The sequence below is a fragment of the Pontibacter akesuensis genome (genome assembly GCF_001611675.1).
GTDB classification, from domain to species: domain Bacteria; phylum Bacteroidota; class Bacteroidia; order Cytophagales; family Hymenobacteraceae; genus Pontibacter; species Pontibacter akesuensis.
Map to the genome: position 1 here is coordinate 3514007 of NZ_CP014766.1, position 115343 is coordinate 3629349.

107 protein-coding genes and 2 riboswitches (2 of these 109 running past the window's edge) are annotated in these 115343 nt (G+C 51.7%); of the genes, 55 read left to right on the top strand and 52 right to left on the bottom strand.

Going from position 1 to position 115343, the window contains the following annotated elements:
* The 6 genes from A0W33_RS20770 to bioB all read right to left on the bottom strand — a co-directional run.
* A protein-coding gene (locus A0W33_RS20770) for a T9SS type A sorting domain-containing protein (protein WP_082815253.1) crosses the window boundary here: on the bottom strand, positions 1–809 show its beginning. 3604 nt of this gene lie to the left of the window's left edge; 809 of the gene's 4413 nt are visible here — the first part of the coding sequence; it begins with the start codon at positions 807–809; its stop codon lies off the left edge, out of view.
* Between the two features lie 315 nt (positions 810–1124).
* Positions 1125–2318 carry a beta-ketoacyl synthase N-terminal-like domain-containing protein gene (locus A0W33_RS14840; RefSeq protein ID WP_068840158.1) on the bottom strand — a complete coding sequence of 398 codons (1194 nt, stop codon included), beginning with the start codon at positions 2316–2318 and terminating at the stop codon, positions 1125–1127.
* Between the two features lie 166 nt (positions 2319–2484).
* Complete coding sequence (gene bioA / locus A0W33_RS14845; RefSeq protein ID WP_068838913.1) at positions 2485–3801, bottom strand: adenosylmethionine--8-amino-7-oxononanoate transaminase; 1317 nt, start codon at positions 3799–3801, stop codon at positions 2485–2487.
* A gap of 46 nt (positions 3802–3847) precedes the next feature.
* On the bottom strand, positions 3848–4495 hold the full coding sequence (gene bioD / locus A0W33_RS14850) for a dethiobiotin synthase (protein WP_068838914.1): 648 nt from the start codon (positions 4493–4495) through the stop codon (positions 3848–3850).
* Positions 4492–5613, bottom strand: a complete 1122-nt coding sequence (locus A0W33_RS14855) for an aminotransferase class I/II-fold pyridoxal phosphate-dependent enzyme (RefSeq protein WP_229802296.1) — start codon at positions 5611–5613, stop codon at positions 4492–4494. The genes bioD and A0W33_RS14855 overlap by 4 nt, the downstream gene beginning before the upstream one ends.
* An 82-nt stretch (positions 5614–5695) precedes the next feature.
* Positions 5696–6697, bottom strand: coding sequence for a biotin synthase BioB (bioB, locus tag A0W33_RS14860; RefSeq protein ID WP_068838916.1), 1002 nt, complete (start codon positions 6695–6697; stop codon positions 5696–5698).
* A gap of 492 nt (positions 6698–7189) precedes the next feature.
* Here bioB and A0W33_RS14865 point away from each other — a divergent pair, with 492 nt between their 5' ends.
* Complete coding sequence (locus A0W33_RS14865; protein WP_068838917.1) at positions 7190–7996, top strand: polysaccharide deacetylase family protein; 807 nt, start codon at positions 7190–7192, stop codon at positions 7994–7996.
* Positions 7997–8272: 276 nt separating this feature from the next.
* Here A0W33_RS14865 and A0W33_RS14870 read toward each other — a convergent pair whose 3' ends face one another.
* Both A0W33_RS14870 and A0W33_RS14875 read right to left on the bottom strand, forming a co-directional pair.
* Positions 8273–8620 (bottom strand): DUF6970 domain-containing protein, encoded by a 348-nt coding sequence (locus tag A0W33_RS14870; RefSeq protein ID WP_139237226.1) that lies wholly within the window; start codon positions 8618–8620, stop codon positions 8273–8275.
* A 234-nt stretch (positions 8621–8854) separates the two neighbouring features.
* Positions 8855–9487 (bottom strand): hypothetical protein, encoded by a 633-nt coding sequence (locus tag A0W33_RS14875; RefSeq protein ID WP_068838919.1) that lies wholly within the window; start codon positions 9485–9487, stop codon positions 8855–8857.
* A 167-nt stretch (positions 9488–9654) separates the two neighbouring features.
* Between A0W33_RS14875 and A0W33_RS14880 the strand changes: the two genes are divergently transcribed.
* From A0W33_RS14880 to A0W33_RS14895, 4 genes are all read left to right on the top strand, one after another.
* Positions 9655–11226, top strand: coding sequence for a vitamin K epoxide reductase family protein (locus tag A0W33_RS14880; RefSeq protein WP_068838920.1), 1572 nt, complete (start codon positions 9655–9657; stop codon positions 11224–11226).
* Positions 11210–12544, top strand: coding sequence for an amylo-alpha-1,6-glucosidase (locus tag A0W33_RS14885; protein WP_229802295.1), 1335 nt, complete (start codon positions 11210–11212; stop codon positions 12542–12544). Before A0W33_RS14880 ends, A0W33_RS14885 begins: the two co-directional genes overlap by 17 nt.
* Before the next feature lie 101 nt (positions 12545–12645).
* Positions 12646–13590 (top strand): manganese catalase family protein, encoded by a 945-nt coding sequence (locus A0W33_RS14890; protein ID WP_068838921.1) that lies wholly within the window; start codon positions 12646–12648, stop codon positions 13588–13590.
* Positions 13591–13616: 26 nt separating this feature from the next.
* Positions 13617–14408, top strand: coding sequence for a DsbA family oxidoreductase (locus A0W33_RS14895; protein ID WP_068838922.1), 792 nt, complete (start codon positions 13617–13619; stop codon positions 14406–14408).
* Between the two features lie 95 nt (positions 14409–14503).
* Here the strand turns inward: A0W33_RS14895 and A0W33_RS14900 are convergent, their stop codons facing one another.
* Entirely contained in the window at positions 14504–15520 is a 1017-nt protein-coding gene (locus A0W33_RS14900; protein ID WP_229802291.1) for an ion channel, read from the bottom strand.
* 219 nt (positions 15521–15739) lie between these two features.
* Here A0W33_RS14900 and A0W33_RS14905 point away from each other — a divergent pair, with 219 nt between their 5' ends.
* The 4 genes from A0W33_RS14905 (at position 15740) to glgX (ending at position 20522) form a co-directional block, all read left to right on the top strand.
* Positions 15740–16060 carry a four-helix bundle copper-binding protein gene (locus A0W33_RS14905; protein ID WP_068838923.1) on the top strand — a complete coding sequence of 107 codons (321 nt, stop codon included), beginning with the start codon at positions 15740–15742 and terminating at the stop codon, positions 16058–16060.
* Between the two features lie 461 nt (positions 16061–16521).
* Entirely contained in the window at positions 16522–17154 is a 633-nt protein-coding gene (locus A0W33_RS14910; RefSeq protein WP_068838924.1) for a DUF2911 domain-containing protein, read from the top strand.
* Between the two features lie 622 nt (positions 17155–17776).
* Positions 17777–18001, top strand: a complete 225-nt coding sequence (locus A0W33_RS14915) for a hypothetical protein (RefSeq protein WP_068838925.1) — start codon at positions 17777–17779, stop codon at positions 17999–18001.
* 361 nt (positions 18002–18362) lie between these two features.
* Complete coding sequence (gene glgX / locus A0W33_RS14920; RefSeq protein ID WP_068838926.1) at positions 18363–20522, top strand: glycogen debranching protein GlgX; 2160 nt, start codon at positions 18363–18365, stop codon at positions 20520–20522.
* 94 nt (positions 20523–20616) lie between these two features.
* Here the strand turns inward: glgX and A0W33_RS14925 are convergent, their stop codons facing one another.
* The 6 genes from A0W33_RS14925 to A0W33_RS14950 form a co-directional block, all read right to left on the bottom strand.
* Positions 20617–21249 carry a DUF3347 domain-containing protein gene (locus A0W33_RS14925; protein ID WP_068838927.1) on the bottom strand — a complete coding sequence of 211 codons (633 nt, stop codon included), beginning with the start codon at positions 21247–21249 and terminating at the stop codon, positions 20617–20619.
* A gap of 106 nt (positions 21250–21355) precedes the next feature.
* The gene (locus tag A0W33_RS14930) at positions 21356–22555 is read right to left on the bottom strand and encodes an efflux RND transporter periplasmic adaptor subunit (RefSeq protein ID WP_068838928.1); all 1200 of its coding nucleotides are present in this window, start codon (positions 22553–22555) and stop codon (positions 21356–21358) included.
* Positions 22556–22718: 163 nt separating this feature from the next.
* The gene (locus A0W33_RS14935) at positions 22719–24038 is read right to left on the bottom strand and encodes an efflux RND transporter periplasmic adaptor subunit (RefSeq protein ID WP_068838929.1); all 1320 of its coding nucleotides are present in this window, start codon (positions 24036–24038) and stop codon (positions 22719–22721) included.
* Between the two features lie 86 nt (positions 24039–24124).
* Complete coding sequence (locus A0W33_RS14940; protein ID WP_172798124.1) at positions 24125–25327, bottom strand: TolC family protein; 1203 nt, start codon at positions 25325–25327, stop codon at positions 24125–24127.
* 106 nt (positions 25328–25433) lie between these two features.
* On the bottom strand, positions 25434–27332 hold the full coding sequence (locus A0W33_RS14945; RefSeq protein WP_068838931.1) for an efflux RND transporter permease subunit: 1899 nt from the start codon (positions 27330–27332) through the stop codon (positions 25434–25436).
* Positions 27333–27455: 123 nt separating this feature from the next.
* Positions 27456–28742: an efflux RND transporter permease subunit gene (locus tag A0W33_RS14950; RefSeq protein ID WP_068838932.1), complete on the bottom strand. Its 1287-nt coding sequence runs from the start codon at positions 28740–28742 to the stop codon at positions 27456–27458.
* A gap of 28 nt (positions 28743–28770) precedes the next feature.
* Between A0W33_RS14950 and A0W33_RS21270 the strand changes: the two genes are divergently transcribed.
* Positions 28771–28896, top strand: a complete 126-nt coding sequence (locus A0W33_RS21270; protein WP_262502128.1) for a hypothetical protein — start codon at positions 28771–28773, stop codon at positions 28894–28896.
* Between the two features lie 8 nt (positions 28897–28904).
* On the opposite strand, the gene A0W33_RS14955 is transcribed toward A0W33_RS21270, so the two are convergent.
* From A0W33_RS14955 to A0W33_RS14990, 8 genes are all read right to left on the bottom strand, one after another.
* Positions 28905–29345 carry an HYC_CC_PP family protein gene (locus A0W33_RS14955; protein WP_068838933.1) on the bottom strand — a complete coding sequence of 147 codons (441 nt, stop codon included), beginning with the start codon at positions 29343–29345 and terminating at the stop codon, positions 28905–28907.
* Positions 29346–29460: 115 nt separating this feature from the next.
* Positions 29461–30273 (bottom strand): SDR family oxidoreductase, encoded by an 813-nt coding sequence (locus A0W33_RS14960; RefSeq protein ID WP_068838934.1) that lies wholly within the window; start codon positions 30271–30273, stop codon positions 29461–29463.
* A 294-nt stretch (positions 30274–30567) separates the two neighbouring features.
* Entirely contained in the window at positions 30568–31974 is a 1407-nt protein-coding gene (locus A0W33_RS14965) for an alkaline phosphatase family protein (RefSeq protein WP_068838935.1), read from the bottom strand.
* Positions 31883–33196, bottom strand: coding sequence for a metabolite traffic protein EboE (eboE, locus tag A0W33_RS14970; RefSeq protein WP_157578056.1), 1314 nt, complete (start codon positions 33194–33196; stop codon positions 31883–31885). The genes A0W33_RS14965 and eboE overlap by 92 nt, the downstream gene beginning before the upstream one ends.
* Positions 33197–33258: 62 nt before the next feature.
* Positions 33259–34437, bottom strand: coding sequence for a 3-dehydroquinate synthase (locus tag A0W33_RS14975; RefSeq protein ID WP_068838937.1), 1179 nt, complete (start codon positions 34435–34437; stop codon positions 33259–33261).
* A gap of 115 nt (positions 34438–34552) precedes the next feature.
* On the bottom strand, positions 34553–35461 hold the full coding sequence (gene eboC, locus A0W33_RS14980) for a UbiA-like protein EboC (RefSeq protein ID WP_068838938.1): 909 nt from the start codon (positions 35459–35461) through the stop codon (positions 34553–34555).
* Between the two features lie 3 nt (positions 35462–35464).
* Complete coding sequence (locus A0W33_RS14985) at positions 35465–36406, bottom strand: TatD family hydrolase (protein ID WP_068838939.1); 942 nt, start codon at positions 36404–36406, stop codon at positions 35465–35467.
* A gap of 116 nt (positions 36407–36522) precedes the next feature.
* Positions 36523–37419: an EboA domain-containing protein gene (locus tag A0W33_RS14990; protein WP_082815255.1), complete on the bottom strand. Its 897-nt coding sequence runs from the start codon at positions 37417–37419 to the stop codon at positions 36523–36525.
* Positions 37420–38069: 650 nt separating this feature from the next.
* Between A0W33_RS14990 and A0W33_RS14995 the strand changes: the two genes are divergently transcribed.
* Positions 38070–38342 (top strand): hypothetical protein, encoded by a 273-nt coding sequence (locus tag A0W33_RS14995; protein ID WP_068838940.1) that lies wholly within the window; start codon positions 38070–38072, stop codon positions 38340–38342.
* 53 nt (positions 38343–38395) lie between these two features.
* On the opposite strand, the gene A0W33_RS15000 is transcribed toward A0W33_RS14995, so the two are convergent.
* Both A0W33_RS15000 and A0W33_RS15005 read right to left on the bottom strand, forming a co-directional pair.
* Positions 38396–39061 (bottom strand): YczE/YyaS/YitT family protein, encoded by a 666-nt coding sequence (locus A0W33_RS15000; RefSeq protein ID WP_068838941.1) that lies wholly within the window; start codon positions 39059–39061, stop codon positions 38396–38398.
* A 303-nt stretch (positions 39062–39364) separates the two neighbouring features.
* Positions 39365–41875 carry a TonB-dependent receptor domain-containing protein gene (locus A0W33_RS15005; protein ID WP_068838942.1) on the bottom strand — a complete coding sequence of 837 codons (2511 nt, stop codon included), beginning with the start codon at positions 41873–41875 and terminating at the stop codon, positions 39365–39367.
* A gap of 391 nt (positions 41876–42266) precedes the next feature.
* A riboswitch (SAM riboswitch) is annotated at positions 42267–42369 on the top strand.
* Positions 42370–42634: 265 nt separating this feature from the next.
* Here A0W33_RS15005 and A0W33_RS20960 point away from each other — a divergent pair.
* The 6 genes from A0W33_RS20960 to A0W33_RS15030 all read left to right on the top strand — a co-directional run bounded on the left by A0W33_RS20960 (position 42635) and on the right by A0W33_RS15030 (position 49180).
* Positions 42635–42778 carry a hypothetical protein gene (locus tag A0W33_RS20960; RefSeq protein WP_157578059.1) on the top strand — a complete coding sequence of 48 codons (144 nt, stop codon included), beginning with the start codon at positions 42635–42637 and terminating at the stop codon, positions 42776–42778.
* 115 nt (positions 42779–42893) lie between these two features.
* The gene (locus tag A0W33_RS15010) at positions 42894–44987 is read left to right on the top strand and encodes a HEPN domain-containing protein (protein ID WP_068838943.1); all 2094 of its coding nucleotides are present in this window, start codon (positions 42894–42896) and stop codon (positions 44985–44987) included.
* A gap of 83 nt (positions 44988–45070) precedes the next feature.
* Complete coding sequence (cobA, locus tag A0W33_RS15015) at positions 45071–45907, top strand: uroporphyrinogen-III C-methyltransferase (protein ID WP_082815256.1); 837 nt, start codon at positions 45071–45073, stop codon at positions 45905–45907.
* 20 nt (positions 45908–45927) lie between these two features.
* On the top strand, positions 45928–47457 hold the full coding sequence (locus A0W33_RS21315) for a TSUP family transporter (protein ID WP_082815257.1): 1530 nt from the start codon (positions 45928–45930) through the stop codon (positions 47455–47457).
* Between the two features lie 110 nt (positions 47458–47567).
* Positions 47568–48731 (top strand): trans-sulfuration enzyme family protein, encoded by a 1164-nt coding sequence (locus A0W33_RS15025; protein WP_068838944.1) that lies wholly within the window; start codon positions 47568–47570, stop codon positions 48729–48731.
* 32 nt (positions 48732–48763) lie between these two features.
* Entirely contained in the window at positions 48764–49180 is a 417-nt protein-coding gene (locus A0W33_RS15030) for an OsmC family protein (protein WP_068838945.1), read from the top strand.
* Positions 49181–49286: 106 nt separating this feature from the next.
* On the opposite strand, the gene A0W33_RS15035 is transcribed toward A0W33_RS15030, so the two are convergent.
* From A0W33_RS15035 to A0W33_RS15055, 5 genes are all read right to left on the bottom strand, one after another.
* Positions 49287–50543, bottom strand: a complete 1257-nt coding sequence (locus tag A0W33_RS15035; protein WP_068838946.1) for a sulfate adenylyltransferase subunit 1 — start codon at positions 50541–50543, stop codon at positions 49287–49289.
* The gene (gene cysD, locus A0W33_RS15040; RefSeq protein ID WP_068838947.1) at positions 50543–51451 is read right to left on the bottom strand and encodes a sulfate adenylyltransferase subunit CysD; all 909 of its coding nucleotides are present in this window, start codon (positions 51449–51451) and stop codon (positions 50543–50545) included. The genes A0W33_RS15035 and cysD overlap by 1 nt, the downstream gene beginning before the upstream one ends.
* 107 nt (positions 51452–51558) lie before the next feature.
* Positions 51559–52278 carry a phosphoadenylyl-sulfate reductase gene (locus tag A0W33_RS15045; RefSeq protein WP_068838948.1) on the bottom strand — a complete coding sequence of 240 codons (720 nt, stop codon included), beginning with the start codon at positions 52276–52278 and terminating at the stop codon, positions 51559–51561.
* A 294-nt stretch (positions 52279–52572) separates the two neighbouring features.
* Positions 52573–52676: riboswitch (SAM riboswitch) on the bottom strand.
* A gap of 729 nt (positions 52677–53405) precedes the next feature.
* A complete protein-coding gene (locus tag A0W33_RS15050) occupies positions 53406–54125 on the bottom strand; it encodes a hypothetical protein (RefSeq protein ID WP_068838949.1) in 720 nt (239 codons plus the stop codon).
* 225 nt (positions 54126–54350) lie between these two features.
* Positions 54351–55499: a PQQ-dependent sugar dehydrogenase gene (locus A0W33_RS15055; protein WP_082815258.1), complete on the bottom strand. Its 1149-nt coding sequence runs from the start codon at positions 55497–55499 to the stop codon at positions 54351–54353.
* A gap of 268 nt (positions 55500–55767) precedes the next feature.
* On the opposite strand from A0W33_RS15055, the gene A0W33_RS15065 reads away from it, so the two are divergent.
* From A0W33_RS15065 to A0W33_RS15075, 3 genes are all read left to right on the top strand, one after another.
* Positions 55768–56553: an SDR family NAD(P)-dependent oxidoreductase gene (locus tag A0W33_RS15065; RefSeq protein ID WP_229802290.1), complete on the top strand. Its 786-nt coding sequence runs from the start codon at positions 55768–55770 to the stop codon at positions 56551–56553.
* A gap of 212 nt (positions 56554–56765) precedes the next feature.
* Entirely contained in the window at positions 56766–57347 is a 582-nt protein-coding gene (locus A0W33_RS15070) for a DsbA family protein (RefSeq protein ID WP_229802289.1), read from the top strand.
* Between the two features lie 142 nt (positions 57348–57489).
* Positions 57490–57849: a DUF1801 domain-containing protein gene (locus tag A0W33_RS15075; protein ID WP_068838952.1), complete on the top strand. Its 360-nt coding sequence runs from the start codon at positions 57490–57492 to the stop codon at positions 57847–57849.
* 4 nt (positions 57850–57853) lie between these two features.
* On the opposite strand, the gene A0W33_RS15080 is transcribed toward A0W33_RS15075, so the two are convergent.
* The gene (locus tag A0W33_RS15080; protein ID WP_068838953.1) at positions 57854–58762 is read right to left on the bottom strand and encodes a cation diffusion facilitator family transporter; all 909 of its coding nucleotides are present in this window, start codon (positions 58760–58762) and stop codon (positions 57854–57856) included.
* A gap of 124 nt (positions 58763–58886) precedes the next feature.
* On the opposite strand from A0W33_RS15080, the gene A0W33_RS15085 reads away from it, so the two are divergent.
* The 4 genes from A0W33_RS15085 (at position 58887) to A0W33_RS15100 (ending at position 63367) form a co-directional block, all read left to right on the top strand.
* Positions 58887–59570, top strand: a complete 684-nt coding sequence (locus A0W33_RS15085; RefSeq protein ID WP_068838954.1) for a response regulator transcription factor — start codon at positions 58887–58889, stop codon at positions 59568–59570.
* Complete coding sequence (locus A0W33_RS15090) at positions 59567–60958, top strand: HAMP domain-containing sensor histidine kinase (RefSeq protein WP_068838955.1); 1392 nt, start codon at positions 59567–59569, stop codon at positions 60956–60958. The genes A0W33_RS15085 and A0W33_RS15090 overlap by 4 nt, the downstream gene beginning before the upstream one ends.
* 150 nt (positions 60959–61108) lie before the next feature.
* A complete protein-coding gene (locus tag A0W33_RS15095; protein ID WP_068838956.1) occupies positions 61109–62680 on the top strand; it encodes a SulP family inorganic anion transporter in 1572 nt (523 codons plus the stop codon).
* 48 nt (positions 62681–62728) lie between these two features.
* Entirely contained in the window at positions 62729–63367 is a 639-nt protein-coding gene (locus A0W33_RS15100; RefSeq protein WP_068838957.1) for a carbonic anhydrase, read from the top strand.
* 150 nt (positions 63368–63517) lie between these two features.
* Here the strand turns inward: A0W33_RS15100 and A0W33_RS15105 are convergent, their stop codons facing one another.
* The gene (locus A0W33_RS15105; protein ID WP_068838958.1) at positions 63518–64513 is read right to left on the bottom strand and encodes an SWFGD domain-containing protein; all 996 of its coding nucleotides are present in this window, start codon (positions 64511–64513) and stop codon (positions 63518–63520) included.
* A gap of 504 nt (positions 64514–65017) precedes the next feature.
* On the opposite strand from A0W33_RS15105, the gene A0W33_RS15110 reads away from it, so the two are divergent.
* Entirely contained in the window at positions 65018–65434 is a 417-nt protein-coding gene (locus A0W33_RS15110; protein WP_068838959.1) for a hypothetical protein, read from the top strand.
* A gap of 130 nt (positions 65435–65564) precedes the next feature.
* Here the strand turns inward: A0W33_RS15110 and A0W33_RS15115 are convergent, their stop codons facing one another.
* On the bottom strand, positions 65565–68006 hold the full coding sequence (locus A0W33_RS15115) for a type IA DNA topoisomerase (protein WP_068838960.1): 2442 nt from the start codon (positions 68004–68006) through the stop codon (positions 65565–65567).
* A 301-nt stretch (positions 68007–68307) separates the two neighbouring features.
* Here A0W33_RS15115 and A0W33_RS15120 point away from each other — a divergent pair, with 301 nt between their 5' ends.
* From A0W33_RS15120 to A0W33_RS15135, 4 genes are all read left to right on the top strand, one after another.
* The gene (locus tag A0W33_RS15120; RefSeq protein WP_068838961.1) at positions 68308–69135 is read left to right on the top strand and encodes a metallophosphoesterase family protein; all 828 of its coding nucleotides are present in this window, start codon (positions 68308–68310) and stop codon (positions 69133–69135) included.
* A gap of 10 nt (positions 69136–69145) precedes the next feature.
* A complete protein-coding gene (locus A0W33_RS15125; RefSeq protein ID WP_068838962.1) occupies positions 69146–69751 on the top strand; it encodes a hypothetical protein in 606 nt (201 codons plus the stop codon).
* Between the two features lie 25 nt (positions 69752–69776).
* Positions 69777–69998: a DUF2905 domain-containing protein gene (locus A0W33_RS15130; protein ID WP_068838963.1), complete on the top strand. Its 222-nt coding sequence runs from the start codon at positions 69777–69779 to the stop codon at positions 69996–69998.
* Positions 69999–70123: 125 nt separating this feature from the next.
* Positions 70124–70888 (top strand): YdcF family protein, encoded by a 765-nt coding sequence (locus A0W33_RS15135; RefSeq protein ID WP_068838964.1) that lies wholly within the window; start codon positions 70124–70126, stop codon positions 70886–70888.
* Between the two features lie 403 nt (positions 70889–71291).
* On the opposite strand, the gene A0W33_RS15140 is transcribed toward A0W33_RS15135, so the two are convergent.
* Positions 71292–72656, bottom strand: a complete 1365-nt coding sequence (locus A0W33_RS15140) for an NAD-dependent succinate-semialdehyde dehydrogenase (RefSeq protein ID WP_068838965.1) — start codon at positions 72654–72656, stop codon at positions 71292–71294.
* A gap of 193 nt (positions 72657–72849) precedes the next feature.
* Here A0W33_RS15140 and A0W33_RS15145 point away from each other — a divergent pair, with 193 nt between their 5' ends.
* The 5 genes from A0W33_RS15145 (at position 72850) to A0W33_RS15165 (ending at position 76203) form a co-directional block, all read left to right on the top strand.
* The gene (locus A0W33_RS15145; RefSeq protein ID WP_068838966.1) at positions 72850–73401 is read left to right on the top strand and encodes an RNA polymerase sigma factor; all 552 of its coding nucleotides are present in this window, start codon (positions 72850–72852) and stop codon (positions 73399–73401) included.
* Positions 73394–74212, top strand: a complete 819-nt coding sequence (locus tag A0W33_RS15150; protein WP_068838967.1) for an anti-sigma factor — start codon at positions 73394–73396, stop codon at positions 74210–74212. Before A0W33_RS15145 ends, A0W33_RS15150 begins: the two co-directional genes overlap by 8 nt.
* A 16-nt stretch (positions 74213–74228) precedes the next feature.
* Positions 74229–74744: a rhodanese-like domain-containing protein gene (locus A0W33_RS15155; protein WP_068838968.1), complete on the top strand. Its 516-nt coding sequence runs from the start codon at positions 74229–74231 to the stop codon at positions 74742–74744.
* On the top strand, positions 74734–75330 hold the full coding sequence (locus A0W33_RS15160; protein ID WP_068838969.1) for a TIGR04282 family arsenosugar biosynthesis glycosyltransferase: 597 nt from the start codon (positions 74734–74736) through the stop codon (positions 75328–75330). Before A0W33_RS15155 ends, A0W33_RS15160 begins: the two co-directional genes overlap by 11 nt.
* Before the next feature lie 189 nt (positions 75331–75519).
* Positions 75520–76203, top strand: a complete 684-nt coding sequence (locus A0W33_RS15165; RefSeq protein WP_068838970.1) for a DUF2461 domain-containing protein — start codon at positions 75520–75522, stop codon at positions 76201–76203.
* Between the two features lie 20 nt (positions 76204–76223).
* Here the strand turns inward: A0W33_RS15165 and A0W33_RS15170 are convergent, their stop codons facing one another.
* The 5 genes from A0W33_RS15170 to A0W33_RS15190 form a co-directional block, all read right to left on the bottom strand.
* Positions 76224–76793, bottom strand: coding sequence for a pseudouridine synthase (locus A0W33_RS15170; RefSeq protein WP_068838971.1), 570 nt, complete (start codon positions 76791–76793; stop codon positions 76224–76226).
* Between the two features lie 143 nt (positions 76794–76936).
* A complete protein-coding gene (locus A0W33_RS15175) occupies positions 76937–77794 on the bottom strand; it encodes a hypothetical protein (RefSeq protein WP_068838972.1) in 858 nt (285 codons plus the stop codon).
* Between the two features lie 11 nt (positions 77795–77805).
* On the bottom strand, positions 77806–78810 hold the full coding sequence (locus A0W33_RS15180) for a S41 family peptidase (RefSeq protein ID WP_068838973.1): 1005 nt from the start codon (positions 78808–78810) through the stop codon (positions 77806–77808).
* 139 nt (positions 78811–78949) lie between these two features.
* Positions 78950–80371 (bottom strand): glycosyltransferase 87 family protein, encoded by a 1422-nt coding sequence (locus tag A0W33_RS15185; protein WP_139237228.1) that lies wholly within the window; start codon positions 80369–80371, stop codon positions 78950–78952.
* Between the two features lie 22 nt (positions 80372–80393).
* Positions 80394–81086 (bottom strand): glycosyltransferase family 2 protein, encoded by a 693-nt coding sequence (locus A0W33_RS15190; RefSeq protein WP_068838975.1) that lies wholly within the window; start codon positions 81084–81086, stop codon positions 80394–80396.
* Between the two features lie 152 nt (positions 81087–81238).
* On the opposite strand from A0W33_RS15190, the gene A0W33_RS15195 reads away from it, so the two are divergent.
* Complete coding sequence (locus A0W33_RS15195) at positions 81239–81727, top strand: peroxiredoxin (RefSeq protein ID WP_068838976.1); 489 nt, start codon at positions 81239–81241, stop codon at positions 81725–81727.
* Positions 81728–81806: 79 nt separating this feature from the next.
* Here the strand turns inward: A0W33_RS15195 and A0W33_RS15200 are convergent, their stop codons facing one another.
* The 4 genes from A0W33_RS15200 to A0W33_RS15215 all read right to left on the bottom strand — a co-directional run bounded on the left by A0W33_RS15200 (position 81807) and on the right by A0W33_RS15215 (position 85425).
* Entirely contained in the window at positions 81807–82415 is a 609-nt protein-coding gene (locus A0W33_RS15200) for a hypothetical protein (RefSeq protein ID WP_068838977.1), read from the bottom strand.
* 27 nt (positions 82416–82442) lie between these two features.
* Positions 82443–83408, bottom strand: coding sequence for an alpha/beta hydrolase family protein (locus A0W33_RS15205; RefSeq protein WP_082815262.1), 966 nt, complete (start codon positions 83406–83408; stop codon positions 82443–82445).
* 117 nt (positions 83409–83525) lie between these two features.
* Positions 83526–83759, bottom strand: a complete 234-nt coding sequence (locus tag A0W33_RS15210) for a hypothetical protein (protein ID WP_068838978.1) — start codon at positions 83757–83759, stop codon at positions 83526–83528.
* Between the two features lie 220 nt (positions 83760–83979).
* A complete protein-coding gene (locus A0W33_RS15215; protein ID WP_229802286.1) occupies positions 83980–85425 on the bottom strand; it encodes a neutral/alkaline non-lysosomal ceramidase N-terminal domain-containing protein in 1446 nt (481 codons plus the stop codon).
* Positions 85426–86464: 1039 nt separating this feature from the next.
* Between A0W33_RS15215 and A0W33_RS15220 the strand changes: the two genes are divergently transcribed.
* The 3 genes from A0W33_RS15220 to A0W33_RS15230 all read left to right on the top strand — a co-directional run bounded on the left by A0W33_RS15220 (position 86465) and on the right by A0W33_RS15230 (position 90511).
* A complete protein-coding gene (locus A0W33_RS15220; RefSeq protein WP_068838979.1) occupies positions 86465–88738 on the top strand; it encodes a Tex family protein in 2274 nt (757 codons plus the stop codon).
* 227 nt (positions 88739–88965) lie between these two features.
* Entirely contained in the window at positions 88966–89661 is a 696-nt protein-coding gene (locus A0W33_RS15225) for a porin family protein (RefSeq protein ID WP_068838980.1), read from the top strand.
* 259 nt (positions 89662–89920) lie between these two features.
* Positions 89921–90511: a hypothetical protein gene (locus A0W33_RS15230; RefSeq protein WP_068838981.1), complete on the top strand. Its 591-nt coding sequence runs from the start codon at positions 89921–89923 to the stop codon at positions 90509–90511.
* A gap of 31 nt (positions 90512–90542) precedes the next feature.
* Here A0W33_RS15230 and A0W33_RS15235 read toward each other — a convergent pair whose 3' ends face one another.
* Positions 90543–90851, bottom strand: a complete 309-nt coding sequence (locus A0W33_RS15235; protein ID WP_068838982.1) for a hypothetical protein — start codon at positions 90849–90851, stop codon at positions 90543–90545.
* A 552-nt stretch (positions 90852–91403) separates the two neighbouring features.
* Here A0W33_RS15235 and A0W33_RS15240 point away from each other — a divergent pair.
* The 8 genes from A0W33_RS15240 (at position 91404) to A0W33_RS15275 (ending at position 97906) form a co-directional block, all read left to right on the top strand.
* Positions 91404–92327 (top strand): M48 family metalloprotease, encoded by a 924-nt coding sequence (locus tag A0W33_RS15240; RefSeq protein ID WP_244888605.1) that lies wholly within the window; start codon positions 91404–91406, stop codon positions 92325–92327.
* Between the two features lie 104 nt (positions 92328–92431).
* Positions 92432–93145, top strand: a complete 714-nt coding sequence (locus A0W33_RS15245) for a head GIN domain-containing protein (protein WP_068838983.1) — start codon at positions 92432–92434, stop codon at positions 93143–93145.
* Between the two features lies 1 nt (position 93146).
* Entirely contained in the window at positions 93147–93731 is a 585-nt protein-coding gene (locus A0W33_RS15250; RefSeq protein ID WP_068838984.1) for a hypothetical protein, read from the top strand.
* A gap of 139 nt (positions 93732–93870) precedes the next feature.
* The gene (locus tag A0W33_RS15255; RefSeq protein ID WP_082815263.1) at positions 93871–94092 is read left to right on the top strand and encodes a hypothetical protein; all 222 of its coding nucleotides are present in this window, start codon (positions 93871–93873) and stop codon (positions 94090–94092) included.
* A 53-nt stretch (positions 94093–94145) separates the two neighbouring features.
* On the top strand, positions 94146–95057 hold the full coding sequence (locus A0W33_RS15260; RefSeq protein WP_229802282.1) for a M28 family peptidase: 912 nt from the start codon (positions 94146–94148) through the stop codon (positions 95055–95057).
* Between the two features lie 338 nt (positions 95058–95395).
* The gene (locus A0W33_RS15265) at positions 95396–96157 is read left to right on the top strand and encodes an outer membrane beta-barrel protein (RefSeq protein ID WP_071890067.1); all 762 of its coding nucleotides are present in this window, start codon (positions 95396–95398) and stop codon (positions 96155–96157) included.
* Between the two features lie 98 nt (positions 96158–96255).
* Complete coding sequence (locus A0W33_RS15270) at positions 96256–97278, top strand: SDR family NAD(P)-dependent oxidoreductase (RefSeq protein ID WP_068838986.1); 1023 nt, start codon at positions 96256–96258, stop codon at positions 97276–97278.
* A gap of 109 nt (positions 97279–97387) precedes the next feature.
* Positions 97388–97906: an NUDIX domain-containing protein gene (locus A0W33_RS15275; RefSeq protein ID WP_068838987.1), complete on the top strand. Its 519-nt coding sequence runs from the start codon at positions 97388–97390 to the stop codon at positions 97904–97906.
* 165 nt (positions 97907–98071) lie between these two features.
* Here A0W33_RS15275 and A0W33_RS15280 read toward each other — a convergent pair whose 3' ends face one another.
* A complete protein-coding gene (locus A0W33_RS15280; protein ID WP_068838988.1) occupies positions 98072–98764 on the bottom strand; it encodes a hypothetical protein in 693 nt (230 codons plus the stop codon).
* Positions 98765–98807: 43 nt separating this feature from the next.
* Positions 98808–100661: a glycoside hydrolase family 3 protein gene (locus A0W33_RS15285; RefSeq protein WP_068838989.1), complete on the bottom strand. Its 1854-nt coding sequence runs from the start codon at positions 100659–100661 to the stop codon at positions 98808–98810.
* 190 nt (positions 100662–100851) lie between these two features.
* Here A0W33_RS15285 and A0W33_RS15290 point away from each other — a divergent pair, with 190 nt between their 5' ends.
* From A0W33_RS15290 to A0W33_RS15310, 5 genes are all read left to right on the top strand, one after another.
* Positions 100852–101670 (top strand): rhomboid family intramembrane serine protease, encoded by an 819-nt coding sequence (locus A0W33_RS15290; RefSeq protein WP_068838990.1) that lies wholly within the window; start codon positions 100852–100854, stop codon positions 101668–101670.
* On the top strand, positions 101667–102458 hold the full coding sequence (locus A0W33_RS15295; protein ID WP_229802280.1) for a TVP38/TMEM64 family protein: 792 nt from the start codon (positions 101667–101669) through the stop codon (positions 102456–102458). The genes A0W33_RS15290 and A0W33_RS15295 overlap by 4 nt, the downstream gene beginning before the upstream one ends.
* Before the next feature lie 394 nt (positions 102459–102852).
* Positions 102853–103377 carry an RlpA-like double-psi beta-barrel domain-containing protein gene (locus tag A0W33_RS15300; RefSeq protein ID WP_139237230.1) on the top strand — a complete coding sequence of 175 codons (525 nt, stop codon included), beginning with the start codon at positions 102853–102855 and terminating at the stop codon, positions 103375–103377.
* 78 nt (positions 103378–103455) lie between these two features.
* On the top strand, positions 103456–104304 hold the full coding sequence (locus A0W33_RS15305; RefSeq protein ID WP_068838991.1) for a potassium channel family protein: 849 nt from the start codon (positions 103456–103458) through the stop codon (positions 104302–104304).
* Between the two features lie 61 nt (positions 104305–104365).
* Positions 104366–104929, top strand: coding sequence for an HD domain-containing protein (locus tag A0W33_RS15310; protein ID WP_068840173.1), 564 nt, complete (start codon positions 104366–104368; stop codon positions 104927–104929).
* Between the two features lie 66 nt (positions 104930–104995).
* On the opposite strand, the gene A0W33_RS15315 is transcribed toward A0W33_RS15310, so the two are convergent.
* Entirely contained in the window at positions 104996–105190 is a 195-nt protein-coding gene (locus tag A0W33_RS15315) for a hypothetical protein (protein ID WP_068838992.1), read from the bottom strand.
* A 189-nt stretch (positions 105191–105379) separates the two neighbouring features.
* Here A0W33_RS15315 and A0W33_RS15320 point away from each other — a divergent pair, with 189 nt between their 5' ends.
* Complete coding sequence (locus A0W33_RS15320; RefSeq protein ID WP_068838993.1) at positions 105380–106351, top strand: sterol desaturase family protein; 972 nt, start codon at positions 105380–105382, stop codon at positions 106349–106351.
* Positions 106352–106458: 107 nt separating this feature from the next.
* Here A0W33_RS15320 and A0W33_RS15325 read toward each other — a convergent pair whose 3' ends face one another.
* Together A0W33_RS15325 and A0W33_RS15330 are read right to left on the bottom strand one after the other, a co-directional pair.
* The gene (locus tag A0W33_RS15325; protein ID WP_068838994.1) at positions 106459–106893 is read right to left on the bottom strand and encodes a hypothetical protein; all 435 of its coding nucleotides are present in this window, start codon (positions 106891–106893) and stop codon (positions 106459–106461) included.
* 92 nt (positions 106894–106985) lie between these two features.
* Positions 106986–108035 (bottom strand): nucleoid-associated protein, encoded by a 1050-nt coding sequence (locus A0W33_RS15330; protein ID WP_068838995.1) that lies wholly within the window; start codon positions 108033–108035, stop codon positions 106986–106988.
* A gap of 281 nt (positions 108036–108316) precedes the next feature.
* Between A0W33_RS15330 and A0W33_RS15335 the strand changes: the two genes are divergently transcribed.
* Positions 108317–109042, top strand: coding sequence for a porin family protein (locus tag A0W33_RS15335; RefSeq protein WP_071890070.1), 726 nt, complete (start codon positions 108317–108319; stop codon positions 109040–109042).
* Between the two features lie 131 nt (positions 109043–109173).
* Here A0W33_RS15335 and A0W33_RS15340 read toward each other — a convergent pair whose 3' ends face one another.
* The 3 genes from A0W33_RS15340 to A0W33_RS15350 all read right to left on the bottom strand — a co-directional run bounded on the left by A0W33_RS15340 (position 109174) and on the right by A0W33_RS15350 (position 113205).
* A complete protein-coding gene (locus A0W33_RS15340) occupies positions 109174–109815 on the bottom strand; it encodes a hypothetical protein (RefSeq protein ID WP_068838996.1) in 642 nt (213 codons plus the stop codon).
* Between the two features lie 308 nt (positions 109816–110123).
* Positions 110124–110837, bottom strand: coding sequence for a response regulator transcription factor (locus tag A0W33_RS15345; protein WP_068838997.1), 714 nt, complete (start codon positions 110835–110837; stop codon positions 110124–110126).
* Between the two features lie 112 nt (positions 110838–110949).
* Entirely contained in the window at positions 110950–113205 is a 2256-nt protein-coding gene (locus tag A0W33_RS15350) for a sensor histidine kinase (protein WP_068838998.1), read from the bottom strand.
* A 299-nt stretch (positions 113206–113504) separates the two neighbouring features.
* On the opposite strand from A0W33_RS15350, the gene A0W33_RS15355 reads away from it, so the two are divergent.
* Complete coding sequence (locus A0W33_RS15355) at positions 113505–114332, top strand: peroxiredoxin family protein (RefSeq protein WP_068838999.1); 828 nt, start codon at positions 113505–113507, stop codon at positions 114330–114332.
* 82 nt (positions 114333–114414) lie between these two features.
* Positions 114415–115343, top strand: partial view of a T9SS type A sorting domain-containing protein gene (locus tag A0W33_RS15360; protein WP_068839000.1) — the 5' portion only. 334 nt of this gene lie beyond the right edge of the window; 929 of the gene's 1263 nt are visible here — the first part of the coding sequence; it begins with the start codon at positions 114415–114417; its stop codon lies off the right edge, out of view.

Genomic DNA, 115343 nt, shown 5'->3' on the forward strand with positions numbered 1-115343 from the left:
ATTAATGCACGCCATGCAGCGGGAGCATCGTAGTTATAAGCCTGAAAGTTCACACCCCCCACATCCGACACGGTACCTGTTAGACCACTTTGTGCACTTGTTATCGTGATACCGCTCATGCGCAGCGGTGTAGAAGCGGTAATACCTCCTCTGAAGGCTGAAAGCGGTACATAATAGTCGTAGAAGTAGTCGGGGTTACCGCCTGATGTAGAGGCTGCAACCGCCTTCTGCGAATACTGAGCCACGGATCCACTAAAGATTACAGGGCTTCCGCTTGCACCGTGATGAATAATCTGAACTGCAAAGTTGGAGGCAAGCAGCACCTCATACTCAAAACCTGGGTTGGTGCCTGTTCCATCAAATTTACCGTCGCTGTCGATCAGGACGCTGTAACCTTTTGAAGCTGTGGAAGAACCACCTAACCGTATGCGGAACATCAGGTTTGTGCCATCGAAAAAAGCGGTAATGGGAGAACCTGTGGAAGGTGCCGTTGTTGGCGTGGCGGGCGGTGCCAGATCTGTATGTCCGCCCGTGGCACCTGTGTTCAAATCTCCTAAGGGTTCTGTCAACAAAGCCGGAAAAGGCCTGTAAGGTATCTCACTGAAGCTAGCTCCTTCGTCTGACGTTCCAGGAAAGCCGGTAGCCGTGCGCGACACATAGCCGTCGCCGTTGGGATCCAGTATTTTTGCGCCTCCTGATGAGGCTGGGTTATAAATGAGACCGGGTGTCTGGGCTGAAGCTGTGCCGGACCATAAGAACAGAGCGAACAGCAACAGGAGGAATGATCTGAGATGTAAAGTTTTTTTCATGTAATCTAAAATTATTCTAATTGCACTTATGTAAAAATTGCATTATATAATTGCACTTTAAATTAAATACAATATAGTTTATATTATATTTAATTGTTATTGAAAACATCTAATACTATATAATACGTGTATAGAACAACTAGAAGCAGCCAACAGGTAATGCCGGGGTAATAAGACAATTGGGCGCTTTTGTTTTTCCTATATTTTTTATTGTACTGAATTGGTGTCCCCTGAGTTACTACAGCTAGATCAATTCATTAAAAAATAATAGTAAAAGTGCTAATGCGAACAGTGGATGCAGGAGATTTATCTTAGCTATAGGATGCCGACAACAATGCTTGCTGCGTTGCCGCCAAAACCTGCGGCATTGATCATAATCCGCCTGTAACGTAAGGCGGGTTGCTGCACAAGAAGATGGGGGTAGGGGAGTGAGGGAACATGCTGCCGCTGCAGAATGTGTAAAGCATACTGCATGCTCAAAGCGCCGGATGCCCCCAGGGTGTGGCCGATAAGCCACTTGTTGGTGGTGAGAGATGGAAGATTAGAGCCAAACACTGCCTGTATGGCAGTGAGTTCAGCCTTGTCGCCGGCACGGGTGCCGGGCGTGTGGGTAATGATGAGGTCTACGCTTCGGTCTTGCTCCGGCAGTTGCGCCAGTGCCTGCCGCATAGCCTTCTGGAAATTCAGTCCTTCTGCTGATATGCCAGTTTTACTTGTCAGCTTCTCAAAGCCCAAACCAACGGCTTCGATGCACACTGCCCCTGCCTTGGGTTGGTTAATCTGCTCCAGCGCAAATACGGCGGCACCTTCGCCAAGCGTAAATGTATTTTGCTTTTCCTGGGCGTATGGCTGGCAAGGATAGGGGTGATCGTAAAGTTTGGAGTAGATGCTAACAGCCTTCATCTGGGCAATGGTAAAGTCCGTGAGTGGCGCTTCGGTACCTCCGGCCAGAAAACGCTTCGCCATACCTGCTTTAAGCCAGGCAACTCCGTTGGCCACAGCCATAAGGGCTGTGCTGCAGGTAATGGAGTGGCTGATCTGGGCACCACCGGCGTTTACGGCATGCGCCACCCAGCTGGATAAGTTGCCGAGTGTGGTGGTGGGAGAGGCGCTGGACGAAAGCTGCTCCTGTTGAAAAGCCTCAAAGTGTTGCTCAAACAGACCGGTTGCCCCGCGGGATGATCCAATGTTTACCGCCAGGTCGTCATCCGAAGTAAAATTCTCCTGAAGCCATCCCGCCTGGGATGCTGCCTGCTTAGCGGCATACATGGCCAGCAGCACGGAGCGGTCCAACTGCTTGTAAGTTGGGTTAGCGTGTACAAGTTGCTGCAGCTGCAGTTCGGCAGCAGCAGGCAGTGCCGCCACAGGAGTAGGAGTGCCTTGGTGTGGAATCTGCGTGAAAGCGGGAGTACCATTCAGGTAGGCTTGGGCTATTGAGGCCGCATCAAAGCCGAGTGGTGAGATGACACCACAGCCGCGGATGACAATATGTTGCTTCTGTTGCTCCAAAACGGCAGCAAAGGTACGCGATAAATTTTCAAATGGAGCCACCCGCTACAGATGCCTGCCAAACTTTATAACTCCCGAGATAACTGTTATCCGTTCCCTATACTTTAAATTATGCCTTGGCTCTGTTTAATAAGAATATGATCAACCGAAGCCTTCATGCAGTTCCTTAATCGTGCAAAGTGGTTTGGTCCGGGCGAGGGTAGCTCTTATCGCCGGATACAATCTGCTGCATGCCCCGGATTACCTGGTAAACTTGGTCCAGTTGTGTATCGGTGATGCAGTAGGGGGGTATGATGTAGATAATGTTACCCAGCGGACGCAGGACGACGCCGTGGTCCAGGCCATAGCTGTAAAGGGTGTCGCGCAGGTCGCTGAAGTATGATGTGGTGCCATCTGCGAACTCCACGGCCAGAATGGTCCCCTGCTGTCGCACCTGTGCCACCTGAGGAAGCGCTTTTATACTTGCAGCAAAGGCTGCATGCCTTGTCTCGATTCGCTTTATGCAATCCTGAGTCTCCTGCTTTAGGAGCAAATCCATACTTGCCAGGCCCGCGGCGCAGGCAACGGGATTGCCGGTATAGCTGTGGCCATGAAATAAAGTTTTGCCCTTGTCATCACTTAAGAAGGCATCATACACTTTCTCAGATGCGGAGGTTGCGCCTAAGGCCATCGTGCCACCTGTTAAACCCTTGGACATACAAATAATGTCGGGTTGGTGCTGTAGGTAATCAGAGGCGAAGGTGCGGCCGGTGCGGCCGAAGCCCGTCATCACCTCATCGGCAATCGTGAGGATGCTGTGCTGCTGGCAAACTTCCAGCAGGCGGTCCAGCACTTGCGGTGTGTACATTACCATGCCGGCCGTGCCCAGCACCAGTGGCTCATAGATAAAAGCGGCTACATCACCAGCCAAAGCGTAGGCCTCCAGTTGCTTGATCGTTTCTTCTTCCTCGCCCGGCACCGGCACATCAACAAAACATACTTCAAACAAGTACGACCAGAACGGCGCTGTAAACGCACTGCGAGCGCTCACAGCCATGGCGCCAAAGGTATCGCCGTGGTAGCTGTCGCGGAAGGCGACTATTTTTCGTTTGGGCGTGCCGAGATTGCTCCAGTACTGAATGGCCATTTTCATGGCTACCTCCACGGCTGTTGAGCCGTTGTCGGAGTAGAAGATGCGGCTCTGGCCTTTGGGCAAAATCTGCAGCAGGCGCTCGGCAAAGGTAATGGCAGCCGGATGCGTGAAACCCGCAAAAATGACGTGCTCCAACGTGTTCAGCTGCTCCGCTACTTTTTGCGCGATGTAAGGGTGTGCGTGTCCGTGCAGGTTTACCCACCACGAGGCTACGGCATCAATATAGGTCTTGCCATCGTCAGAAAACAAAAGCGCCCCCTCGCCCCGAACAATCGGAATAGGAAGCGCTGCGGTTTTCATTTGGGTATAGGGATGCCAGATGACGTTATGATCACGTTCGGCGAGGTTCATTTGGAAGTATGTTTAAGTACAGGTATGATTCGGCACACCTAAATTTTTATCGTAAAGTTTTTTCGATAGGCTGAGCTGTTTCTAAGTATGCTTTAAACTCCCGGGCGTAGGTTGCCACGGCATCCTTGCAAAAGTCGGCTTCCTGACGGATAGACGGCAGGCGGCGCAAACCGGTATACTTGACGATAAAGTCCTCGGAGGTTTGGTTTTCCTCGCCGTTAAAGATAATGCCCGCCACCGGAATTTTGCGGTAACGCAGCACCTCTGCCGTGAGCAGGGTATGGTTTATACTTCCCAGGTAGTTGCGCGATACCAGCACCACTTCCAGCCCCAACTGCTGCACCAGGTCCAGCACCAGGTAGCGTTTGTTCAGGGGCACCATCAGGCCACCGGCTCCCTCCACGATCAGGTTATTCTGCGTGTCGGGTAGTTTCAGTCCTTTTACATCAATCTCAATGCCTTCGGCAGCGGCAGCCTTGTGCGGGGACGAAGCCATCTTGAGGCGGTAAGCCTCCGGGTGAAAAACCGAACGGGTATTGGAGACAAGGCTCTGCACCGTGTCTGTATCGGTAAAGTCGAGACCGCCCGCTTGCACGGGTTTCCAGTAGTCAGCTTGCAGGGCCTCGGTGAGTATGGCTGCGGCAACTGTTTTGCCCACGTCCGTTCCGATGCCTGTTACGAAATATTGTTTCATGTACCTTTGGCTATGGCCTTCACGAGGCCCTCAATTTCTTGTTCTGTATTAAAAGCATGCACGATAATGCGCAGCCGCTCGGTACCCTGGGGCACAGTGGGCGACAGCACGGGCCGTACATCAAAACCATCTTGTTGCAGCGCAGCCGCCAACTCTTTGAGTCGCTGAGGCTGTTGCGGGAAAACAGACAGTATCACGCTGTTTTCGGGAGAGCAGCGAATGCCCTCCAAGGTGTTCAGTTTTAGGTACAGTTGGTGCGCCAGCTTCTTTGCCCTTTCCCGCTCTTCAGCAAGATCGGGCAGCAAGACATAAGCGCATTTCAGGCTCACCAACGCATGCGTTGGCAGCCCGGTAGTATAAATAAAAGCGCGACTGTAATTGATGAGGAAGTCGCGGAGCACGTTAGGTCCTACTACGGCCGCACCATGGCTTCCCAAGGCCTTGCCGTACGTAAGCACGCGTGCAAACACGTCCTGCTGCAGCCCCAGGGCCGAAACAAGTCCTTCGCCTTCCGCACCGTAGAGGCCCACGGCATGTGCCTCATCTACTATAAGCGCTGCCTGATGTTCGTTACACACTTGGGCCAGTTCCTCTAAAGGAGCCTGGTCGCCATCCATGGAGTAAACCGATTCCGCCAACACATATACTTGCCCGGCAGCGTGTTTTAGCTTCTGCTGCAAATCCGCCACGCTGTTATGCCGAAACGGGAAGGCTTTGGCAAAGCTGAGGCGCAGCCCGTCTTTCATGGAGGCATGGCTGGCCTCATCGTAAAAAACGGTATCGCCGCGCTGTGGCAAAGCCGATAGCAAACCAATATTAGCTGTGTAGCCGGAGTTAAAAAGCAAGGCCGCCTCCGCCTGGTGAAAGCCTGCAATCGTACTTTCCAGCTCCTCAAAAAGCAGGTGGTTACCAGATAAAAGGCGGGAGCCGGTTGCTCCCAAAGGCAGATGCTTGTACTTGTGTTCCTCGGCACGGATCAGCTCCCGCAGCCTTTCGGAACGCGCTAAACCAAGATAATCATTTGAGCAGAAATCCACCAGCCCGGAGGTGGTCTTTAACGCCCGCAAATTTCCCTGTTCTTTCCGCTCCGTGAGCTTCTGCTGCAGCTTGTATGACAAAGGATGATGTGACAAAGGACAAAGGAATTAGAAGTTGTTGTACTAAAATGTCTCTTTTGTCTTATGTCAAATAGTCTTTTGTCTACCCAACCACCGGCTGCGCTTCTTCCTTGAATGATTTTCTCGGGCTTAGGCCCAGCAACTGGAACATCGCTTTGTCCGCATCGAAATCCGGGTTAGGCGTTGTCAACAGCTTTTCGCCGGTAAAGATGGAGTTGGCGCCAGCCAGGAAGCAAAGTGCCTGGTCTGTTACGCTCATGCGCTCACGGCCAGCCGACAGGCGCACCATGGATTGTGGCATCAGGATTCGCGCGGTAGCGATCATGCGCACCATCTCCCAAACCGAAACAAGCGGCTGGTTCTCCAGTGGGGTTCCTTTAACAGGCACCAGGGCATTTACCGGAACCGACTCCGGGTGCTGCTCCATGGTTGACAAGGTATGCAGCATGCCGATGCGGTCTTCGTCCGTCTCGCCTAAACCGATGATACCACCTGAGCAAACCGAAATACCGGCCTTGCGCACGTTATCAATTGTGTTCAAACGATCATCGTAGGTGCGGGTAGTGATGATGCTGGCGTAGTTTTCAGCAGAGGTGTCCAGGTTGTGGTTGTAGGCATACAATCCGGCTTCTTTCAGCTTCTCGGCCTGGTACTCGTTCACCATACCCAGTGTACAGCAAACCTCCAGCCCCATGTCGTTCACGCCTTTCACCATGTCCAGCACCTTGTCGAAGTCGCGGTTGTCGCGCACCTCGCGCCAGGCAGCGCCCATGCAGAAGCGGGTAGAACCACCTTCTTTGGCGCGCTGTGCCGCCGTCAGCACCTGGTCTTGGCTCATCAGTTTGTGCACATCCACCCCGGTGTGGTAGCGCGCCGCCTGTGGGCAGTAGGCACAGTCTTCGGAGCAGCCGCCTGTTTTCACCGACAGCAGCGTGCACACCTGCACCTCGCCGGTGGCCTGGTACTGCTTGTGCACAGTAGCCGCCTCCACGATCAGTTCGAGTACTGGCTTAAAGTAAATAGCTTTTATTTCTTCCAGGCTCCAGTCGTTTCGGAGACTTGTGTTTTGTCCGTTTAGCATCATGGTACGCGTGTTTTGGGTTACGAAGGTAATTTGAAGATTTAGGAATTAAAAATCAAAAGTATGGGTACATTTCGTGGATAATTAACTAAGTAATTCAGCTTGTGCAGGTTTTCTGTGGATAAATTCTTTTGTTGATATGTTAAGAATTTTTCGGTGAAGCAGCCACTGCAAGCCCGAGGTGCGGTATAAAGCCTGAGCTTTCAGTAGAATATGTTTCCTGCCGCTATGCTGTAAAAAAAGATGTAGGGCTGAAAGTTTTTAAAAGTATCTGGTGAAGCGGCCAACTAAGTCGCTGCTTTATAATTTCGGGAACTGAGGATAGCTAATTTTACTATCTTGGGTATCCAATCATACTTTATCCTAAGCCGCTCCACACGTAGTGTAAGAAGTGCAAGTGTGTGCTTTACTTAACATGGAGTTGTGGAGAAGCCGGTGCAAGTATGGATGAGAAAGTATGGAGCCTCGTTAACACCATTCTAAACAGTAACTTTTATGAAGTCAGTTGTTATACTTATACTTTGCCTTTGTGGCCTGCCGGTTTTTGCGCAGCAGAAAAACGTGTGGAACGGTAAAAGAGCGGCCGTGGTGCTCACGTATGACGATGCCCTACACGTGCATCTGGATAATGCCATACCTGCCCTGGATTTGCTGGGGCTGAAGGGTACATTCTTTCTAACTGCCGCTGCGCCCGCTTTCACCGAGCGGCTAAAGGAGTGGGAGAAGGTAGCCTCAAACAAACATGAACTCGCGAATCACACGCTTTTTCATCCCTGCATCGGCAGCCGCCCCGGCCGTGAGTTTGTGACGCCCGAGTATGACCTGGCTACCTATACAGTGCGCCGCATCACCGACGAAATCAAGGTCACCAACACCATGCTAAATTCAGTGGACGGAAAAACAGAGCGCACCTTTGCCTATCCTTGCGGCGATACGACTGTCGGTGGCGTGCCTTATGTGGATGCGGTTAAAGAAAACTTTGTGGCTGCACGTGGTGTGCAGGGCAAAATGGTGCCGCGCAATGAGCAGGACCTCTACAACATAGGCACGTACATGATCAGTGGGCAGACGGGGGAGGAACTGATTGCGCTGGTGAAGGAAGCCATGAAAACGAACAGCCTAGTGGTGTTTCTCTTTCATGGCGTGGGCGGCGAACATGGCCTGAATGTGTCGCTGGAGGCGCACCGTAAGCTGTTGCACTTCCTGAAGGCGCAGGAAAAGCACGTATGGAATCCTACATTTTTAGAAGCCGCGAACTATCTGAAAGCTGAGGAGCCGGTAAAGAAAGCGAGCCGGAAGTGAGGAATGACTCTAAGTAACAGGCAAGAGCAGGTGGTGTATTTGGATTTCCCGTTGCGGACAAGTATAAATCCTAAGCCCCGGTTGTGTCCTGTGCTTCTAAAATCCGTAGTCTTTCCTCCGGCAGTTGTGGATCAAGCGCATCGTGCAACTCATCCGAGGGCATCTTTTCTTTTTCTGAATTCAATGCAGTGGTTGGTTAGAAGCCATACTTCTTATACTTGAACTTTAAAGGTGAAATAAGCAAGTATAGGAGCTGAATGCTGAGGCGTGTCTAATTTATTTCTGAATTCCCACAATCCCAATGTACTTGGCGTTTTCATAAAAGTCGGCGCATGTTGCATCTCCCGCTGCTTCGCATAGCTTGTTTCCATTACAGTCTGTGGGATATACTACCATATCGGCGCAGTGATTCCCCAACACGTAATATTGCTTGCGCTTGTATTCGTACAAGGTCAGATAAAACTTGCACCCTGGATCTTCGCCCTGATAAGGTACCATCTCGTTTTGCTCCAGATATGTTTCAAGGCAATCCTGAACACAGGTTACATCGTCTTCTTTGTCGCAGCTGACGCCTAGAAACAGGAAGAACATGAATGCAAGAATAGTAGTGATGCGGGTTTTCATAGGTTGCGTTTTATAGTACCTATCTCCCTGACCCCTACAATTGCCTGCAGGTTGCATCGCTGGTGCATTAAACTGCCTCGTATTGATAGCGGATGAAGCTACGTTTATGATGCTGATGCTAAGGCCTTTTGCAAATACTTCTTCCTAAATCAAATTTCTACAAAAGCATGTAAAACACCGCTTAGATTATAATCAGAAAAGGCATCCATAAAGGGATGCCTTTTCTGATTTGTTTTATACTTCCTTTGCCTCCTCCAGGTGCACCAGGTAGCGCGTCAGGTTATCCCACTGCATCTCCTGGAAGCCAGCCCAGCCGCCCTCTGCCACCAATGTGTTTAGCACGGCGCGGTCACCGGCTTCCTCGCCATGGTTGTTAATGCCTTCGTTGCGGCCAATCTCGAAGGCTGATAGCTTGTTGCCTTCACGGGTTACGCGGAAAGTACTGCTGGCCTCTTTTATAAAGAAGTGCTCGATCTTGGCATCGCCCTCGCCGAGTTCTGACGGCTGTTCGCTTGGGTGCACCACGAACTCTGCCAGGTTCTCCTCCTCCCGCACGGCCGTCACTCTTACCCAGTTCTCCAGGTCCGAGCCCGGAAGTATGATTTTAATATAATATCCTATTTCTGGCATTTTGGCTGTGGTGCGGTGGCCACGGTCGTCGTACAGGTAAAAGGTAGAGTTTACCCCGCCGATTTTTGTCCACATGTTCACGTCAAACAGCTTTGCCTTCGATCGCTCAAACGCCTCCCGGGCCTCCGCCTCCGTCTGAAATTCGTTGTGGTTCTGGTAGAGCTTGTCTTTTGTCTCTTCCCCCTGCACCACCTTTATCTCCTTTTTTATACTATTCACTACATCTTTGATCGACATATTTTTTCCTCCTCCTACTTAAAGTGATGTTCCATTAGTTGGATAGAATTACGGCTGTGGAGGGGAGGAGTTTGGTAGTCAGGGTGATATTCTCTTCATACGGTGTATTTAACCGCTGCCGCAACAGCTCCGTATACCGAAGTGCACCGCAGATATATAACTATACTATGGAAAAGATGAACAACGGTGAAGGCGGCAGCCACAAGGGCAGCATGGGGATGCGTGGCGTAACACGACCCATGGCCGAGAAAGAGGTGCGGCAGCACAACCATGAAATGCACGGCGACAGTGAGCAGCACAGCAAGGACAAAGGGAAGGAAATGCAGGGGATGGATATGTCTGACGAGATGCGGGAGAAGATGCTGCGCATGCACCACATGCAAACGCTGTGGGTGTACTGGATGATCATCATCCTGGGCGCCTGGGTGCTGCTCTCGCCGCTCACCTTCGACTACGGCATCGGCACTGTGCAGCCCTCGGGCGGCAGGAGCGTGTGGCTCAGCATGGAGCAGCGCATCGGGTTCATGAAATGGAGCGACATCATCAGCGGCGCCTTGCTGATGTTCTTCGGTTGGCGCGGGCTTACGCCTAACCGACCCGTTAGTCTCTGGATCTGCTGCTTTATCGGCATCTGGCTTACCATGGCCCCGCTGCTGTTCTGGTCGCCCACGGCAGTGGCCTACCTGAACGATACCATGGTGGGTGCACTCATCATAGCCCTGACCATACTTATACCGGGTATGCCCAACATGATCATGTACATGAAGATGGGACCCGACACGCCTCCCGGCTGGAGCTATAACCCCTCCAGCTGGCCGCAGCGCTGGATTATGATGGTGCTGGCTTTTGTGGGCTGGGTCGTGTCGCGCTACCTGGCTGCTTTCCAGCTGGGCTACATCGATACGGTTTGGGATCCTTTCTTCGGGCAGCAGAGCGAGCAGGTGCTTAACTCGGCCATGTCGCACAGCATGCCGGTGTCTGATGCGGGCCTGGGCGCCATTGCCTACACGTTCGAGTTTTTGATGGGCTGGATGGGCGCCCCGAGCCGCTGGCGCACCATGCCCTGGATGGTGGCTATCTTCGGAATTCTTGTAATTCCGCTGGGGATGGTGCACATCTTCCTGGTAATAAGCCAGCCGGTGATTGTGGGCGCCTGGTGCTTTTTCTGCCTGCTGGCCGCCGCTATCATGATCCCTATGATTCCGTTGGAGGCGGATGAGGTGATTGCCATGGGCCAGTTTATGAAAAAAAAGGTGAACCAGGGCGAAAGCTTCTGGAAGGTGTTCTGGAAGGGTGGCAACATTGAGAGTGACGCAAAGGACGAGGCACCTGAAATGATGGCCTTCCCGCAGAAGCCAGGCCCCGTTTACAGCGCCTCCATCTGGGGCGTCAGCTTTCCCTGGACGCTGACCGTAGCCACACTGCTGGGAATAGCCCTGGTGTTTGCACCCGGTATTTTTGGGGTGCCGATAAAAGAAACTGTGGCCGATGTGTTTCACCTGGCGGGCTCGCTGGTGGTGGTCACCTCCATTTTCTGCATGGGGGAGCCTTTGCGCAGGGGGCGCTACTTTAACTTACTGCTCGGGCTTACAGTGGCGGTGGCGCCCTGGTTTTTGGGCAACAGCCCCACCGGCTTAAGTATAACTGGTATTGTGCTGGGTTTGGCAGTGGCGGCACTGTCACTCCCGCTGGGGCCTAAAACGCAAACTTACGCGGGCTGGGATGAATACATCAAATAAAGAACAGGCGGCACAGGAGCGTGAGGTGCTGACAGACGAGGAGATGGCATCGCAGGTGCGCGAACTGCTGTACCGGAACATGATCAGCGGGCAGCGGGGAGGTTTCGATTACCACTACACCAAACCGTCGCCGGGCACTTACCCTTATCAGTATTTCTGGGACACCTGCTTCCATGTGTTTATACTTCTGGCAATGGACGAGGTGGACATGGCCAAAAAGCACATGCGCAGCCTCTTTCAGATGCAGCGGCCCGATGGCTTTGTGGGGCACATGAGTTACTGGAAGCGCCTGTGGCCCGCCCGCATCACCGATATTTTTCAGCTCCGGCCTAAAGATGCGCTGCGGGTGTACAAACCGCACATGTCAGCACTCGTGCAGCCGCCTCTCGCTGCGGAGGCCGTGCTGCGCATTTACCGGCATACACCGGATCAGCAGTTCCTAAACGAGATGCTGCCCAGGCTAACATCCTACTACAACTGGCTGCAGCGCAACCGCGATTTTGAAGGGGAGGGGCTGCTTTCCATCATCTCGCCCTACGAATCGGGCCTGGACTGGAAAGCAAGCTTTGACCCTGTGCTACAGTATGACAAAGGGCAGGCGGGGCCGCTGCTGTTCTGGAAGGTGCTGCAGGTAGATGCCCACAACTTCATCCACAACTATCACCTGCCAGCCATTTACCGGAGCAACAGGTTTATTGTGAAGGACGCAGCCTTTAACACCATCTATGCGCAGAATCTGGAGGCACTGGCCCAATTGTGTTCCCTGGCTGGCGACCACGATGCTTGCCAATACTATCAAACACAGGCCAACAAAACGGGTAGGAGCATACTCAGGTACATGTATGATGAAGCCGATGCCGCTTTCTACGACCTGGCCGGGCATAATTTCCAAAAGCTTAAAGTCAGGACGGGCACTATCTTCTTTCCGGTGGTGCTGCGCCAGGTGCCCGAGGAGGTGTGCAAGCGCGTGCTGCACCGGCACCTGCAGCAGAAGGATGGCTTCCATGTTCCTTATCCCATCCCGTCGCTGGCCGTAAATGAGCCTGCTTTTAACCCTGATGCCTCGCTCTACATCTGGCGCGGCCCCACGTGGGTGATGTTCAACTGGTTTATGCACGGGCACCTGCTCGAGGCGGGCTACAGGCAGGAGGCGCAGGACTTGCTGCTAAGTATAAAGCGGCTTATTGCCAAAAGCGGCTTCCGTGAGTATTACAACCCTTTCACCGGCGAGGGGCACGGGGCTGAGGAGTTCACCTGGTCCGGGTTGGTGCTGGACATGATCCGGAGACAGCAGGTGGAGGAGGAGAACAGGAGCTAAAGCTGTCACAATGCTGTAGGAGAAGGCAGATATCCTTATTGGGACGTAACGCGTTTATAGAACACTAAGCACCTTTGTTTAACCACTAACTATGAAAGCCTATGTTCTACCACGTAAAAGAACTACAGTTTAACGCGCGCGTCTCTAAGCCTGACCCGGCCTTTGCCAGTATGCTACTGGAGCAGTTCGGAGGAGCAAACGGGGAGTTGACGGCAGCCATGAACTATTTCGTGCAGTCTTTCGCCATGCGGCAACCGTTCCCCGACAAGTATGACATGCTGATGGACATCGCCACAGAAGAGTTCAGCCACCTCGAGATAGTGGGCGCCACCATACAGATGCTGCTGGGGCCTATAAACGGCGAGCTCAAGAACGCTGCTGAGGAATCCGAGATCATGCAGCTGCTCGACGGCAAGGCCAAGAAAGAAGAGTTTATTCACAATGCTTTTATGAATCCGCAGTTCTTCGCCTTAAGCGGCGGCGGACCAACGTTAAGCAACAGCCAGGGAGTGCCGTGGACGGCAGCCTACATCCATGCAAACGGAGACCCTACCGTGGATCTGCGCTCGGACATGGCGGCAGAGTCCAGGGCGAAGATTGTGTACGAGTACCTGATGCAGTTCACCGACGACCCGTACGTAAAGGAAACGCTCCGCTTCCTGATGACGCGCGAGGTGGCGCACTACCAGATGTTTGAGGCAGCGCTCGAAACCATCCAGCCAAACTTCCCGCCAGGGGTGTTGCAGGGCGACCCACGCTACAGCAACAGCTACTTCAACCTGTCGAGCGGCGCCGATGCCCGGGGACCATGGAACGAGGGCCAGACGCCGCACCTGGGCGAGACCTGGAAGTATGTGGAGGAGCCTTTCTCGCATGTGGTGGAGTCGTACGGCATGACCGAGAACCACCCGCCATCGGATACGCCACGAACCATGAAAAGCGTGGACATGGCCAATGAAGCCTTGAGCAAAGAACGCAGCGCGATGGTGAAGGCAGCCGTACCAACAGGAGAGAACCAGTGGTGCGAATACCCGAACAACTGCTAGTTGATAGGGATTGAATCAAAGATAGAATGACAGAAACTGAAAAAAAGCAAAGAATAAAACAGGAGGGGTCGGTGCAGATAGAGGTCTACACCGACCCTCTTTGCTGCTGGAGCTGGGCCTTTGAGCCGCAGTGGCGCAAGCTACGCTACGCGTTTAGCGGCAAGATAAAATGGCGCTACCGCATGGGTGGCCTCATACCCAGCTGGGACAGCTTCAGCGACCCGATGAACTCCATCAGCAGACCCCTGCAAATGGGGCCGCTCTGGCTGGAGGCAAAGCACAGGTCCGGCATGCCCATACACGACCGGGTGTGGTTTGAGAATCCGCCCAAATCTTCCATCCCGGCTTGCCTGGCGGTAAAGACAGCGGAACTGCAGTCGCCGGTGGCGGCGGAGCAATATTTGCGGGCCGTAAGGGAAGCTGTGATGCTGCAGGGGCGCGATATCTCAGAGCGCAAGGTGTTGCTGGAAGTTGCCAGTGAACTTGCCAGGCGCAAGCCGGCGGTGCTGGATTTCAGCCGCTTTGAACAAGAACTGGGGAGAGAGGCATCTAAAAAAGCCCTGGAGGAAGATTTGCAGAAAACACGCCTGCATGGTATTACACGCTTCCCGACGCTTACCATACATAAACCGGGCGCGGCTGGGGTGATGATCGTGGGGTACAGGCCCTACGAGGCGCTGCTGGAGGCGCTGAAGCAGGTTGCCCCTGAACTAACACCCACACAGCATGCCGAAGACGAGGAAAAGTACAGCGCGTATTGGGGAGAGGGTATTACGGAACGTGAAGTAGCAGAGGCATTGCAGACCAGCGTGTTATAAAGGAACCTATAATCTCATTGATATGATGCTTGCCTACCACTAAGCACATTTGTCGCTGCTAGCTTTCCTGTTGCTTACCAGCCTTTAGCATACTGTTATTTTGGTTGGTACACATCCTTCCACGACCATCCGTCCATCTCCAGGATGGCCGTCATCACCTTACGCCGCTGCTGCAGATCAACTTTAAAGGTATGCCGTACCGCATCCTTGTCAAGGAGGGGTATGCCTTTTTCCTCCAGTAGTTGCAGGTCCGGTACCGGGGCGCTTTCCTTTGGGGAGGGGTTCTTCAGGAAGCTTCCTTTCACCGTATCCAGGTAAGCGTCCAGTGCCGTTCCCAGCATGTTCATCATCAGCTGGTTTCCCACAGCTTCTTTCGGCACCGCGTTGGCCAGCAGCTGGTAAGCCTCATGCAGCAGGGCAATGGAAGGGGCGATGGAGCGGTCCGGCTGGTTATTGTGGAAGTAGTGAATGACGGGGTAAGAGTGGTGGTGCAGGGTGTGGTGCATCAGCAGCTGGCACAGGTCGGAGGCGTTGTCAAATAAAGCTGAAAAGTCTTGGCCGTTCCAGCTGTTAATTAGTATCTGCTGCGGCGTTTTGCCCATGCCGTTGATGTAAAGGCTAAGCTTGCTCTGCAGGCTAACGGCCGAGAGCACGGGCACAAAGTAGGTGATGGAGGTGGTGATGAACACCAGCCCTGCAAATGCTGCCACATCTGTAACTATACGCCAGATAATGCCTGGTGCAATGAAATCGCCCACACCCAGGGTGGAGAGCGTAAAGCCAGCGTAGTAGAGCTTCTCGAGGGCACTGGCGCTAGCCATGGTCTTGCTATTCACGATGGAGCCTTCCTCGTAGAGCAGGACCAGGAACAGGCCACCCCAAAGTGCCACAATCCAGGTAAACAGGATAGACACAAGGATTGCAGGCCCTGCATACCGAAGCAGGTTTGACCTGCCGTTCTTCCCGGAAGTCAGGAAGAAAGCCTTCCAGACTCCGCGGGTGACTTGATTTGTGATCATGCCACCGCCATTAGAGGAGAGCGCCGTCTTAACGATGTCCAGTATCGTGAAGACAAAAAGCGTTACTCCAAGGCATAAGTATAAAATGTTCATAGGATGCAGGTGGCGGCATGGGTTGTTTCCACTAAACGAATAGCCTGGCGCTGTAGTTATAATTGTGTTCAAAGGAGCAGCAAGCAGGAAAGCTAATAGGACGCTATCGCATCAGAAAAAGAAATTATGTAACGATTATCTAAAATTGTATAAAACACAAGGCGCTTGTTTGGGTATAATAAAGGCACATAAACATTAAACGATTTAAACCTATAAACTATGAACAAGGACTTGATTAGAACATTGGCCGAGTGTGCCGCCGCCTGTAACAACTGCGCCATCTCCTGTCTTGGAGAGGAAAATGTTAAAATGATGGTTACCTGTATCCGGCTGGATCTGGACTGCGCCGCCATCTGCAAGGAGGCCATTGATTACGTGTCTCGCGACTCGCGCTACGCTGGGGAGATTCTGCAGCAGTGCGCCAGAATATGCAGGGACTGCGGTCAGGAGTGTCAGAAGCATGAGGCGCAGCATTGCAAAGATTGCGCCGAGGCCTGCTTCGAATGCGCCGAGGCTTGTGAGCAGTATCAATCCGCCTAGACAGAATTTCTATACCAACAACAGAGGTGCCTGTGCTATACGCAGGCACCTCTGTTGTTATGTGCTTTAAAGCTGCCAGGAACGCCTCCATGCTAAAAAGCGAACACATACAGTTTGCCCCGCGCGCGCAGGCAGGCAGATTGCAACATTAAAATACCTTCCACTGCTTCTTATTCTCATGAAATAGTGTACAAGTAGCCTGACTTATGTTGCAAGGCAGGGGCAGCCTCTGCTCATAAGCCGCAGGGTCTCTACCAGAAAAAGGCGTGCCTGCCTCAAGACTACAGAGGTAGGAGTGGCGAAACCGGTTACGTTGTTTCAATACTTCAGCTATCCGGCTAAAGCAGTTATGCTGAAAAGCAGCGCCTCTTTGCAGTATAAACTGCAAGCACTTTTATTACTACCGGTTTCGCTGTTACTTCGCTGCTTCAAATTTTTAATTATCCTATAGTCAATTTTACATGCTGACAAAAATAAGCAACTACCTTTTCGCCTTTGCCCTTGGCAGTTCACTCGCTGCCTGCAACCAACAGGCAGAGGAGCAGAAAGCCCCTAAACAGGAACAACACCACACCGGTGCACATGAGGCAAAGCCGTCTGAAGGCGCGTTGACAATCCAGGCTCAGTCAGAGCCTGATACCCTGAAAGGTAGCCTCAAAGCCGAGGCGCACGGAAAAGTAGGCCCAGCGCATTTAACTGTAGCGTATCATTCACCTGCAGTACGCGGCAGAATGATATGGGGAGGGCTGGTGGCGCATGATCAGGTGTGGGTAACAGGGGCGCACTCAGCAACCCGCCTGCAAACAGACCACCCGATTATGATCGGTGGACAGGAAATACCAGCCGGTAAGTATGCCTTGTTTACTATTCCCGGCGAACAGGAATGGACGGTGATCATTAACAAAAACTGGAACCAGCACTTGGCAGACGATTATTCTGAAGCAGAGGACGTAGTGCGCCTAACTGTAAAGCCTGAAGCAAACGAACAACATCAGGAGCGGCTACGGTATGAAATCCTGTCTCAAGGCGAAGGTAAAGGTGCTGTTGTCATGAGCTGGGACAAGTTAAAGCTGGTACTTCCGGTGGGTGTTTAGCTAAGGCCCTTAAGCACCTGCCTCTGTATGGGGAGGGGCCTTGCTGGTTAATTTTCAATTAAGAGGACAGGGGAAAACCACAGAAAGAGGGGTAATAATAGGAGTTATGCATTCTCACAATAGGGGTAGTGCTGCCCTATTGTGAAAAAAGGGTACATAAGATCGCTGGGGTATTGGAGCCCACCAGCCAAATAATTGGACATACTACCTAGGTGTTACACCAGAAGCTTGATATATAAATTTGTAGTTAGCTCCATGGCTATAGTCAGGCTGGCATTCCTCAGATTTACTTTGAAAGGTATTCATCAGCAACAGCCCAGGTCTATGTGTGCTTAAAGCAGAGGTGCCTGTGCTGTTCGCAGGCACCTCTGCTTTGTAGGCTCCTTTTATACCAGCTACTGGCGGCAACCGAAATTCGTAAAACTTATTCTGCAAACTGTCAGGTGGCTTATCCTACTGCTCATGGCTTTAACAGCCAAAGTTCATGTGCCAAGTAGTTCATTGTAAAAATTCTTGACTAAGGTTTAAGAGCAAAATACTCAAAATCAACTTAATACATTCTGCTGCGTTAATATTATAAGTTAAACTATTTTGCTTTGCACCAAACTAATTACACAAAACTATGGAAGAGTCACTATTAGGTTTAGGAATCGTGGGAATAGTAATTGCCCTCATTATCTTTATTGTTTACATCTGGAGTATATTCTGGTCTTACAAAGACGCTGAAAGACGTGGAAAGCCGGGTTGGCTGGTGGCAATCGTTGTGGCTTTCCTGGCCTGGCCAATCGGATTGATTCTTTGGCTGGTTGTACGCCCCAGCGACAGTAGCTACTCCCGTCCTCATTAAGGAAAGTATACTATAACATCAAAGTAGAAAGGGCAGCGGTTTCTCCGCTGCCCTTTCTACTGATCTACAGCCTGTCGTAAAGCCGCTGCTGGTTTCTTCATCCCGTGTCAGCCACTTGCCTTTCGGTTAAGGGTGCCCTGCCCGCTAGTTTGCCTGCACAGTTGCTGAACAGATGCCAAGAAATGCCGCATCGGCTGCCGGGAAAAAGCAGGAGTTGCATAAGCATTCTGCAGGGAGTTAACTATTTGGCTTAAGTTAAAGTATACGCTTGTACTAGCTGGAACAGCAACCCGAGAGCATCATGTGGAAAAGCAACATATGCCCGCTCCAGCAAAACAACTTTACATAAGATTAAAAACCTATGAGTTTAAAAGTATATCCAGGACATCCTTACCCGCTGGGTGCAACATGGGACGGGGAGGGTGTGAACTTTGCCCTTTTCTCTGAAAACGCCACCGCCGTGGAGCTTTGCCTCTTCGATACCAAAGATGCGAGCAAGGAAACAAACAAAATAAAAATGACGGAGCGCACACACCACGTGTGGCACGCGTACCTGCCCGGCATTAAACCGGGGCAGTTCTATGGCTATCGGGTGCACGGGCCCTTTGCGCCCCACGAAGGCCACCGCTTTAACCCAAACAAGCTGTTGCTGGACCCATACGCCAAGGCCATCTCCGGTACTATTGAGTGGCACGATTCCCTGTTTGGCTATAAAATGGGCGATAAGAAGCAGGACCTAACCTTCAGCGAAACCGACAGTGCGCCATACATTCCGAAATCGGTAGTGATTGATCCTTCCTTTGATTGGGAAGATGATGTGAGGCCAAATATCCCTTACCACAAAACCATCATTTACGAGACGCATGTGAAGGGATTTACCATGATGCATCCGGAGATCCCGGATGACATAAAGGGCACGTATGCCGCCTTGGCACACCCGGTAACCCTTAAATACCTGCAGGAGCTCGGCATCACGGCGATTGAGCTGATGCCGATCCACCAGTTCATCAACGACCGCATACTGATGGACAAGGGCCTGGCGAATTACTGGGGCTACAACACCATCGGGTTCTTCGCGCCGGATGTGCGCTACTCCAGCAAGGGCACACATGGCGAGCAGGTGGTGGAGTTTAAGGAAATGGTAAAGGCACTGCACAAGGCTGGCATTGAGGTGATTCTGGATGTGGTGTACAACCACACGGCAGAGGGCAACCAGATGGGACCGACGCTCTCGTTCAAAGGCATTGACAACGCGGCTTATTACCGCCTGACTGAGGATGACAAGCGGTACTATATGGACTACACCGGAACCGGAAACACGCTCAACGCTAACCTGCCCAACGTGCTGCGCCTGATCATGGACAGCCTGCGCTACTGGATTCTGGACATGCACGTAGATGGCTTCCGCTTTGACCTGGCTTCTACGCTGGCCCGTGAGCTGCACGAGGTAAACAAGCTAAGCGGCTTCTTCGATATCATTCACCAGGACCCGATCATCTCACAGGTAAAACTGATTGCAGAGCCCTGGGACATTGGCGAGGGCGGCTATCAGGTAGGGGAGTTCCCGCCGGGCTGGGCCGAGTGGAACGGCAAGTACCGCGATTGCATCCGCGACTACTGGCGCGGAGCCGACAGTATGCTGGCCGAGTTTGCCGAGCGCTTTACCGGCAGCTCAGACCTGTACAAGGACGACTATCGCAGCCCGAACGCAAGTATAAACTTCATCACCGCCCATGATGGCTTCACGCTGAATGACCTGGTATCGTACAACGACAAGCACAATGAGGCAAACGGTGAGAACAACAACGACGGGGAAAGCCACAACCGTTCCTGGAACTGCGGCGAGGAAGGCGAAACGGATAACAAGGAGGTGCTGGCGCTGCGGCAAAAGCAGAAACGCAACATGCTTGCCACGCTATTCCTGTCGCAGGGGGTGCCCATGCTGGTGGCCGGCGATGAGATAAGCCGCACCCAGAAAGGAAACAACAACGCCTACTGTCAGGACAATGAGATATCGTGGCTGCATTGGGAGGAAAAGGACGAGGAACTGCTGGAATTCACAAAGCGGCTCATACGGTTTAGCCGGGAGCACCCCGCCTTTACCCGCAGGCGTTGGTTTCAGGGGCAGCCGATTAAAGGCGAAAAGCTGAAGGATATCGCCTGGTTCCTACCGGAGGGCAGGGAGATGACGGAGGAGAACTGGAGCCATGACTTTGCGAAATCGCTGGCGGTGTATTTAAACGGCATGGGCCTTCATTCTAAAGGGCCGAAGGGTGAGCAGATTGTGGACGACAGCTTCTACGTGATCTTCAACGCGCACTTTGAGCCGCTGCAGTACAAACTCCCCCCGAAGAAGTATGGCGATGACTGGATAAAGGTGCTGGACACGGCGGAAGGGGGATTTTGCGATAACAACAACAAGTATGGCGCAACAGAAATTGTAGAGGTTGCCCCACGCTCCGTTGTGCTGCTGCAACACCCGCGTTCAGAAAACGTTTCGGAAGCCAAGCATCAGATGTAATAGAATTGCAAGTATAAAAGAGAAAGCCGGAGCATATATGTGCTCCGGCTTTCTCTTTTATACTTGACATGTCGCAAGTTCAGAAAATGATCAACTACTGCTTGTACACTTCTTCGGTTGAGCCGCACTTCAGCATTTTCTCCCCAAAGTATGGGTTTCGGATTTCCTCGTTTGAGCTAAGCCAGTAAGCTCCTTTATCGTTCAGGGCCATTGGGCAATGCTGGTAATAGAGCGTTTGGTCGGCCGCGTTAAATGCCTTGGCGAGTGAGAACACTGCCTCAGACAGATGCTCCAAATGCGCCCGCTGCCCTTCCAGGTCAGTTGCTGTGGCTATGGCCTCTGCCCCGCCGATAACATTAGCCGTTTTCTCTTCGGCATAGGCTTTTTCATCGGTGGTGAGGGTGGCTACCGGCATGGCTTTGGCGGTGCCGAGCACCTCGTTGGCGGCAGCTTTGGTGGCTGCTACATCAGATGCTACCAGTGCATTTTTCAGGTCCAGGTATTGGTCTACCAGCTGGTCTATCTGTGTCTGCAGCGGCTGAGCCACCGAGTCGAATTTGGGCGTCTCTACTACGGTGCCTGTTGCCATTGCCTCTGTTTCAGCGCCAGCGCCATGCATGTCCCCATGCTCCATGGTCGTTGCCTCTGTGTTCTCGGTGCTGCTCTCGGAGCAGGAGGCGAATGTAAATGTAGCCAGTAAGGCTGCGGCAAAGAATGTCTTTTTCATGGTTGCTTTTTTTTAGTTTTATAAGGTTATGTTTAAAAATTCAGGTTAAAGTAATCTGCTTTAGGAAAAGCCTTATCTACATCGTTAATACTGTAGTTTCTTAAAATTAATGTTGATGGCCTGCCATCGGGTCAGCGCCTTTTTTCAGCACATATTCGCTGTACAGCAGGTAAGCGCCCGAGGTCACTACCTTGTCGCCTTTCCCGATGCCACTAAGTATAGCTACGTTGTCGGCGCTTGCCTCGCCCAGGTTCACCATGCGTGCCTGAAAGGTGTGGTCGTCGGTTTGCACCCAAACGTGACTGCCGTTTTCGTCCCGAATCACAGCGTCCGTTGGTATAACCAGCGAGGTGCCGTTTTTGCCCGGCAAGGTAACATTGGCCTGCATGCCCGGCAAATACTGCGACTCCCGGTTCGGTAGTTCGGCACGAAGTATAGCCACCTGGCTCCCTTGCCTGTACTCCGGGCTGATAAAGGTTACCTTTGCCGGAACAGCTCCCTCCGGGAATCCCTGCACCGACACCAGCACCTCATCGCCTGCCTGTACGTTTGCCAGTTCCTGCGCATACAGTTCCGCTTCCACCCATATTTTGCCCAGCTTCCCGAGCCGGTACAGCACAGCGCCTTCCGCGATATACTGCCCCTCGGCAGCGGCCACCTCTGTAACCACCCCGGATGATGGTGCCACAAATGTAACACGGGCATCTAAATTCCCGGAACTGGCCAAGCGCCTTATCTGAGCTTCGTTGAGGCCGTACAGCAGCAGCTTTTGCTTTGCAGACGCCAGAAAGGAAGCGAAACGCGGATTCTCCTTCCCCAGTTCCTGGTTCTGGCGCAGTGCCAGCAGGTACTCCTGCTGCAAGGTTAGCAGCTCTTCAGAGTACATCTCATATAGCGGCTGCCCTTTCTGCACGGGCTGGCCGGTTTCCTTGATGTAAAGGCGTTCTATCCGGCCTGCCACGCGGCTGCTCACCACATCCGTCTGAGTCTCGTCAAGCACCAGTTTTCCGGTAAGGATGGTGTTGCTGTTCACATCGCCATAGGCTACCTGCATTGTTTTGATGTTGCCCAAGGCAATCTGGCTTTCGCTTAGCATCAGCTCGCCCTCCTTTTCCCCGCTCTGCGACACAGGCACCAGGTCCATGTGGCAGATAGGGCAGGTGCCGGGCTCGTTCTGCACGATCTGCGGGTGCATCGGGCAAGTATAAGTCGTCTCCGCCGCAGCTGTTTCCTCGTGCGCAGGCTCAGAGCAGGCGCTGGCTACGATGAGCAGTAGCAAAAGGAGTATGTTCAGGTATCGTTTCATGTCTTTCTAATTTTGAATGAGTAGCTGAGTGAATGCATAATTCTTTTGTCATCTTTAAAGTATCTTGTGGGCAAGCTTCAACTGCTTCTACATTTCGCAGCTAAGACCTTTACAAGGTATCAGAAACAGGAGCATTTATTCACTCATCCACTCATTCGCTTGATCACTCATTTATTTTTACAAAGCTTTCACTATCAATCATAAATTGGGCGTTGGCGGCGATAACGTCTGTTTGCTCCAGCCCGCTTACTACCTGTACCTGGTTGTTTTCTGCAGTGCCCACCGTAACGGCAACGGGTTTAAAGGCTCCATTTTCAAGCTTGAAGGCCACAGATCTGGTTCCCAGGTCCAGCACCGACTCGCGCGGAATCCATAGGGCCGGAGCCGTAGTGTAAGTGGCTGTAGCGGAGACCAGTTGGCCCACTCTTGCCACTTGCTGCTGGCCCGGCAGGTATACCCTTACTTTTGCAAAGTTCTCGCCAGCCTCGTAGAATGGCTGAACAAAGCCTACCTGTGCCTCCAGCTTCTCGCCGGGCAGTTCCGGAAACGTTATTTGCACGGGAGCCCCTTTGGCAATGGAGGTAACCTCGCCGGCAGGAATGTTGAACTCCGCCCAAAGCTGCTCGGGGTTCACAACACGCAGCAGCGGCTGTCCGGTGGTTACATACATGCCCTCGCGCAACTGCAGCTGGCTGCCTGCCGCTGGCCCTGCAACCGCTACAGGGTTTGCTGTGGAACCACCCATGCTTCCACCCATGCCGCCCGCACCGGAGGCCGCCGCTAGAGGGGTAGAACTTGGCGTAGCGGCTGGTGGAGAGGTATTGAGGCCAATGGCGTAGCCGTCGTAAGGGCTGTAGACGGCAAAGGTATAGCTGGCTTCTCCGGTTTTTAGCAGGCGGTTAATTTGGGCATCGGTGGCGCCCAGCAGGCGAAGCTTCTGCTTTGTAGCCGCTATCAGGGCCTTGTCTTCGGGAGCCGACTGCACCAGGTACAGCAGTTGCTGTTGGGCTGTCACCAGTTCCGGGCTGTATACTTCCATCAATTTCTGCCCTTTGTTGATGGGCTGGTAGTTATACTTCACAAACAGCTTCTCAATGCGGCCGCCCACCCGCGCCGGAACAGAGTATATGCGGCGCTCATCGTACGTGATAATGCCCTCCATCTTAACAGAAGCCGGAAGTGCTTTCAGCTGCGGTTTGAGGGTGCCGATGTTGGCAACCACCGTTTCATTCGTTGGCTGCAACAGGAAAGCCAGGTCCTCAGTAATTTCAATTGCCTCTCCCTCCGCTGAAGTCGGCACCAGGTCCATGCCGCAGATAGGGCAGGTGCCGGGCTCGTTCTGCACGATCTGCGGGTGCATCGGGCACGTATAAGTCATCTCCGCAGCGGTTGTTTCCCCGTGTTCGTGCCCTTGCTCGTTTTTACAGGCAACCGTAGCCACGACCAGGAGCAGCAGTAGGAGTATGTTCAGGTTTCGTTTCATGTTTATTTTTTTTGAATAACTGACTTTTGAATGATTGAATGGGTAGTATTTGAAAATTCAAAAATCAGTTATTCAGTCATTCAAAATTATCGCTCTATCTCCCGCTCGTAAGCCACGGCCAGTTGGTACAGTGCCTGCAGGTTGTTCAGGTAATCCATCTGGGCCATGTTCAGGGCTTCCCAGGCGTCGATTACTTCCGGTAGTTGGGCCGTGTTCTGTTCGTAAGCCAACATCGTCACGTCGTAGTTTTTCTTGAGCGCCGGCAGGATTTTGGTCTTGTAGTTCTCCACCTGCTCGCGCTTGGCATTCAGCTCCAGCGCCATGTTGCGCACCATGCCCTGTGCCTCGTTCAGAATGTTTTCGCGCTCACGCTGCATCGCGTCAATCTCCAGGTTCATGGCTTTGGTGTTGGCCTTGTACATTTTGCTCGACCAGGGTGCAATCGGAATGGAAACCATGCCCATGGCCGTGAACTGGTTCGGCATCATGCCGTTGCGGGGTGTCATGTGGTCGAAACGCAGGCTGAAGTCTGGTTTGCGTTGCAGTTTCTCTTGCTCCACGCCCAGGCGCATGGTCTGGATGGTCCTGTCCAGCAGGCGCAGGTCACTCCGGTTTTCGTTCAGGTAAGCGGTATCAGCGGCCAGTGCCACGGGGCCTGGAATACTCAGCAGCGTGTCTATTTTAAACTGCTGCTCCTTGGGCTGGTTCATCAGAATGTTGAGCGTCACGTTTTGCTGGGCTATCTCGTTGCGCGTCATCAGCTGCATGTTCTCTACCTCGTGCAGGCGTGCCTCAGCTTTGTAGATGCTCCCCAGCTTGCCCTGGCTGTAGGGGTAGCGGATGCGCGCCAACTTGAGCATGTAAGCCATGATTTTGGCATTGTCCTGCAGCACATCCAGCTTACGCTCCAGCACCACCCAGTTGTAGTAAGAGGCCTTGGCCTGTGCCCGAAGTTCATTGTAGGTTGCCGCCGCATTGGCCTGCTCGATTGCTGCCCGTGAGTCGAAGTATGCCTGCTTGGCGCGCTGCTTGGCCGGGTTCGGGATTGCCTGCTCTGCGGAAATCATCAGGGAGCCCTCTTTCTCATCGCTTTCCACGTTCTGGCCCGGGTAAGGCAGCATGAACACGCCAGCTCCTACCATCGGCGCCATCCAGCCGGTAGCCCCTTCCGCGTAAGCGTTCTGTGCTTTGGCCCGCAGGTCGTACTGTTGCAGCATCGGGTTGGTGGTGCGGATGGTCTGGAGAACGCTGTCGAGCGCCACTGGCTGCTGCTGGGCTGAGGCAGGCACGCCTATAAACAGTATCAGCAGTATAGCGACAGCAGATCCAAAACGTCCCCTTGCCCCCTTCAAAGGGGGAGTAATAGCTCGTAAGAGTAAGTATGAAGTATATTTCTTAGTGCTTGACATCGTATATCTCTAGTTTTCCGTGTTTCTTCAGTTCGTGCTCTTTCGTCATCTCAAACACCACCGGCGTTACCAGCAGGATGTGGATGGAGGAGGTAAACACGCCGCCGATCATCGGCAGCACAATCGGCAGCATCACATCAGTGCCCACGCCGCTGGCCCAGAGCACCGGGATCAGGCCAAACAATGCCACAGAAACCGTCATGATCTTGGGGCGCAAACGCTTAGCGGCTCCCATGAATACATAGTCGCGGATGTCCTGCTTCGTGATGGTTTCGGAGGAATTACCCTTTTTATCCACCAGCTCTTTCATTGCCTCATTCAGGTAGACCACCATTACCATGGCCGTTTCGATGGCCAGACCAAACAGCGCAATAAAGCCCACCGCAACCGCCACCGACAAATTCACGCCGTAGAAGTACACAATGAACACACCACCCACGAGCGCAAACGGAATCGTCACCAGGTTCAGCAGCGCCTCCTTTATGGATTTGAAGGAGAAGTATAAAATGAGGAAAATGATGAGCAGTACCAGCGGGATGATGAACTGTAGCGTCTGGGTAGCACGCACCTGGTTCTCCCATTGGCCGCTCCACTCCAGGTAATACCCTTCCGGGATACCCGTTACCTCGGCATTGATCTTCTCCATCGCCTCTTCCACCGTTCCGCCTAAATCGCGGTCACGCACGTTGAAAAGCACCGCACCGCGCAGCTGCGCATTCTCCGAGTTGATCATGGGAGGGCCGCTGGTGAAACTGATATCCGCGACAGAAGACAAGGGAATAGTACCGGCAGCAGCCGTTTGGAGCGGGATGCGCTGGATGCGCTCCACGCTGTTGCGGTACTCCTGCGCCAGCCGCACGTTAATGGAGAAACGCTCCCGGCCCTCGATGGTGTTGCCTATACTTGCACCGCCCAAAGCAGACTCGATCGTCATGGTCACGTCGTCCACTGTCAGGCCATAGCGCCCCAATGCTTGCCGGTTGATGTCTATTTGGAGGTATTTGCCGCCCGTAATAGGCTCCACGTACAGGTCTTTCACGCCCGGCACTGTCTCCAGCGCCGTCTTCACCTTTTCAGACACCGCATACACCGAATCCAGGTTCTGGCCGTAAACTTTCACGCCCACATCGGTGCGGATGCCCGTGGCCAGCATGTTGATGCGGTTGATGATAGGTTGCGTCCAGCCGTTGACTACCCCCGGAATCTGCAGCTTGGCGTCCAGTTCCTGAATGATCTCCTGCTTTGTAATACCCTCGCGCCACTCTGATTGCGGCTTCAGCATGATGATGGTTTCGATCATGCTGATGGGCGAGTTGTCAGTGGCGGTGCTCGCGCGGCCGGCTTTGCCCAATACCTGGTCTACCTCCGGCAGCGACTTGATAATCTTGTCCTGCACCTGCAGGATGCGCTTCGCCTCAGCATTCGATACATCGGGCAGCGTAACGGGCATGAATAAAATGGAACCTTCATCAAGCGGCGGCATGAATTCTGTGCCCAAGCTAAACAGCATCGGGATAGCCACCAGCAGCGCCAGTATGTTGATGCCGATGGTGGTTTTGCGCCACTTCAGGCACCACTTCAGCACTGGCCCATACACGCGCTCCATACCCCGGTTTATGGGGTTGGCATTATCATCTTTAAACTTGCCCTTGAGAAAGTAGGAGATGAGTACCGGCGTTAAAGTGATAGCCACAATGGCATCCACGATAAGTATAAATGTCTTCGTCCAGGCCAGCGGACTGAACAGCTTTCCTTCCTGTCCCGTCAGCAAAAACACCGGCAGGAAGGAGGTTATCACAATAATTGTACTCCAGAACACACTGGGGCCTACCTGCTTGGAGGCTTTCTCGATGATGCGGAGCCTTGTTTCTTTATCTAGGTTCATGAGATTCAATATTGAATACGCTCATATTTTATATGTCTGCTCTTACCATGTCATCTCGACGATAGGAGAGATCTTTTCAGTATTTCGGATAGATTTCTCGCGCTGCTCGAAATGACAACAATGCTATTCATTTTCCATCCATTTCTTACCCTTGGAAGCCTCCGCTAAATGCCTGTAAGAATTCTCCACCATCACGATGGCATCATCCACAATTACACCCACCGAAAGGGCGATGCCGGTGAGGGACATGATGTTGGAGGAGATATCGAAGGCATTGAGAAGTATAAACCCAATGGAAACGGACAGCGGCAATTGAATGATGATGACGAGGGCGCTGCGCCAGTGGAAGAGGAACAGAAAAACGATGACGGAGGCCACGATCATCTCTTCAATGAGGGTGGTTTTCACAGAGTTTATACTTTCGTTGATGAGGCCGCTGCGGTCGTAGACGATGTTGAATTTTACACCCTCGGGTAAGCCTTTGGACACTTCCGCCATCTTTTCCTTTACATTTGAGATGACCTCTTCCGCGTTCTCGCCGTAGCGCATCACCACAATGCCGCCCACCGCCTCGCCTTCGCCGTTGAGGTCGAAGATGCCCAGGCGGCTTTCGCCCGTCATCTGCACGGTGGCCACGTCCTGCACGCGCACTGGAATGGTGTTGCTGGTGGTGATGGCGATGTTCTCTATCTCCTCAGCCGACTCGAGGTAACCAGTTGTTTTGATGATATAGCCAATGTCGGATCGCTCAAATTTGCGGCCGCCTGCTTCGTTGTTGTTGGCCCGCACCGCCTGTATTACCTGCGGGATGGTGATGTTGTAGTAGGTGAGTTTGTTAGGGTCTACGGTTACCTCATACTGCTTCTGAAAGCCTCCGAAGGAGGCCACCTCACTCACACCATCCACGTTTTGCAGCGCAAACTTCACATACCAATCCTGAATGGCGCGCTGCTCGCCCAGGTCCATGCCGGGGGCATCCAGCGTATACCACAACACGTGCCCCACGCCGGTACCGTCGGGGCCAAGGGTTGGCGTAACGCCTTCGGGAAGGGTATTCCCCAGCGAGTTCAGGCGCTCCAGCACACGGGAACGGGCCCAGTACACATCGGTGTCGTCTTCAAAAATGATGTAAATAAAGCTCATGCCGAACATGGAGGTGCCGCGCACATACTTCACCTCGGGCAGGCCCTGCAGGTTGGTCACCAGCGGATACGTCACCTGGTCTTCGATAATCTGCGGACTGCGGCCCATCCACTCAGTAAACACGATCACCTGGTTCTCCGACAGGTCGGGAATGGCGTCGATTTTGTTTGTTTGCACCGAGTAAAGGCCCCAGCCAAACATAACCGCCGAAACCAGCAGCACAAGTACGCGGTTGCGTAGCGAAAAGGAAATTAACCTCTCAATCATGGGAAGTGATGTTCTATGAATAACAGAATTGAACCTGCCGCAGGAGAGCGGCAATGCGGGTGGTGCCGGCTACGTTGAAAGTATAGGCATGGCAAAGGGGATGCTCGTAGCCAAGTATAGCCACAGCTGTCCGGCATGCCCAATCGGCACCTGATCTGTTATTTATAGAAGGAAAGACTGCACCAGCACAGGAATGTCGCGGGGCAGGGGAGGAGACTCGTAAAAAGCGTAGGTTGGCTCCAGTTCAGTACCGGGAGCGAAGAAATTAAACACGACCGCCTGCAGTACGACAGCCATTTTTAGCTGCTGTAGCTTGCTAAGGGTCGTTATTTTGTGCTTGGAGGCATCATCCAGCTGTTTTACTTCCAGTTGATGGTCCTCGCAGCAGTTTTCACTGTCAGTTGCAGCGTCTTCTTTAGGAGTATGGCAAGGCGGCAGTTTTTTCTGCTGCTTTTGCTCCATCGGGCAATCTGCGGCGGCACCAAAGAAAGTTACGTCGCGCAGCTCACCGCCACATAAATGCATACCCACCGCCATGCCTGTCGAGGAGACGAGCACCAGCAGCGTGAGGGTTAGCAATATGATCTGGCGGTACAGCTTCATGTGATAGTTTTATACTTGCCTTACAAAGGTAACCCCCTTGCAGCAGGTACTGTTACAAAATTAACGTAAAATCTTATACAATTATTCCTTTCACCTCAAAATCTGATTCTGCAGATCAGCCATTGTCGCTGAAAGCCGGGTAAAGCGTCATGCCGCCATCCACGTAGATGGTGGTGCCGGTAATATAATCCGCCTCGTCGGTTGCCAGCCACACGGCTACCCTGGCAATATCTTCCGGCTCTCCGATGCGGCCGTAGGGAATAAGCGTGAGCATGTCTTTTCGGCCTTGCTCCGTTTCCCATACGCTTCGGTTAATGTCTGTTTTGATGGCACCGGGTGAAATGCCGTTTACCCTGATCTTGTTTGGCGCCAGTTCCTGAGCAAGTGTTTTCATCAGCATCTGCACGCCACCTTTGGCCGTGGCATAGTTCACGTGGCCAGCCCAGGGAATGATATCATGCACTGAACTGATGAAGATGATGTTGCCAGCGGATGTTTTTTCCTCTGGCTGTACTTTGCGCTTCATAAACTCCTTTGTGGCTGCCTGCGCGCACAGGAAATGGCCGGTCAGGTTGGTGCTGATCACTTTGTTCCATTGCTCCAGTGTCATGTCCACAAAAGAGCTGTCTTTCTGCACCCCGGCGTTGTTTACCAGTATGTCCAGCTGCCCAAACTGCTCTACCGCTGTGTTAATGAGCCGCTGGCAGTCTTCAGGTTGTGCTACATCTGCTTGCATGATGACGGCCTGGCTGCCCTGGCTCTCTATTTTTTGCTGGGCCTCCCGGGCTCCGTTCTCATCAGAGTGATAGTTGATCACTACTTTGGCGCCCGCCTTGCCCATCATGATGGCGATGGCCTGGCCAATACCGGAACTACCTCCGGTTACTACGGCTACTTTGCCGGCTAATCTCTTATCAAGTTCACTCATAAATTTCTAGTCTCTTTGGTCAGCTTGTTTTCTGCTGGCGCTATGTTTTTTGGTGCCAGATAGGATGTAGGAATATTTTATTTGTTGGGTGCAGCTTTAACGGTATACCATGAAGGGCACTACTAAGTTGTCTGCGTTACTGATGCCTTTGCTCAGTCAAACTAATGTGTACCAGTAGCAGATTAAGTTAAAACGACGTAGGCTTGTTTTAGCTTTTTTTGAGAAACGCTGTGGCTTCTAAGTACAGCGCGGCTACTGGTGGTACAGTAGCCGCGCTGTATAATGTAGTATGAGTTATACCTGTGCGATGAATACCGGCTCGGGTTTCGGCACCTGCAGGTGCTGCAGGATAACATCGAACACATCCACGGCCTGCACTTCCTGTGGGAGATTTGATTTATACTTGGTAAGCAGCAGTGGCCACTCGTTTTTGTCTTCCTGGATGCGCCCGTGCGAGCCTTTTATCAGGGTGGCATCCAGCGGTATGATGTCCATCACCATCCGGAAGCCAAGTTTTTTCTTCAGCACCTTGCCGGCCACCTTGGGTAGCAGGAACTTGATTTTTGGGTCAGCAAACATCTCCACAGGGTCGAAGCCAGGCTTTTTGTGGATGTCGACCATGCGGGCGTAGTCCGGTGCTTTTTTATCATCCAGCCAGAAATAGTACGTGAACCAGGCATGCGCTTTGGCCACCACCACCAGCTCACCGCAGCGCTCGTGGGCAAGTTTATACTTGTTCCGTTCATCGCCAGCCAGTACTTCCTCAATACCGTCTACCCCTTGCAACAGCTGCTGCACTTCTGCTATTTTCGCTGCATCCTTCACATACACGTGGGCCACCTGGTGATCGGCCACGGCAAAGGCCTCGCTCATGGCCATGTCCAACAGCTCGGTACCGCGTTCGATACGCACATTGATGTAGCCGTTTTCGCGCAGCACGCGGTTGATGTGCACCGGCTGGTTGACATCCGAAATGCCGTACTCCGATAACACCATCACGTTGGCTCCTTTGGCTTCATAAAACGAAATCAGGTCGCCAGCTACAGCGTCTATCTCCTGCAAGTCTTTGGCAATGCGCGGGTTTGATGGGCCGAGGCGCTGCAGGTTGTAATCGAGGTGCGGCAGGTAGATGAGCGTGAGCGTCGGGTCGTAGAGGTTATCGGTGATCTTGCTGGCATCGGCAATCCACCTGCTCGACTTGATGGAGGTCTTTGGCCCCCAGTAGTTGAACAGCGGAAAGGTGCCCAGTTCTGCCTGCAGCTTATCGCGCAGGTCGGCTGGTTGCGTGTAGCAGTCGGGCAGTTTGCGGCCATCGGCCAGGTACTGCGGGCGCGGCGTTAAAGTATAATCGGCAGTGGTGTTCATGTTGTACCACCAACCCATGTTGGCTACTGTAAATTTAGGGTCGGCGGCACGGGCCACTTCCCATACTTTGGGCGCCTGCACCAGCTTGTTCGACTGCCGCCACAGCTTCACCTCATCCTCCTCCCGAAAATACCAGCCGTTCGCCACAATGCCGTGCTCCTGCGGCCACTTGCCGGTGAGGTACGTGGATTGCACGGTACAGGTAACAGCCGGAAGTACGGGTTTTATACTTGCCTGCTGCGCATTAGCTGCCCATTTGGCCAGGTGCGGTGTGTGCTTGCCGATCAGGGATTTCGTTAGCCCCACGATGTTCAGCACTACGGTCTTCTGCGTCATGTTTTTTGTTGATAGTTTCAATCACCCACTCCAGCTCACGTTGGATGGAAAGGGAAAGGTCTTTTTTAAGGTCAAGCGGCAGCACGTCCCACGTATAGGTTTCTACCTCCAGGTGCTGCGTTACGTTATTTTGCTGCAACAGGCGCAGTACTTCGGCCACATCCTCCTGGGTAGACTGCAGGCCGTTGTACTCCTGCGTGAACAGCGGCACATGGAAGTGCGTGCGCCATTCTACGGCGTTGGGTTTGCGGATGTGCTGCAGGGCAAAAGTCAGGTCGGGGTACTGCGTGAGTTCTCCCTCCTTATCCTTTTCCACCACCTGGTGCAGGTAAGTCGATTCGGCAAACATGGCCATGGCTTCGGAAAGCTCGGCGCGCGTTTCCACATCCTGTGGGAGCTCGGCTTTCAGGGCCGCACTTAACTGAATCTTGCCGATTCTGATGCCGGCATGCTTCAGTTTGGCAAAGGCTTCCTGGGGCTTTTCGTAAGCCAGCGCGAAGTGACACACATCGTAGCAGAGCTGCACGTAAGTATAGATCGCTTCAACAGCATCGTCCTTTGTCAGCCCCAGCGACTCCTGCAGTTTATCTGCGCCAATTGGCTGCAGCCACTCCTTGTAAAACTTAATCACTTCCTTGGAGTTCTCCAGCAGTCCGTCTGGCTCCGGTTCAATGTCGAGGTGGATGGTTTTGCCTGTCTGCGTTTTGATCTGGTGCAGCGCCTCCACTACCTGTACCAGGTGCTGGGCCGCATGGGTAAACACAGACTTCATTTTCTGCTCATCGGCCTCGCGCAGCCAGGGCTTGTAGGAGAGAGGAGAGGTGGAAATACCGCCCTCCATGCCCTCGGGTAACAGCTCGGCCATGATCTGTGCCAGCCGGATAGTATAGGCCACCCGCTCTTCCGTTGCCCAATCAGGGAAGTGCACCCTGTCTTTGACTTCCTGGTTGTGGAAGCCGCCATATGGAAAGCCGTTCATCGTGAACACATACAGCCCCTGCTCGTGCAGCCAGCTTTTAAACTCCTGCAGTTGATTGCCTTCCAGTAGTTGTTCGCTGGCGAGGTTAGAGAGGCGCAGGCCAATGCCAAAGGGCTTGTCTGGCGAGAGCTCCTTTTTGAGCGGCGGAAAGTATGATTCCAGATTAGTGAAGACCTCCTCCCAGCTTTCGCCGGGATGGATGTTGGTGCAGTATGTGAGGTGGTAACCCTGTTGCAGGTACATGTTGCGTTTTTTAGGTGAGAATACAGTAAGCGGCTGGTTCTTCACGAGCTGCCTTTCCTGTATTATACTTGCGGCTGGGTATGGGGTTGCTGTTTTTTCTGGAGGAAGCGAATCGCCTGTTCTACCAGTTCCGGATTCATGTGGTGCACTTCCACGCCTGTGCCGATGCGCGACAGCAGCATAATGGTCAGCTGCCCGCCCAGGTGCTCCCTGAATTCTGTTAAGCCGCGGATCACAGACAGCTGCCCGTCTTCCCCCTGCTGCACCAGTTCCGGCACAAAGAGGTTAAATCCCAGTTCCTGCAGTAGCGCCAGTATTTCGTCGTGTTCCGGTGCATTTATCATGCCCTGTAGCCAGGAGTAAGTTACATCCAGCGCGATGCCAATGGCCACTGCCTCGCCGTGGCGCAGGCTATACTTGGTGAGTTGCTCCAGTTTGTGCGCTGCCCAATGCCCAAAATCCAGTGGCCGCGAAGAGCCCATCTCGAACGGATCAAGGCCGCCGATATGCTCCACGTGTAGCTCGGCGCAACGGTGAATCAGCTGTTGCATGGTCGCCATGTCGCGCTGTGCCAGCTTCCGGGCGTCTTGTTTTATACTTTGGTAAAAGGCTTCGTCTTTGATCAGTGCTACCTTGATGGCCTCCGAAATGCCGGAGCGCCAGTCGCGGTCTTCGAGTGTAAGCAGAAAGTTGCTATCGTTGATTACGGCGAAGGGCGGCGCAAAGGTGCCCAAGAAGTTCTTTTTGCCGAAGGCGTTGATGCTGTTTTTCACGCCAACTCCAGAATCATTTTGCGAAAGCACGGTTGTTGGAATGCGCACAAGGCGTATGCCGCGATGCGCGATAGCAGCGGCAAAGCCAGCCAGATCGAGCAGGGCACCGCCACCGATGGCGATCAGGTAGGAATGCCGGCACACGCCAAACTGGTTAATACCCGCAAGTATGGTTTGCAGGTGTTCCGGGTCGTTTTTGGAATCCTCGCCCCCCGGAAGTATAAGCGGCTCCGCTACCTGTTGCAGCGCCTGGGCATGTGCCGAAGTATAGGAATTGATTTGCTCCAGCAAACCCGGGCTGGCCTCAGCCACGCCGCTGTCTATTACAAACAACACCTTACGGCAACTGGCGGAGTTATCCTGTGCCAGCACATCTGTGAGCATGGTATTCTCCGGCTGAAAAAGCCCTTCTGTAAAGTATACCCCATACCGGAACGGTACTGCAAAATTCTGTTCTATCGTCTTCATACCCGGGGTAATTTTAGTTTGAATAACTGACTTTTGAATGACTGAATGTTAATATTAAATGAGGGACTAAGAACTGTAGAAGCCTAGCATCTAAAATCTAATATCTAGCGCCCCGTTAGGTTACAGCGAAACGCCTGGCGATGTAGATGGATACGGGTAGAAGCAGCAGCACGATCAGGCCGTATTGCCAGCCTGCAAAACCAGCGGCTATACTTGCATTCATCACGATCAGGGCCAGAATACCCGCTTTCACGGCCTTAATGATAAGCTTTGGTTCCTTAGTGGGCATGGCCTTAAAGAGCGGCGGGAAAATAAGCCAGGCAAACAGCAGCAGGAAGGGCAGCGTGTAAAGCAGGTTAAACTGCGGCAGCAGCGCCAGGCTCATAATTCCGGCAAACACAATGCCATACATCAGCACGGCTCCTTTCAACGCGGCTGTGTTCCCACCATGCACTTCCCCACGACTCACCATGGTAATGGCAGCAATATAGATGATAGGAATCAAGGCAATGAACCACAAATCATCTAAAGCGGCGGGAATGGCACTCACTCCTAAAAGCAGATTGCCACCCCGACAAGAGCCCATGTTTATCGGGCCTAGGAAAGTATGATGCTTGCCTTTCCAGTCGTAGAGCAGGGCGAGCAGGGCAACAGCCAGTGCGATAAGGGCACTTACATCCGATACCTGCCAGGCAGCCAGAATGCCGCCAATCAGCAACACCAGTCCAAGTATAGTTGCCCCTGCCAATGAAGCCTTGCCACTCGGAATAGGCCGCTCTGGACGTTCCACTCTGTCGAGGTCTGCATCAAATACATCATTAAACACTACGCCGCCGCCGTACAACCCGATAGTGGCCAGCACCAGCCAGCCGAGCGGCTGCAAGTGTGCGGCCTCAAATCCATTCTCCCACAGGCTGCGTGAAAGCAAAGCACCTGATGCGGCGAAACCTAACATAATATCCGCAATGGCGGTCACAATGTTAGCTGGGCGCATCAGGCGTACGTAAGCTCCTACTGTACTCATTTTTTAGCGTACAATGTTTGAGTCCAGGCTGTCGGTGGCTTTAACTTCACCCACGACTGGCGTTTGGCCGCCACGCAGCACCGAGTTGTCTGAGAACTTCTCGCGCTGGTCTACCTGTGTGCCTTTCAGCCAATCCGACTCATGCATCTGGCCGCTTTTGCCAAATGAGTCGAGGGCATTCTGATAACATACTTTGCGCACATCCTCTATACTTATCCCGCGCTCGAGCATCAGCGAAGCGGTTTTTGGTACCGAGAGCGGATCGCTCACGCCCCAGTCGGCAGAAGAGTTGACGATGATGCGCTCTGAGCCATACTGCTTCACGATCTCCACCATGCGTTCGTTGCCCATTTTGGAGTTCGGGTAAATGGTAAAGGCGGCCCAAAAGCCCCTGTCCAGCACATCCTTCACCGTTTCCTCGTTGTTGTGGTCGATCACCACCATGTCGGGCGCAATGCCGTGTTCCAGGCATACCTCCATACTTTTAATGGTCCCGGCTTTCTTGTCGCGGTGCGGTGTGTGTACCTGCACCGGCATGTTTACTTCCTTGGCAAGCTCCAGCTGTGCCCTGAAATACTTGTCTTCTGTAGGCGTCTGGTCGTCGTACCCGATCTCGCCCACGCCAACCACGCCCTCTTTGCAAACGAAAAGCGGCAGCAGTTCCATCACCTGCTCTGCCAGCGCCTCGTTATTGGCTTCCTTGGAGTTTAGACCGATGGTGCAGTAGTGCTTGATGCCGAACTGGCTGGCACGAAAGCGCTCCCAGCCAACAAGGCTGCTGAAATAATCTTTAAAGGAGCCGGCCTCAGTGCGGGGCTGCCCTAGCCAGAATGCTGGTTCGATTATGGCCACAATGCCTGCCTTTTGCATCCGCTCATAATCATCCGTTGTGCGGGAAGTCATATGGATATGCGGGTCGATCAGCATCAGGTTGTGCGTGTTCATATAGTAAGGGTTATAGTTGGAGACCTCTTTGATACTCGTGTAGGTGTGAATTTAAAAACTTATTGGCTGAAATGATATGTTATAGTCCAACAAGTGCCAAGCCCGGAGGTTTAATTTCAAGAAAGCTGCAGGTTTTTATCGCCGATGAGGCGCCAGGTAATTTCTCCGTTCTCTACGCGGGATTTAAGTTGCGGATGGGCGCTTAGCAGCTCTTTTGCCTGCTGGTTGCTGCTTTGGGCGCAGGCCAGCGCGGCCGCCTCCTGCTCCAGCTCGCTGGGCTGCGCGAACAGCTTTTTAATGTCCTTGAGAATGGCCTCATCAATAAAGGGCCCAACCGGGCGCCACAGTTCGGGAGAAACGGGCCTGCCGGCAGCCCAGCGCTCGTGGGCGTAATCAGAGAGGATACGGGCCAGCTTGGCGTTTCGTCTCTTTTCAATGCCATAAATGCGAAACACTGGCTTTCCAACAAAGAGCGTCTTCAGCACCATGTTGTTCCAGGCGTCCTCGTGCATGTAGTCGGCAGGGTAGGGGTTGTCCAGCGCCACCGCCTCAAACACATCGCCCATGTTGGTACGGAAGCCCTCGGCGGCACGCTCGCGGAATAGCTCAGGGTGAGGCAGCAGCGGCAGGCCCGCATACAGCGCCACCAGTTCGCCCATGTCTGCGGTGTTAAAAAGCGTCTCGAGTTGCTGCCGGAACGCCTCTCCATCCTGGTACGGCATGGAGAGGATCAGCAAGGTGCGGGCGGCCTGAGCAGCGGTCCAACGGCTGGGGTCAAAACCGGGCCGGATGATATCGGCCATTTCCGCGTCGTGCGGCGTGAGTTGCAGGGGCGCTTTACCGATAAAGCGGGAAGCTGCGCTAAAAGCCAGGTAAAGCTCTTTTGGTTTGGCGTTTTCATCCTCCACCAGCTTCATTTTCTGCACGAGCCATTTTATGCCTTCGGGTGTGGTGGTGCGCTCGAGTACCTCCATCAGGAAGGTTTTAGTAGCGTAGATATCTGCCTGGTACACGGTAATGCTAGGTTAAGTATTTTCGGGTGAAATTTGCTGCACGCGCCTCGATAAGGATCTTCTATACGCGCTAGTGCGGCGTAGGGAGCTCTATCTTAACATAGGGCACAAAGTGCTATATAGCGATGCTGCTATTACTGTAGCTTTTTACGTCTGGTAAAAGAGAAGGTTGATAGCGCGCGAAACCTTCCGCAAAATGTGCAATTAAATTTTTGAGCGTTCCTCGTGCCTTACCTGTAAAAGCGGAAACAGGAGTTCTATTCTGGCTCTTCTCTCTAGTGTAAGGTTGCAATTTAAACTGACTGTGCGGCGGCTGCGTGAGCCAACTCAGATACTTAATGCTCCAAAGTGAAAATCATGACAATCTTATTGTAAAAAGAATATTAAAAGTTTCTTTTATGCAGGAACCTTTCAAGTAAATATGATGTATACTATATAGACAGCACCCACTGTTTTGCCACGTGTCAAGCTCAATTTCTGGTTTGACAAACATTTAAACTAAGTTTTCAGAAAGCGTATCAGCGTAAATCTCGCCATTCACCCCCAGATGAATGTGTTTTACTTGTGATTTTTATACGTTTGTGTTTTTCTGTCTTTAGTTTGAACTTTTGGATAGAAAATAATGTGTGTTCTGTAGAAGTATAAGCAAAATGAAAGAACTGGAAAGAATCGAAAACGGACTAAAAAGCAGCCATACGTTGCTTTACAAAAATGATGGCCAAGGCCTGGCCTGCTCTTTCGTAAATGGGGGGTTGGTAGTGGATTCCTTTGTGATTGAGGATGAGGTAATTGCCGAAGCACTGGCTAAGAAAGGCGTAAACGGTGTAGTAGAAGGAAGCAATTTTAACATGCTGAAAAGCAATTATGATTGGTTCTCGCTGCACGTAAAGTCTAAAAAACTGTACGAGACGCTGAAGTCTTAACAAGTATAGACAAGTATAAAAAGAAAGGCAGCCCCCAGCTGCCTTTCTTTTTGCTATGCCCGTGCCTCACGCGGGTTTGGTTCACTTAGCACATGCCGCAGGTGCGCGAATAGCTTCAGCGAAACCTGGAATACCGGACTTAAAATAAACGTGTAGAAAAACGTAACAATCCCCACCGGGCCACCCAGCAAGTAGCCGATCAGCAGCACGATACACTCCACCACAATTCGTGCTTTGCTCACCGAAAAGCCCGTGCGGTCGGAGATGGTGAGCATAAAGCCATCACGCGGGCCAGCCCCAATGCCGCCTGCCACATACAGGCCACCACCAATACCCACAATCAATATTCCGATCAGCAGCCACACGTAATCCACCCAGGTATAGGTTGGCTCCGGCAGCACATTCGTCCATAGGAAAAAATCAAGTATAGGCCCAATCAGCAGCGCATTCAGGAAGGTGCCGATGTTAATGTATTTCCGGTTGATAAACAGCGCGATGATGATCAGCACAAGCCCAATGATCACGCTCCAGGTGCCGATGCTTAGGCCGAACCGCTGCGCGAAAGCCACGTTCAGCACGTCCCAGGGGTGCAGGCCCAGGTGCTTTACCTTCACGGAGATGCCAATGCCCAGGCCAAAGCAAATCAGCCCGAGAAAGAAGAAGGCATAGCGAATGATCCAGTTGCGGGGCGTGTCGTTCTTGAAAATGTTCGTCGGCATAAAGAAAAAGCTATAGGCTGCAAGATTACGTAAAACCGGCCACTCTGCGGCAAAGTTTTCATCTTTATGGGATGAAGTATAGCTGCAAGGGTAGTAGGCTTGCAGCTATACTTCACCATAACTCTCTCTACAAGGAGCGATGAAAATTAAGACTCTTGCTGCTAACCAGGAGTAAGATTGCCACAGGTAGATGAAGTATATAATACCTTTTAAACCCTCTATTTTCAAAAACAGAAGGCCTCACCCGGGGGAGGTGAGGCCTTTGCCATTAAGTAGTGGATAGAACCAGGTAGTGTGTCTTCTTTATTGAACGCCACCGGCACCGTTGCCGTCACCTTGCTTGGTGTCGTCGTTGCGGATGCTGCGCTTGCGGCGCGATGGCTTTGATTTCTCCATTTTACCGAAGCGGTAATCAACGGAAACACGGGCGCCGCGGTTGTAGTTATTGATGCGGATGCGCTGCGTGAAATCGATCGCCTCCACGTCGTTCTTCATCTTCATGCTCTTGCGGAACGGGTTGTCAAGGCCCAGGCTGATGCCGCCCTTGCCATCAAACAGCTCTTTCTTGAAGGCCAGCGTGTGGTAGGAGAAAGCGGCAAAGCTACCCTGCAACTGAATGCGGCGGGAGTTAAAACCACCGTTGAACTGCGCACTATAGCCTTTTCCGAAGTCGTAGGAGGAGTTGGCGTTGATGTTGTACATCCAGCCGCTGTTTTCATACAGGGCACTCTTCAGGTCCACAAAGTAGATGTTGGAGCTGCCGCTCACCGTCCACGCTTTCACAGGCTTTACCGATCCGAAGATGCTGCCGCCGTAGGTTTTGTTCTGCGCTACGTTGGCAAAGCTCAGCACGGTGGTGTTGCCTTCTACGCCAGGCACGGTCTCGATCGCGTTGTCTGTTTCGCGCATGTAGAAGGAGGTGCTGATAGACGAGGTTTTGAAGTAGGTGCTGTAGCCCAACTCGTAGAGGTTCGTTAGTTCCGCATCAAGAAACGGGTTGCCACGCACCACAGTGCCTGGCGCCTGCTCCTGGTCAAACGGGTTCAGGAAGAACAGCGACGGGCGCTGGATGCGCTGCGTGAAGTTTGCCTTCAGCGTGTGCTTCTCTTTTAAAGTATAAGACAAGGCTATACTTGGGATTAGGTTGTTGTAGCTGTCAGAGATGTCCGAGGTCTCTTCGGTGCCGTCCTCTTTTATGCGGAAGTAGTCCCCGTCAATCTCAGTCTGCTCCACACGTCCGCCCAGTTTCACGTTCAGCTTCTTTTTGATGGCAAAGCCATAGGTAAAGTAAGAGGCGTACACATCCTGCGAATAGTCAAAGTTCAGGGTGCTGCTTTCTTCCGGGCTATCGTTAAAAATGTCGCGGTAAATACCATCGCTGCTCACGCCACGGAAAATGCTCTTGGCACCCAACTCCAAGGTGGTTTTGTTTTTGAAAGGATGGATGTAGTCTGCCTGAAACGTAAGTTCGTCGTTGCCGCCGTCGTTCTGGTTGCGCTGCAGGAAGAACGGATCTTCGCCCTGGTCGTAGCGGTCCTGGTAGTTGCGGGTATCGGTGTTGGTGGTGGTGTACTGCGAGAGAAGCGCTAGCTCCTGCCCCTCCTTGCCGAAGGTATGCACAAAGTCCAGGTTGATGTCTGTGCCCTGGCGCTTGTTGCGGTTTTCAATGTCTGTGTAAAACGACTGTAGCGGTTGTTCCTCCCCACCTACAGTTAAGAACTGGCGCTGGTCGTTCTCCATTTTAAATGCGCCACCGTTCTTGCGTATACTTCCTGATAGGCTGTTCTTGGCTGATATCTCGTAATCAAATCCCAACTGGCCGTTCATAAAGCCGCCCCGGATATCGGTCTCCCCAAACTGTGAGCGAATGGTACGTGATGCCTCTGGCGCGTTGAAGACGGTGACATTGCTCATGTCGCCGTGGTTATAGAACTGGAAGGTGCTGGCGCTGGCATTGATACCCAGCTTACCGCGGCGCACATTCACACTGGCGTTGCCGTTGCTGTTGCGTGTGCCCACGGTGGCGCTCACAGAGCCGTTTACGCCCTCCAGGCCGCTGTCTTTTTTCGTGATGATGTTGATGATACCGGCGGTTCCCTCGGCATCATACTTAGCCGATGGGCTGGTGATTACCTCCACCGACTTGATCATATCGGCCGGGATCTGCTTTAGGGCATCAGCCACGCTACCCGCCATAATGGAGGAAGGCTTGTTGTTGATGAGCACGCGCACGTTGCCGCTGCCGCGCAGCTGCACGTTACCGTCGGTGTCCACACTTAAGGAAGGCACTTTCTGCAGCACGTCAGCGGCGTTGCCACCGGCATTGGTGATGTCTTTTTCGGCATTGTATACGGTGCGGTCTATTTTCTCCTCCACCAGTGGCTTCTCACCCGTAATCACCACCTCGCTCAGCTTCTGTGTATCAGAGGCCAGGGATACGGTTCCTACGTTTACCTGGGAGTTGTCGGCGGCTACTGTCACGTTTTCTACGGTCTGCAGCTGGTAACCCAGAAATGAAATATTGAGCTTGTACTGGCCGGCGGCCACTTTCTGTATCGTGAAGCGGCCTTTGTCGTCTACCATGGCTCCGTCAATCGGCTTGCCGGTGCTAAGGTTGATGAGGGCCACCGTCGCAAACTCGACGGGTTGCTTTGTTTCGGCATCCACTACGGTGCCGCTGATGGTGGCATTGCCTTTAGGGGCGGTAGTGCCAGGTATGGCGGCCTGTTGGGTTGGCCGCGACTGCTGTGGCGCCTGAGCCAGCACAGCGGTAGTGCTAAGGCCAAGCAAGATTAAAAGTATATTTTTCTTCATAGTTTTATAGGGACAGGAAGTGTTGTGTTTCGTTGTGAATGGTATGGGTAAAATCGTTCATCTGCAGTTCTTTTAATCTCTTTAGGCAACAAAGTAAAGCTGCTTTTTCCGGCTGCTAAAACAGAATATACAAAGGCACTGCATTTCTATATGAATAGCCTAAGTAAACCGATAAGGCGTTGGTAGGGGAAAATAGCAGCTTGGTCGGCAAAGCGAAGAATTGCCCAGGGATTTATGCCGCGACGGCGGGTGCGGGGACAGGAGCAGGCGGTGTAAGTATGGCAACGATGCGGCACCGCTAATGCCGTAATTTTCAAAAAAGATGCTGCTGCTGTATCTTTTTTGTTTTTCTTGAGTACATTTGCAGCGAATACTGTTGCAATCTGCAAGAGATTTATAGACGAAGAGGCGAGAGAACAGGCTCTGTGACCCTCTGGCAACCATCCGCTTTGGAAAGGTGCCACATCCTGCCCAACAAAGGGAAAATATAAATTACAAAACCATGAACTTAACACAGCCAACCTCTGCATCCGGAAGCGCGCCTTTCCGATACCGTTTTACTTCGTACGGCATCTCTGCTAGTGCCGCGAAGTGTTGTTGCTGTTGTTCCTGCTAGGGAAACCCTCCTCTTTCTGGTCTGAAATGGTACTGCTTTTCAAGTAGTGCACAGGCCCCCTCATTTATTTTTCACGCCCATTCCTGCAGTGTAGTATAGGTCATACTATACCTATGCAGGTGTTGGCGCATAGCAGAACAAGTATGCAGACAGCAGCCACACTTTTCAATCTCCCTAACTATACCGCCATTCCGACTCCTGTTGCCGTGGCTACCTTCTTCAGCCAGGCCAGTACTGCCGATTGCTGTTGCAGTCTGCAGCAGCTTCGGGACATGCGCGCCTGTTAGGGTAAGTATCTGCTTACGCCTTTATGTAGCGCAGTCAACACAGGCCGCGCCAGGCACCCTTTCCCATCATTTCATTTTCAATAATAGCCTAAAGGGCACTTTATACTTTACCAGCATGCAAAGTTTTAGAACCGAAATAGAAAATCCGCTCGTTGAAAAAGATATCATCGAACTGGAGCGGAAGATTCGACTTTACCGGGAGGGAAAGCTTCAGGAAGATAAATTCAAGAGCCTGCGCCTGGCGCGCGGCGTGTACGGGCAGCGCCAGTTAGGCGTACAGATGGTGCGCATCAAGTTGCCTTTCGGGAAGCTTAGCACGCAGCAGTTAATCCGCATTGCCGACATTTCGGATGAGTATTCAACCGGCAACCTGCACCTGACCACACGCCAGGACATTCAAATCCACTTCGTAAGCCTGGACAGAACACCGGAACTGTGGGCCAAGCTGGAGCAGGATGACATCACCTTGCGCGAAGCCTGCGGCAACACAGTGCGAAACGTAACCGCATCGCCGGAAGCAGGCATTGACCCGAACGAACCGTTTGATGTGTCGCCTTATGCGGATGCCACCTTCCGCTATTTCCTGCGCAACCCGATCTGCCAGGAAATGGGCCGCAAGTTCAAAATGTCCTTCTCCTCCAGCGACTCCGATACAGCCATGTCCTACATGCACGACCTTGGCTTTATACCGAAGGTGGTGGAGGGGCAATGTGGTTTTAAAGTGATGATTGGAGGAGGTTTGGGAGCACAGCCGGCGTTGGCGCATACGGCTTTTGAGTTCTTGCCAGAAGATAAGGTAATTCCTCTTATCGAGGGCGTATTGCGCATCTTCGACCGCTATGGCGAGCGCAACAACCGCAACAAAGCCCGATTCAAGTACCTGATTACGAAACTGGGGCTTGAGGAGGTGATGCGCTTGGTGAACGAAGAGTACAAAGCGTTGAAGTCAAAGATATTTGCTATCGATAAAAGCATTGATTTCAATCCGGCTCCTCCGGCTCACAGGGAGGTTCCTGATTTTGTGATAGAGGATACTGACAAGTATAACAAATGGCTAAAAACGAATGTGTTCAGCCAGAAACAGGAAGGCTATTACGGCATCTATATCAAAGTGCAGATCGGGGATATTAGCAGCGATACGGCGCGTAAATTGGTGCCGTTGGTGCGCGATTTTGCGGCCGATGAGATTCGTGTCACGCAGGGGCAGAACCTGCTGCTGAAGTATGTGCGGGCAGAGGCGCTGCCCTACTTCTTTGCCAGTCTGGATGAGTTGGGGCTTGCCGAGCCGGGCTTCAATAGTGTGGCTGATATCACCACCTGTCCCGGTACTGATACCTGTAATCTGGGTATTTCGAACAGCACCAACATCACGAAAGTGCTGGAGCGGGTGATAGTGGAGGAGTATCCGGAGATGCTCTTCAACACCGACATCAAAATAAAAATCAGTGGCTGCATGAATTCCTGTGGTCAGCACGGGATGGCAAATCTCGGTTTCCATGGCTCCTCACTGAAGAGCGGGAAGAGTGTGGTACCGGCGCTGCAGGTGCTTCTAGGCGGTGGTACCGTGCATAACGGGGAAGGCAGAATTGCCCAGAAGCTTTTGAAAGTGCCGAGCAAAAGAGGGCCAGAGGTACTGCGCTATGTGCTGGATGATTACCAGGCGAACAAGCTGGAAGGCGAGCGCTTCAACACCTACTACGACCGCAACGGCAAAGATTATTTTTACCAACTGCTCAAGCCGCTTGCCGACCTCACCAGTCTAACCTCTGATGACTTCATTGACTGGGGACATCAGAATGATTTCCAGCCTGCGATTGGCGTAGGCGAGTGTGCCGGGGTGATGATAGACCTGGTGGCCACGCTACTGTATGAGGCGGATGAGAAGCTGGAGTGGGCCGCAGAGGCTCTGGAAGAAAAGCGCTTCGGCGATGCGGTTTACTATGCCTATGCGGCTTTTATCAGCACAGCCAAAGGGCTTCTGCTTGATAAGAATGTGAGCACCAATACGCAGCTTAGCATCCTGCAGGAATTCGACACGCACTTCGTCCAAACAGGCATTTTCTCATTTGAAACCGATTTCAAAACGAAGGTACTGCAAATCAACCAGCATGAGCCAAGCGAGGTGTTCGCTACAGATTACCTAAGCCAGGCGCTCTTATTTCTGCAGGAAGCGAACCGCTACAGGCACGCAGCAATTTTGAATAACTGAATTTTGAATAATCGAATGAGTGGTACTGGCGAGATATAAAAATTCAATTATTCAGTCATTCACTCATTCAAAATTAAGCTAAGATGGCATCAAGAAGAAAAGAACCAAGAAATATTGCTGCAGCGCAGCAGGCATCGCCAAAGTATATACTGCCAAAATTAACCCTGGTAGGAGCTGGTCCGGGGGATGAAGATTTAATTACCTTGAAAGGGATGAAAGCGCTGCAACAGGCGGATGTGGTGTTGTATGATGCGCTGGTAAATCCGGAACTGTTACAGCATGCACCGGCTGATGCGCCTAGAATTTATGTAGGCAAACGAGCTGGGGCGCATTACCTGAAGCAGGAGGAGATCAACAACCTGATTGTGGACTTTGCCTTTTCGCACGGGCATGTGGTGCGCTTGAAGGGTGGGGACTCCTTTGTGTTTGGCCGCGGCTACGAAGAGTTGGCACATGCTGATAAGTTTAACATTCAGACAACGGTGGTGCCGGGAATATCCAGTGCCATCGCGGTGCCGGAGTTACAGCAGATTCCACTCACGATCCGGGGTGTGAACGAAAGCTTCTGGGTGATAACCGGGACTACCAGTTCTGGTGACATATCCTCGGATGTGCACTTAGCCGCGCAATCCAATGCAACGGTGATAATTTTGATGGGAGTGCGTAAATTGCCGCAAATTTCACAAATCTTCGCAGCAGCCGGTAAAGCCGACACACCTGTAGCCGTTATCCAGAATGGCTCTTTGCCAGATGAAAAAATAGCGTTGGGCAACATCCACAACATTGTGGAGCGTGTAGAGGCAAAGCAGGTAGGAGCTCCGGCCATCATTGTGATAGGTGAGGTGGTGAACTACCATCCGGCCCTGCGCTATGCCCTGTCACTGCAACAGCCGCAGGAATTGGCCTTTGTGGAAGCATAAAAAAAGGCATCAAATTAAGAATGGAGCATCTCCAAAAAGATCAAATAGCATTGCCTTCCCCAGTGAAGGAGGGAGCCGAAGCGGCAAACCCGCTATTCCCGGTTTTTCTGAAACTCGAGGAATTGCAGACGCTGGTGGTTGGCGGTGGGGCGGTAGGACTGGAAAAGCTTTCTGCCATACTTGCCAATAGCCCGCAGGCGCACGTGCGCCTGGTAGCTCCGGAGATCCGGGAGGACATCTGGGCGCTGGCAGCCAAACACCCAACGGTAAAGCTGGACGTGCGGGAGTTTCACGAGGATGATTTGGTTGATACTGACATTGTGCTGGTTGCTACCAATGACCCTGTGCTGAACAAAGCCATCCGGGATCTTGCCAAATCTAGGAAGATACTGGCCAATGTGGCCGATACGCCGCAGCAGTGTGATTTTTACCTGGGCTCGGTGGTGCAGAAAGGAAGCCTGAAGTTTGGCATATCTACCAATGGCAAGTCGCCCACTGTGGCGAAGCGGGTAAAGGAGGTACTGAACGAGGCCTTTCCGGAGGAGATTGACCAGGTACTGGGCAAGATGGGCAAAATACGCGCCCAACTGAACGGCGATTTTGCAGAGAAGGTAAAGCAGCTGAACGCGCTCACGGAAGGGCTGGTGGCGCCGGTGCCGAAAAGGAAGTCGAAGGTTAACCTTACCTCTGTTTTGGTCACGCTGTTTGCCGCAATTGCCCTGATGGTAACAGGGCACCTGTTGTTCACTTACATTCCGTTGCAAACCATCGGCAACGCCGCCATGGATGTGGCCGGACAAGTGGATTCGGATATCCTGATATTTATACTTGCCGGTTTTGTGGCGCAGCTGATTGATGGGGCTTTGGGCATGGCCTATGGCGTGAGTGCAACGACTTTCCTGTTGAGTTTCGGGGTGAGTCCGGTGGCGGCCAGTGCGAGTGTGCACGCCTCGGAGATCTTCACCTCGGGTGTATCCGGCTGGATGCACCTGAAGTTCGGAAACGTGAACAGCAAGCTATTTAAAAATATTGTGCTGCCGGGCGTGCTGGGGGCTATTGTTGGGGCCTACCTGCTGTTCAGCTTTGAAGAATACCTGTACGTTATTAAGCCGCTTGTGGCAGTTTACACGCTGGTGCTGGGTATCCTGATCTTAAAGAAAGTGCTGCAGAAGAAGGTGAAAAAGCAGCCGGTGAAGCGGCTTGGGATGTTGGCAACAGTTGGTGGTTTCCTAGATGCCATCGGCGGTGGCGGCTGGGGCCCGATCGTGTCGTCCACTCTAATTGCGAAAGGGCGTAATCCGATGTATACGATTGGCTCTGTCAACCTGGCGGAGTTCTTTGTGTCCATTGCCAGCTCTGCTACCTTTGTCGCATTTGCAGGTATTTCGCACTGGCAGGTGATAGTAGGGCTTATACTTGGCGGCTCCATTTCAGCCCCGATTGGGGCCAGGCTGGCGCGTAAGCTGCCGGTAAAAACCATGATGATTATCGTAGGCATCGTGGTGATCATCGTGAGCCTAAGGCTGATCATGATGGCGCTGCCTTTTTAAGTATGAAATAGAAATTGAAAATTAAATATGAGCGGAATCAAGAACGATAAACTGCATCTTAGCGGAAGTCTTTTGTCTTGATACCTGATACTTGTGTCTAAAATAAGAATATGGAAAATGAAACCGGGGCGATACGCCTGCAGGCGGAGCGGTCGCAGTACAGGGAGCATTCGGTGCCGCTATACTTAACCTCCAGCTTTACCTTTGAAGATGCCGAGCAGGCGCGTGCGGTGTTTGCCGAAGAAGAGCAGGGGCAGGTATATTCCCGTTACGCAAACCCAAACGTAGATGAGCTCCTGCAGAAAATGTGTTACCTGGAGAAGGCGGAGGATGGCTTTGCTTTTGCCTCGGGTATGGGCGCTATTTTCGGTTGCCTGGGAGCGCTGCTACAGGCCGGTGACCATGTGCTGGCCTGCCGTTCGGTTTTTGGCTCTACGCACCAGCTGCTAACAAATATCTTCCCGAAGTGGGGTGTCTCGTACAGTTATGCCGATGCAGGTAAGCCGGAGGAATGGGAGCTCCTGATTACGCCCGCCACAAAACTTATATTGATAGAGACACCCTCCAACCCGGGGCTGGAGCTGATCGACCTGGAATGGCTTGGTGCGTTGAAGCGGAAGCATAACCTGCTGCTGTTGGTGGATAATTGTTTTGCCACACCCGTACTGCAAACGCCTGCCGATTTTGGAGCTGATCTGATACTGCACTCTGCTACCAAGTATATCGATGGTCAGGGGCGGGTATTAGGTGGAATAGCCGTTGGCTCTAAGGAACTGATGGCGCAGATCCGCTACTTTGCCCGGCACACAGGCCCGGCCATGTCGCCGTTCAACGCCTGGATTTTATCGAAGAGCCTGGAGACGCTGACACTGCGGGTGGAGAAGCACAGTGAGAACGCCCTGAAACTGGCTGAGGCCCTGGAAGGAAATTCAGCGTTGGAGAAAGTTAACTATCCGTTCCTGCCCTCTTTCCCACAGTATGAGCTGGCCAAAAAGCAGATGAAGCAAGGCGGAGGCATTGTGACGCTGGAAGTAAAAGGCGGCTATGATGCAGCCAAGCGTTTTATCGATCACCTGCAGATGGCCAGTATCAGTGCCAACCTCGGCGATACGAGAACAATTGTCACGCATCCGGCTTCTACCACGCATTCCAAACTAAAAGAAGAAGAGCGTGCGGCCACAGGCATTACACCGGGGCTGGTGCGTGTGTCGGTAGGACTGGAAGGTATCAATGATATTATTGCCGACATAACACAGGCGCTGGAGCAAGTGTAGACAGAAACTTTAGAAACCCTAATCAAACCAACATGGAAGTTAACTTAACCCGCGTAGACCAGGATTTTCACTTTGCGGCCACAGGTGCATCAGGAGTTGAGATTAATATAGACGGATCACCTGAAATCGGTGGGCACAACGCGGGAGCCCGCCCAATGGAATTGCTGCTGATGGGCCTCGGCGGTTGCAGCGCCATCGACATAATTCAGATTCTAAAGAAGAAACGCCAGCAGATCGACTCCTTCAAAATCAATGTGAAAGCAGATAGGATAGCAGGTCAGGTTCCTTCGCTGTTCAAGCAGATCCATGTTCATTTTATACTTGGCGGACAGCTGGAGGAAGCAAAGGTGCAACAGGCCATCCAACTGTCGATGGACAAGTACTGCTCCGTAGCTGCCATACTTTACAAAACCACCACCATCAGCTACAGTCATGAGTTGGTGAAGTAAATAAATGATTTTTGTAGGGACAGGTTGCAACCTATTCCGTCATAAACAGTGAAGCCGCTGCAAGTATAAACTGCAGCGGCTTCACTGTTATCTGAAATTTCTGTACCTAAAATTCTATTTCAGCTACCATACCGGCACCAACTGTGGCAAACGAGGTGTCGTCCACAAGTATGAATCCGCCGTTGGCGCGGTTGTTCGCATACTTGTCCAGCAGGAGCGGAGTGGCTGTTTTAATTTGCACGCGGCAGATGTCATTCAACTGTACCTGGTCAATGTCCTCCAGGTGCTCAAGCGAGTTGATGTCGATCTTGTAGTCGATGTGTCGCACCACACAGCGTGTTTCAGTGGAGTTGTGGCGAAGCAGCAGTTTAGCACCGGGCTTCAATGCTTTGTTGTGCATCCAGCAAACTACGGCCTCAAACTCCTGCGCAACTTCCAGGTTATCGGCGGCTTTTACCAGCACGTCGCCGCGGCTAATGTCTACCTCATCAGCCAATTGCAACACTACCGACATCGGTGCGAAAGCTTCCTCGAGCACTTTCCCGCCCAGCTCTACAGATTTCACGGTAGTGGTCTGGCCAGATGGCTGCACGGTAACTTTATCGCCTGCTTTGTACGTGCCGCTGATCACTTTACCTGCATAACCGCGGTAATCGTGGTGTTCGGCAGTAAGCGGACGAATCACGTACTGCACCGGAAAGCGCGCATCTTCCAGGTTGAAGTCCTGCGAAACTGGCACCTGCTCCAGGTGCTCCAGCAGGCTCGGCCCCTGGTACCATGGCATCGAGAAGTCCGATCCCTCTACAATGTTGTCGCCTTTCAGCGCACTGACAGGTATGAAGGTGATGTCTTTGGCGTTCAGCTTACGGGCAAACTGCTGGTAATCGGCCACAATCTCGTTGTATACCTGCTCATCATAGCCCACCAGGTCCATCTTGTTGATACAGATCACCAGGTGCGGAATGCCCAGCAGGGAGGAAATGATCGAGTGGCGGCGCGTCTGCTCCTGCACGCCTTTGCGGGCATCCACGAGTATAATCGACAAGTTAGAGTTTGACGCACCCGTTACCATGTTGCGGGTATACTGGATGTGGCCCGGCGCATCGGCAATGATGAACTTGCGCTTCTCTGTGGAGAAGTACTTGTACGCCACATCAATCGTAATGCCCTGCTCGCGTTCGGCTTTCAAACCATCTGTGAGCAGCGACAGGTCAATCTGTCCGTCCTCGTTCACGCGGCCGGAGCTTTCAATGGCTTCCAACTGGTCGGCAAAAATCTGCTTCGTGTCGTAGAGCAGGCGACCGATCAGAGTGCTCTTGCCGTCGTCTACGCTGCCGGCGGTGATAAATCGTAGTATATCCATTAAAAGTATCCTCCTTTCTTACGGTCTTCCATCGCCGTCTCCGACAGCTTGTCGTCGATGCGGGTGGCGCCACGCTCACTAATTTTAGACTCCAGAATCTCGGCAATCACGCCGTCAATGTCATGGGCAATTGATTCTACCGCAGCCGTACAGGTCATGTCGCCCACCGTGCGGAATCGTACCTGCCGCTTCACAACGATATCGTCCGGCTCCTGGTAAATAAAATCAGACCAGGCCATCAGCTTGCCATCCCGCACCAGGCACTCGCGCTCGTGCGTGTAGTAAATGTTTGGCAGGGCTATTTCCTCTCGTTTGATGTAGTTCCACACGTCCAGTTCTGTCCAGTTGGAGATCGGGAACACGCGCACATTTTCACCTTTGTTGATGTGGCCGTTGTAGATGTTCCAAAGCTCGGGGCGCTGGCGCTTCGGGTCCCACTGGCCAAATTCATCACGCACCGAAAAGATGCGTTCCTTGGCACGGGCTTTCTCTTCGTCGCGTCGGGCACCACCGATGCAGGCATCAAATCCAAACTCCTCAATCGTTTCCAGTAAGGTATGCGTTTGCAGTCCGTTGCGGCTGGCATAACGTCCCTTCGGCTCCGAAAGGCTTTTGCGTTTGATCGTGTCTTCCACGTTGCGCACAATCAGCTTCTCGCCCAGTCGCTCAGCCAGTTCATCGCGGTAGCGGATGGCCTCCGGGAAGTTGTGGCCTGTATCGATGTGCACCAGCGGGAACGGGAACTTACCGGGTCGAAACGCTTTCTCGGCCAAACGCACCAGCGTGATAGAATCTTTGCCGCCCGAAAAGAGCAGGGCCGGCTTCTCAAACTGCCCCGCAACCTCGCGCATGATGTGAATTGCCTCCGCTTCCAGCTGGTCAAGGTAATCCAGGTATCTCTTAGTCATACTTCGTATCTAATTTTGAATTATGAATGCTTAATTTTGAATTGAGACCCTCGAAGAGTATCGCACAAACCACATTTATAATTCATAATTTATAATTCATAATTATATTATCGCGCGTGCAGGCCGCATTCCTTTTTGGAGTTATCCTCCCACCACCAGCGGCCGGCGCGGAAATCCTCGCCTTCAGCAATGGCACGGGTACAAGGGGCGCAGCCTATACTTACAAAGCCCTTGTCGTGCAGCGGGTTGTAAGGAATGTTAAGCGCTTTGATGGCCGCCCACACGTCATCCAGAGTATAGTGCAGCAGTGGGTTATACTTAATGAGTTGGTGCGCCTCGTCCCACTCCAGCAGCTGCAGGTCCTGCCGGGCTCCTGATTGGTCGGCGCGGATGCCGGTTACCCAAATCTGCACGCCTTCCAGGGCCCGGTTCAGCGGCTCCACTTTGCGGATGTAGCAGCACTGTTTGCGATCGTCGATGGAGTTGTAGAAGCTCATCGGCCCTTTCTCGTTCACGAGCTGCTCCACGGCCTCGTGCTTGGGGAAGTATACTTCTATCTTTTTGCCGTAGTGGTTGTTCGTTTTGTGCAGCAGGGTATAGGCCTCGTTAAAGAGGCGCCCCGTATCCAGCGTGAAAACGCGCACCGGCAAATCATTCTCGAAAATAAAGTGCGTGATGAGCTGGTCTTCCACGCCCAAACTGGAGGAAAAAGCAATACTGCCCTCAAACTCCTGTGCCAGGATGCGCAGTCCCTCTTCCGCCGGAAGTTCGGCGAGGGCGTTGCGCAGGCTATCGAGCTTCGCCAGCAATCCTTGTGATAAATCCATAGGATATCGTATAATCTCTTGAAAACTAAAACAGGTACTTGGGTTTTCGGTGCTGCACCACAACCATGCCAAATGGCGGCGGCTGCCTAAGCAGGGAAAAAGGCGCGATGGTTTTAGCTGCCTGTTATACCGAAAGTGTGTTTGGGAAGTGCCAGATTAACACGGACAACAGCAACAACAATTCAGTTTACCCTGTGCACTGGTAGATACAAAGGTTGCGTAAGCAGTGGGGGAGGTGCCATTGCTTGCTTTACTGCTTGCTGATGTGTTGTAATAGGTTTGCATTGCTTTTGTAATTTATATGCCCCGGCCTGACCGGGATAGGAATTGGCACCTTACCACTTTGGAGGTTGCCAGAGGGTCATAGAGCCTAGTCTCTCGCCTCTTCTTTATAAATTTTACAGACGTGACGTCCATTGGTTTACTACCGGCAAAAATACGGTTTTTTCCGGGATGTATAAATTTTATGAGGTAAATATTAGAGAATTAATGTTGACGTTAGGATACTGGGCAACATCAGGGTACGGATTTCATAAGTGTCCGACGGGGGTGTTTTAGAAGTGTCAAATGTCCTGCTGGCGCGAGTTTTTAACTCGCGGCCTACAAATGAGGTTCAGTTTGTAGCTCGATTGGCCTGAAAAGCCATACTTGCATAGCTGCAGCTGTACTTGTTGCATTCCCTGGCGCAAGCGTCCGCTTGTGCCTTTGACTACCTCCGCTTTTCGCAACTTGAACCAAGCTATTTTTTCTAGTTGCCGTTTACCCTCCGGTTCCCTGATACTTATGTTTCACCTCCTACCTTGGGGCGCTCAACCCAAGGACTGAAACAGTTCAACTAGCCGCTGCCTTTGCTCTCCTTCAATTACAGGAATTGTAGGGACAGGTCGCGACCTGTTCGGGGAATACCATCGGCTACAGAGCTTGTACCTGAGTAAAAGCAGTACCGCTACTCCCTCTCCTGTTTTTAGGAGAGGGCAGGGGTGAGGTAAATTTTTCTCCTCAAAGGGGTTAGGGGTGGGTTCCCTGTTTTAGCCGAAACCATAAAGCTTATACTTCAGCAACAGCAGCTACAGACTCTCCTCTAGGAAAAGGAGGAGTTAGTGACTGTTGGATCCTGCAGTCACACCTCACGCAGCCAAACCCGTTACATACTTCACAAGGGAGCGCTTGGCAATGGGCAGCAGGGCCTGCTCCAGCGGCATGGGCACTTTGGCTATTGCCACGAAAGCGGCTGGGTTCGGCAGCTCCTGCCGTTCCCGGAGCAGCTGCACTTTCAGTTGCTCATGGGTTTGGGCAAGGCCCCGGCGCACGGTCTGCAGGTGTTTTGTGTTGATGCCCCTATACTTCTCGTAGGTGTTTTCGAAAACAGTAATGTTATACACGTACACGTGCGTTTCCTTACCCGGGAATGCATCCAGGAAAAGATACCCTTCGTTGTGGTACATCGGCGTAATGCCAACCGGACTTATCTCCAGGTGGCGTTCCACGAAACTGTACAGCTCCTTTCCCTCTTCCAGCGTCTCGGTGAAAAGCGGCGTGGCGTACTGAATAATTTCTTCTATCTGCTGCATCGTCTCGTCGTCGTTCACAATCTTTTCATATACCAGTTCCAGCTTCTCAAAGTCAGCACGGCTGATGCGCTTCGGGAATGACTCATATACCAGTTGCTTGTGCGCCTTTACCTGCTGCAGGTTGCGGTAATGCATGATCAGGTCGGAGAAAACAGGATAGAGGCGCTGCTTGTTGAATTCGTTTCTGGCGGCTTTCAGGTAAGCCAGCAGCAGGTACTTCTTGTACTCAAAGTCAAGGAGTCCTTCGGTAAGCCAGTTGACAGGTAGGGTGCTCATAAGCCTTCAACTTGTTAAGGTTAAAACGTGTGGTATTTAACGTGAAACTGGGGCCCGGGATTATGATCTCGTCAGGTATTGTGGGCACACAGCAAAAAAAAATGACAATGTACCACCCCAAAAGCATGAATGGCAGGAACCGCTGTAACAGTTTCTGCCATTCATGCTTTGATTTTTATTTGTTGCACAACATACGAATATGGTGCTCGGTAATCGACTACAAACTTACTTTAAAGGCTTCAGCCGGAGTACCTTTCCGTTGCTCTGGTCTGTTAGCACATAGATAGAACCGTCTGGTGCCTGCTCCACATCCCTTACACGCACCACTAATGGTATTCGCTCTACCTCCTCGGCCTTCTCCCCGTTTACTTTTACCCGCACCAGCCCGGTGCTCGTAAGGCCGCCGATCAGCGCGGTTCCCTTCCATTCCGGAAACATGTTGGCTGTATAAAACACCATGCCGGAAGGGGAGATGGTAGGCGTCCAGTGGATAGCTGCATCAGCGAACTCAGGTCGTGTATTTGGTCGCGGTATTTTAGAGCCATCATAGTTGTCGCCCCAGCTTACCACCGGCCAGCCGTAATTCTTACCAGCTTTCGGCTGGTTTAACTCATCGCCCCCCATCGGGCCCATCTCAACAATCCAAAGTTTGCCTGTGGCCGGGTCGATGGCGGCGCTTTCAATGTTTCGGTGGCCATACGACCATATCTCGTCACGCGCATTCGCTTTCCCTACAAAAGGATTATCCTTCGGCACGGAGCCATCGCGGTTCAGGCGAATAACAGTGCCCAGGTGGTTGGAAAGGTCCTGCGCAGGGTCGAACTGAAAACGCTCGCCGGTGGTAAGTATAAGATGGCCCTCAGGAGTGAAGGCAATGCGGCCTCCAAAATGGTTTGGCCCTTCTATTTGTGGCTTCTGCTGAAAAAGCATTTTAAAGTCTTTGAGCTCATTGCCCTCCAGCCTGCCACGGCCTACAGCGGTAGAGGCGGTGCCGTTCTCCCCGGGGTCGGCAAACGACAGGTATACCAGTTTATTTTGCTTAAAATCAGGATCAAGGGCAACATCCAGCATACCGCCTTGTCCTTTGGCAAAGACTTCTGGCGTACCTTTGATTGGTGCGGAAAGCTTGTTGTTCTGGTCCAGGATTCGGAGTGTGCCGGAGCGTTCAGTCACCAGCAAACGGTTGTCAGGCAGAAACGCCATGCCCCACGGACGGTTCAGGTTCTCGGCCAGTGTTTCTACCTTTATGTCGCCGGCATCGGTCTTAACAGTTGATTTTTGTGCGAAAGCCTGTCCGGTCAGCAACACAAAGGCCACTGCTCCCAAAGCATGGCGGCAGAAGTATGTAAGTGTAGCGTATGTTCGTGTTTTCATAGAATTTGGGTTGTGCTTGTTTAAGTTTGGCTAACGTAGCATAAACTGTTGATGTTCTGATATGTTTTGAGGAGCAAGCCTGCTACAGCGGGATTGTACAGGTTAAGCAGCGGCACAAAACCTGAAAGATGGGTCCATTTGACCTTTACTTTCTGCTGGTGCGAAACCCCGATCAGCAGGCATGCGTTTGTCTGCCACCGATTCAGGGTCCCGAATACCCGCAACCCTTTTATCTGCCATGGGTAAAAGCTAGCAAAACCAATCACGGATGATGAGTAACACTTACTACACCAACAAGAATGTTCTGATTACGGGCGGGGCACAGGGTATCGGGCTGGGGATGGCACTGGCTTTTGCAAAGGCGGGCGCCAACACGGTTATCACCGACAAAGACGAAGAGGCAGGGCAGGAGGCGGTGCAGCGGCTGGAGCAGGAGGGCCAAAAAGTAATATTTATACATTGCGACGTGAGCCAGGAGCAGGAGGTAAAAGCACTGCTGCAGCAAGTAGGGGAAAAGTATAAGCAGTTAGATACCCTCATCAACAATGCGGGAATTGCCGATCCGTTTGTGGGCCCGCTGCAGGAGATGGATATGGCTGTGTTTGACAGGGTGTTGGCGGTGAACCTGCGCGGCCCGCTGCTCTGCGCCAAGTATGCGCTGCCGCTGCTGGCGAAGGCTGAACACCCGGCCATACTTAACATTTCGAGCACACGCGCCTTTATGTCTGAGCCGAACACTTTTCCCTACTCGGCTTCTAAAGGTGGGTTGGAGGCACTTACGCATTCGCTGGCGGTAAGCCTGACGGAGGAGCGGGTGCGGGTGAACGCAGTGGCTCCCGGCTGGATTGAGGTGGGGGAGTGGCAGAAGCAAAGCGAGCGTTATGAGCCGCACCACTCCAAGGAGGACAAGGCCCAGCACCCGGTGGGGCGTATCGGCATGCCCGAGGATATTGCGGAGGCTGCCCTCTTTCTCTGCTCCGACAAAGCAGGCTTTATCACCGGCCAAACACTCACGATCGATGGCGGCATGACAGTGAAAATGATTTATGGCTGAGAAACCTGAGCGCTATACTTTAAAGTGCTGAAGAGATAAGGCAGTTAACACATACTCCTGTAAACTCCACCAGCGCCCTTCTTCAGGCTACTTTAATTCAGGTGCAAAGTTAAACCTCTGCCAGTTGATTGCGGTAAACTGATTAGGTGAAATTTAGAAATTAAATGGCCCAGCAACCCGAAAAGATAACCCTCCTCTATGTTACAAACCCCATGTGCGCATGGTGCTATGGCACTACGCCTGTCATTCGCCGACTGCGGGCCATCTGGCAGAGCCGTTTGCAGGTGCAGGTACTGTTGGGCGACCTGCAGGCCCATGCTTCCCAGCCGCTGCTGCCCCGGCAGAAAGAGCAGTTGGCCATAAGCTGGCATCGGGTGCAGGAGCAAATAACGCTTCCCTTCGACTTTAATTTTTTCACCCGTCGCGATTTTGTGTTCAACACTGAGCCCGCCTGCCGTGCGCTGCTTTGCGTGCGGCTGCTAAGGCCTGTGCTTACGCTGGAGGTGTTGCGGGCCATGCACTCTGCTTTTTTTGTTGACAACCTGGACTTGAAAAATACAGCGGTTTTAGTGCAGTTGGTGGGAATGTTCGGCATCTCAGAAAACCTGTTCCTGACGCTTTTCGAGTCTGAGGAGATTCAGAGTCAGCTTGAAAACGAATTTGCCTTCGTGGATAGCCTTGGGGCAAATACGTACCCCAGTCTTTTTCTGAAAACAAAAGAGGGGCCTCAGCAGTTAACTGCCGGATTTGTACAGTTGGAGGAACTCGAACACCGTCTTTTTCAGCTACTTTAGCAAAATGTGATTATCTTTCATTTTGATTATCTTATTTAAAGTAAGCGGTAGCCACAACAGAAGATGCGTTTTTAACGTATATTAAAAATATAGTATATTTATGTGTTTATGTGTTTCCACGTTACACACATCTAAACCCCTTATGAGAAGCAAAACAACAACCAACCAAGTAGACGAGTACGTCGAAACTTTATCTCCTGAGAAGCGCTTGCTGGCACAGGAGGTCCGCCGGATCATCAACTCCTCCGTAGCACACCTGGAAGAATGTGTGCGCTGGGATTGCGCCTGTTACTTCTTTTACGGCCCGGTCTGCTACTTTGCATCCTCCCGCAGCGGCATTCACTTCGGTTTTTTCAGAGGCAAAGAACTTGCAGATCCGCAGCGCCGCCTGGTAAGCCGGAACGGCCAGAACCCGCATGTTAAAATTCGCACCCTCGAAGATATTGATGAGGCTTACTTTGCAGATCTCGTACGCGAAGCAGTGCTTCTAAATCAAAACTAATGCGTTAGATGGCACTTTGGTGGCTGCACTCTTCGCCTGGTGCTTCCAGTTCCAGTGTCACGTGCTGTATGTCCATGTCAGCCATCAGGCTCCTGACACGCTTTTTAAGGTCCTGTGCCTGTTGCGCTGGTAGGTTTGGCGCTACCACGGCGTGCATCGTGAGCACATTGTAGCTTCCGTCCAGCGTCCAGATGTGCAGGTCGTGCAGTGATTTTATTTCTTCCACGCTCTTTAGTTTTGCGGCTACATCGTCGGGCTTGATGTGCGGTGGGGAAGCCTGCAGCAGGATCTTGGATGTGTCGCGCAGGTTGCCGATAACATTGTACAGCACGTACAGGGTAATAATGACAGAAAGCAGCGGGTCCAGGAACGGTACATCATAAAAATACATGACAATACCGCCAACCAGTACCGCGACCCAGCCCAATACATCCTCGAGCAAGTGCAGCCTTACGGCGCGCTCATTAAGCGAATCGCCGCTTTTCAGGCGAAGAACGGCAGCACCGTTCACCAATATGCCTATCACGGCAAAGGCCATCATACCGGGTGCGTTTACCTCCTGCGGGTCCCAGATGCGGGGTACCGCCTCCCAAAGTATAAAGAAGGAACCAACCAGCAGGATAACTGAGTTGATGACGGCTCCCAGCAGCGAGAACCTTTTGTAGCCGAACGTATACTTCTCGTTGCGCCCCCGCTTGGCAACTTTTTCGAAGTACCAGGCCAGTCCCAGCGATAGGGAATCACCCAGGTCGTGCAGGGCGTCCGAAAGAATGGCCACGCTGTTGATCCAGAGCCCGCCGAAAATCTCGAGCACCGTAAAGCCCAGGTTCAGGAAAAAAGCTACTTTGATGTTGCTGCCGGCGCCGTGGTGGTGATGTCCGTGGCCGCCTGCATGATCGTGGTTGTGTGCCATAGTTTATGAAACGGAAATCAATTAGCTTAGATGCCTATCGGGCCGGCTTGCTGATTCAGGAGCAGGTTGTACCTTTGCAGGGTGCGGCAGCCAACTGCAAAATACAAAGTATATCCCACAGCCTATGAAGATTCTGTTAGTTGAAGATGAACCGAAGGTAGCCTCCTTCATTAAGAAAGGGCTGGAGGAGCAAACCTACGACGTAGACCAGGCCTACGATGGCACGATGGGGGTGAAACTGGCGCTGCAGAATGAGTATGACCTCATTATCCTCGATATTATACTTCCCGGCATGAATGGGCTGGACGCCTGCAGGCAGATCAGGCTCCATGATACCAATGTGGCCATACTTATGCTGACGGCCCTCGGCACGACCGACGACAAAATAGTGGGGCTCGATGCCGGTGCTGACGATTACCTGACCAAGCCCTTCGAGTTCAAAGAAATGCTCGCCCGTGTCCGCGCCTTGTCCCGGCGCAACACAGATACAGGCACCAGCGAAAAGCTAACCATTGCCGACCTGGAGTTGGATGTAGCCAAAAAAGCCGTTACACGGGCCGGTAAGCTCATCAACCTAACGGCACGCGAGTTTTCCCTGCTCTACTACTTGCTGCGTAACCAGGGTAGGGTTGTTTCCAGGGTGGATATAACAGAGCAAGTATGGGAAACCTCATTCGACACGGGCAGCAACGTGATTGATGTGTACATTAACTTCTTGCGGAAAAAAATAGACAAAGACCACAGTAACAAGCTGATACATACGCTGGTGGGCATGGGCTATGTGCTAAAAGAGCAGGAGAACCTATGAAAATCCGTACCAGGCTCACCCTTCAGTTTGCCAGCATCTTTGCGCTGATTCTGCTCCTTTTCTCACTGGTGGTATACTATTTCACCTCTATTTACCGACAGGATGATTTTTACAGGCGCATTTCCCGCCGCGCCCTGATACTGGCGCGCCATATACTGGAGGCCGATGAAGTGGACAAGCTGCAGCAACGGCGCAACCAGATAAGTTATTTCCAGGAGCTTCCGTTTGAGTCGGTGCGGATTATAAACGCGGACGGGGATGCTATTTTCTCGGAGGGCGAGGGAGACCTTGGCTTTACCCCAGCAAGGGCAGAGAAGATCCGGCAGGAGGGGGTGCTGAAGTATGAGGAGGGCGTGCGGCAGGTAGTGGGCATGTATTACCAGGATAACCAGGGCGACTATATCATTCTGGCCTCCTCTATAGACGCCTATAGCCTTAGGAAACTGCACCACCTGGAGATCCTGCTGTTGGTGGGCTTTTTCGGCTCCATGGCCGTGGTGCTTGTAGCTGGCTGGATTTTCTCGAAACAGGCTATGCGCCCGATTATAAAGGTAATCAGCGAGGTGCAGAAAATCAGTGCCAGCGACCTGCACCTGCGCCTAAGCGATGCGGACGGGAAAGATGAAATATCGCACCTGGCCCAAACATTTAACCGCATGCTCGACCGCTTGGAGCTGGCGTTCGAAATGCAGAGCACCTTTGTTTCGAATGCCTCCCATGAGCTGCGTACGCCCCTTACTGCCATGATCGGCGAGCTGGAGGTGGCCCTGATGAAGCCGCGTGAGGCGACAGAGTACCACAGAGTGCTGCAAAGTGCCCTGGAAGAGGCGCGGATGCTGACGGAGCTTTCAAACGGCCTGCTGCAAATAGCGCAAGCCAGCCTCGACCCATCCAAGATAAAACTGACCACCCTGCGCTTCGACGAGCTGGTGTGGATGGCCCGTGACCAGGTGCTGAAGCGCCAGCCGAAGGCCCGCATCGATATTGACTTTGCAAACTTCCCGGAGGAGGAGGACCGCCTGGTGGTGCGCGGAAACGAAGCGTTGTTGCTCGTGGCCGTTGTGAATGTACTTGAAAATGCCATTAAGTTCTCCCCGAACGAGCAAGCCGTGGTGGGCCGTATCGTTGTCCGCAAAAACGAAGTAATGCTACAGGTGCGCGATCGGGGGCTCGGCATCGCACCGGATGATCTAAAGCATGTGTTTGTTCCTTTTTTTCGGGCCGAAAATGTGCGAAGTATTACTGGGCACGGCATCGGCCTGCCCTTGGCAGAACGCATCTTGAAGCTGCACAAAGGGGCTATCTCAGTTGATTCGAGGATAAACGAAGGTACGGAAGTAATCATTAGCCTACCCCAAGTATATCTGATCATACCTGATTATACCTGATTTTAATCTCATTTTAATGTCGTTTTAATTCCCTCTTAATCTTACCAACGTATGTTTGCACTTCCATCCTGAAACAGCTCTTGTATAGGCTATACTTGCACGTTTTCCCGGGGTGTGAAAACTTCTATAAGATTTGTTTGTAATTAAAACATGAAAGAAAGTAGGAATTCCTCTCAGTACCTCTCGCACCTTGGTAAAGACATACCCGCGGGCTTAGTTGTTTTCTTTGTGGCTCTGCCGCTTTGCCTGGGCATTTCGCTTGCTTCCGGTGCGCCGCTTTTGTCGGGGCTTGTGACAGGTATCGTTGGTGGCGTGGTGGTAGCCTGGTTAAGTGGCTCTCAGCTCGCGGTGAGCGGCCCTGCTGCAGGCCTGACGGTTATCGTTCTGAACGGTATTGAGACGCTTGGTTCCTTTGAAGCGTTCCTGCTGGCTGTGGTAATCGCTGGTTTTTTACAGCTTATACTTGGCTTCATGAAGGCGGGCGTCATCGGTTTGTACTTTCCCTCCTCAGTTATTAAGGGAATGCTGGCCGCTATCGGCCTTATTCTAATCCTAAAACAGATTCCTCACTTTTTAGGTGCCGATGATGACTTTTTCGGTGAGATGGAATTTTTCCAGCCGGACGGCCGGAATACCTTTTCCGAAATTGGATACGCTTTTTCAGCCATCCAACTGGGTGCGCTACTGATCGGTGTGATATCGCTTGCTATAATCCTGCTGTGGGACAACCCTAAGATCAAGAATAACAAAATCCTCAAGTTTGTTCCAGGCGCGTTGGTGGCCGTGTTGCTTTCTATTGTGATTAACATGCTGTTCATCAACTTTATGCCGGAGCTTGCCGTTACCTCCAGCCACCTGGTGTCTATACCTATCATGGAGAGCTTTGGCGACATTAAGTCGGAGCTTCGGTTTCTGGATATTAATGCCCTTAGCGACCCCTCACTCTATATTGTTGCGTTCACCATTGCCATTGTTGCCAGTCTGGAGACGCTGCTTAGCATAGAGGCCATTGATAAACTGGACCCGCACAAGCGCCGCAGCGACACCAACCGTGAATTGAAAGCCCAGGGCGTGGGTAACATGGTAGCCGGTCTTATTGGCGGCCTGCCAATGACTGCCGTAATTGTTCGTGGCTCCACTAACGTTGCCTCTGGCGCCCAAACAAGAGTTTCGAGCTTTGTGCACGGTATATTCCTGGCGCTTTCAGTGCTGCTGTTAGCAGGGATGATGAACCAGATTCCGCTTTCGGCTTTGGCGGCAGTGTTGCTGGTGGTGGGTTTCAAATTAACGAAGCCAGCCCTGTACAAGACGCAGTTTAAGCTGGGACATGAGCAGTTCATTCCATTTATAGTAACAGTACTCGCCATACTCTTCACGGACTTGCTGATTGGTATCTGCGTGGGTCTGGCAGTAGGTATCTTCTACATCCTTAAGGCAAATTACAAGTCGCCATACTTCTACCACAAGGAAGAGCATCAGGAAAAAGATTACATCCGCATCAAACTAAGCGAGCATGTATCCTTCCTTAACAAAGCCAGCATAATCCTGACACTGGACCACATGCCGCACAACAGCCACGTGATTATAGATGGAGAAAACTCCGCCTTTATTGATTATGATGTACTGGAGGCCATTCAGGAGTTTAAAAAGACAGCCCACGAGCGTAACATAAAGGTGGAGCTGGTTAACATTAATGATGTAGAGGTAATGGACCTGCATTAAGTGTAGGCACGTATTGTTGATAACACACCGATTTATAACTTATATATCATGGAAAAAATATTTGAGAACAATAGAAAGTGGGTTGCTGAGAAGCTGGCCCAGGATCCGGATTACTTTAAGAAGCTAGCGCTAGGGCAGGAGCCGCGTTACCTGTTTATTGGCTGCTCTGATAGCCGCGTACCAGCCGGTGAGATTACGGGCCACGGACCGGGAGAAATGTTCGTGCACCGTAACATCGCCAACATGGTCGTGCACACCGACGTGAACATGCTGTCGGTGCTGCAGTATGCCGTGGAGGTGCTGAAGGTAAAAGACATTATTGTGTGTGGCCACTATGGCTGCGGCGGAGTGGCAGCGGCCGCTGGCAACAAGCAGTTCGGTCTTATCGACAACTGGCTCCGAAACATAAAGGATGTGATTCGCCTGCACGAGGAGGAGTTTACAGGCATCAAGGACGAAGAGCAGCGCCTGCGCCGCCTGGTGGAACTGAACGTGATAGAGCAGGTGCACAACCTGTCCAAAACGTCCATTATTCAGAATGCCATGCAGTCTGATAACCCGCCAAAGCTCCATGGCCTGGTTTACGACATCAGAGAGGGCCTTTTGCGCGACCTGAAGGTGAATGTAGATCAGTTCCAGCAGTTTGATCATATTTATAACGTGACGGGGGAGCAGGTATCCGCTTAACTCTTGCACACACCATATCTCCTCCTGTTATGGAGGGCATCAAAAAACCCCGTTGCATCCGCAACGGGGTTTTCTATGTGGAGTTCATCCACTGTTCTTAGGTTAAACTACCACGGGTAGCCATACTGAAATGGCCGCCTGTAGGTGTTATTACCATTCATAGTCTCTTCTCGAAGATGATCCGTAAGTGTAGGGAGGTCCGCCATAGGTGTTTCTGTTTCCACCATAGCTGGAGCTGCTCCCATAACTGTTGCGGTCACGGTTTTCATAGGATCTGCGGCGATCGTTATCATCATCGCTGAACCAGGATTTTACCGTATCTCCAGCCTTCTCTAGAAAGCCCCGATCATGGTCATCATGGTTGTTACGGTCATAATCAGAGCCATAACGGTTGCTAGAGCCATAGTTGTTGTTGCTGGAACCATAGCTGCTGTCGCTTCTGTAGCCCATTCTGTCTCTGTTTCCAGAGCCATAGTTGCTTGATCCGTAGTTAGACGAGCCATAGTTAGAACCTGATCCGTAGTTAGAGCTTCTGCCATAGTCAGATCCATTACGGTCGCGGTCATAGTCTGTGCCGTAATTGCTGGTAGTATAGCCCGTGCCATAAGTGCCGGAGCCATAGTTTCCGCTGTAGCTAGACCCACTGTTGTAAGTGCCGCTACCGTAGCTGTTTCTGCCCGAGTTGCGGTCAGAGTCATAGCTTGAGTAGCTGTCGCGGTTGCTCATGCCGCTTCTTCTGCGGTTATCGTTGTCATCGTCGTTAAACCACGAGGATACTTTATTTTCTGCTTTATCCCAGAAACTGCGGTCGTTGTCATTGTCTCTGTTGGAGCCATAGCGGTTGCTGGAACCATAGTTATCAGACGAGCCATAATCTGAGCGACCGTAGCTTGAGCCACTACTGCGTGGTGAATCATAAAATGAGCCGGTTGTGCGGCCGGTTCCAGAGCTTGAATAAGCGTCTATACCTGATCCCATGCCTGAGTTACGGTTTCCGTAGCCACTTGCACTTGAACTGCCATAGCTTGTGCGGTGGCGGTCTGTTAAATCCATATCGCCGGAATAATAGTTTCTGGCTGATCCTCTCGTTCTGGTTGTTTCGTTGTCATTAAACGGGTTGTAGCCCGAGTTTTCATAGCTTCTCATAGTTGTCGGTTTTAATTTAAAGATCTTATTTTCATCGTATTTGCTAGTCCCAATTATAAAACCGGGGCTAGTTATTTTTACGTCTTCCTGGCATATATGTTATAATCTTCCTCTTTGCACTGTTCAAAAGTAACACAGCAACCCACCCAATGCTTTAGCGGCTAAAAGCTCTTTACTAGTGGTGCAATGCATAAAATATTTTACAAGTATAAAGTGCCAGCCTTTATAGTACTTTAAGATTGTTTGGCTACTTAAGAGTTAATTAGCAGGGTAGGTATATAAGGGCTGTGAACCTATTTTACAACTTGTATTACGGTGCTTTTTGCCTCTGTTTGGTGCTATGTATCTCGCTTTTGATATGAGCCTTAAATAGCAATATATTTATAAGGTTCAAACTGGTGCATTGCTTTTGATGGTTTTTCTTTGTGGAGAAGGAAATTTAAAGTGCAATTCAGCTGTTTACCCGTCGTTAACAGTACATCACATTTTAGCCATATTTTTCATATGAGATTAAAAACAATGCTAGCCGCTCTGGCAGCAGTAGGCATGCTTACTGCGTGTGAGGATATCTTTGAGGATGGAAACATGCAACCTGATGGCTCAAAACCTAGTGTCGTAGTAAATAGCCCAAGCAGCAACCAAGCTATTAATGTGGCGCAGGGGCTGCTCGTCAATATCTCCGCCGTTGATAAAGACAAAGTAAAGGATCTTGATATTGTGCTGCAGTCGCAGGAGGAGGAGCAGAATACACTGATCAGCTTCTCAACCACCCCGGATAAAAACGTGGTGGAGTTTGACTCGGTAGTAAGTGTCCAGGGAGTTAAGCCCGGTCGCTACAACCTCATTATCACCGCAACCGACTACCGCACCAACCAGACTGTTCAGGAGGTTCCGGTAATCATTCAGGCTCCTGCAAATTAGAACGAACGCTTTTATAACTGAAAAGGCTGCTGTGGTATCATCCACAGCAGCCTTTTCAGTTTAGCTTTTTTCCCCCTCATCCGTAGCCGGTTTATACTTCAGCAGCAGCCAATCCTTTAAGTATGGCTTCTTAAAACTGGTACACTACCTGCCACTGCTCATTAAGTATAAGCGCGGCATCGAAAGGCTCACCGGTTTTTTGGGAGATAAAACCCTTTATTTTTGGCGTCTTACCTTTCAGTACCAGCGCAGCAATTTGCTTTTCTGACAGTTGTTTGCCGCCCATCTCAAAGGGCACCAGGAATTTGCAGCCCTCCCTGAACCGGCTGCAGCCATAGGCGCTGTTGCCTTTGAGCAACTTACCCTGCTTGCACCTGGGGCACTGGGCAAAGGGATCTTTCTCGGCGGTTTTCTCCACCTTCTCCACCTTCTCCACCACCAGTTGCTTATTTGCATCCAGCGTAAGTATGGCATCATAGCTTTCACCCTGCGCATCCTTAAACCCTTTGATGGTGGGCGTTTTGCCTTTGCTCAGCAGGGCCTGCACCTGCTTATCGGTTATTTCCTTGCCCTGCTGTTCGATGGGCAGCAGAAAGCGGCAGCCTTCTTTATAGCGGATGCAGCCATAGGCTTTGGAGCCCTTTAAAATGTGGCCTTCTTTGCAGGCAGGGCAGGAGCCAAGTCCCTGAGTCGGAGGTGCAGCAGCGCTGTTCTTTTTAGCTGCTTTAGCAGGCTTTTGTGCAGGCTTTGCTTCGTCCGGTTGCGGCTCCATTGTTACGGTGGCGGCGTGGTCATACTTCACTTCCTGCACCAGGCTCATCACAAACTCCTGCAGTTCCTGCAGAAACGTCTCGGCTTTAAACTCGCCGCCCTCTATTTGCCGTAGCTTGCGCTCCCACTGCCCCGTCATCTCCGCCGACTTCAGCGTCTGGTTTCTTATAACGCCAATCAGGTCGATGCCCATTTGTGTGGGAATGATTTTCTTCTTGTCTTTGCGGATGTACTGGCGCTTAAAGAGTGTCTCGATGATGGCGGCACGGGTAGAGGGGCGGCCGATTCCGTTCTCCTTCAGCGCGTCCTTCAATTCCTCATCCTCCACCTGCCTGCCGGCTGTTTCCATGGCGCGAAGCAGGGTGGCCTCTGTATACTCCTTGGGCGGGTTCGTCATTTTCTTCTCCAGCAGCGGGGCGTGCGGGCCATGTTCGCCTTTGTCGAAGTGGGGGAGAACGCCGGTAGCTTCGTCCTCTTCTTTCCCGTCCTTGGTGGTTGGTTCGGTTTTGATGTCTTCCGCACCGTACAGCACGCGCCAGCCCGGCTCCAGAATCTGCTTGCCGCGCACCCGGAAATCATACCCAGCCGACTCGGCCATCACTGTGGTGTTGCTCACAATACAATCCGGGTACAGGGCAGCCAGGAAACGGCGCGTGATGATATCGTACACATCCGCTTCGCGCCCGTACAGGCTACCTGCATCAGCGCCTGTCGGGATGATGGCGTGGTGGTCTGTTACTTTGTTGTTGTTAAAGACTTTCTTCGTTTTCCGGATTTTACTTTCTAAGAGCGGCGCTACTTCCTGCCTGTACTGGTTCAGCCCCTGCAGGATGTCGGGAATCTTCGGGTAGATATCATCGGGCAAAAACGTGGTATCCACACGCGGGTAGGAAACTACCTTTTTTTCGTACAGGCTCTGCACCGTTTTCAGTGTCTCGTCTGCCGAAAGGCTTAACTTGTTGTTGCACTCAATCTGCAATGAGGTCAGGTCGAATAACTTAGGCGGAGATTCGGTGCCTTTCTTTGTCTCCACATCCGTTATAGTCAGTTCCGCCTCCCGGATGGCATCCATTATTTTCTGCGCCTCTTCCTCTTTCTGGAAGCGCCCATTGGTACTCGAGAAGGTTGTGTCGCGGTAAACGGTTTTAAGCTCCCAGAAAGGCTGGGGCACAAAATTGGCTATTTCGTGATGTCGGTTCACCAGCATGGCCAATGTAGGCGTCTGCACCCTGCCTATGGAAAGCGTCTGGCGGCCGTTGGCATACTTCAGCGTAAAGAGGCGCGTGGCGTTCAGGCCCAGCAGCCAATCGCCGATGGCGCGGCTTTTACCTGCCTGGTACAGCAGATCGAATTCCGAGCCATCCTTTAGTTTGGCAAAGCCCTGCCGAATGGCATCCTCGGTGAGCGAGGAAATCCAGAGGCGTTTAAAAGGCTTACGGTAATTAGCCTCCGTAAGCACCCAGCGCTGTATTACTTCCCCTTCCTGCCCGGCGTCACCGCAGTTTATTACTTCCTCGGCATTCTCCAGCAGCTTTTTTATAATACCGAACTGCTTTTGCACCCCGCTGTCCTTCATCAGCTTAATGCCATACTTCTCAGGCAGCATCGGCAGGTCGTACATGCTCCAGCGCTTCCACTCGGGTTTGTAATCGTCGGGTTCGCGCAGGGTACAGAAATGCCCGAAGGTCCAGGTTACCTGATAGCCGTTGCCTTCAAAGTAGCCTTCTTTCCTGGCTTTGGCACCAAGCACCAGGGCAATCTCACGGGCAACACTCGGTTTTTCAGCAATGCAAACTTTCAAGCTTCGTGGTTTTTAAGAGTATAATCAGCCTACAAATTTAATCATTTCAGGGCTGATCTGCGAACTTAATATAAAGGGATTGGCAGAATCAAAACTTAAAACAAAAGAGCATTTCTGATGTTGAGGGCATATGGAAATACAACAATCCGGGTGTAGGCTATTGTAGAGTTATACTTACCTTTAGGCCTAATAATTATATTTTTATAATTAAGTGTTTCATCCCTAATGTTATAAACCTTGCGTTGCAACATTAGGAGCAAAGTGGTTGTAGAACAAAGTAATTACCTTGAGCAAATGATATATGATTACTAATGTGATAAAGTATGGCCGAGCTGCTTTGATGCCGGTCGTACTGCTTTTCAGCGCCTTTTTTATGCAGGCCTGCGAAGAGTTTGAATACAGCCCTTACGAAGTGCGCCTTAGTGCTGATGAGAAAGGCATCAACAAGCGCAACATCGATAAAATAAATGCGCTGAACATTTCCCCTTCAGATACCCTTCGCTTCGTGCTCACCTCAGACCCACAGGGGTTTTACCAGGAAAACGAGAAGCTGGTAAGGCAGATCAACACATTGGATGACATCTCTTTTGTGCTGATTGGGGGGGACTTGACTGATTTTGGCCTCACCAAGGAGTTCAAGCTGGTGCATGAAGATTTCAAGACCCTAAAAATGCCATACGTGGCGGTGGTGGGCAACCATGATGCCATCAACAACGGCAAAGAGGTTTTCAGCGCCATGTACGGCGACTATGACGTGAGCTTCGGGGTGGGCAACAGCAGGTTTATTTTGCTGAACACCAATGCGCTGGAGTTTAAGGATGAGGCGCCGGACCTGGTGTGGCTGGAGCAGGAACTGCAAGCGGCTGCGGGTTACGAGCACATCTTCGTGATTTCGCACATTCCCCCTACCAACGGTGAGTTTGGGGAGAATAACGCTGAGAAGTATAGCAACCTGCTGAAGCAGTACAACGCCTCATACTCAATCCACGGGCACAACCATAGCTTTAAACACCACTACCCGTATGGGGAGCAGGTACCGTATATGGAGTCAGCCGCTACCGAAGACCTGGAGTATGTAGTGTTCACGGTTGTTGGAAACCGGGTGAGTTACGAGCGGGTTATTCTTTAAGCGAATCACGATGAAATTAAAAATACACCTGCTGCTGCTTTGTCTGCTCGCCCTCCCTTATGTAGGTATTGGCCAGATGGCAGCAGACTCTGCGGATGCCAGAAAGTGGTATGCCCCGGATGCGGTAACGCTGCAGTTTGCCGGGAACACGGGTTTTTTGTCGCTGGGGGCCAACTACAGTTTCCAGAAAGATAAAGTGAATGCAGAGTTGCTCTATGGTTTCGTTCCAAAGCTTGATGCCGAGGAAGTGCTGCACCTGCTAACACTAAAAGGCATTTATAAACCTATTCGCAGAGTGGAACTGGGCAATGATTTTACCCTGACGCCGCTACGCATGAACCTGGGCATCAGCTACTATTTCCGGGACCAGTTCTCCACCACCTGGGACTCAGCCTACCCCAAGAACTATTATTGGTGGACCAGCAGCCTGCGTTTAACAGGCGGCCTGGGTTCTGAGCTGCATTATCCGCTCAGAAACAGTAACACGTTCAGGGAACTGACCTTTTATGGAGAAGTTGGCACCTACGACTTGATTGTAACGTCTGCCGTAAAAGACCCTACACTTAAAGCCTGGGACATCATCAGCTTTGCGCTTGGGGCACGGGCAAACTTTTAAGTATAGAATTAAGACTAAATTTTAAATGCAGCCGATAGGGAAGACCATTGTTATACTAGGTGTCATACTTGTAGTGGTCGGGCTGGTGGTATGGCTGGCAGGCGATAAGTTCAGCTGGTTCGGCCACCTCCCAGGCGATATTCGCATAGAGAAGAAGAACATGCGGTTCTATGCCCCCATTACAAGTATGATTTTGCTAAGCATCCTTTTTTCAGTGGTGCTGTGGCTCTTCCGCAAGTTCTTTTAATCTGCAGGATTCAAACTTTGCCAGCACTTGCTTAACTTGTGTCGCCAAAGTATAAATCCTGCACTACCACTTCATCTTACCGGTATTTAACGGTGTCTGTGCTGCTTTGGCTTAGCTACTGAGCCATGTTTTTTATTCTTTCCAAAACCCTTGATTTCCTGTTGATGCCCCTGGTTTGGGTGCTGTTGCTGCTTTTCCTGGCGCTCTTCCTGAGGTCGGTTAAATGGCGGCGCCTTAGCATGGTTGGCGCTGTACTCATACTTGTTGTTTTTAGCAATCCATTTATCAGCAACCTGGCCTGGCGTGCCTGGGAGGTTGCCCCAACACCTGTAAGAGAAGTGGGTACCTATGATGTGGCGGTGGTGTTAACCGGCGTAACAGAGTACCATCCGGGACTGACCGATAGGGTGCACACCAAAAAAGGAGCCGATCGCCTCCTGCACACGCTGCAGCTTTACAGGTTGGGAAAAGTCGATAAAATCCTGATCACCGGCGGCAAAGGTTTTCTGATGGACGACATGGTGCCTGAGGCCGAGCAACTGAAGCGCATCCTGCTGATGGCGAAGGTGCCGGAGGAAGATATCGTGATAGAAACCAGAGCAGTTAACACGCGCGAGAATGCGTTGTTCACGGCTGAACTGCTAGAGCGCCACCCCGAGTGGCAGCGCGTGCTGTTGGTTACCTCAGCCTTCCACATGCGCAGGGCTGCCGGCTGCTTCGAAAAAGCCGGTATCAGGTTTGACGCTTACCCAACGGACTTTTACTCCTCAGCACCCATTTACACACCCGACTACACCATTATTCCCAGCGCCATCTCCTTTGAAAGCTGGCACCACCTGATTCATGAAATAGCAGGATACATGGTGTATAAGATCCTTGGCTATTGCTAAGTATGATGTACTGGTTTGGGAATGTGTTAATTTGCTAATGGGCTGATTCTGGAATGTTTTTTTTGCTGGGTGAAGTATAGGACAGCTGTTTATACTTAGCAGCTACCGTATACCCACCCCTGCCCCTCCGAGGAGGGGAATTTCCAACAAGCGTAAAAGTCCCCTCGCCCCTTGGGGAGAAGGGGGTATACTTAGCAGAAGCTATCAATACGGAAGCATTTACCTTATCCTAGCCCTCTCCTGCCAGTAGAGGGGAATTCAATAGCAAAAACGTAGTAAGCTAAGACCTAGCAGCGTGCGCAGCTCCTGCGAGTGTCTGGCCTTAGCAGAACAAAGCTTGAATCTTCGACTTAGCACATCACCACATTAACTAATCAGCACATTAAATCAATCAATCCAAAAATCAATCAATCCAAATACTCTTCTGATTGACAAACTCCCGAATACCTAAGTAGGATAACTCACGGCCGTAGCCGGATTTCTTGATGCCGCCGAAAGGCATTTCGGGAGAGGAAGCCACGAGGGCGTTAACGAACATGGCGCCTGTTTCCACCTGCTTCGCCACACGCAAGCCGCGTTCCCGATCCTGTGTCCAAACGGCACCACCGAGGCCGAAGCGGGAATCGTTGGCTACGGCAATAGCCTCATCTTCGTCTTTCACCACCATCACCGCCGCCACCGGCCCAAACATTTCCTCCTCGTAAGCAGGCATGCCCGGTTTCACGTTCTTCAGGATCATCGGCTTAAAGTAGGCGTTGTCGTTTCCCTGGCGGCCGCCGTCCAGCACCACTTCGGCTCCTTTCGCCACCGAGTCGTTTACCTGCTGTTCCAGCTCCTCGGCCAGATCCTTCCGGGCCATCGGTCCAAAGTCCACATCTTCTTTCAATGGATCGCCCGTTTTAAAGGCCTGCATCTTCTGGGAAAACTTCTGCAGAAACGCTTCGGCTATACTTTCCACCACGATAAAGCGCTTGGCGGCAATACAGCTCTGGCCCGTGTTCACCATGCGGGACTTTACGGCTACCTCAGCAGCCTGTTCTAGGTCGGCATCGTCCAGCACAATAAAGGCATCGCTGCCGCCTAGCTCCAGCACAGTTTTCTTGATTTCCCTGCCTGCCTTTTCGGCCACTTTAGATCCTGCCAGCTCACTTCCCGTTAAGGTCACGGCTTTAACGTGCGGGTGCTCAATCACGGCATCCACGGCGCCGGAGCCGATCAGCAGCGACTGGAATACATTATCCGGAAAGCCTGCCGTCCGCACAATTTCCTCGATGGCCTGAGCGCATTGCGGTACATTGGAAGCATGTTTCAGCAAGCCAACGTTACCGGCCATCAGCGCCGGGGCCAGGAAACGGTATACTTGCCAGAACGGGAAATTCCAGGGCATGATAGCCAGCACCACCCCGAGCGGCTCATACGAAATAAAACTGCGGGAGGCACCCGACGCTATTTCTTCATCAGCCATAAATTCTGCTGCGTTCTCGGCGTAGTAGCGGCACACGGTGGCGCACTTCTTTACCTCTGCCATGGCCGATTTCAGAGGCTTCCCCATTTCCAGTGAAATTATCCGGCCATACTTCTCCGCCTCCTTCTCCAGGATATCTGCCTGCTTTTGCATGTGCTTTGCCCGCTCCTCAAAAGGTACCTTGCGCCAGGAAAGGAAGGCTTGATGTGCCTGTTCTATTTTCTCTGTCACCTCGCCTGAGGTGTGCGCAGTAAAGGTTTTTATAAGTTCTCCGGTAGCGGGGTTTCGTGTTTCTATCGCCATAGTATTGTTTTCAGTTTATGCTACTCCTATACGCAAAGGCAAAAAGAGGGTATGTTTCCCCGCAAAGCTACAACTACAGCAGGTGCAGCGATAACATTTTTCACCCCTCTATAGTTAAAGAGTATATTTGTTGGGAAATTTTTAATTTTGGTGTGGGCGTTTAGAAGCACCCGTATTGTAAGCCTTAACACACTTGTCAAGAGAACCTCAGAATATAAGCGAAGAAGAGTTAGTAGCCAGGCTACGGGAAGGTGACACCAAAGCGGTGTCGCAGCTGTACGACATGTACAACGCCGCCCTTTACGGTGTTGTACTGCAGATTGTGAAAGTGGAGGAGACGGCAGAGGATGTACTGCAGGAGGCATTCGTGAAAATTTGGAATTCGTTTCCGAGCTATGATGCCTCGAAAGGCCGGCTGTTCACCTGGATGATCAATGTATGCAGAAATCTTGCAATCGATAAAATCCGCTCTAAGCAGCATCGCGTAAGTTTGAAGACGCGGGAAATACCTGCCTCTCCTCGTGCCGATATGGGGTCCGATAGCTTTAAACCAGAGCACATCGGTCTTCGCGAAATCACAGAAGCACTAAACCCGGATCAGAAGCTGATTATTGATTTGATGTATTTCGAAGGTTTAACGCAAAGTGAGATAGCTGATGAGTACCAAATACCACTTGGTACCGTCAAGACAAGGGCACGCAGTGCAATTAAAGTCTTAGCAAAAATGTTTAAAGGACGTGGTTAACCAAGAAGAGTACATAGCGTCCGGAATACTTGAACTGTATGCCGCCGGCGCCTTAAGCCCTGCAGAGCAGCAGGAGGTAGAGCAGGTGGCCGCAGCTTCGCCTGAGGTGCGTTACGCCTTAGATGAGGCGCTCGTTGCCATGGAAGGGTATGCCCGCGCCCATGCCGTTACACCGAATCCTGCCTTAAAAAATCGCATCATACAACAAATAGAAGACCAGCAGCTGGAAAGAGAAGCCATGGCTGCTGAGGTGCGTCCACTATACGGGGAGCAGGAAAGCTCGCCTTATAAGTGGATGTTTGCGGCCAGCATTACCCTGTTTCTGCTTTCGGGGGTCTTGAGCTTTTATTTTTACAGCAGGTGGCAAACCGCTGAAAACCGCCTGGCCCAGGCTGAGGCGCAGGAGCAGCTGCTGGCGCAGAACTTTAATACGGTGTCGCAGCGTGTGGCGCAGCAGGAGCGGCTGGTGCGCTTGCTGCGCGATGAGAATTACCGCCCCGTAAAACTGCAGGGCGTGGAGGCGCACCCAGAGGCAAACGCCATTGTGTACTGGAACCCAAGCCAGCAGAATGTGTTTATCGACCAGGGGCAGTTGCCTGCTCCACCGGCAGGGCGCCAGTACCAACTATGGGCGCTGCTAGATGGCAAGCCCATCGATGCCGGTATGTTGCAGCAGGATGCTCAGGCGAACCTGCAGCAAATGAAGCAGGTTGGTGCGGCACAGGCCTTTGCCATTACGCTGGAGCCAGAGGGCGGCAGTGTGAATCCGACCATGGAGCAACTGTATGTACTGGGCGAAGTGCAGTCATAATACATCAAATTTCATTTTGAAGAAACACCTCGTACTGTTGGCAATCATGTGGCTTCCGTTGCTGCAGGCCTGCGGCCAGGCGCCGGATAAGGCGTATGCACTGATGCTGAAAGGGCTTTACAACAATACCGTGCCGGTTGTCGCACCAACAGACCTGTACTCCATACTTGCCTCTGAAGAAAAAAAGCCCCTGCTGCTGGACACGCGCCAGCTGGCTGAGTACAAGGTGAGCCATCTCGCTGGCGCCAGGTTTGCAAACTACGATACGTTTGAGGCCACTCAATTAAAAAATCTTCCAAAGGACCATCCTATTGTTGTGTACTGCTCTGTGGGCTACCGAAGTGAGCAGGTAGGGGAGAAACTAAGAAAGGCAGGGTTCACAAATGTACAAAACCTGTACGGCGGGATCTTTGGATGGGTAAACCAAGGCTATCCCGTTTATGATTCCGAAGGAAAGACTACGAAAGTGCACGCTTACTCCAGAGCATGGGGCGTGTGGTTGAAAAAAGGGGAGAAAGTGTATGACAAGTAAAAAACTCCTGCTGCTGTTTGTCCGCAACCCAGAACTGGGCAAGGTAAAGACACGTCTGGCGGCTACTGTCGGCGATGAAAAGGCACTGGAAATTTACATGAAACTGCTGCAGCATACCCGTGATGTAACCGAAGCACTGCCGGTGCATAAACGGGTATATTATGCAGATAAAGTAACCGCAAACGATCTCTGGCCAAACGATATCTATCAAAAGGAAGTGCAGCCAGCAGGGGATCTGGGCCATAAAATGCAGGCTGCCTTTGCCGAGGGTTTCGCCGATGGCTATACTTCTATTGTGATCATCGGGAGTGACTGCCTGCAGCTGACGCAGCAAACTGTGGAAGAGGCATACCAGCAGCTGGAGAAGCAGGAAGTGGTGGTTGGCCCTGCGAGGGATGGCGGCTATTACCTGTTGGGCATGAACTGCCTGCACCCGCAACTCTTCCAGAACAAGCGCTGGAGCACGGCACACGTTTTCCCCGATACCCTACAAGACCTGGAGCAACTGGAACTAAGCTATGCACTGCTTCCTGTACTCTCGGACATAGATTATGCCGAGGATCTTAACGAGGAATTGCTGCGGTAGCAAGTATAAATAGCCTGGGATAGCGCAGGTTTAGGGGTTGTGCAACACGATAGCCTCACTTAAATTTGCAGCTTGTAAAGCCATAGTTAAAAGGCACAGTTTCGGGTTAGTTTATTTCAGCTTTTGAAACAAGCCTGCACGGCTTCTGTTAACCTTTTTTGGGTTGAAATCCTTTCATTGAATCAATTCATGCATATCATACAGCCAAGTACCCTTTCCTTTCTGTCTGACCTTGCCGAGCACAACACGCGCGAGTGGTTTGGTGAGCACAAGCAGCGCTACGATGCCGCACGCAAAGATTTTATCTGTTTTCTGGATGAACTGCTGCAGGAAGTGCAGTTGTTTGAGCCTGCCGCCCACAACCAGCAGGGAAAAGACCTCGTGTTTCGGATTTACCGCGATGTGCGCTTCTCGAATGACAAGCGGCCTTACAAAGATCATTTTGGCGCTTATATCACGGAGGGCGGGCGCAAGTCTACACTACCGGGCTACTACCTGCACCTGGCTGGCAAGAACCAGTCTTTTGTGGCAGGTGGCCTTTGGTACCCGCCAGCAGACCAATTAAAAGCCGTGCGGCAGGAGCTGGACTATAATCTGGAGGAGTTTAAGGCGATTGTGGAGGCAAAGGAGTTCACCAGCCGCTTTGGCGCGGTGCAGGGAGAGCAACTGAAAACCACGCCGAAAGGCTACGACAAAGAAAACCCGGCCATACATTACCTGCGCTTCAAAAGCTGGAACGGCATCATGCCGCTTTCGGACGAAACGGTGCTAAGTGCAGGTTTTATGCAGGAAGTGGTAAATGCCTTTAAAGCCCTGAAGCCCCTGAACGATTTTCTGGTTCAGCCGCTAAAGGATATGGGTAAAGCGGAGTAGGCTGCTCCAACACAACGCTTTCAGTTCAAATCAAAAGCATCCACCTCTTTCACTCCGCCCACGGCCAAGTCGCCCAGGTGCGTGTGCCCGATGCGCACCCGGATCAGGCGCAGTGTCGGGAAACCAACGGCAGCGGTCATTTTTCGGACCTGCCTGTTCTTGCCCTCCGTTACGGTAATGGAAACCCAGCTGGTGGGCCCGTGGCGCTCGTCCCTGATCTTGCGGCTGCGCTCTGGAAAGCTAGGGGCAGGTGTAAGTATGTCGGCTTTACAGGGCCTGGTTTCATACTTCTCGCCGCTCAAGCCAATCTCAACCGGCTGCTGCAGCCGCTCCAGTGCTTCTTCCGTTATGAGCCCGTCTACCTGAGCATAGTACTCTTTCTCCACCTGCTTGCTCCGTACCTGTTCGCTCATTTTTCCATCTGTTGTCAGCAGGAGCAGACCCTCGCTGTCCTCATCCAGCCGTCCAATGGCCATCGTGCCTTCCGGAAAATCATAGATATCACGCAGCAGCTTCTTCCTTTTATGGTTAGTCACAAACTGGCTGACATACCCATAAGGCTTGTTTAAAATAAAGTGGCGGTGTGGCATGGGGTAATAGGTAATTCTGGTGATGTTGTTTGGTGGGTGAGAACAGGTCCTGCTTCAGGCCGTTTTTAAAATCGGTTATAAACCTGTCTTTACTCCTTTAAGACAGGTCCGTTGGGCCTGCAGCAATTCGGAGCGCAAGATAACTAATAAACAGGTGAACTGTAAGGCGCTTTACCTGGCTTAAAGTATACTTGCAGGTGCACCTGGGAATTTACTTTCCTCCCCATAAACGTTGCAGGCTTCCACTTCTTGCCCATGTTAAGCTTGCTCATAATTTCCTTTTGAAGTTCAGTATCGAGGCTGTCAATAGGAGTGTATGCAGGATACATGACACCATATACTTCCTTTATCTTAAAGTTTTTTACTTTCCGATGAACGGCTACAGTGCTGATTTCCCCTTTGGTGTTTATGCTGACAATAATGTTTTCGAAATGGTTATCCGGAATAGTATCATAATACTTTTTATCCACCAGTGCCAGCAGCGAATCCAGTGGAGTGATTGGTTCAGGACCTTTGTACTCCTTCAAAGTCGACAAGCGACTCGTCATGCTCTCGAAAACTATTTTATCCAAATCTATACTTTCACCCGCCTCTAAGATTTCAAGCTCCTGTTTTGGAATAGCATCCATACTAGTATAAGGCTTGGAGTTGGAGCAGTAATAGCTAAAAACAAGTTCTCCTTTGTAGTAGTTGGCACATACCAGCCACTTCTCGCCTTTGTCCATATGGAATTCGAATGAACTGGAAATCCCGGTGTAGCTGCCTTCTGCTTTTTTTGTAAATGTAAAAGTCTTCGGATTATCCTCTATGGTTTTCAAGTGCTTTTCAACTTGCAAAGTGACCTTGTAGGTTGAGGAGTCTTCCGCATATTCTTTCTTAACAACAGTACCCCAGAAAACATATTTGGATGTAAGAAACTCCAGGGCGACCAGCGGCGGATCGCAGGAGTTGGCCAGCGTGTAAAGCGGGAAAAGGAAGATAACTACGAGCAGGTACTTCATCCTGTACAATTTTACTTCGTGCCCTTGCTGATGAATTCTTTGGCCGCTTCCAAGTATAGCCTTTCGTTTTCAGCCGCGTCTTTTGTCAGGTTTTCCAGCCTGATGTCTGGTGCAATGCCTTCGCCTATTTTAGCGTACTCCTTGTTGTTGCGATCTATATAATTGCCTTCCGTTACCACAAGGTATGCTCCGTCAGATAACTCATGCTCGTTGTTGGCCGAGGTCAAGCCCTGGGTGTTTGTGCCGATCAGCTTAGTATTAGGTCTGCCGACAAAGGAAGTGGTTACAACCTCACCAGAACTTGAAGTGTTTTTGCCGATTAGGACTGCCACTGGCTTTCTTCTGCTTTTGACTTTATATGGCTTTGCTTTCATGTCGAAAACAAGCTTGTCATCTTCAAACACCTTTCCCTTTTTATAAATCCAGTAGGTGCTTTTACCATCTGCGTCTAGCCAACCCACGCTTTTGTCTTTCTCAACGAAAGGCCCTATGCCAGCCGTCATGGGTGAAGACATACCGCCATCGTTTTGACGCAGGTCTATTATCCAGCCTTCGGGCTTCTGCTTGTCCAGGTGCTTGATGGCTGCCTGTATGGAAGCAGCGTACTCCCGCTGCTCTTCGAGGTTTATGGCGGCAAAAGCCGGGATTTGAAGGTAGGCGTATTTGTTGTCGATCATTCTGAACTGGGGACTGGGAAACTCCATGCCCATGGCTCTGTAGCCCTGCTTGTAGGCTTCTATGTCTTCTGGCGGATAAAAGCCGGAATGGCGGTCCTTGAGTTGTGCTAGCGCAGCGGAAATAATGGGATAGGTGTCTCTGATAGTTCGCGCTGAGGCGGTTTTCTCCAATGCGCCTGCATAAACGCTTTCCCAATCAACAGTTTTTTTATTAACCGAGTTGGCCTTCATAATAGCAAGCGCTTCGGTGACATAAGCGGTGAGCGAGTCTGATTGGGCGTAAAGCTGATAGAAAGCTGTGGAAAAGAATGTGAGGAGTAGGAGGAATGATTTTTTCATTGCTGTACTAAGTTTGTTTTTGTGGTTGTTTACACGTGAATTAGCAGGCTTTTGCCCTGTCCATACTTCAAATATAGGCTTTCCATTGAATTGTATGGTGCTACAACGGGAAATAGTGATGTATCAGTAAGTTATACTTCTAAGCTTTCAGGTTTACAGCCCGCTGGCGTTGGCGGTAGATGTAGAGTTCGATTACAAGCCAGATGGCCACAATGCCATACTCCAGCGCCACCAGCGTAAGCGACTCCTGGTAGGTGTTGGTGCGGTAGGCGGCGTACGTAAGTATGGCCAGCCCCGTCCAGGCAACGGCAAAACGGAAATGGCTCATCACGGTAAGGGCCAGCAGGGTGGTGAGGTACCAGGGATGCACCGTAGTAGATAAAAACAGGAAAATGGCTAGTGCCGTCGCCATAAAGCCTGCCAACCGGCGCACCGAGGCAAGTTTCTTAGTAGCAGCCAGCACACAGATAGCAACGAATGTGGCCATCGAAAGCAGCGGACCAAGTATGGCAATCAGGTTATAACCCACAACCCGAAAGCCGAGCCAGCGCAGCACATAGTAAACGCTGGCATTAAACTCGAACTTGCGGAAGTATAGCTCCACGCTTTGCGATATGTTGTGCAGCACCTCGGGCTGAAGCAATGGCAAGTATAAGGTGACGACCACAACCGCGACCACAGCGCCGTAAAGTATAAACTTTCGCCATCCAAGCTTGCGCCAAACAAAAGGCAGGAACATGAGCGGCAGCAGTTTGGCCCCAACCGCCAGGCCAAAGGCAACGGCAGAAACAGTGAGCCGCTGGTAGGTAAGCTGGTACAGCGACAGCAGGAGAAAGAAAATCAGCAGTGCCTCAAAGTGCAGGTTGCCTACAAGTTCCAGGATCACGAGTGGGTTCAGTGCGTAAAGCAGCACGTGTTTTTCAGGCAACGCCATTTTGCGGAGCAGGCGCAGGAGCAGCAGTATACTTCCCACCTCAGCCAGCAGCAGCACCAGCCGTATCACTACCACGCTACCCAGCATGTTATCAGGCGATAGCTGCACCGAAAGCCAGAACACCGCCTGCGCCACCGGCGGATACACGCTGTAATAACCCTGGGAGTTCAGTTGCTGGAAGAGCGCCTCGTTTATACCCGGCACCTGCGGTGCGTCCGGGGAAAGGAAAAACCGGGGCAGGTGCAGGTAAGGGTTCAGACCTGCCTGCAGCAAGTGGCCATCCCAAACAAACCGGAAATAATCATCCGACAAGGCAGGCATGGCGAAAAGAAAGATCAATCTGAAAATTATGGCTGCCCCAATCCCGTGCCATACATTCAGGCGCTGCTGCGATACGTACAAATAAGCGGCAAAAACCAGTGCATAAAGCACCACGAGCTGCGTAAAATCAGTACGCGGCGTGGCGTATGCCATAAACCAGTACACAACCGCAGACAGGCCCAATGCCACATGCGGCAGCACATTCCTTTTTTTAGGGGGAAGGGCGGTGGCGGGCATTTGTTCCGGGTATAGCGACAAGGGTTTTGGTGTTTTGGCGGACCTGGTATGCGTGTCGTCTTGACGCATATTTTTAAAAAGCTAGCATGGCTTACAAGTATCTAAATATAGTAAGTATAATTTTATATCCTGCCATTATGGTGCCTTTCACGGTACCGGATATTTTGGAGAAGCCGATTCGCTTCCGGTACGTGACCGGCACTTCGGTACAGGGGATGTTCTGGCGAGCTGCCTTGGCCTGCATCTCCACCGTCCAGCCGTAGGTTTTGTCTTGCATGCCCAGGGCCAGCAGGGTACTGAAACGAATGGCGCGGAAAGGACCCAGGTCGGTGAAACGGGCACCGTAGAAGAGGCGCAGCAGGCTGGTGGCAAGCCAGTTGCCGAAGATTTGCTGCGGCAGCATGGCCCCCGGTTCCCGGTTCCCCAAGGCCCTGGAGCCGATCACCAGGTCTGCCTGCCCCTGCTGAATAGGCGCCACCAGTTGCACCATCTCCCCGGGGTAATCTGAGTAGTCCCCATCCAGGAAAACAACAATGTCGGGTTGGGCTTCCGGCGGTTTGGCCGCAACATAGGCTATTCCTTTCAGGCAGGCGTTTCCGTAGCCGGGGGCTGGTTCGTGCAGCACCGTGGCTCCTGCGGCGGCGGCAACAGCGGCTGTGTTGTCGCTGGAGTTGTTGTTCACCACAATCACCTCCTCCACAAAGCCTTTGGGAATATCCCGTAACACAAGGGCAATGGATTTCTCTTCGTTGTAAGCGGGTATGATAACGTGAATTCGGGCCATAGGAGCAGAGCGTGGCGCAAAGATGCCCAAATTACAGGACACTCACCATAATTGTACACTTTCTTTGGTGTTTTGCGCTGAGTGTCACTACCTTTGCAGCCCAACTTTTTTAACAGTTGGCGTGTTATACTTTAGTTAACATACACAACAGAATGAGAGACGAGGTTATAAAGGTAGGAGACAAGGCCCCTGATTTTGAGTTGCGACGCCAGGATGGAGGATTGTTTCGCCTGTATGATATTTTGAAGGAGAAGAACGTTGTGCTTTACTTTTACCCGAAAGACAGCACCTCCGGCTGCACCAAACAAGCGTGCGAGTTTCGGGACCAGTACGAGTCTTTCCAGGAAGAGGGCGCTGAGGTGGTCGGCATCAGCTCCGACAGCATCGAATCGCACCAGCGGTTTGAGCAAACGCACCAGTTACCCTTTAAGCTGCTCAGCGACGATGATGGCAATGTACGCAGGCTTTTCGGCGTGCCGCGCATACTTGGGCTGTTACCCGGTCGCGTTACCTACATTATCGACCAGTGCGGCATGGTGCGCTTTGTGCACAACTCCCTGATGAAGCCACTGGAGCACGTAAGCACAGCCCTCGAGGTACTGCAGGAAATTAACGGAGAACTGAAAAAGCAGACAGCTTAAGAATTAGAAGTATATATCCCTTTAACACAGCAGCGGCGGCCAAGTTTAGTTGGCCGCCGCTGCTGTGTTTTACTTAAGGTTATAAAATTTCCAGTAAAGACAGCTTTTTTTTGTCATTCACAAAATGTACCTCCAGAAATCCATACTCCTTGTTGAAGTATAGCTTCTTTACATCTGTGGGCTTGGTGCCGGTGCCGGTGAGCTCATAGACGTCATAGTACTCTTTACCATTTATTAGCATCTGCGGCAAGGTTACACCATTCGGGTCAATAGCCCAACTGCCTGTTTTGTCTACCCCAATGCGAATCAGCAGCGAATCGGGCTTGGAGAGGATGGAAGTGGCGAGCAGCGGGTTTCGCTTTGATTCGTCTTCGATGATGTTGGTCATCTGAGTGTTCAGCTGCTCAATGCATTGGTCCTCGATGGAGTAACCATCCCCTGGCAGGCTTTGGGCGTAAATGCCGGTGCGGAAGTAGCGGATTGTATCTTTCGTCTCCTCATCCAGAAACAGAATAGTGTCCTTCAAGTCGCGCTGCTGATCTGCCACTGCTTTTTGTAGGTTTCCGTACACCAGCCACTCAGTTTCTGCGAGAGTGGGCTCTGAGAAGGAAACGTTGGCGCATTTTTCGCACCCCATCAGAAAGGAAGAGGCAAATAATAGCAGGAGAATTGTTCTGATCGTTGTCATTCTGGGTGATGTATGAAATTTAATGCCTTACGTTAAGTTTGTCCTTCTCTTTACCTGACCCATCTGCGGGCGGAACAGTTGCATCGTCTCCCGCATTTTAAACCAGGCCACCACCTCCGGGAAATGATCTTCGGGGGCATCGGGGTGTGTCAGGATATCGATGTGCCCGTAATCGTGCTTGTAGCCGGCCTCTTTGCCCAGCAGCCTGAACTCGCTGCCGCTGGCTCCAGCTTCCTGCCTCAGCCGCTGCACATCTTCCGGGTGGCCCAGCACCTTATCGTTTGCGCCGGCAAGGTACAGAATCGGTGGCAATTGCATGTTACGGAGGGCGGCGGCATAGTCGAAATTATCGTTCCAGTCGAGCCAGCGCCGTTGCTCCACCCACTCATTTGTCTGGCTGTGGGTGAGGCGGGTTTCGCTGTCCGAGCCCATCTTCAGCTTTTTGGCGTACAGCGCCCCGGTGGTAGCCACGGCAATGTTGGCCACCAGGTTCCACATCACATCAATCATGAAAAAACGCTGCAGGCTTTGCACACTGATACGGCGCTTGGTAGCAAAGAAGGCCATCGACTGCACCTCCACGGGCACAACCGGCCGCGCCAGGTAGGCCAGCATCAGCACACCTCCCCAGGAGTGGGCGCCCCACAGCTGCGGCACATCGCCTTTCAGTTCTTTTATTTTGTTGATGAAAGCCGGGAAATCCTCCTGCAGCGTCTCCGTTAGACCAAACTTCGATTTGCCCGAGATGGCAGGAGTGCTCTGGCCACGTCCGCGCAGGTCGGCCACGAAAACATCGTAGCCCTGCTGCGCCAGGTACGGCGCGAAGCCTTTGCCGGAGTTGGAGTAAAAGATGCGGCCGTTCTCGATCGAGCCGTGCACCAGAAATACCGGTGCGCCCTGTTGCTGCTGGCTAAAGCGCCTCAGGTGCAGGGTGTCTTTTTCGGTAACAGGTATAAAAATAGATTCTGCTGTGATGTCGGGTTGTAAAGCCATGCGTTTAAAAGGTAATAGATGCCGGATAGGACGCAAAAAAGCCGGCACCTGCAAAACGAGCTACAATATACTCATTTTTAAGGTGCCGGCTTTTAACAGTGGTGTCGCCTAAATAGTTTAGCTTTTCACCGGTATTGGTATTGGCTTCAGCTTAGGTCGTAGCGCAATCCAGATTAGCGTGCCCAGGGCAGTACCTGCAAAAAAGGCCAGCGCCGTGATCACCCACCCATTCATGCCGCGCATTTCCGCATCGTAGTACACGTACGTCAGAATCATTCCCAATAGCACCACGTAAAGTCCGATTACCGTCAGGAAAAGCAAATTTGTAATATCTATCATCATCAGTTCCATAGCTCTTCGAAATAATAAATTAGTCAAAAGCCGACACAGAATTGCATCAGCTATACTATGTTTAACTAGTGTACAGGGTTTTATGTTTTTAACTTTGAGATGAAAGGTGTTGTAATATTCGGTTTATACTTGTTTTAAGATTGTATTTTGATAGGATTTCTTAGGCAAGGGCATAGCACAGGCACTATTCACGTTCGTGGAAGCCGCGGCAAGTATAAATTTACTTTTTGTGCTGCTGCAGTTGGAGCAGGATAATTTCGGTGAGGTAGCTGCCACTGTGGGGGCCAAAGAAGTTCATGCTCCGCGTTTCGTACTCGTCTAGGTCATAGTATTTGTCCGGGGTGATGTAGCCGATGTAGCCACCATTAAAACTTGTGACGATAGCATAAAGTCCCTGTGCCTGCGCCTGCTGTACGATCTGCTCCACAAACTCGCCCGAATAATCAGCGGGAGCGCCCAGGAACACAATATCGCCCACCTGCAGACTAGTAACGTAGGCGGGATGTTTGCCAAACACCGTGTTGAACAGGAAAGGAGCCAGCCGCAGGTTTTTGCTGATGCGCCAGCTCGGTTTCGGCAGCTCCAACGGCACCCGCCCATACCCCAGTGTCTGCACATAGGCTGTCGGTACATCCCGCAGTTCCTCGCGCAGCAGCTTTGCCAGGCGGCTACCTACCATGCCAGTGCTGGCATAGGTGTCCCCGTCAAAATAAATAGCGCTGTGGCTGCCAACCGCCCCCGCCGAGAAAGAGGAGAATCCAACCCGGGCTTCCAGCGTATCCACCAGCACACCCGGGTAATCGCGGGAGAGCGTGGGCGTCATGGAGGGAAGTATGGTAGGGTGCGCCGCAAAAGAGGACAGTACTGCCGTGGTGCCATCCGCGCGCTCAAACTTTACGAAGCGCAACTGCGTGTCGCGGTTCTGCCGGTCCTTGTAGTAGGGGTTGTCGGTGTCGTCGAGCAGGCGGTTGCGTACCAGGCTGGCTGCGCTCGTACTGCCGTAGCCGATTTTGGTAGGCTGCAGGTTTGCTTTTGCAGCCTGCATACTTTCCACAATCTGCTGCACCAGCCCGTTTACCAGCTCCTCGTCATACTTGCCCGACATGATTTTGATGCCTAGTTTCTTGCCCCAGCCTCCGAAGCTGGTGTGGCTGTGGGTCGCCGTCAGGTATACTTGCTCGGGTTTCAGGCCCAGCTTAGGGTAAGCTTTCTCCAGTTGCGCCAGCACCTCCATGGGTACAATCAGCAGGTCGAGCGCCACATAGTAAGCTTGCGTACTCCCGTTGCTGAAGGCAAAGGTGCGCACCCAGGCTGAGTCATGCACGGTTTCATAGTCCATGCCGAGGCGCTTGCCGTAGCCTGCCAGCGGCGTTCCGGTCGGCGGTGTGATGTTCACCTTGGCCCAGCCCACTTGTACCGTATCGCCCTGTATTACCTCTACCGGGCTTTCCTGCAGGTCCTCGAGCGTTTCCTCGTAATACTCTGCTTCCTGGTAAGGCGAGCGGTCTATGGGGCGCACCACGCAGGCTGTGAGCAGCAGCAGCGTTAGCAGGATGTAAAAGAAAGTGGAGCGATGCTTGAATTTCACGTGGTGGTTTATCTTTCTTCTGCCCCGGCAAAGTATAAAGTTGCCCGGTGCTGGCTTCAACTCAAATATCCTGCCCAATACCTGATGACTCGGGTAAATTGGGTTTTTAAGCTGGCATCAAATGTAGTGAATTTATGGGTGCTTTGAGTGGAGTTGTCATAGCACGAATACCCGACCTTTGAGTAGAGCCATCTTTGCGTTCAACAAGCCCCTAAGCCTTACCTGGCGTAGGCGTCTGCTTGTGTCTTCAGTTGCCTCTACTAGCTGCAACCATACTTCGTGTGCTGGCCCACTGGCGTGAGGTTCCAACTCGTGTCTAACGGTGATGTTGAGTTTGCAACTCAACTGGCTTGTAAGGCCATACTTGCTTGGCCTCGGCAATACCTGTGTCAGCTATACTTGCATAGCCGCTATACTTGTCACACTTCCTGGCGCAAGCGTCCGCTTGTGCCGTCGATTGCTTCAGCCATACTTGCATTGCCACTGCTTTCCGCAACTTCAGCCAAGCTATGCTTACTAGCTGCCGTTCATCCTACAGTTCCCAATTGCCTACTGTTTCACTTCTGCCTTTGGAGCGCTCACGGCTGGGGTAGGGGCCCTATATAAGCGAGGCCTCGTCCTCGGGCATCGCGCTGGGAGCTTTTCTTTGCTCGCTTCGCTTTGCAATCCCGCTCACGCGGGACCGAAAAACTCCAAAGGCGCTCAACCCAAGGACTGGAATCAATTCAGAAAACAACAGCTGACCGAGCTTCAGCCAAACTCCCTCCCCTGTTTTTAGGGGAGGGTTGGGGAGGGGTTTTGTAGGGACAGGTCGCGACCTTTCCGCTGAACAGCATTTGCTACAGCGCTTTTCAGTAGCAGCCCCAGCAAATCAACTTGAGCTGCTGGATGTTGGGTTCGTGCCGCTTCTCCTAAAGGCCTTTTCAGCAGATAATGTTTTCAGGTTAAGCAATAAGGCTTAAATTTGACGTTTCAAGTGCGCATCAAAATTAAGTAAAGCAGCATTGAAGGCAGCTGTGGCAGGAGGGAGAGGAGAGATGCGTATGCACATTCTGCTGTATACTTCCCGCCATACTTGCCCAAACAACAACAGCAGACAATTGTCTTACAGCATTATATGGAACCTAATTTAGAACACCTTTTAAAAATTGCCCGGGAGCTTGCCATCACCATCAAGCAAGTGGAGGCCACTGCCGCCCTGCTCGATGAAGGCGCCACCGTTCCCTTTATTTCCCGCTACCGCAAAGAAGTAACCGGCTCATTGGACGAAGTGCAGATTGCGGCCATCCGCGACAGGATGGAGCAGCTGCGTGAGCTGGACAAGCGCCGCGAAAGCATCCTCAAGTCCATCCGCGACCAGGAGAAAATGACGCCGGAACTGGAGGCAAAGATAATGGCTGCCGAAACCATGGCCGTGCTGGAGGATATTTACCTGCCGTACAAGCCCAAGCGCCGCACGCGTGCCACCATTGCCCGTGAAAAAGGGCTGGAGCCGCTGGCAGAGCGCCTGTTTCAGCAGGAGAACTTCGATGTGGAGGCCGAGGCTGCCAACTTTATCTCCGAAGAAAAAGAGGTGAAAGACACTGCCGAGGCACTGGCCGGTGCCCGTGATATTATGGCGGAGTGGATGAACGAAAATGCCGAGGCGCGTGCTACGATGCGCCAGCTGTTCGAGAAGCAGGGCGTGTTCAAGAGCCGCGTAATGATGGGCAAGGAAGAAGAAGGTCAAAAATTCAAGGATTACTTTGAGTGGGAGGAGCCAATTGAGAAAGCGCCTTCGCACCGCATTTTGGCCATGCGCCGCGGCGAAACGGAGATGGTGCTTATGCTGACAGCCCAGCCGGAGGATGAAGCTGCTGTGGCGAGACTCGAAAACATGTTTGTGCAGGGCAACAACGCTGCCTCGGAGCAGGTGCGTCTGGCGGCCAAAGACTGCTATAAGCGCCTGCTCAAGCTAAGTATGGAAACGGAAGTGCGCCTTAGCTCTAAAAAGCGTGCCGACGAGGAGGCTATCCGTGTGTTTGCCGATAACCTGCGCCAACTGCTGCTTTCTTCGCCGCTTGGCCAGCGCACGGTGCTGGCCCTGGACCCCGGCTTCAGAACAGGCTGCAAACTGGTGGTGCTCGACAAGCAGGGCAAGCTGCTGCACAACGAAACGGTGTACCCGCACACCGGCCAGGGCAAAGCCATGGAAGCCGCCCAGAATGTGAAGTATTTGGTAGATAAATTCGAAGTAGAGGCAATTGCTATCGGAAATGGTACGGCCAGTCGCGAGACTGAGGCTTTTGTAAAAGGCCTGAAATTGCCGGCTTCGGTGCAGGTGCTGATGGTGAACGAGAGTGGAGCCTCTATTTACTCGGCCTCTGATGTAGCCCGTGAGGAATTCCCGGACCAGGACGTAACCGTTCGCGGTGCCGTTTCTATCGGGCGCCGTTTGATGGACCCGCTGGCAGAACTGGTGAAGATCGACCCGAAGAGCATTGGCGTAGGCCAATACCAGCACGATGTGGACCAATCTGCCCTGAAGCACTCGCTGGACGACGTAGTGATGAGCTGCGTAAACGCCGTGGGTGTGGAAGTAAACACTGCCAGCAAGCAGCTGCTAACTTACGTGTCGGGCTTGGGGCCTGCCCTGGCGCAGAACATTGTGGAGTACCGTAACCAAAATGGCCCTTTCAAAACCCGCACAGAACTGAAGAAAGTAGCGCGTTTGGGTGATAAGGCTTTTGAGCAGGCAGCAGGCTTCCTGCGCATCCGCGATGCCAGGAACCCGCTCGATGCCTCGGCAGTGCACCCGGAAAGCTACCCTATTGTGGAGCAGATGGCAAAAGACCTGGGCGTGACAGTGCAGGACCTGATCAAGAGCGATGAGCTGCGAAAAAAAATCGATTTGAAAAAGTACGTGACTGAAACTGTTGGTCTGCCCACCCTGCAGGACATCGTGAGTGAACTGGCCAAACCAGGACGCGACCCGCGCGAGACGTTTGAGGCCTTCAGTTTTACGGAGGGGGTAAACGAAATGAAAGACCTGCGCGCTGGTATGAAGCTCCCGGGCATTGTGACTAACATCACGGCCTTTGGCGCTTTTGTGGACATTGGCGTGCACCAGGACGGACTCGTACATGTGAGCCATTTGTCTGATCGCTTTGTGAGCAACCCGAACGAGGTGGTGAAAGTGGGGCAGAAGGTGGAGGTGACGGTGCTGGAGGTGGATGAAAGCCGAAAGCGTATCTCGCTAAGTGTGAAAGGTGACCCGGCAGCAGCCAAGTCTGCTGGTGGTGGCAACCGCCAGAACAGCAACGCTACCAAGGGCGGCCGCAAAGAGCGCGAAGAAGAGCCGATGGATGATTTCCAGGCAAAGCTGGCCAAGCTGAAAGGCATGTTTAAATAGCCGCTTATCTTTTGCAGATGTTTTATAATAGGCAGCTGAAGTTATGCTAAAAAAAAGGCGTCCCACACAGGGCGCCTTTTTTGCTTTTTCAGAACCCTGTAAAGCGTTAGAAGCGCTTATAGCATACCCACTTTTGAGTATTTTTCAGAAATATTAATATAGAGGTTTGGAAATAAGATCTTTATTGTTGAACATTTGAACATAAAATTATTCAATTCCTACCTTCTATGAAAAGTAAGTTATTTCTCGCAATGCTGTCATTGGTATGCCTGGGGTATGCCGCTGAAGCGCAAACAATTTCTGTTGGCCCACGCGTGGGAGCCACGTTCGCAAAAATCAACTACTCTGGCGATGATGCTGATGAGGCGAATGATCAGGTGGAGTCAGTTACTGGCCTTCAAGTAGGGGCGGTTGCCAATGTGATGCTAAGTGATATGCTCTCTTTTCAGCCGGAAATTCTGGTAGTGCAAAAAGGAGCCAAAGAGGAGTATTCTGAGGAAGATGAGTTTGGGAGTTTCTCAACGGAAGGGAAGGTTAAAACTACTTATTTAGAGGTGCCGCTTCTTGCAAAGCTCTCCTTCGGAAGCGAAAGCCTGAAAGGCTTCGTAACAGCAGGTCCATCCATCGGCTACTGGATGAGCGGTAAAGTTGAGGGTGAGGTGAGCTACACCGACTTTGACGGTGAGCAAGTAACGGAGACTGTGGACGAAAAGATAGACTTTGATGAGGATGAGGATTATAACCGCACAGAGCTTGGTGCGAGTGTCGGAGTAGGGCTTGCTTATAAAATAGGGGCCGGTTCACTTAACCTGGATGTAAGGTATGGCTTTGGATTATCAAGTGTGTATGATTTCGAAGAGGACGATGTCAAGGAGAGGAACCGTGTGTTAGGCGTGTCATTAGCGTACCTGTTCAGTCTTTAATATAGTTTGGCTTACTTGTTGACCAAAGGCGGCTCCTGCATCAGCGGGAGCCGCCTTTTTGACTTTGCGGCAAGTATAAGTTCTTGTATCGCTTATGTCTTCAATACTTGTTGCAGCCGTATTAAAATTTTTAAAGGGAAGGTTCGTTGAGCCTGTGTTAAACTGATTTAGCTGAAGTGTGGCCGTTGTGAAATTTAGGGCACTGCCTGCACCTCTGGATCGCAATTTGCTTAGGTTGGCTGTCGATACGCTACAAAAGATGAACAAGTACAAAACCTACCTATGGTTCCTGCTGCTGGTGTTTAGCGCCAGTTGCAAGCAGGCAAGTGACCTGAAAGCCTTCACCGAGGCAAAGTATAGCCTGCAGGAAGTGCAGGACGTGACACTGAATGGGGTGGATGTGATGCAGAAGCGTGGCCCCAACGATTTCACCACTCAGGAGGGGGACAGTTTGCTGGCTTCCATTTCAGATAACAAGCTACAGGCCAGTACTACGCTGCACCTGAACGTACAGCTGCCTGAGGCGGGCGAAGACCGAAGTATGGAAATCACAAAACTGAGGTGGCAGTTATTGGTAGACGGGGAGCAGACGCTGCAGGGGGTGGTAAATGAGCCCATGCACTTGCGCGAAGGCCTAAACGAACTGCCGATACACACAACCGTGATGATGAGCGAGGCGGAGGGAATACGCAACTATGAGGGCCTGTCTAAGCTGATGACGCTGCTGGCCAAGCGGGAAGACCTTCGCAAGAGCCTGACCCTTCAGATCAGACCCACAGTGCAAACGCCGGTGGGAGCAGTAGAAGTGCCGCAGTTCATTACGGTGTCCAAGCCGGCAGGAACCATGTAGCTCGCTACATCAATACTGAAGATTAGTACGTTTAAAGAAGCGCGGTAGACAGGCTGTCTTTGAACCAGATATAGGCAATCTCCTTTTCCTGAAAAAACTGCATCTCGAAATCAAATATGGATTGCGCCTTGTCCATCATGTCCTCCAGAATTAGCTTGCTGTGTACGTCTACGGGCTCCACCAGGGCCATTTTCCTGACGCTGGACTCATAGGCGATGCGAGGCACCAAAACTTCACCTGCCCAGATCTGGTCTTCCGTGGTGATGATGCCGCCTTCCTTATTATCCACCAGCCAGTAAGGCAGCTGCTTCTGTATAGCTACTTCAACAGCGGTATCCATGCCCTTACGGTAAACAGCTGAGGGTACAACACCATGCGCATTAACTACAATTAGTTTTGCTGCCGTGTCCTCATATATGGTTAAGGACGGGGTGTTAAAATGAGTATAAAAGAGAGTGGACGGCAAAGGTAAAGTCGGTTTTTTAAACGCTATTAAATGTACAGACATCTGATCAAAAAAACAAAATCAGGTACGATTTCCCGGCATAGCACCAAAAGCTCTTTCCATACTTCATCTAAAAACTAAAGGGAATCGACAGGACAACAGGTATTGCATAACTGTGGGGGCTCCCGCAATAAACTGTTACCCTTTGGATAGTGACACCACCAGCAACCCTAGCAAGGGCAGTACCGGTGCATCAGTTTTGAACCTGCTAAAGTGCCATTGTTCCGGCTGCCGCCATTTGCTGTTGCACAGGCCAGAAAATTGCACTGTTTTATGCGGGTTTTTCGTCCCTGTCCCGCTTTTCTGGCAAAATACTTGCTACTATACTAGAAGCAGCATCTTCTGCGTTTTTTAGGTAAAGCTGCTTCACATACAAGACTTTCCATTATGCCATACTTGAAGAAACTTACAATTGCATTGGGACTGGCCCTCGCACCGGTGCTTGGGCAGGTGGCTTCTGCCGCCTCCGTAGCGGCTCCCTCAACTACGAAAACAACTACTACCATTACTGCCAGAGATGGTGCCCGTGACATTGTACAGGAAATAATAAACGTGGTGGGCCTGAAACCGCGCTTTGAGCTTCGTGCCGCCGATATAGACAATGCCGCTGCGGTGGTTTACAACGGCGAGCGCTATATTCTGTATAGCGAGCGTTTCCTGGCCTCCATCAATAACGCTGTGCACACCGATTGGGGCGGTGTAAGTATACTGGCCCATGAAATTGGCCACCACCTGAACGGCCATACCCTGAGCAGGGCAGGAAGCAACCCTGCTGATGAACTGGAGGCGGATGAGTTCTCAGGCTTTGTGCTGCGCAAAATGGGGGCAAGTATGGCCGAGGCCCAGGCGGCCATCAACCTGCTTTCTGAGGATGAGTCTTCGCGCACGCACCCTGGCCGTAGCTACCGCTTAGCGGCCATCAGCAAAGGCTGGCGCAGTGCCAATGACCAACTGCTGGCAAGTGCCAAGGCGCCGCAGCCGGACCAGCGCATGATCGCCACAACGCCATCCCGCAAAGCCACCGCACGTGCCACCGAAACACACACAGCCGCTTCGGCCTCTTTGGACAGCCGCATGGTGTTGTCGCGGGTGGTATTTAGCAAGGCGCCGCGCGAGCAGTTTTACTTAACCAATAACATGCACCTGGTGCACGTAACCGAGCGGGGGCCGGTCATCATCGGCAAGCTGGCCAGAACCGGGAACAGGGACTTTCCCTACTACTTTGAGAGCGATTACATGAAAACCGTGTTCATTTCGGATGAAGGCGATCTGGTAAACCAGAAAGGGCAAAAAGTTGGACATTTGAGTTAAACTACCCTTCACTTAAAATAAAAGGCCACACCTGCAGCAGGTGTGGCCTTTTATTTTGTTTTTGGTATATTGCTGTCTAACCTGACCATCAAGCCCCTGAAACTATGAAATTCCTGAAACTAACCTCCCTGCTGCTTGCTACGGCGCTTCTCTCCTTTTCCTGCGATGACAATGGCTTCTGCCTCGAAGGCGAGGGCGGAACAGAGACACGCAGCCTACAGTTGGCAAACATCAGTGGGGTGGACGTATCGGGGAATGCAAAAGTATACATCTCGCGGGGCAGCCAGCAATCGGTGGAAGTACGCGGGCAGGCGAATGTGCTGGATGAGCTGGAAACAAAAGTGGAGGATGGCGTTTGGAGCGTGGAGTTTGACCGCTGTCTCCGGAACCATGAGCCGGTGGAAGTATACATTACCGTACCGGAACTGCAGCGGGCGCACGTGGGCGGCTCGGGATACATTGAGTTAAAGGATATGTTCGAGAGCCGCGCGTTTGACACAAGCGTTTCCGGGTCGGGCGATATTCTGCTGCGGGTGGCAACCGAGCGGCTGGACGCTGATATAAGCGGCTCTGGCACAATTCGTGCAGCAGGGATGGCAAACAGACAGGATGTCTCTATTTCCGGATCGGGCAAGTATAAAGCGCAGGATGCCATGTCCAGAGAGGTAAGCATAAGCATCTCGGGCTCGGGCGAGGCAGAGGTAAATGCTAGCGAGCAGTTGAATGCCGACATCAGTGGAAGTGGCCGCGTATACTATACCGGTAGCGGTAACTCCAGCGTGTCGGGCTCCGGGAAGGTAGTTAAAAACAAAGAATAGAATGACAAGAAAAATAAGCAGTTATGTGCTCGTGCTGGCGATGCTTTTGTTCGGCTTCGCCTGTAATACCAAAAATGATGTGGAGGCCTTTAAAGAGGCTGAGTATAGTCTGGCTGGTGTCGATAGCCTGGTGCTGAACGGCATTAACCTGTTAAACAAAAAGGGGCCGCAGGATTTCTCTTTCAGCGATGCCACCCGTTTGTTCTCGGCTTTCTCTAAAAACAACCTCAATGCCACCTCCACCATTGGCCTGAATGTGCAGCTGCCGGAAGGAAGTGAGGAGCGGACGATGACGGTAACTCAGCTCAAGTGGCAGTTGCTGGTAGGGGAGGAGCAAACCCTTAGCGGTATCGTAAGTGAGCCGGTGGAGCTGCGCAACGGCCTGAATACCATCACGGTAAAGTCTCCGCTACAATTTGCGGCAGATGCAGCGGGAAACACGGATCTGAACAAGCTACTCCAACTGGCCACGATGCTCAACCAGAAGGATCCTGATGCACCCAAACTAAGTCTGCAGATAAAACCCACCATCAAAACCTCAATCGGGCCAGTGGAGTTGCCCACTTACATTAAGGTAAAAGACTAAAACAAGTTAGCCAGGCACACCGCCTGGCTAACTTGTTTTAGAAACAAATTTTTGGTCGCAACTTTCGCCCTTAGCCCCCGTAGTGGCACGCCACTTGCAATACCTCCTGTGTAGATTTGAACCTCAAAAATAGCACAAGATGATACAGGCGATAGAATACGACGTACTACAGTACACTGACCTGCAGGTTTTGGTGAGCGCAGTGAAAACCTACATGCGCAACGGCTGGGTGCCGAAGGGAGAGGTGGAGCAGCATAAGAACGGCTTTTCGCAGGAGATGGAGCGCCACCCCGTAACCGCCGCTGAGCGCAAGAAGCAGCAAAGCAGGCAGAAAAGCTGGGTGCCTTGGCCGAAGATCTAAGTAGCCATACTTGGCGGTTTCGGCAGCTTATACTACCTTACAGTTTATACCTGATGATGAAAAAGACATTCGCTTTTGCTTTTATACTGGCCATGCCGCTGCTGGGCACAGCCCAGCAACTGGACAGCAAACAACTGCTGCAGGATGTGCAGACACTTTCCGCAGACTCCATGCAGGGGCGCCGCAGCGGTACAGCGGGCAGCGCCATGGCTCAGGAATACCTGCTTAAGCGCTTTAAGCAAGTGGGGCTGAAGCCTTTCGGTGATAGTTTTGAGCAGCACTTTAAGATTGACTATGAGCGGGCGCAGGTGCCTCAGGCCACAAACCTGGTGGGGTATATCCCCGGAAAGTCTGATAAGGTTATTGTGGTGACAGCGCATTACGACCATGTGGGGCAGCGCGAGAGCGAAATTTTCAACGGGGCTGATGACAATGCCTCCGGTGTTGGAGCCTTGCTCGCAGCGGCCTCCTATTTTGCCAAGCATCCTCCCAGGCACACACTGGTTTTTGCCGCCCTAGATGGCGAGGAGCTCGGATTACAGGGAGCCAACGCATTTTTGGAGAACCCGCCTGTGCCGCTCGACCGCATCCTGCTCAACGTGAACATGGACATGCTCAGCATCAACAACAAGGGAGAATTGTACGCCAGCGGCACGCACCACTACCCGAAGCTTATACCACACGTGCAGCAGGTAAAGCCGCTGCCACAGGCTAAGCTACTGCTTGGCCACGACCGCCCTGAGCAGGGACACAACGACTGGACGAACCAGTCAGATCATTTTATGTTCCACAAAAGAGGCATTCCGTATATATACTTTGGGGTAGAAGACCATCCACACTACCATAAAACCACCGATGACTTTGACCAGGTAAATCAGGCTTTTTATCCTGATGCCGCCCAATTAGTGCTTAATTTCTTAAAGCAGGTAGACACAAACCTGAAGGGGAAGTCGTTAGAGAACTAGTACATGTTTTTCCCGGCAGAAGTATGGCCGAAAGCTGTACAGCAAAATGCCCTACCGCTGAAGCGCAAGGGACGGCATTAAGACGAGGATTTGTACGCGCAGGGGTATGTTGAATGGTTGAATTTTCTTATTTTAATATTCTGATAGAATAATCTTTTATATACCATCTTTATAATAGAAAGAACGTAGAAAAGGGTAAATCCGCGGAACAGCATTTTCTTGTGCATTTTTAAGGGGTAACTACAGGCTGCTGCCATGCATGCTGTGTCCCTGTAATCCTAAGCGAAGTGTGCTGTATTCTTTAAGTTGCCTAAAAAATCATTAACCCTGTCTGGACCATGAACAGGAAGCTATATTCTTCTATTCTCCTTATATTAATTTTATGTGCATTGCCCTGGGATGCGACTGCGCAATACAGGAACAGAAGCAGGAGCCAGGCCAGCAGAATGCAGGAGCGTGGCGTGGTGGTTGTAGTTGGGGCAGGTATTGCAGCCATTAAAAGCGATATTTGCGGTAGCTGGGGTTGTAATAACTTCGGCCCTAACGCCAGTGTGGGTGCCTTATACAAAGTCACGCCTTACCTGGGTGTTAACGCCAACCTCGATTACGTTCAACTCGGTGCGGTTGAGAAAGACGTTAACCGTACCCTCAACATCGCCTTTGAATCTGAAGTAATTCAGTTTTCTGTTACCGGTGTTCTGAACCTGCTCGACAGTTATGCCGGCTCAGGAAATTACCGTTCGAGCCGGAAGCGTTTTGTGGTGCCCTATATGCGCGCCGGGATCGGGGCGGTTTACTATAGCGCCACTTCCTTTCCGGGCCAGGGCGACCTGGACGACTCTCAAACCACCTACGACCCGGAGCGGGACTATCCGGCTTTTGCAGCTGTAATTCCCTTTGGCGGCGGGCTGCGGTTTAGGGTGAATGATGAGTTCAGCATAGCACCCGAACTGATGTACCACATCACCACCACCGATTTCCTGGACAACATTGGTCCGCGGCTGGGCAATGCCGCCACAAAAGACCACTTTGGCGTGGCTGCGATCAAACTGCAGTATACGCCGGTCATCAAAAACAAACTATTCTCCCGCAAGCAGTAGCATTGCGCGGCAAACTTAACCACTCGTAACTACCGACGTAGAGGTAAAGGCAGGCGTGTGATGCGCCTGCCTTTACTTTTATGTGAGCAAACGATACAATGAAAAAGGACTCCAAAAACAAACTGTGGTGGCTGGCCGCCGGAGCTGCCACGTTGCTGGCAACCCGAGCCGCCGTGCGAAAAATGGAAGCATACGACTTCCGCAACAAAGTGGTGCTGATAACCGGCGGCGCACGCGGACTGGGGCTGGTGATGGCCCGGCAGCTGGCACAGGAGGGCGCCAGGCTGGTGCTGTGCTCCCGAAACGCAGAGCAGCTGGAGAATGCTCGCTTAGAGCTAACGGACATGGGAGCCGATGTATGGGTGCAGCCATGCGATGTAACCGTAAAGGCTGAGGTGGAGACGATGATTGCCAGAGTATCAAACGAATTCGGGCCCATCGACGTGCTGATAAACAATGCGGGTGTGATACAGGCTGGTCCGGTTACCGAGATGACGGATGTGGAGTTCGAGGAGTCCATCAACATTTACTATTGGGCGCCTATTTACACCACCATGGCCCTGCTGCCTAGTATGCGCGCGCGCGGCGGTGGCCGAATTCTGAACATTGCCTCCATCGGGGGAAAGATTGGGGTGCCGCACCTGGTGCCCTACAGCGCAGCCAAGTTTGCGCTGGTGGGTTTGTCGGAGGGGCTGCGGGCCGAGCTGATGCAGTACAACATAAGCGTAACCACGGCCACACCCGGTCTGATCCGGTCGGGGAGCCCGCGCAACGCTATTGCGAAGGGGCAGCATAAAAAGGAGTATGCCATCTTTAAAATCGTGGACTCCAACCCGCTTACCTCCATGAGCGCAGAGGCCACCGCGAGCAAAGTGCTTGATGCCCTGCGCTACGGCGATGCGTCGGTCACAACAACCATTCCGGCCAAAATAGCCTCCTTCATCCACAAGCTCTCTCCGGGCCTGATGACGGGAATCCTTGGCTTGGGCAACTCTTTCCTGCCGGGAGAGGGGGGCATTGGCAAAGCACGGGCCAGGGGCTATGAGAGCGAGACGCCGCTGTCGGAATCTTCCTTAACGGAAAGCACGCAAAAGGCCGCTATAAAAAACAATGAGTATTAAATTACGCCTACAGCAAGTATAGCCGCATCAGAATGCGAAGCTATACTTCAATTTATAAATAGAAGAAATAAACGCACTGCTGTAACCGATACAGCAGTTAAACCAACCTATGGAGATCAAGAAAAGAGAAGTAGCCTACGACGGCTTTTTTAAGATGTATAAGTTAACGGTGGAGCAGGAGGGGCAAACCTTTACCCGCGAGCAGTATGACCGGGGCACTGCCGTGGCCGCTTTGGTATTCGACACGGAAAAGCAGGAGTATGTGCTGACCCGCCAGTTCCGAATTGGGTCTGAGTCGGAGCTGGTGGAGATTGTTGCCGGTATGGTGGACGATGGCGAGGAGCCTGAGGCAAGTATGAAACGTGAGATTGAAGAGGAGATAGGGTACGAGGTAGACAAGCTAGAGTTCCTGCACCGGTTTTACTCCTCCCCGGGTGGTTCCACTGAAGACGTGCTCCTGTACTATGCCGAAGTGTCGCACCAGAAAACGAGTGGCGGCGGAAACGGAAGCGAAAACGAGCACATCGAGATTCTGTGTTTCTCTCCCGAGGAACTGGATGCGCTGCAGACACCGGATGCCAAAACCATTATAGCCCAGCAGTGGGTAAGGCTGAACAAGCGGAAATAGCCATTTGCTGCCTTGCAACGTGTTTATACTTTCCATGCTCTGGATACTCAAAGCAAGTATAACCCGGCAGAGTCACCAGCCATAATTTAAAAATCCCCTGATCTTACTCTTTTAGAAGAATGCGATCTGGGGATTTTAGATTATGGCAACTGCAATAACTAGCTGTTACTCCACTTTCTGTACCATGTTTTGCGTGTCAGCGCTGCCTTCTAAGGCAAGATATTCTGTTTGCAGAGCCCTTATCTTCAGGTTATCGGCAGTGCTTAACTGCTCCTCCACCTCGCTGCGGCGCTGGTTCAGGTTCCCGTATACATGGTCCACATAGTCCCAGTCGTCCTGTGTCCAGGAGCGGCGCTTGGCACGCACATCACCCATAAAAACAAGGTATGCTTCCCGTAAATTGCCCGCCTCAATGGCTCCTACATTTTGGTGCTCTTCCAAGAGCTGGCTTTGCCACTCCTTTACTTTAGCTGCATCCAAGGGCTGGCTTTGGCGGCGTTCCTGGCGCTCTTCCCAGCGGCTGTAACGTTCCTGCAACGCTCTATACTCCTTCTTCGATTCCTCAGACATGTTTTCGAAGTCCTTTTCCAGCTCTGCGTTCCGCGCGCGCAGTTCTTCTTTCACGCTCGGCCACTCTTTGCGGATGGCATCGTCGCCCTTTTCGGTTTGTTTGTTTAGCCAAGTTCTGAAGTCCTCCAGTTCCTCTTCTGCGGTCTCACCGGTTTTAACCACTTTAATGGTCTCTGTATCCTCTGCGTTGGTGGCTGTCGTTTCGTTGCCTTCCACCTCCCGGCTGTTCTCACAGCTCAAAAGGCCGGCGCAAAGGCAAAAAATAAGGGTATAGGGTAGTACTTTCATCTTTGTTCAATTCAGGTTGATCTATCCTATCTTCATACGTAGTTCAGGGGTTCAGGATGCTTCGCGCACCTGCCATAAACGGCTTGTCCATGTTTATGCCATCACCGACACTATAATGCTTGTTTACGGTTACAGGCAAGGTGCCGCGGGCAGGTATGCGGCCGAAAATAAGCTGTGCCGCCGCTGCCTGTGAGTGAAAATGGGACTGATAGGCCAATATAAGTGCCCGGCTTTTCTCTATTCCAGGAAACTGGTTCAAAGTATAAGCATTATCGAACAGGGTGATAACGGCTTTGTTGGAGGCTGCCAGCTGCTGCACCAGTTGTGTGGAGGCTTTGGAGTAATTGAGGTTATTGCTCGGCCGCACACTTGGCCCGTACAGCGCCACCAGCACCACATCATACTTGCGGAGCTTTTTCAGGAGCGCTTTCGTGTCGCGAGCAGTTGCCTTTCGAGAGATGTAAAAGTCGGTGGTTGCTGGTAACTGCTGCTTTACCTGCCGCTGAAAGGCCGTCACACGCCGGGCACCGATCGAAACAGTGGCTATTTTCAGCTTGCTGTCAGGGCGCAGGGGTAGTACTCTTTTCTCATTATTTAGCAGGGTGATAGCAGCCTCGGCAATGGCCCAGTTGGTCACGTCGGCGCCGGGATAGTTTAGGTCTTCTACCAGGTTCTCCAGCTTAACTGGCTTATACTTGTCTAGCCCCAGCCACTGCTTGGCCCGCAGGATTCTTTTGCAGCGCCGGTCTATTTCGGCCTGTGCTATCTCCCCACGCTCGATGGCCGCCTTCACGGCATTGATGGCCTTGGGCACACTGTTCAGGCGCTCCAGCACATCGTTACCGGCAATAAGTGCTTTGGCTTCTGCCTCTCCCGGATCAAAGTATTTGGTTACCCCTTTCATCACCATGGCATCCGTAAAGATGAGGCCCTTGTACCCAAGTTCCTCACGCAACAGGCCTGTTACAATGGGCTTCGACAGCGTAGAGGGCAGGTTGGGTGTAGGGTCGAGCTGGGGGATGTGCATGTGCGCCACCATAATGCCGCCCACGCCCTGCTCAATCAGCTCGCGAAAGGGGTAAAGTTCCAGCGAGTCCAGGCGCTCCCGGCCAAAGGGAATAATCGGCAGGTCGTGGTGAGAATCAACGTCGGTGTCGCCATGCCCCGGGAAGTGCTTGGCCACCGCCACAATGCCACCAGACTGCATGCCCTGCATGTAGGCGATGCTTTTGGCGGTTACATCCAGCCTGTTCTCTCCAAATGCCCGGGAGCCAATCACGGGGTTGTTGGGGTTGTTGTTGATGTCGGCTACCGGTGCGAAATTAATGTGCATGCCCAGGCGACGGAATTCCCTGGCCACCTCCATGCCCATCCGGTGAATCAGGCCACTATCGGAGATAGCGCCGAGCATCTGCTGGGAGGGGTAGTACATGGCCGAGTCAAGGCGCATGCCCACACCTGTTTCGGCATCCATGGCGAACCAAAGCGGCACCTTGGAGGCAGCCTGGTAGCGGTTGCTGAGCATGGCCTGCCGCACCGGTCCTCCCTGAAAAAAGATCATTCCCCCGATTTTATACTTCTCCACCAGGTGCATCACGTCTGCCTCATAGCGCTCGCCCTGGTCAGAGAATGCCTCAATTATAATCAGCTGCGCAATACGCTCCTCCGGCGACAGCGCATTAAACACTGAGTCTACCCAGTAGGAACTGCTGTCTTCCAGTGCCTCGATGAGGGAGGATGAACGCACGTAAGGCCTTCGCTGCTCTGAGGGTTCTGACTTTTGCTGGGCATGCGCCGGCTGCCGTGTATCCGCACCTTCGCAGCCAGCCAGCAGGAGTACCAGCAGGGGCAGCAGGCAAAGTTTTATAGGGGCATATAGGGTTCTTTTCCGTTGCATATGTATCTGATAACGCTTTTTTCAGGCGTATCTTGTTTTTATGTTTGATGCAGGTCCTTTATACAACCCGGGCTGTAAACCGTAAGTGGGCACCGCCAGGGCATACTCTACGTAAATCTGCTAAAGAGGTAAAGCACATACCTGCCGTTTTTGTTCATTTGCTTATCTTTAAGAAAACCAGTTGCACAGCATGTCCACCTTCACCCCCAAACAAGGCGCCTACCACCTCACCGAAAGGGAACTTCACTTTGGCTACAGTTTTCTGCCCGGATTTCTGTTTGTGGCCCTCATGTGGCTCGTTAGCCTGCTAAGCTACCTCACCGGTGCCAACCTGGGCTTTCTGGGGGTGTTGCCGCGCAGCTTTTTCGGGTTGATCGGGGTGTTCTTTGCCCCATTGATACACGGGGATCTGCTGCACTTGCTCTCCAACACGTTCCCGCTGCTGCTGCTTTCGGGCTTTATACTTTATATGCACCGCAATGTGGCCGTGAAGGTGATGGTGCTGGTGTACCTTTTAAGTGGGCTCCTGACCTGGCTCATCGGGCGGCAGTCGTACCACATCGGGGCGAGCGGCGTGGTGTACGGGTTGGCGGGTTTCCTGCTGTTTAACGGTTTTTTGCGCCAGAACCGCGGTGCCATGGCCGTTTCCTTGGCTATATTGTTCCTGTACAGCGGCCTCTTTTACGGACTGTTTCCGAACGATGAAGGCGTATCGTGGGAGGGGCACATCTCCGGGCTGGTGGCGGGCCTTGTGGCGGCTATCGCCTACGGAGAAGGCAACCCAGAGCCACAGGATAAGCCGTTGGAGCCAAGCCTGGTGCAGCGGCACATGAGCAATACCATGGGCCCTCACTACCAGCACCTGCACATCCACTACCAGGTGCGGCAACCCAGCAGGTCAGGTAGCTATACTTATAAGTACATTCCACCTGCCGCTGTTGCAGAAACGCCAACAAAGAAACAGGGCATTCCGTCTAAGGAAAGAGAACCGACGGAACAAGCGCTATGAATAAAAAGCAGCACGACATAAAGCACCGGAACCGCCCGCACAGCGATGACCCAACGCAGATGAGCACCGAAAACCTGGACCGCGACAACATTGGCACAGGCGCTGATGATGGGAAGCAAAGCAAGGTGCCTCTGATCATCACCGGGCTGATTATAGCGGCTCTGGTTGCGTCCTACTTTATTTTCCCCGGCTTTCAGCAAGGCGTGAAGGAGGCTTGGAGCGTGCTCTCAAGCGGCGATGAGCAGCGCATTTCGGATTGGGTGGGGCAGTTCGGCTTCTGGGGGCCATTCTTCATTGTCGCTGCCATGGTAGCGCAGATGTTCCTGCTCGTCATAAACGTGGTGGCGCTGATGCTGGTGGCCATCATTGCCTATGGCCCCTTCTGGGGCTCCGTTATCGCCATTTCAGCCGTGGTGGTTGCCTCCTCTATTGGCTATTGGATCGGGCACAGCCTGGGCGAAGCAGGCGTAAGCAAACTGATTGGGCGCAAATCTGAGCAGAAGATTGTTGGCTTTGTGGATGAATACGGCATCTGGGCAGTGATCATTGCCCGTATTTCGCCTTTCCTGTCGAACGACGCAGTAAGTTTTGTGGCTGGCCTGGCACGCATGGGCTATTTCAAATTCCTGTTTGCCACACTGGCGGGTATTATACCGCTAACAGTGCTGCTGGCTTGGCTTGGAGAGAATAACGACCGCCTGAAAAGCGGTTTAATCTGGGTTTCGGCCGTCAGCCTGACCCTTTTTATCGGCTACATCATCTACGATAAATACATCAAAAAAAGATAAGCACGGTGCATCATGCAGTTGCCTTCAAGCCAGCCCAAACAGCTGGCTTTTTTTCTTTTTCTGCAAGCAGGGAGGAGGCACGGGCAAAGATCTGCAGGCCGTGGAACAATCGGGGCTATTGCCAGCCGGCTAAGGAAAAGACGTGCGGGCTTTACCTTATTTCTGTACAAAACAGCCTCTCTTCAGGAGTAGGGTCCGGTGCTGTATAGGGTGTTATTTATACTTATTTATTGCAAATTAAATATTTATTATACTTAAAGTTATAACGACATTGAAATTTCTAATATAATCGCTCCAAACTCTTTAAAAGCAACTTGTGATAACCATTCAATTTATCTGTCGTAAAGGCGTGTTATTGTTTGAATAAATCGATGTTTCACGAAAAGGATTGCTTATGTTAAGGATTAAATTGCTGGCAGCTGTGGTTTCTATTGTCGTCGCCATGGTTGAAGAAATTTCCTGGTTTGAGGCAGAATCCCCCGCTCCGAAAATCGAACTACAACCAGAAGAAAAGCTCAAGGAATGGCCGCCGCTAGATGAAAAGGCCACAGCAGCAGAGACAGCAGAAGCCCCTGAACCTACCCCCACCCTCACCGTTTCTGCTTCTATTTACCACCCGGAGCCTGGCCAGACCGACAGTACCCCCTTCATTACCGCCGATGGCTCCCGCATCAACAAAAAGAACCCCGCTAAACACCGTTGGATTGCCATTTCACGAGACCTTCACTCCAAGTGGGGCGGCGACATTCAGTTTGGAGACTCCCTCTGGATAACCGGAATATCTGAGGATTTGGATGGAATGTATGTGGTGCGCGACGTAATGAACAAGCGCATAAAAAAGCAAGTGGATATACTGGTTGGCCAGAACGATGATGTGATGGGCTTCTGGGATGACGTGCAGATTGCCAAGCTGAACTAGCCTCAACAGAACGAACTACAGTTGTTGCCGTACCCAATGCAGAAAAGGTGCCCTGTGTTGCCGCGCCTGAAATAGCCTATGGGGGAAGAAGATCTGCAAAAGAAAGAAGTTAAGGAACAACTGGAGAAAGAGCGGTACGAACTGCTGGGGCGTCTGCAGGACTCGCTTGAACTGCCAATGGTGGTGCTGGGCTTTGTCTGGCTCGTGCTGCTGGTGGTGGAACTGCTCTGGGGGCTTGGCTCCGTGCTGCAACTCATCAGCAACATTATCTGGGTGCTGTTTATACTTGACTTCATCGTGAAGTTTATACTTGCCCCGCAAAAGCTGCTTTTCCTGAGGCACAATATCCTCACCACTATTTCGCTGGCGGTACCCGCGCTTCGGCTTTTCCGGATAACCCGTGCTTTTCGCCTCATCAGTACCGTGCGCGCCACCCGTGGGCTGCGGCTCGTAAAGGTGGTGGGCTCTATAAACCGGGGCATGCGCAGCCTCGGCAAAGCCATGAAGCGCCGCGCCTTTGGCTATGTGCTGGCGCTTACGCTGGTGGTGATCGTGGCCGGGGCGGCCGGTATGTATACCCTGGAGCAGGAGCATGGCCTTAAAACCTATGGCGAGGCCCTGTGGTGGACCGTCATGCTGCTGACGTCCATCGGCAGCGACTATTTCCCGGTTACGCCGGAGGGGCGGGTACTGTGCCTGCTGCTGGCCATTTACGGGTTTGCCGTTTTCGGCTACTTTACCGCCACCATCGCCACCTTCTTTATAGACAGCGATGCCGGAAGCGAGGAATCGGAAGTGGTGGGCGCCACGCAGGTAAAAGCCCTGCAGCAGGAGGTGCTTCTGCTGCGGCAGGAGTTACAGGCGTTCCTTCAGCAACAGCAAAACGCTGCGCCGCCCGCTCCCCCAACCAAACCACCGGAAGTATAAGCAAGACTTTGGCTCCTGCCGGATTATGCTTATTTTAGGCTTCCTGATAAAACTTAATGCGATGATAACTCAAGACGAAGCCAAGGCTATCCTGCAAAGTATGACCAAGGGCGAAAGCCTGTTGCGGCATGCACGCACAGTGGAACTGGTGATGCGGGCCTATGCCGAAAAGCTGGGGCAGGATGTGGAGCAGTGGGGCATAACCGGCCTGCTGCACGATGCCGATTACGAAGCATACCCCGACCAGCACCCAAACGTGATCGTGAAAATGATGCGGGAGCGAGGAGAGGAAGACATAGCCCACGCCATATCGGCGCACTACACCAAATGGGGCGTGCCTTACAACAACCTGCTCGATAGAGCGCTACTTGCCTGCGACGAACTAACGGGTTTCATTGTGGCCTGCGCCCAAGTAAGACCTGCCCGTCTGGAGGGGCTGGAGGTGAAATCAGTGGTGAAGAAGCTGGGGCAGAAAAGCTTTGCCGCCTCTGTAGACCGAGACGAGGTACGGATTGGAGCCGAAAAGTTCGAAGTGGACATGAAAGAGCACATCGGCTTTATCATCGGGGTACTGCAGCAGCACCAGGAGGAGCTACAACTGCAGCCGCAAATCACACCGGCCTGACTTCAAGTGTAAAGTAGCCTGAAGCAGAAAAGCAAAGCCAGCTCCTCGTACAGGGGCTGGCTTTGTTTATGACTGGCTGTACTCCCGCAGAATCTCAAATGCCTCCTTGTCGTTCCCGGCCTCTACCACTTCATCTATTACGAACTGCACTTCCTGGTCAGTCCAGTTTTCCTTTTCAGCCGCTTTCACAAACACATCCAATGCCGCGAAACGGGAGCCCTGTGTGGGGAGGGTGGCTTTTAGTTTTTTTCTGATGCGCATAGATTATACTTTGCACAAAGGTAAAAATCCTGCCGATATGTGCAGCAGGCTTTCTTGCTGAATGTGAGCTATAAGGGTGTCTTTTGCCCCTGATGTGGCTTTCCTGACCAACCGCTTTGTGCCAAGGCCTACTAACCCTACAACCGACCCGCCGTTTTACAGGGTATACACGCACCAAAACCAGCCGCTATGGAAAAAGAACTTTTTGCCTTTGATGATTTGAAAATGCTGGATGACCTGACGATCATGCCGTACTTTATTCCGGTGATCGTGCTGTCGGTGGTGGGGGAGTGGGCCTATGGCGTGTACAGGAAGCGGAATACCTACCACAACAAAGAATTTGCGGCTGCCCTCACCATTGGCGCTGTAAATACCCTGCTTGGTGCCGCCCTCAAAGTATGGATCTTCGCCTCGGCAATGCTGCTCTACAACATGGTGCCCTGGGCCATTCCGAGGGGCTGGCTTTCATTTGTGGTGTGCTTTGTGGCCATGGATTTCTGCCGTTACTGGGCGCACCGGGTGGCGCACGAGCAGCGTTTTTGGTGGGCAACCCACGTGACGCACCACTCCTCTGAGCGCATGAATTTCTCCGTCTCCTTCCGCACCGGCTGGACGCAGCATATCAAGTTCATCTTTTTCCTGCCGGTGCCGCTATTGGGCATCGACCCGTTCACAGTTTTTATCTGTCATCAGCTCATCGTGCTGTACCAGTTCTTTGTGCACACCGAGCTTGTGCGCCGTATGCCCTGGTTTATTGAGTATGTGTTCGTAACGCCCTCGCACCACCGCGTGCACCACGGCTCCAACCCCGGTTACATCGACAAAAACTACGGCTCTACCTTCATTATTTGGGACAGGATGTACGGGACTTTTGCACCGGAGCGCGAGCAGGTAACCTACGGCATCACTAAACCCATCACTTCGTTTAATCCGCTGTACCTGGTTTTTCATGAGTGGGTGGATATCTGGCACGATATGAAGCACGCCAAATCAGCAAAAGAAATAGTTCAGTTACTGTTTAAGCCTCCGGGGGCGGTGGTAACGGAGCATCAACGGCAAAGCCTGCAACAGGAACCAAGGCAGCGGAATGAAGCGGTGGAGCTTGAGAACGGGCAGCAGCAGCCAACTTTCTCAGAATCTAGTGCAGTTAAAGCCCTATAGCATGCAGAAGTAAATTCTAAGTATAGAGGTAGCAACCTTAAACTTTCCATAAAAGAAAAAACGCAGGGTTTTAAGGCCCTGCGTTTTTTCTTTTATGCTATTGATCTTTAATAGCTTTCCTGGTAACGGGCACTTTGGCTCGTGCTTGGGTTACTTTGTGCCTCCTTCGGCACGCCCATTTTCTCTTCGCGGCGCTGCTGGTACTGCTGGAACTGCTGCGGTGTCAGCACATCCTTCAGCTGCGAAAGCCGTGTGGTGCTGATGGTTTCCATCTGGCGCACCAGTCGGCCCGGGTTGCTTTTATGTTTTGCTTTGGCTGCCTCGGCGTGTTGCAGGCTTGTCAGGTTAATCACATACACCTTTTTTGTCTGTTCAGGCGTCAGGCGCAGGTTTTTCGTGAAACTGGCTGTCATGGCCTCGGCTTGCTGCTCGAGCGTAAGCTTGGCTTGTACTACCTTTTCCTGTTGCTGTTTGGCAGGAGCCTGGGCAAAAGCAGTGGCGGCGGCGGAAGTCAGAAGTATGGCGAAAGCTACTTTTTTCATGTCGTATAATTTATCTCCAGTGCTACCCGGCAATTATTGTTCCTAATTTAAGCAAGACCTTAAAAACAAGGCGGCTCCAGCGATAGTTTCGTTTAGCTCTCGTTGTTGAAGTATACTTTGTAAAAGTGCATATTGCGCTCCTTGTCAAACCCCCGCTCCACAAACTGCTCGCTCTGCTCAGGGTTATAGCCGCTAAATTTGATTTCAATCTGCGTGTCGAGTTTGATAAAATTGCGAAATTTGCGCTTCATGTTGCGCACCGTATTCTTGTTGATGGCAAAGTCGGTGAACCCTTCGATATCGCGCTCCTCGGCAAAGGTGGTGCTGTAGTGCATGAACCTTTCCTTCGTCTCCGGCTCGTCAATCACGCTGGAGGTAAACTCCTCCAGGTCAAAGGTCTCGCTTTTTGAGAAGTAGTCCACCGAGCGGCTGATAAACTCCACCTGCGCCTTTTTGCTGTCGGTGCGGGCAAACACCTCCTCCGAAAAATCCTTGCACAGATTCATAACGGTCTTGGTGTTGTAGTTGGTATCCTTCAGCTCCGTCACATTCAGGAAGTCCTCGCGCCAGAAAGCTGCGTCATAGCCATTCACGTCTACCATTTTAACCCGAAACCCGTCTTCTGCCTCGGTATTGTAGATCATGCAGCCCTTGTCCACGCCTTTCAGATTCACGCCGAAGTGGTAGTTCACCCTTAAATCGTCTTCCTCATCCTGAATGGTAAGGAAGGTGTCCCTGTTCTCGGATTTAAAGATGCCGATGGCTTCCACCACGTCGTCCTCCATCACGCAGTTGTCAAAATGCACCACGTACAGCTCACCGCTCTTTACTTTTGGGTGGTCTGACTGCTCGTACAGGTGGTTGAGGATGTGCACGGAATACTCCTGGAATTTCTGCGGCTCGTTGAAAATCAGTGCTGCATAGGCAAACATCTCGTTCAGGGCCAGATCCGAAGTATGGGTGAAGCGGAAAAACTCCTCCTGCTTAAACGGCGACAGAAAGTAATTCACCAGCAGGTCGTACAGCTGCTCATCGCGCAGGTCTACCAACTCCTTCGAGGCTATCACGCCCTCGTCCTTCGATTTATTTCCTACCCGGTGCACGGCAAGCCTTTTCAGGCGCACCTGTGATCTGTCTTTCATTTTATTCTCGGCTTCTGTTTAGAGGGCAAAGCTAAGAATTTAGCCGTGCAATGCCCGCCCCGAATGTAATTGTCAACTCAAAAATTTAAGTATAATGGTAGTTGTATTAACTGTATTTAAAATTTGTTTGTCATTTATTGTTCTGACTTTCAATTATATATAATAATGTAGTTGCGCCTATGTTTAACAAAAGTTCCTTTTCTGGCACGGTTTTTCCAATCTGGCCTATCAAGCAGCGCAGCTTGATTTAATTAGGGATTAACATAGAAGAGCATACTACCATGAAAAAGATTTTTTTACTTATAGCTGTCGTAATTGGCTTCGCAGCAGCCAGCGCAAATGCACAGCAACGCACAGTGCGCTACGGAAATCAAAATACCACCTATAACGCGCCCACCAGCAAGATCGGCTTTGGAATAAGAGCCGGCGTTAACCTTTCGGATTGGGACGGCGAAACAATGCAAAGCGTGCAGGATCTGGTGGATATGACCAATGGCACCGTTACCCAGCAAATGCGCACCGGCTTTCATGCGGGAGGTTATTTAAGTATACCGGTGGCACCAGGCTTTGAAATTGAGCCGGGACTGCAGTACTCACAGAAAGGTACTGTGCTGACAGGTAAAATCCCGGTGGAACAGGTGGAGTTCCTGAACACCAACGTAACGTTGACCAACAAAGCTGAGTACCTGGACCTGCCGATTTTAGCGAAAGTATACGTAGGCGAAGGCTTCCATATTTATGCCGGTCCGCAGGTGTCTTACCTGCTGTCAAACAAGATCAAAGCCGAGGCGGGTGCCTTAGGATTTAAGGCGTTGAACCAGGAGTGGGACATGAAAAGCGGTTTCCGGGAAGTAGATCTGGCGGTAACCGGCGGTTTGGGATATAAATTCGCCAGCGGCTTCAATGTGAGTGCAGGCTACGATTACGGCGTGAACTCCATCGACAAGAACGGTAGCTTCGATACGTACAACCGTGTGATCAAAGCATCAGTAGGCTTCACGTTCTAAGATTTTAAATTTTTAAAGTGTTTTGTGTTTAGGCATTGGGCTACTGCATTGCGGTAGCCCGAATGCGTTTTAAAAAGTGAAGGCCCCTATAATTCTTTAGGGGCCTTCACTTTTATTCTAGTCACTGAAATCTATGATTTCTGGCTCTTGTAAGGGAATTTCTTAGAAGAGTTGCGCATCAGCGCATTAGAAAGTGACTGTCTGCTGCTGCCTATACTTCCGGATGCCACGTAATCATATTTCCACATCAGGTCTCCCTTGGCTCCCTCATGTATGGTGATGGTGGTATTCACCGTGTTTGTTGGTCCCCAGGCACCTACCAAAAGGCCAACTGCAATTGCAGCGCCATCAGACATAGGCTTTGACATGGTTGCGTTACCCGATACGATGGCATCTACACCCAGTAGCTGGCAAATCTCGTCTTTAGATGACTTGCGCAGATCCTCATAGGTGATGCCGGCATCTGCAAGGATAGCATTCGTTTTATGTACATCCTGAAAAGTAACCGTGTAACGGTCCTTGCTCATTTGCTTCAGAAAGTAGCCGTATACATCGCTCTGCAAGCCATAGCCGTAATCACGCTGCTGCTCCTGGAGCATTTCAGCCGTCACGCCTTTAGGAAGTTTTCTGGCTTCAATCAATACATCGAAAGGCATGATAGCCACTACTTTGTGGTTCTTACTTTCCTCTTTGAATGAGGAGGCTTGGTAAATTTCTGGTCCGCAGCTGGTGAAGGCAACGCAAAGCATGACGAAGAGAAGAAGTTTTTTCATTGCAGTAAAAAGTTTAAAGGTTTGGTTTCATCTAGGGCATAACCTGACACTTCAGTAATCAGCGCTTTGCAAAAAAATGCTTGTGACGAAGCCTCCAAAGCAGGAAAATAAAGTAGCCATTTTAAGAGCCAAATATATACTAATATTCGGTCTTATAGTATGACTTTAAAAATATTTATTTTTATGGATGTTTTACCTCTTGTGAGAAGGTAACTAATTGACTAACTACCGGTTGAGGAAGTATAGTTCGGCGGCAGGTACGTTTGGGAATGGTTGTTAAAGTGGGATAATAGCTACTGCGCATAACATTAATATGGTGCTGTGTTATGAACGCACAACCTGTAGCCTTGTCCGTGAATGTTGATGATCTCTACTGCTGCATCCTCTTTCAGATACTTCCGGAGCTTGGCGATGTACACATCCATGCTTCGGGCGGTAAAGTAGCTGTCCTCATGCCAAATCTGGTGCAGGGCTTCTTCGCGTGGCAACACGTCGTTCAGGTGCAGGCAAAGCATGTGCAACAGCTCCGCTTCTTTCGGAGATAATTTCTGTTCGTGGCCCTGGCGTGCCAAAATGCGCAGTTTGGGCCGGAAAAGATACTGGCCAATTCTAAATTCGGAAGTTGCTGGCTTGCTGTTGGCGTTGTTGGCGCTGCGGTTCAGGATGGCGTGTATCTTACACAGCAGCACTTCAGAATCGAACGGTTTGGTAATGTAATCATCTGCGCCAATCTTAAAGCCCTCCAGCATGTCCTCTTTCAGCGTTTTGGCCGTCAGGAAAATGAGCGGAACGTTGGGGTTCAGCTTTTTTATCTCGCGGGCAAGCGTAAAACCATCCTTCTCCGGCATCATCACATCCAGAATGCATAGGTCGAAGGTGCCTTTGCGGAAGGCCGCGTTCCCCTTGCAGCCGTCGTTGCACAGCGTCACGTCGTAATCGTGCAGTTCGAGGTAGTCGCGCAACACAATGCCGAAGTTCGGGTCATCCTCCGCCAGCAGTATTTTTACCTTCAGTTCGGCCATGGGGTTTTAATTTTGAGTAACTGAATGATTGAGTAACTGAATGTTGAATAGTTTTTATAATGTCAGCGAGTGATACATCAAATTCAATTATGCAAAATTCAGGCATTCAGTATTAAGCAAATGGCAGGAATATCTCAAAGCGGCTACCTTTTCCTAATTCGCTTCTTAGTTTGATTTCGCCGTGATGCGCTTGCACAATTGCCTTTACATAACTGAGTCCAAGGCCGAATCCCTTCACGTTGTGCAGGTTACCGGTGGGCACCCGGTAAAACTTTTCGAATACCCGCTGTTGCGTGTCCTTGCTCATGCCAATGCCCTTGTCTTCCACTGCAATGAGCAGTCCCTCCGGTACATTTCGGGTAACAAGGCAAATATCCGGAGAAGCTGGGGAGTACTTATTCGCATTGTCGAGCAGGTTGCAGATTACGTTGTAAAGATGCACCTCATCTAGGCGCAGTTCGTGCTGCAGGGCATCCAACTGCATCGTAATCTGTCCCAGACGCTGCGCCACCTGCAGTTGTATACTCTCCACGGCTTTACGAGCGAGGGCATGCACATCCACCGGCTGCAGGTTCATCCGGAATTCATTTTTCTCCAGTTGGGCTATCTGCAGCACGTTTTCCACCTGGGCATTCATCCGCTTGTTCTCTTCCCGGATAATGCCGGTATAGTATTTTATCTTTTCGGGCTGCTCAAATACTTTGGGGTTAGCAATGGCGTCTGTTGCCAGGGAAATGGTGGCGATGGGCGTTTTGAACTCATGCGTCATGTTGTTGATGAAGTCATTCTTCATCTCCGACAGCTTTTTCTGTTTATAAATAATGTGTATGGTGGTGCCAAACGTAGCGATGATAACGCCGGTAAACAGCACAGATAAGGCAAGCATGCCCCACAGCCCCTTCAGTGCATAGGCTTTACTGTTCGGGAAGTACAGGCCCAGGTAATCAGATTTCTCAAAAATATCATTCGGGAAAAGACTCGCCTCATACTTGGGGAGCGACAGGTCCTGGACGGCGTTCACCTGGTGCATCGCCACGGTATCGCTTCCGCCGGAAACCACCCAATAGCCAAAGTCGAGTGCAATACCCTGTTGCTGCAGCTCTGCTTTCAGCAGCGCCTGCAGGTTATGGAGGTTCAGGCGCTCCTGCAGGGGGGTATCCTTCGCCACGTACTCCACCACCATCTGCTGCACCACATCGTTCAGCTTATCTTTCTTCACCTCAATTTTCTCAATGTTAGCAGGGCGTATGGTGCTGGCAGGCGCGTGAGCCGCAGCAACTTGCTTTGCCGGCTTAACAGATGTTGGCGCAGGAAGGCTTACCGCATTATGTATAGGCTTTCCCGCTGCCGTGCTAAATGTTTCGCGCCAGCTCGGGCTGCTTCCGGTAGCCTGTGGTGTCGTGGTGCGTTTGAAGAAATGCTGCGTTGCCTTATCCTTCTGCAAAATAAAGATGCTGTCGTTGCGCACGGTTATACTTGAGATGTCACCAGGTTGAAAGGAAACAGGCAGCTCCTGCAGCGCTTTCATCTCGTTCAGCTTCAGCGCCAGGTGGCGCAGCGTATCTACCGAAACAGCGACCGGCTGGTTTTGCAGACGGTAAACAGTGGTTGCCGCATCAGGTATCTGCTTGAACTGCACAATGTCCTTTCGCTTGTACTGAGGGTCTTCAGAGGCACTTTTTTGCTTCAGGTACACCCGTCCCTCACGCAAGAAGGCCACATGTGTTGTATCCGGAGGAGTGATGGTCATGCGGAAGTTGGACGGCGGCAAAGAATCATAAGCCTTACCGATGGTCACCGTGGTTGCACTATCCACCTGCCACCTGTACAGGCGGCTTTTGCCAGGAATCGAATCAGCTGTTCCTACCATTCCCTTTATCCCGGCTCGCGGAGCGCTGCCTATAGAGGCGGCGGAAGCGACCGTATACCTTGGCTGCTCTTTTCCTGCGGCACCTTTTACTTTGGCTTCCTTTTCCTTTGCTTTTCCTGCAGCGGCTACGGGCTCAAGTTGATAAATTTCAACGGGGGCAGGATTGGAAGCAGCTGTTGTTGCTGTTGCAGCCGGGCTTTTTTTTGAGGGTTTTAGTACCACGCGGGTGCGTGCTTTTTCCTGGCGCGCAGGAGTAGGAAGCTTATCTGTGGCAGCATCGGGTTTATTAAGGGCAGCCATGTTATGAGCCACCACCGACACGGCCTCCTGTGTTTCCAGTCGGTCGATCACCTTTGTCAGGGCCTCATTCACGCTGCGGTCGAACTGCTCCTGCTTTACCTTGATGGCATCGTTTATCCAATACAGTTGCAGCCCCACCACCCCCAGTAGCGAGACGCTCATCAGCACGAGAACTCCTATGATTGTTTGCTTGCTCACACAACAAATGTACGTTTTTGAAAGCGCCTGCGCTCTACTTTAACTTTTCTTTAACCTTTAAAGCTCCGCCGCCGCAAAACCTGCCTGTAAAACTGCAAGTAATTGAAAAACAGTTAAAAAGCAAGTATAAGTTACATAGCCGCCACGGCATTGTCAACAGCAGGGCGGTAACCTAATGAGCGTTTATAGCTTTAACTTTTCCTTAACATACTTTAACCTCTCCTTAACTATATGCCGTGTGGGCAGCAGGTATATTTGTGTAGTTGAAAGTGCGAACAAAACGATACCAACATAAAACTATGAAAAAGTTAATCAGAAGAGGATGCCTGTTGTTTGCGTTGCTGGGCCTTTATCCGGCTTCGCAAGCACTGGCCCAGAAAGTAGCAGGCAGCAAGCAGACAGGTGCAGAAGCCGTAACCCTTAAACCCTCTAAAGTAAGCACAAGTGCTGCCGCAAGGCCGGCCAAGGCAGAAAGTATTACAGCGGAACCCTCCAAAGCGAATGCCGCGGCAGCGGAAACAATAGCAGTGGCTCCCAGTGCCGTGCAAAAGCAGAGCACCACCATAAGTATAGGCGGTGGAACAGGCAAAGAGTTAAGCAAGGCAGAAATTGACAGCCTGGTTGATGCGGGCGTTATCAAGATAATGACGCATGAGGAAATGCTGGATATGAAGCGTGTGCGGGAGGAGAAGTTCTTAGCCATGGTGAATAAGCCTGCCCCGGCGTTTACGGCCACTGACCTGAATGGCAAAACCTATACTTTAGAACAGCTGAAAGGGAAGACGGTCGTGTTGAACTTCTGGTTTATCGGCTGCAAACCCTGTGTATTGGAGATGCCCCACCTGAACGAGGTAGTGGCCAAGTATAAACCAGAGGAGGTAGTGTTCCTGGCGTTCGCGCTCGATCAGGAGCCGGATCTGCGTCAGTTTCTCGAGAAGCACTCTTTTAACTACAACATTGTGCCAGATGCAGGCAAAACAGCCCGTGACACCTTCGGGGTGAATGCCTTCCCCACAAGTATGGTGATTAACAAGGCCGGTGTGCTGCAGAGTTACCTTGTAGGCTACAGCGAAGATGTGGGCGAGCAACTAACAGGTATGATAGAGAAAGCAAGGCAGCACAAGTAGTTACAGGCTACGCTTTTAACTTTTTTGCTAACATACTTTAACCTCTCCTTAACCAATTCGAAACAGGCTACAGCGTAATTTTATGATGAATCTAAACGGCAAAACGATGAATTTTATTTCCACCTTAGAAACCATGGCGAAACTGGCGCTAGCCCTTCTGCTGGCGCTTTTACCACTCCACCAACTCCTGGCGCAGGAAAGTAGCAGCGAAAAAACAAAGGAACTGCGCGTCAAGATAGTCCGGGAACTGAACGGTCAGACGCAGGTAACGGACACCGTGGTGCAGGCACAGGACCAGGACCAGGAAGTGCTCATCAACTCCCTTAGAGCCCTCAAAACCGATACGGCACTGGCCCGCCGGCTGCGCACGAACCTTGGCGGCACGTTCCGGTTCGACACTACAGTGGTAGTTAAAGATATCAAAAAGAGGATCTACAGCAGTTCAGGTGCGGCGTTAGACACTGCTGAGTTCCGAAGGCTGCACGGGGATAAAATTAAAGTCTATAAGCTGGATAAAGCACTAAATACTGCCGACAGGCAAGTGTTTGTGAATCGCATCAGGACGCAGGACACAACCATGTACCGTCGTTTGCAGGAGGAGGGTGCTATTTTTTATCTAAACGGGGATAGCTTGAAAGGCATACATCATTTTGAAGTAGTTAACGGTGCGGAAACCGTAGAGATAGGGTCCGGAAATCCGGCGGTATTCTTACGAGCAGCCAAAAACAAGGACGGCGTGTTCCTGATTCACCGGGACTCTGCCGCGCTCAACCACCTGAATCCCACACGAATTGCAAAGATTGTTGTGCAGCGTGGCAACGTGATCAGCTTGGATTCTTTGAGGGGGGCAGGTGTGAAGAAAGTGCAGATCAAGATATCGAAAGACAAAGAAACGGGTGCGCAGAAAGTCTACAAAATAGATGAGCAGGGCAACGAGGTGGAGATGAAAGGGGACTACCTGAAACTGGACCACGGCGATGCCCGCATTACGATCATTATGAAGGCCAGGGT

Excerpts from the sequence above, each read along its gene's own strand:
- A0W33_RS15210 (WP_068838978.1), bottom strand. The coding sequence starts at position 83,759 with ATGGAACTGATGATGATAGATATTACAAATTTGCTTTTCCTGACGGTA.
- A0W33_RS15185 (WP_139237228.1), bottom strand. The coding sequence starts at position 80,371 with ATGCGTCAAGACGACACGCATACCAGGTCCGCCAAAACACCAAAACCC.
- A0W33_RS15345 (WP_068838997.1), bottom strand. The coding sequence starts at position 110,837 with ATGGCCGAACTGAAGGTAAAAATACTGCTGGCGGAGGATGACCCGAAC.
- bioA (WP_068838913.1), bottom strand. The coding sequence starts at position 3,801 with ATGAACCTCGCCGAACGTGATCATAACGTCATCTGGCATCCCTATACC.
- A0W33_RS15035 (WP_068838946.1), bottom strand. The coding sequence starts at position 50,543 with ATGGATATACTACGATTTATCACCGCCGGCAGCGTAGACGACGGCAAG.
- A0W33_RS14915 (WP_068838925.1), top strand. The coding sequence starts at position 17,777 with ATGGAAGAGTCACTATTAGGTTTAGGAATCGTGGGAATAGTAATTGCC.
- A0W33_RS15130 (WP_068838963.1), top strand. The coding sequence starts at position 69,777 with ATGCAGCCGATAGGGAAGACCATTGTTATACTAGGTGTCATACTTGTA.
- A0W33_RS15095 (WP_068838956.1), top strand. The coding sequence starts at position 61,109 with ATGAAAGAAAGTAGGAATTCCTCTCAGTACCTCTCGCACCTTGGTAAA.
- A0W33_RS15235 (WP_068838982.1), bottom strand. The coding sequence starts at position 90,851 with ATGGATACCGCTGTTGAAGTAGCTATACAGAAGCAGCTGCCTTACTGG.
- A0W33_RS15055 (WP_082815258.1), bottom strand. The coding sequence starts at position 55,499 with ATGAAAACACGAACATACGCTACACTTACATACTTCTGCCGCCATGCT.
- A0W33_RS14885 (WP_229802295.1), top strand. The coding sequence starts at position 11,210 with ATGAATACATCAAATAAAGAACAGGCGGCACAGGAGCGTGAGGTGCTG.
- A0W33_RS14925 (WP_068838927.1), bottom strand. The coding sequence starts at position 21,249 with ATGAAAAAGACATTCTTTGCCGCAGCCTTACTGGCTACATTTACATTC.
- A0W33_RS14875 (WP_068838919.1), bottom strand. The coding sequence starts at position 9,487 with ATGTCGATCAAAGATGTAGTGAATAGTATAAAAAAGGAGATAAAGGTG.
- A0W33_RS14965 (WP_068838935.1), bottom strand. The coding sequence starts at position 31,974 with ATGACGCAGAAGACCGTAGTGCTGAACATCGTGGGGCTAACGAAATCC.
- glgX (WP_068838926.1), top strand. The coding sequence starts at position 18,363 with ATGAGTTTAAAAGTATATCCAGGACATCCTTACCCGCTGGGTGCAACA.
- A0W33_RS21315 (WP_082815257.1), top strand. The coding sequence starts at position 45,928 with ATGGAGCATCTCCAAAAAGATCAAATAGCATTGCCTTCCCCAGTGAAG.
- A0W33_RS15065 (WP_229802290.1), top strand. The coding sequence starts at position 55,768 with ATGATGAGTAACACTTACTACACCAACAAGAATGTTCTGATTACGGGC.
- cobA (WP_082815256.1), top strand. The coding sequence starts at position 45,071 with ATGGCATCAAGAAGAAAAGAACCAAGAAATATTGCTGCAGCGCAGCAG.
- A0W33_RS15080 (WP_068838953.1), bottom strand. The coding sequence starts at position 58,762 with ATGGCACACAACCACGATCATGCAGGCGGCCACGGACATCACCACCAC.
- A0W33_RS14880 (WP_068838920.1), top strand. The coding sequence starts at position 9,655 with ATGGAAAAGATGAACAACGGTGAAGGCGGCAGCCACAAGGGCAGCATG.
- A0W33_RS15280 (WP_068838988.1), bottom strand. The coding sequence starts at position 98,764 with ATGAAAGTACTACCCTATACCCTTATTTTTTGCCTTTGCGCCGGCCTT.
- A0W33_RS15160 (WP_068838969.1), top strand. The coding sequence starts at position 74,734 with ATGACAAGTAAAAAACTCCTGCTGCTGTTTGTCCGCAACCCAGAACTG.
- A0W33_RS15070 (WP_229802289.1), top strand. The coding sequence starts at position 56,766 with ATGTGCGCATGGTGCTATGGCACTACGCCTGTCATTCGCCGACTGCGG.
- A0W33_RS15030 (WP_068838945.1), top strand. The coding sequence starts at position 48,764 with ATGGAAGTTAACTTAACCCGCGTAGACCAGGATTTTCACTTTGCGGCC.
- A0W33_RS15025 (WP_068838944.1), top strand. The coding sequence starts at position 47,568 with ATGGAAAATGAAACCGGGGCGATACGCCTGCAGGCGGAGCGGTCGCAG.
- A0W33_RS15140 (WP_068838965.1), bottom strand. The coding sequence starts at position 72,656 with ATGGCGATAGAAACACGAAACCCCGCTACCGGAGAACTTATAAAAACC.
- A0W33_RS14985 (WP_068838939.1), bottom strand. The coding sequence starts at position 36,406 with ATGAACACGCACAACCTGATGCTGATCGACCCGCATATCCATATGACT.
- cysD (WP_068838947.1), bottom strand. The coding sequence starts at position 51,451 with ATGACTAAGAGATACCTGGATTACCTTGACCAGCTGGAAGCGGAGGCA.
- A0W33_RS14930 (WP_068838928.1), bottom strand. The coding sequence starts at position 22,555 with ATGAAACGATACCTGAACATACTCCTTTTGCTACTGCTCATCGTAGCC.
- A0W33_RS14890 (WP_068838921.1), top strand. The coding sequence starts at position 12,646 with ATGTTCTACCACGTAAAAGAACTACAGTTTAACGCGCGCGTCTCTAAG.
- A0W33_RS15295 (WP_229802280.1), top strand. The coding sequence starts at position 101,667 with ATGAATAAAAAGCAGCACGACATAAAGCACCGGAACCGCCCGCACAGC.
- A0W33_RS14905 (WP_068838923.1), top strand. The coding sequence starts at position 15,740 with ATGAACAAGGACTTGATTAGAACATTGGCCGAGTGTGCCGCCGCCTGT.
- A0W33_RS15120 (WP_068838961.1), top strand. The coding sequence starts at position 68,308 with ATGATTACTAATGTGATAAAGTATGGCCGAGCTGCTTTGATGCCGGTC.
- A0W33_RS20960 (WP_157578059.1), top strand. The coding sequence starts at position 42,635 with ATGCAGACAGCAGCCACACTTTTCAATCTCCCTAACTATACCGCCATT.
- A0W33_RS15315 (WP_068838992.1), bottom strand. The coding sequence starts at position 105,190 with ATGCGCATCAGAAAAAAACTAAAAGCCACCCTCCCCACACAGGGCTCC.
- A0W33_RS15340 (WP_068838996.1), bottom strand. The coding sequence starts at position 109,815 with ATGAAAAAACTTCTTCTCTTCGTCATGCTTTGCGTTGCCTTCACCAGC.
- A0W33_RS15330 (WP_068838995.1), bottom strand. The coding sequence starts at position 108,035 with ATGAAAGACAGATCACAGGTGCGCCTGAAAAGGCTTGCCGTGCACCGG.
- A0W33_RS14910 (WP_068838924.1), top strand. The coding sequence starts at position 16,522 with ATGCTGACAAAAATAAGCAACTACCTTTTCGCCTTTGCCCTTGGCAGT.
- A0W33_RS15180 (WP_068838973.1), bottom strand. The coding sequence starts at position 78,810 with ATGAAAAAATCATTCCTCCTACTCCTCACATTCTTTTCCACAGCTTTC.
- A0W33_RS14870 (WP_139237226.1), bottom strand. The coding sequence starts at position 8,620 with ATGAAAACCCGCATCACTACTATTCTTGCATTCATGTTCTTCCTGTTT.
- A0W33_RS15285 (WP_068838989.1), bottom strand. The coding sequence starts at position 100,661 with ATGCAACGGAAAAGAACCCTATATGCCCCTATAAAACTTTGCCTGCTG.
- A0W33_RS15075 (WP_068838952.1), top strand. The coding sequence starts at position 57,490 with ATGAGAAGCAAAACAACAACCAACCAAGTAGACGAGTACGTCGAAACT.
- A0W33_RS15045 (WP_068838948.1), bottom strand. The coding sequence starts at position 52,278 with ATGGATTTATCACAAGGATTGCTGGCGAAGCTCGATAGCCTGCGCAAC.
- A0W33_RS15190 (WP_068838975.1), bottom strand. The coding sequence starts at position 81,086 with ATGGCCCGAATTCACGTTATCATACCCGCTTACAACGAAGAGAAATCC.
- A0W33_RS15270 (WP_068838986.1), top strand. The coding sequence starts at position 96,256 with ATGAAAAAGGACTCCAAAAACAAACTGTGGTGGCTGGCCGCCGGAGCT.
- A0W33_RS14960 (WP_068838934.1), bottom strand. The coding sequence starts at position 30,273 with ATGAGTGAACTTGATAAGAGATTAGCCGGCAAAGTAGCCGTAGTAACC.
- A0W33_RS15170 (WP_068838971.1), bottom strand. The coding sequence starts at position 76,793 with ATGCCACACCGCCACTTTATTTTAAACAAGCCTTATGGGTATGTCAGC.
- A0W33_RS15110 (WP_068838959.1), top strand. The coding sequence starts at position 65,018 with ATGAGATTAAAAACAATGCTAGCCGCTCTGGCAGCAGTAGGCATGCTT.
- A0W33_RS15105 (WP_068838958.1), bottom strand. The coding sequence starts at position 64,513 with ATGAGAAGCTATGAAAACTCGGGCTACAACCCGTTTAATGACAACGAA.
- A0W33_RS15275 (WP_068838987.1), top strand. The coding sequence starts at position 97,388 with ATGGAGATCAAGAAAAGAGAAGTAGCCTACGACGGCTTTTTTAAGATG.
- A0W33_RS15135 (WP_068838964.1), top strand. The coding sequence starts at position 70,124 with ATGTTTTTTATTCTTTCCAAAACCCTTGATTTCCTGTTGATGCCCCTG.
- A0W33_RS15355 (WP_068838999.1), top strand. The coding sequence starts at position 113,505 with ATGAAAAAGTTAATCAGAAGAGGATGCCTGTTGTTTGCGTTGCTGGGC.
- A0W33_RS15000 (WP_068838941.1), bottom strand. The coding sequence starts at position 39,061 with ATGCCGACGAACATTTTCAAGAACGACACGCCCCGCAACTGGATCATT.
- A0W33_RS15335 (WP_071890070.1), top strand. The coding sequence starts at position 108,317 with ATGAAAAAGATTTTTTTACTTATAGCTGTCGTAATTGGCTTCGCAGCA.
- eboE (WP_157578056.1), bottom strand. The coding sequence starts at position 33,196 with ATGTACCTGCAACAGGGTTACCACCTCACATACTGCACCAACATCCAT.
- A0W33_RS15255 (WP_082815263.1), top strand. The coding sequence starts at position 93,871 with ATGATACAGGCGATAGAATACGACGTACTACAGTACACTGACCTGCAG.
- A0W33_RS14955 (WP_068838933.1), bottom strand. The coding sequence starts at position 29,345 with ATGAAGCTGTACCGCCAGATCATATTGCTAACCCTCACGCTGCTGGTG.
- eboC (WP_068838938.1), bottom strand. The coding sequence starts at position 35,461 with ATGAGTACAGTAGGAGCTTACGTACGCCTGATGCGCCCAGCTAACATT.
- A0W33_RS14945 (WP_068838931.1), bottom strand. The coding sequence starts at position 27,332 with ATGAACCTAGATAAAGAAACAAGGCTCCGCATCATCGAGAAAGCCTCC.
- A0W33_RS14950 (WP_068838932.1), bottom strand. The coding sequence starts at position 28,742 with ATGATTGAGAGGTTAATTTCCTTTTCGCTACGCAACCGCGTACTTGTG.
- bioD (WP_068838914.1), bottom strand. The coding sequence starts at position 4,495 with ATGAAACAATATTTCGTAACAGGCATCGGAACGGACGTGGGCAAAACA.
- A0W33_RS15220 (WP_068838979.1), top strand. The coding sequence starts at position 86,465 with ATGGAACCTAATTTAGAACACCTTTTAAAAATTGCCCGGGAGCTTGCC.
- A0W33_RS15010 (WP_068838943.1), top strand. The coding sequence starts at position 42,894 with ATGCAAAGTTTTAGAACCGAAATAGAAAATCCGCTCGTTGAAAAAGAT.
- A0W33_RS14900 (WP_229802291.1), bottom strand. The coding sequence starts at position 15,520 with ATGAACATTTTATACTTATGCCTTGGAGTAACGCTTTTTGTCTTCACG.
- A0W33_RS15245 (WP_068838983.1), top strand. The coding sequence starts at position 92,432 with ATGAAATTCCTGAAACTAACCTCCCTGCTGCTTGCTACGGCGCTTCTC.
- A0W33_RS15165 (WP_068838970.1), top strand. The coding sequence starts at position 75,520 with ATGCATATCATACAGCCAAGTACCCTTTCCTTTCTGTCTGACCTTGCC.
- bioB (WP_068838916.1), bottom strand. The coding sequence starts at position 6,697 with ATGATGCTAAACGGACAAAACACAAGTCTCCGAAACGACTGGAGCCTG.
- A0W33_RS15260 (WP_229802282.1), top strand. The coding sequence starts at position 94,146 with ATGATGAAAAAGACATTCGCTTTTGCTTTTATACTGGCCATGCCGCTG.
- A0W33_RS14975 (WP_068838937.1), bottom strand. The coding sequence starts at position 34,437 with ATGAAGACGATAGAACAGAATTTTGCAGTACCGTTCCGGTATGGGGTA.
- A0W33_RS15225 (WP_068838980.1), top strand. The coding sequence starts at position 88,966 with ATGAAAAGTAAGTTATTTCTCGCAATGCTGTCATTGGTATGCCTGGGG.
- A0W33_RS15300 (WP_139237230.1), top strand. The coding sequence starts at position 102,853 with ATGTTAAGGATTAAATTGCTGGCAGCTGTGGTTTCTATTGTCGTCGCC.
- A0W33_RS15205 (WP_082815262.1), bottom strand. The coding sequence starts at position 83,408 with ATGGCTTTACAACCCGACATCACAGCAGAATCTATTTTTATACCTGTT.
- A0W33_RS15325 (WP_068838994.1), bottom strand. The coding sequence starts at position 106,893 with ATGAAAAAAGTAGCTTTCGCCATACTTCTGACTTCCGCCGCCGCCACT.
- A0W33_RS15320 (WP_068838993.1), top strand. The coding sequence starts at position 105,380 with ATGGAAAAAGAACTTTTTGCCTTTGATGATTTGAAAATGCTGGATGAC.
- A0W33_RS15125 (WP_068838962.1), top strand. The coding sequence starts at position 69,146 with ATGAAATTAAAAATACACCTGCTGCTGCTTTGTCTGCTCGCCCTCCCT.
- A0W33_RS15175 (WP_068838972.1), bottom strand. The coding sequence starts at position 77,794 with ATGAAGTACCTGCTCGTAGTTATCTTCCTTTTCCCGCTTTACACGCTG.
- A0W33_RS14895 (WP_068838922.1), top strand. The coding sequence starts at position 13,617 with ATGACAGAAACTGAAAAAAAGCAAAGAATAAAACAGGAGGGGTCGGTG.
- A0W33_RS15250 (WP_068838984.1), top strand. The coding sequence starts at position 93,147 with ATGACAAGAAAAATAAGCAGTTATGTGCTCGTGCTGGCGATGCTTTTG.
- A0W33_RS14865 (WP_068838917.1), top strand. The coding sequence starts at position 7,190 with ATGAAGTCAGTTGTTATACTTATACTTTGCCTTTGTGGCCTGCCGGTT.
- A0W33_RS14935 (WP_068838929.1), bottom strand. The coding sequence starts at position 24,038 with ATGAAACGAAACCTGAACATACTCCTACTGCTGCTCCTGGTCGTGGCT.
- A0W33_RS15310 (WP_068840173.1), top strand. The coding sequence starts at position 104,366 with ATGATAACTCAAGACGAAGCCAAGGCTATCCTGCAAAGTATGACCAAG.
- A0W33_RS14995 (WP_068838940.1), top strand. The coding sequence starts at position 38,070 with ATGAAAGAACTGGAAAGAATCGAAAACGGACTAAAAAGCAGCCATACG.
- A0W33_RS15305 (WP_068838991.1), top strand. The coding sequence starts at position 103,456 with ATGGGGGAAGAAGATCTGCAAAAGAAAGAAGTTAAGGAACAACTGGAG.
- A0W33_RS15240 (WP_244888605.1), top strand. The coding sequence starts at position 91,404 with ATGCCATACTTGAAGAAACTTACAATTGCATTGGGACTGGCCCTCGCA.
- A0W33_RS15005 (WP_068838942.1), bottom strand. The coding sequence starts at position 41,875 with ATGAAGAAAAATATACTTTTAATCTTGCTTGGCCTTAGCACTACCGCT.
- A0W33_RS15100 (WP_068838957.1), top strand. The coding sequence starts at position 62,729 with ATGGAAAAAATATTTGAGAACAATAGAAAGTGGGTTGCTGAGAAGCTG.
- A0W33_RS15200 (WP_068838977.1), bottom strand. The coding sequence starts at position 82,415 with ATGACAACGATCAGAACAATTCTCCTGCTATTATTTGCCTCTTCCTTT.
- A0W33_RS15195 (WP_068838976.1), top strand. The coding sequence starts at position 81,239 with ATGAGAGACGAGGTTATAAAGGTAGGAGACAAGGCCCCTGATTTTGAG.
- A0W33_RS15085 (WP_068838954.1), top strand. The coding sequence starts at position 58,887 with ATGAAGATTCTGTTAGTTGAAGATGAACCGAAGGTAGCCTCCTTCATT.
- A0W33_RS15265 (WP_071890067.1), top strand. The coding sequence starts at position 95,396 with ATGAACAGGAAGCTATATTCTTCTATTCTCCTTATATTAATTTTATGT.
- A0W33_RS15290 (WP_068838990.1), top strand. The coding sequence starts at position 100,852 with ATGTCCACCTTCACCCCCAAACAAGGCGCCTACCACCTCACCGAAAGG.
- A0W33_RS15230 (WP_068838981.1), top strand. The coding sequence starts at position 89,921 with ATGAACAAGTACAAAACCTACCTATGGTTCCTGCTGCTGGTGTTTAGC.
- A0W33_RS15050 (WP_068838949.1), bottom strand. The coding sequence starts at position 54,125 with ATGAGCACCCTACCTGTCAACTGGCTTACCGAAGGACTCCTTGACTTT.
- A0W33_RS15090 (WP_068838955.1), top strand. The coding sequence starts at position 59,567 with ATGAAAATCCGTACCAGGCTCACCCTTCAGTTTGCCAGCATCTTTGCG.